Source organism: Nonomuraea sp. NPDC049655 (genome assembly GCF_044465465.1).
Classification (GTDB): Bacteria; Actinomycetota; Actinomycetes; order Streptosporangiales; family Streptosporangiaceae; genus Nonomuraea.
In genome coordinates this window covers 500910-610518 of record NZ_JBITLS010000002.1, presented here as the reverse complement: position 1 = coordinate 610518, position 109609 = coordinate 500910, and the positions used below count along the sequence as shown (strand labels likewise).

Sequence of the window (109609 nt, the reverse complement as noted above, 5' to 3'; positions counted from 1 at the left end):
GTTCAACATCATGGGCGACTGGGCCTACGGCTACTTCCACAACCCGCCGGAGGGCGGCCTCGGCAAGACGTCCAAGACGGACTTCGACTGGGCGCCCGCGCCCGGCACCGAGGGCACCTACATGTGGCTGTCGGACAGCTTCACGCTGCCCAAGGGCGCCAAGAACCGGGACGGGGCCGTCGCCTGGCTGAAGGTCGCGGCGAGCAAGGAGGGCCAGGACGCCTTCAACCCCAAGAAGGGCTCCATCCCCGCCCGCAAGGACGCCGACCAGTCGCTCTACACCGACTACCTGGCCGACGCGCTGAAGGACTGGTCGGGCGACAAGCTGGCCGGCTCCATCCAGCACGGCGTCTCGGTGAGCCAGCCGTGGCTGGCCTCGATCAACGAGGCGGTCGGGCTGTTCATCGGCAGCAAGGACGTCAAGGGCCTGCAGCAGGGCCTGGCCGACGCGGCCAAGGCCAACGCTCAGTGACGCATGCGGGTACGGCGGGACGCTCCCGCCGTACCCGCGCGAAGGGAAACGGTTGTGAGGCGGGCACGCACCTGGCTGCCCGGACTCCTCCTCGTCGCGCCGTCGATCGTGGCGATCGGCGTGTTCGTGTACGGCATGCTGGGCTGGAACTTCCGCCTGGCCATGACGGACCAGCACGATGAGGTGTCCGAGGGCACGTTCGTGGGGCTGAAGAACTTCGTCGACATCTGGGACCAGGCGCGCTGGCGTCTGTCGGTCGACCACGCGATCGTGTTCACGATCGCGTTCGTGGCGGGGGCGCTGGTGCTGGGCTGGTTCCTGGCGTTCCTCATGGAGAAGGGGATCTGGGGGGAGGGCACGTTCCGGGCGATCTACCTGTTCCCGATGGCCGTGTCGTTCGTCGCGACCGGCATCGTGTGGCGGTGGCTGATGAACTCGGGGACGGGTGAGCGGGCGGTCGGCCTGAACCGGCTGTTCGACGCGATCGGGCTGCCGCAGTGGCAGTGGTTCAGGGATCCGGACTGGGGGATGGCCGCGATGGCGCTCCCAGCGATCTGGCAGATGTCCGGATATGTCATGGCGTTGTTCCTGGCGGGCTTCCGCGGCGTCCCCGAGGAGCTGCGCGAGGCGGCGCGGGTGGACGGCGCCGGCGAGTGGGGCGTCTACCGGCACGTGGTGCTGCCCATGCTCAGGCCGGTCACCCTGTCGGCGCTGATCATCCTGGGACACATCTCGCTCAAGGTCTTCGACCTCATCGTGGCGGTGTCCGGCAAGCAGATCATCACCGACGTGCCCGCGGTGTTCATGTGGGTGGCGGTCTACGACTCGCACGACCCGGCGAAGGGGGCCACGATCGCCTCGTACATCGTGCTCAGCGTGGCGGTCTTCGTGATCCCGTACCTGATCTGGTCGGTGCGCAAGGAGCGCAGGCCATGACGGCCGTCGCGGCCCGGCGCAGGACCGGGTTCGGGATCGTGCGGTTCTGCCTGCTGCTCGCCCTGGTGGTCGTCGTCCTCGTCCCGATCTACGTGCTGCTGGCCACCAGCTTCAAGCCGCTCACCGAGGCCGACCCCGGCCAGGCGTGGAACCTGCCCAGGACGTGGACCACCGAGGCGTGGCGGGTGGCCTGGGAGAAGCTGGCCCCCGGCCTGTGGAACAGCGTGCTGCTGGCCGTCCCCGGCTCGCTGCTGTCGTGCGCGTTCGGGTCGATGAACGGCTACGTGCTGTCCAAATGGCGCTTCCCCGGCGCGGACGTGCTGTTCACGCTGTTCCTGTTCGGCATGTTCATCCCCTACCAGGGCGTGATGATCCCGCTGGTCAAGCTCATGGTCTGGCTGAACGAGCAGACCGGGCTGCAGGGCGTCTTCTACGGCGGCATCCCGGGCCTGGTGCTCGCGCACGTCGTGTACGGCATCCCCATCTGCACGCTGATCTTCCGCAACTACTACGTCACGATCCCCGACGAGCTGATCGAGGCCGCGCGGGTGGACGGCGCGGGGATGCTGCGCGCGTACTGGTCGGTCGTGCTGCCGGTGTCGTGGCCGGCGATCGCGGTGGTGATCATCTGGCAGTTCACCTCCCTGTGGAACGACTTCCTGTTCGCCGTCTTCATCACCGGTCCGCAGAGCTGGCCGACCACCGTCATGCTCAACAACATCGCCGGGGCCCAGGCCACCCCCTACAGCCAGCAGATGGCCGCGGCCGTCCTGGCCTCGATCCCGACCATGCTGATCTACGTGCTGCTCGGCCGGTTCTTCATGCGCGGCCTGATGGCGGGCGCGCTGAAGGGCTGACGCGGGGCGGCCCGCTACGCCGGTGACCGGCCGGCCAGCGCGTCGCCCAGCGGCGTGCGGGCGTACAGGACGGAACGGCCGGTGCGGGTGCCGACGACCAGGCCCGTCCTGCGCAGGACGGCCAGGTGCCCGCCGGTCGCGCCGAGGCTCTGGCCGAGCAGGGCGGCCAGGTGGGTGGTCGTGGCGGGCACGGCCAGCTCGGTGAGGAGGCGCGCCCTGGTGCGGCCGATCAGCAGCGCCAGGTCGCCGTCCGGCACGCCGACCGCGGCGCCCGTGCCGCGGGCCGGGTAGACCAGCGCGTTGGGCCAGGCCGCCTCCAGGTACACGCCGACCGAGCCGGAGAAGGCGGTCGGCACGAACAGCAGGCCCCCGCCGCCCGGCACGTGCGAGCCGTGGCGGGTGTGCAGGCGCACCTCGATGTGCCCGTCGGGACGCCAGCGCACCTGGTCGCTCAGGTCGTCCAGCGCGGCGGCCCAGCCGTAGGCGGCCAGGCGTCCGGCCCGCTGGATCACGTCGCGTTCGAGGATCGTGTGGAGTCGCGGCCAGCCGACCGAGATGATCTCCCGCCACAGCGCCTCGTACGCGTCGGCCAGCACCTCCACCACCCGCGGCGAGAACAGCAGGTCCCGGATCGGCTCCGGCACCGGCGGCAGCGCGGCCAGAACCCGGGCGATCTCCTCGTGCGCCTGGGCGACCGGGGTCCGGCGCATGGAGGCCAGCTCGGTCTCGAACGGCACGCTCATCCCGGCCGGCGGCGGGGCGATGAAGTCGACGTTCGCGTAGCCCTTGTTGCCGCTGATCGCCGCCAGCGCGCGCAGCGCCGGATGCCGTCGCACCAGGTCGAGGTACGGGCCGCGCCAGCGCTCCACCCACCGCCGGTGCACGCCGGGCTCGTTCCTGCCGTCGAGCGTCCAGTGGGCGTGCATGGTCTCGATCAGCGGCGAGATCGCGAACCTGCTGGCCACCAGGTCCTGCGGGGTCACCTGGATCTTCAGTGCCACCTTTCGGTTATATCCGAAACCATGGCCGGGCCGGGCGCCGGTTCAGCAGCATCGGGGATGTGAGAGCGGCGACGTACGGCGACGTGTTCGCGGTCAAGGAGTTCCGGGTGCTGTTCGGCAGCTTCGCGCTGCTGGTCACCGGGGAATCGATCAAGATGCTGGCCCTGTCCGTGCTGGTGTACGCGCGGACGGGCTCCCCGGGGTTGTCGGCGGCGGCGTACATGGCGGGGTGGCTGCCGTACATCGTGGGCGGGATGTTCCTGCTGTCGCTGGCCGACCGGCTGCGGCCCCGGGCGCTGATGGTGACCGGCGAGCTGGTCAGGGCGGCGGTGTGCCTGCTGCTCGCCTACGCCGGGCTGCCGGTGTGGGGGATGCTGGCGCTCGTGCTGGTCAGCGGGCTGTTCTCGCCGGTGTTCGGGGCGGCCAGGTCGGCGGCGCTGCCGGACGTCCTGCCGGGGGACGCGTTCGTGCTCGGCCGGTCGGTGATCGGGGTCACCTCGGCGGCCTCCCAGGTCGGCGGGCTCGCGGCCGGAGGCGCGTTCCTGGCCTTCGCCGGGGCGCCGGGCGCGCTGGCCGCCACCGCCGCGCTGTCGGCACTCGGCGCGGTGGTCCTGCGGTTCGGCCTGCCCGACCGTCCCGCCCGCGCCGCCGCGGGGAGCGGCGGGACGGGGGCCGTGCGGCAGACGCTGCGGGTGAACCGGTCGCTGCTGGCCGACCGGCGGGTGCGCGGGCTGCTGCTGGCCGGATGGCTGCCGACGATGTGCCTGGCCGGGGCGGAGGCGATGATCGTGCCCTACCTGGGCGGTGAGGGGCGGGCGGGCGTGGTGCTCGCCGCGGCGGCGGCCGGGATGGCGGTGGGGGAGTTCACCGTGGGCAGGTTCGCCGCGCCGCCGCTGCGGGAGCGGCTGTCGGCGCCGCTCGCCGTGCTGCTCGGGGTGCCGTGGCTGGGGTTCGCGCTCGGGCCCGGCGTGGGGTGGGCCGCGGTGCTGGCCGCGTGCGCGGCCGCGGGGCTGTCGTACCAGCTCGGGTTGCAGTGGCGGTTCGTGGACGCGGTGCCCGAGGAGGGGCGCGGGCAGGCGTTCGGGCTGCAGTCGGCGGGGCTGATGACGGGACAGGCGGCCGGGGCGGCGCTGGTCGGCGTGCTGGGCGAGACGATCGGGCCGGGGGGCGCGATCGTCGCGGCGGGCGCGGCCGGCGTCCTGGTCGCGCTGGCCCTGCTTGTGCCCCTACGCCCTGCCAAGCCCTCCGGCCCTGCTGGTTCCTCTGTTGCGGTCACGTCACGGGAAGCTCCCCGGAGCCGCGCGGGATGAGGCGTACGGGCAGCTCGACGTGCTCCGGCGGCCCGCCGTCACCGCGCAGGCGCCGGAACAGCAGCTCGGCGGCCACCCGGCCCATCCAGGCCGGATCCTGCGCCACCACGCTCACCCCTGGCCGCAGCAGGTCGGCCAGCTCGAAGTCGTCGAACCCCACCAGCGCCAGCGGCCGCCCCTCCAGGGCCCGCAACGCGGTCACCGTGAGCCGCCCGTTCCCGGTGAACAGCGCGGTCGGCGGCGCGTCCAGGGCCAGCATGCGCCGCAGGTCGGCCCGTACGTCGTCGAGCGACGGCGGGCGCATCGCCACCAGCCGCGGGTCGAACAGCCCGCCGAGCGCCCGCCGGTAACCCGCCAGCCGCCGCGCCGCGGTGTAGATCGCCGGATCGTCGCCCAGGAACGCGATCCTGTGGTGCCCGTGCGTGAGCAGGTGCCGGACGGCCTGCTCGGCCCCGCCCGCGTTGTCGGCGAGCACGGTGTCCACCTCGATCCCCGGCTCGGGCGGCCGGTCGGCGAACACCACGGGCGTGCCGGCCTCCAGCTCGCCCCGCAGGTAGGCGTGGTCGTCACCGGCCGGGACGACGATCAGCCCGTCCACCCTGCGCGCGCAGAACGTCTCGACCAGCTCGCGCTCCCGGCCCGGCTCCTCGCCCGAGGACCCGCTGAGCAGCAGGCAGCCGTGGTCGATGACGACGTCCTCGACGGCCCGGCTGAGACCGGCGTAGAAGGGGTCGGCGACGTCCTCGATGACCAGCCCGATGGTGGCGGTCATGCCCGTGCGCAGGACCCGGGCGCTCTCGTTGCGGCTGTAGCCCAGCCGGTCGATGGCCGCCCGCACCCGCTCGGCGGTGGCCGGATGGACGCCGGGCTCGCCGTTGACCACGCGCGAGACGGTCTTGAGCGCCACGCCCGCCGCCGCCGCGACGTCCTTCATCGTCGGTCTCACGCATGGATCATGTCCTACTGCACCCGGGCGGACAACGTTGTCAGACGCCTGTGCCAGAGTAGGTGCCCTATGTCGTTGCGACACGCCTTGCTGGTGGCCGGGTTCGTGCTGGCCGCGCTCAACCTGAGGCCCGCCATCGCGGGCCTGTCACCGCTGCTCGACGAGATCATGAAAGACCTGGGGCTGTCGCCGTCGGGCGGCGGCGCGATCACCACCGTCATGGTGGTCTGCCTGGGCGTGTTCGGCCCGGTGGCCCCGCTGCTCGCGCGGCGCATCGGCCTGGACAGGACGCTGCTGGCCGGCCTGCTCGTGGTCGCGGCGGGGGAGTGCCTGCGCGGGCTCGACGGCGTTCCCATGCTCTACCTGGGCTCGGCGCTGGCCGCGACCGCCATCGCCGTCATGAACGTCTCCATGCCCGGCATCGTCAAGCAGCACTTCCCCGAGCGCGTCAACCTGCTCACCGGCGTCTATGTCGCGGCCGTGGTGGCCGGCGCGGCCGGGGCCTCGGCCCTGGTGATCCCGCTGGAGCGGGCCACCGGCTTCGACTGGCGCGGCGTCTCGGCGCTGCTCGCCGTGCCCGCCGTGCTCGCGGCCCTGCTCTGGCTGCCGCAGGCGGTCCGGGGCGGGCCCGCCGAGCAGGGCGGCCCGAGGCCGTTCGGCGCCGTCCTGCGCAGCCGCGTCACCTGGTACGTGACCGCGCTCATGGGCCTGCAGTCGCTCACCTTCTACGTCATGCTGGCCTGGCTGCCGACCATCTTCCTCGACGCCGGCCTGCCCGCCGACCAGGCCGGCTACCTGCTCAGCCTGACGAACCTGGTCCAGGTCGCGACCTCGCTCGCGGTGCCGGTGCTGGCCGGCCGCCGGGCCTCGCAGGTGCCGTACGTGGTGGGCGCCGGCGTGCTGACCGTGCTCGGCTACCTCGGCGTGCTGCTGGCCCCGGCCACCGTGCCGTGGTTGTGGATGATCGTGCTCGGCATCGGCCAGGGGGCCTCGTTCGCGCTGGCGCTGCTGATCATCGCCCTGCGCCCGGCCGATCCGGCCGGCGTGACCGCGCTGTCGGCCGTGGCCCAGTCGGTGGGGTACGTCGTGGCCGCGCTGGGCCCGCTGCTGTTCGGCTACCTGAGAGAGGTCTCGGGCGGCTGGACCGTGCCGCTGACGGTCGGCCTCGGGGTTCTCGGGGCTCAGCTGGTGGCTGGATGGTTCGCCGGACGCCCTGCTACCTTAGGTAAGGCTAACCTGTAGAAGGGATACGCAGCGTGCTGACCGAGGCTCTCCAGCGTCTGGCCGACGGCCGGGGCGGCGTCATCGGGGTCGAGCCAGAGCTCGTCATCGACCCCGACGAGAGCTGGACGGCCGCCGCCGACCTGGCGCGGGAGCCGTACACGCTGTTGGCCGGCCTGGTCGAGCAGACGGCGGCACGCTGGAACGCGCCCCGGCACGTCGGCGCGGCGCTGTTCTGGAAGACCTTCGGCTACTGGCACAGCCTGCCCATGGCGCTCGGCTGGGCCCTCGACGGCCGCGTCCCCGTCATGCGGCTGGCCGACACCTACTTCAAGGTCTCCGACGCCGGCGTGACGATCGCCGCCAGCCGGGTGAGCTGGGGCACGGGCGTCGAACCCATCCGCGAGTCGCTGGCCGAGGCGCAGCAGCCGCTGGTCAAGGCCATCAGCGCGCTCGCCAAGGTCGGCGAGCGCACCTTGTGGGGCTCGACCGCCGAGGCGTTCGCCCATCCGCTGACCTGCATCGTCAAGGGCGACTACATGGCCCTGCTCGCCGAGCTCGGCAGCCCGGTCGACGGGCTGGTCGAGCCCGCCGACGACGGCTACTTCCGCAGGACGTGCTGCCTGTGGATCACCCTGCCCGACGTCGAGGCGTGCGGGAGCTGCTGCGTGCTCAGGCCACAGCCACCGGCTCGTCCATAGGACGCAGCTCGTCGGCGTAGCTCACCGACACCCGGCGCATGACGCCGCTGTCGTCGATGGAGTACTGGCCGAGCCGCCACAACGGCGGCGAGTACGCGTGGATCGAGACGCTCTCGCCCTCCGCGCCGCCGAGCCGGTGGATGTGGTCGGGCCCGAACGAGAACGACTGACCGGCCGGCACCACGGTCTCCAGGTGCTCGCCGCCGATGCGCGGATTGCACTCCTGCAACGCCCCCTGCACGACGTGCACCGCGCCCGAGGAGATGTCGTGGTCGTGCCAGCCCGTGTCGTCCTCAGGACGCCAGCACAGCACCCAGACGTCCACATAGGCGTCCCGGTACAGGGAGGCGTAATGCCGTCCGCCGTCGGCCGGGAAGTCGACCATGTCACGCCACTCCTGCGGGTTGGCGGCCAGCTCGTCGACCAGGTCGCGCAGCTCACGCCGGTCGAGCGTGCGCTCCGGCAGCCCGGCACACACGCCCCCGCCCTGGATCTGGATGTCACTCACGTACGAGTCTCCTTTCTGTATCTAATTGCCTCACTCCGTGAGGCGGCTCGGTCGCCATATGCCGGCGTCTTCCCCCGCTCTGGTCGCTGCGCTCCCGACGCTCCTCCAGACGCCGGCGCTCCCTCGCGGATCTCATTGCCTCACTCCATGAGGCGGCTCGGTCGCCTGTATGCCGGCGCTCGCTCGCGGGGTCATGGTGGGGGGAGGCCCAGGAGGCGGCGGGGGTTGGTGGAGTGGATGGCGTGGTGGGCGGCGGTGCCGAGGCCGGGGTCGGGGGCCGTGGCGTACGGCGCGTCGGAGCCGTTGACGACGACGTCCACGCCCAGCTCGCGGACGATCGCGTCGATGGCACGCGGCCCGTACGAGGACGTCTCCACGTAGAAACCGGGATCCACCAGGCCGCGCCCGGTGCCGCCACGGGCGATGAGCCGTTCGGAGTGCAGCGGCGCCAGCCCCGCCAGCAGCGCGAAGCACACCCGCAGCCGAGGATGCCGGGGCCGGACCACGGCGTGGAAGTGATGCCAGGCCGCGTGCATCTGCTGCACGTACGGCACCAGCGCCGGCCACCACGGCGGCGTCCCCGGCGGCGGCGGCACGGCGGCGGGCCCGGGATGCACGAACAGCGGCAGGTCCCGCTCGGTGAGCACGTCGAGCAGCCGGTCGTCGGGTACGGCGGTGGCCGGGATCTGCAGCCCGGCCAGCCCCCGGTCGAGGTCCTTGGCCAGCCGCTCAGGATCGGGCTCGCTGTGACAGGTCGCCGCCCACACCCCGAACGGCTCGCCCAGCCCGAGCGCGCCCTCGTGGTAGGCGTCGATCAGCGGCCACGCCTCCTCCGGCGGCAGGAACTCCACGCCCAGCGGGCTCGACATCGACACCAGCGCCAGGTCGAGCCCGGTCGTGTCCCGGTGCTCGTGGTCGGCCGGGTTCACCTCGTACGGCGGCTCGCCGTCGAGCAGCAGCGTCCAGCCGTCGAGCCGGGGCGGGACGGTGCGAGCGCGCAGCGCGGCGACGAACGAACCCGTCCACAGGTGCTGGTGCACGTCGATGCTCACGATCACACCTCCCTCTATTTCCTACTGAGATTACAGGTAAACGAACTGTACTGCGAAATCAAGCAGGTGAACCGTTTCAGTGATACGGTTCAGTGAACCGCTTCACTGCCCTATTTGTCAACGGTTCGCACGTCGAGGGCGGTACGAGAAGAACCCCGCGAGCCCGTGCGGTAGTCCGGCTTCTGTCGGTGGCAGGCAATAGGCTGGCGGGATGCCGCGGAAGAGAGCGACGATTCGGGAAGTGGCCCGCGCGACCGGCCTGTCTCCGGCGGCCGTCTCCTATGCGCTGCGCGGCATGCAGGTCTCGGAGGAGACCATGGAGCGCGTGCGCGCCGCCGCCGCCGAGCTCGGCTACGAGGCCGACCCCATCGCCAGGGCCCTGGCCAGCGGCCGCACGGGCATGATCGGCCTGCTCTGCGGATCGCTCGAAGACCTGTGGCAGCAGTCGCTGGCGGTCGGCATCAGCAGGGGCCTGCGGGAGAAAGACCGCTATGCCCTGATCCTCGACGCGGTCGGCGACCCCGACCGTGAGCGTGTGCTCGCCCAGCAGCTCCGCGACCAGCGCGTCGACGGCATGATCGTGCAGCCGGTCGACCCTGCCGCGCCGTTCTGGGCCGAGCTGTGCGACTCGCTGCCCGTCGTCGCGATCGGCGACTCACTGGCGGGCACGGCGGGCGAGGTCGTCTTCGACAACCGCCGGGGCGTCACGCTGGCCCTGGAACACCTGGCCGGCCTCGGTCACCGCCGGGTGGCCGTGCTCACGCCCACCCAGGCCAGCACCCCCGACCGTCCGGCCGACGTGCACGTCCTGGCCGAGGCCGACCGGCTGGGGCTCGACATCGAGGTCGTCACGGCCCCCCACGGCCTGGCGGCGGCCACCTCGGCGGCCCACGAGATCCTCTCCACGTCCAGGCCGAGCGCGGTCTTCTGCTTCGCCGACTCCATCGCCTACGGCGTCTACGCCGCGGCCAAGGAGCTGGGCCTGTCCATCCCGGGCGACGTGTCGGTCATGGGCTACGACGACCATCCCATGTCGGGGCTGCTCACCCCCGGCCTGACCACCGTCGACTGGGACATCGACGGCATCGTCAGGGCCGCGGTGCGGCTCATCGCGGCCGCGGCCGACGGCGGCACCCGCCGCCGCCGGGTGGTTCAGGAGCCGACGCTCAGGGAGCGGGGCTCGGTCGCGCAAGCGCCGCCCGCGCCTCGTCCAGCTCGTCGGTGAGCTGCCCGTCGGGCCGTGCCCCCTTGCGGGCCCGCACGGCGGCGGCGCGCTCGCAGGCCAGCACGATCTCCAGCGGTTCCAGGCAGCGCAGCGCGTGGCGGGCGGCCTGGGTGGCGAAACCGGCGTGGTCCTCGGTGCCCAGCGAGATCACCGCGGTTCCGGTCGTCACGGGGGCCGCGAGGTGGCGCAGCTCGGCCAGGGCGTCCTGGGCCACGTACTCCAGGATCATCAGCCCGGAGGCGCCCGGCCGGTCGGCCAGGAAGGGCAGCTGCCCGGTGTAGGCGGGGTTCATGAGGGTGGCCAGGCGGGCGGTGCTGAGCTGGGCGGTCTGGGCCAGCGCGGCGCGCAGCGCGTCGAGGGCCAGGGCTACCGGGGCCGAGTGGAAGTTGCCGTTGTGCCAGGCCAGGGTGCCGGTGATGAGCGGGTTCTCGGTGGCGGCGTTCAGGTCGGTCTCGACGGTGGCGCTGGCACGCTCCAACGCGTCCACGGCCGCGCCGTGCACCTGCGCGAAGGCGCGGTAGCCGTACGGGTCCTGGACGCGGGTGGCCAGCTCGTGGGTGAGCAGGCCGCGCAGGCGTCCGGCCACGCGCGACTGTCCCGGATGCGGCCTGGCCTCCTGGACGGCGGCGGCCAGCGGCTCGGCGGAGGCGTCCACCGCGGTGAAGGACAGGGCGGCCACGTCGACGGCCGCCTCCAGCAGCGCGCCCAGCCGGTGGCAGGCCAGCGCGGCGTCGGCCAGTGTGGCCGCGCCCGAGCTGATGAAGGGCAGCGCGTCGCCGGAGGCGAGCGCGAAGCGCGGCCCGGCCGTCTCCTCGCCCGCCCGCCGCCAGGGCACCTCGCCCAGCAGGCACAGGGCCGTGGTGGCGAGCGCGGTCAGGTCGCCGGTGCCGATCGCGCCGTACGTGCGGACCGGCGGCGTGAACCCGCCCGTGACCGCCTCGGCCAGGACGGGCAGCACGGCCGGGTCGATGCCCGAGCCGCCCGCGACGAGCTGGTTGAGCCGCACGACGAGCATGGCCCGCGCGCGCTCGTCGGCCACCAGGGGACCCGCTCCGCAGGCGTGGCTGCGCAGCAGGTCGAGGCCGGGGGAGTCGAGCCGGACGTCCCGGTTGGCGCCCACGCCCGTGCTGCGGCCGTAGACGGGGCCGGTCAGCCCCTGGGCGGTGGCCCACGAGGCCCGGGCCCGATCGAGGGGACCGATCGTGACCCGGGCTCGGCCGTGGGCGGCTTCGTGCACCTGGGCGCAGGTCAGGCCGGCGCCGTTGAGCTGCATGGGGAGGGGATCAGTCGTTGTCGGGGATGAACAGGCCGAGCAGCCAGCTGACCACGCTGATGATGATCGCGCCCCAGAAGGCGGCGGGGTAGAAGTTGTCGACGTGGAAGGGGATGTCGAACTGGCCGGCGATCCAGCTCGTCAGCAGCAGCATGGCCGCGTTGATGACGAGGAGGAACAACCCGAGGGTCAGCACGATGACCGCGCAGCCCAGCGCCTTGACGATCGGCTTCACGATGGCGTTGACGACACCGAAGATCAGGGCCACGAGGAGCAGGACGCCCCAGTACTTGGCCGAGTTCTCCGGGGCGGTGATCTTGATGCCGTCGAGGAGCTGGATGGCGACCCAGAGGGCGGCGGCCGCGGCCACGGTTCTGATGATGAATCTCACGCTGGTTGATCCTCCCACTTCGCGATCGCCGGCGCGATAGATCGACCGCGCGAAGCCGATCGAGCACGCACTGTGGCGGCGGTTACCTGTGACTCATGTCGGGAAAGGGAGCGGGATGGACGCTAATGGTCTTGATTCGTTGCCCGCGGCGGAGTTGCACGACCGAGCGGTGCGGTACGCCGTACGCCATGGGGATCTGGGCTTCCTGTGGAACCTGCTGAAGGTGATCCCGGCCGCCGAGGCCGCGAGCGGTCACGAGAGTGAGACCGCCAACGACCTCAGCCGGGTGTCCGCGCTGCTCAGCGACGCGCTCGCGGCGGGCGAGGGTGAGCTGGGCGAGGCGTTGCGCCCGATCTACCTGGAATATCTGCGCGATCATCCCGACGCCTGACGCCTGAACCCCGGCGCCTGAAACCCGCTATCGGGGCCGCGCCTCAGCCGGCCAGGCGCGCCCCCGCGGCGATGCCCGAGATGCCCGGCGTGCTGACCTCCTGGCCGTCCCGGAGCACGATCATGGTGTCGTACGCGCCGGCCTCGGCCAGGTCGGCCGCGAACCGCCTGGCCAGGGTGGGGCCCATGGCGTACATGGCGGTGGCGTAGGCGTCGGCCACGCCGAGGTCGGGGCCGATCACGGTGACCGAGCCGAGCGTCTGCTGGCGCTCCCCGGTGCGCGGGTCCACCACGGCCGCGCCGCCCGAGGTGGCGATGCCGAGGTCGTGGGCGAACAGCGCCTTCCTGACGACGTCGGTGCGCGGGTCGCGGATGCCGACGCGCCACGGCTTGCCCGGGGCGGCCGAGCCGCGCACCCTGATGTCGCCGCCCGCGTTGATGCGGTGGTCGCCGGCGCCCGCGTTGCACAGGGCCCGCGACAGGCGTTCCAGGGCCCAGCCCTTGATGTAGCCGGACGGGTCGATCACGCCGTTGATCCGGTGCTCGAACCAGCCGCCGGTCGCCTCGCCCAGCTCTTCGCAGCGGTGCAGGACCTCGACGAGCTCGGGGATCTGCCTGATGGTCAGGCCGTGGTTCAGGCGCCAGATCTGGCTGTCCTCCTTGGCCGGGCTGAAGGTGTCGGCCACCCAGCGCAACCAGGAGAAGGCGTCGTCGAGCAGGGGGGTGAGCTCTCGGGCCGGCAGAGCCGTGCGGATGTCCACACTGACGGGCATGCCCATGACCGTGTCGACACGGGCGCTTCCGGGGAAAATCGTCACCTGGCCTCCTTGTCCGCTGCCCACGCTCTCACGTCCGCCGTAACGTGGGGCTAAACCTTTTGCCCTGGTTTGAAATGGACCTGTGATCTCGGGATCGCGAGGCGTGACAATGCGCCGCCGACGTACCGGGTGAACGGGCGCGGGCCCTCGACGACCACCTCGCGCTCGGCGATGTCGGGGATCTCGCGGCTGAGCCCGGAGGCGCTGATGCGCTCCTTGGCCCTCGGGTCGTGTTCGCCGCCGGTGACGAGGATGAGACCGTACCTGGTCTCCAGGTCGCGCAACTCGCTGGTCGCGCGCTCGGCCCGGTAGACGGCCACGGTGTCCGTCCTGGTGCTCGCGCCGGCCAGCCGGGTGCGCAGGGTGTCCGGGTCCATGCCGGACGCGATCAGCACCCTGCCCCTGGTCTGCGGGACGACCGTGTGGCTGCGGACCGCCATGACCGCCGCCATCGCGTACAGCAGCAGCGAACCGACGCGGCTGAGTTCCGTCACGTACGCGGTGGAGCTCAGCTCGTGGGCCACCAGCAGCGCGCCGGCCAGGTAGCCGCCGAGCCGCAGCCGCTGCCGGGCCTGCTCGGTGCGGAGCAGGTCGGCGGCCTTGACGGTGGCGAAGCCGAGCGCGACGAGCAACGCCGCGGCGGCGTAGGCGGTGGGCCGCCAGGGGTAGCCGAACCCCGGCTGGATCGCGCCGAACTCGGCGACCGCGACCCCGCACCAGAAGAGGATGGGACCGTGACTCGCATTCACCTCACTAGCCATGTCTACGACGATGCTGAAGGAACATGAGAGCTTTCTGAGTAAGGTCTGAAACATGGCTAACGTGCGTGTTGAGCGGACAGAAGACGGCGGTTTCCGGGCCACGAACGCCCGCGGCGCCGAGGTGAAGATCGGCGGCGGCGACGACGAGGGCGTGTTCACCCCGGTCGAGCTGCTGCTCGCGGCGGTGGGCGGCTGCAACATCGTGACCGTCGAGCCGCTCACGGCCAAGCGCGGGCACCGGCTGGTGCGCCTGGCCATGACGGTGGAGTCGGAGAAGGTCGAGCCGAACAAGCTCGGGCCGGTGACGGTCACCTACGACGTGGAGCTGCCGTCGGAGGCGGCCGAGGAGGTCTTCAGGGCGGTGGCCGGGCGGGTGCACGACAAGTACTGCACGGTGAGCAGATCGTTGCAGGACGGTACAGAGGTTCGATTGGAGCTTCCCTAGTCGGATTAAACGCTTATTCGACCCCGTTATGACGCGACCGTTGCATTCGTCTCGGTAGCGTTGTAGCAGGTCGAGAGGCCACAACAGACCTTCACCGATGCGGACGCGGAGGGGGACCGCGGTCCGCGAGTGCGGGACCGCCGACGTTTTTGGGGGAAGACGTCGGCCTGGACCGCCACCGATCGGGGCCGGGCAGATTTGGGGGAACTGCCCGGCCCCGATCCATGCCCGCAGCCGGCACAGGCGCTGCCTCACCTGCCATCGGCCATGCGTATTGTCCTGTGGTGTGAAGAAAGTTCTCATCGACTGCGACCCCGGCATCGACGACGCCCTCGCCCTGGCCCTCGCCGCCGGCTCCCCCGACCTCGACGTGGTGGGCGTCACCACCGTGGGCGGCAACGTCGACCTGGAGCTGACCACCGCGAACGCGCTGGCGCTGCGGGAGTTCCTCGACCTCGGCGACGTGCCGGTCACGCCCGGCAGCGCGGGCGCCCTGCTGCACCGCACGGTCCGCGCCGGGCACGTCCACGGCGACACCGGTCTCGGCGACGTCGTCCTGCCCGCCCCCGTGCGTCCCCTGTCGGAGGGGCACGCGGTGGACTTCATCGTGGACGCCCTGCGTGCCGCGCCGGGCGAGATCACGCTGGTCGCGGTGGGCCCGCTGACCAACATCGCCCTCGCCGTACGCCGCGAGCCCCGCGTCGTGGAGTGGGCCCGGGAGCTGGTGATCATGGGCGGCTCGTACACCCGGGGGAACCACAACCCGGCGGCCGAGTTCAACATGCTGGCCGACCCCGAGGCCGCGGCGATCGTCTTCGAGGCCGGCTGGCAGGTCCGCCAGCTCGGCCTCGACGTGACCCTGTCCGCCCTGGTCACCGCGGACGTGCTCGACCGCATGCGGCCGCTCGGCCGGCTGTCGGAGCTGCTGGTGCCCGCCGCGCAGTTCTACGGCGTGGTGACGGCCGAGGGCGGCCCGGCCATCCACGACGCCTGCGCGGTGGCGTACGTGCTGGATCCGTCGCTGTTCACCTGCGTGCCGGCCGTGGTGAACGTGGAGACCGCCGGGACGTACACGCGGGGGATGACCGTCACCGACTTCGACCTGCGCGGACGGCCGGCGAACGCGCTGGTGGCGACGTCCGTGGACGTGAAGGGGTTCTGGGACCTGGTGCTGGGGGCGTACGGGCGGCTTGGGGAGCGGCTCGGCTGATGTGCGGGCACCGTCCGGCGGCTGATACAGTTAACCCTGTTGCGCCGCTAGCTCAGTTGGTTAGAGCAGCTGACTCTTAATCAGCGGGTCCGGGGTTCGAGTCCCTGGCGGCGCACCACACCGAAACCGCCTGGTTCACCAGGCGGTTTCGCTGCTTTCCTGGCCCCTTCGCTCTCCGCGGCTTGCGACAATCGGTCGGTGGACGAGACGTTTCCGGAATGGCTGGCGGGGCTGGGGCGCGAGCGGCTGACCGAGCTGCTGGCGGCGCGGCCCGACGTGCTGCGGCCCGTGCCGCCGCGGCGGCCGGCCGAGCTGGCCGAGCGGCTCGACGCGCCGGAGTCCGTGCACCTGGCGCTGTCCCGGACACCGCTGCCCTGTCTGCTGCTGGTGGAGGCGATCCTGGTGTCGGCCCGCAGCGGCCGGCCGCTGCCCGACCTGGTGACCGCCGGCGCCGACCTGCCCGGGCTGATCGACCGGCTCGAACGCGTCGCGCTCGTACGGCGAGGCGAGGGCGGCGCGCTGCACCTGGCCGCCGGGTTGCCCGCGGTGCTGCCGACGCCCCTGGGGCTGGGGCCCGACCTGGCCGGGGTGGTCGCGCACGTCACCGTGGCCGAGCTGATCGACGTGCACCGGCGGCTGGGCGGCACGGGCACACCGCGCAGAGCGGCGCTGATCGAGTCGATCACGGCGGCCCTCGGCGATCCCGGCAGGCTGGCCGCGCTGGTCGCCCGCGCCCCGGCGGGCACCCGCGAGCTGCTCGACGACTTCCTCGAACGCGGGCCCGCGCGGGTGCTCGACGAGTTCCCGCCCCGCGGCCAGCACCAGCCGCGGCGGCCGGCGACCCCGGCGCGGTGGGCCCGCGACCACGGTCTGGTCTGGAGCGTCGACTGGGAGCGCACCTACGTCATGCCCATGGAGGTCGCGCTCGCGCTGCGCGGGCCTGACCACCGGATCGACCTGCCGGTCGAGCAGCCGGCGGTCCGTACCCGGCCGGTCGCCGCCGACCTGGTCGCGCACGAGGCGTCCGTGGCCGCCCTCCGCCTCCTGGACCGGGCCGCGGCCCTGCTGCAGGACGCGGCGGCGCAGCCGTTGCCCGAGCTGAAGGGCGGCGGCGTCGGCGTCAAGGAGGTGCGCCGCCTGGCCGGCCGGCTGGGCTGCGCCGAGGACGAGGTCCGTCTGCTGCTCGACCTCGTGCACGCCGCCGGGCTGCTGGCCGCCAACCCGCTCACGCAGGTGCGCACCCGGCGCGCGACCGAGACCCGGCCTGCCGGGGTCTCGCCGACCAGGGCTTACGACGCGTGGTTGCGCCTGTCGCCGGCCGACCGCTACGCCGCGCTGGCCGAGGCGTGGTGGCGGCTGCCGATCAGCCCGACCCGCCGGTACGACGGCAAGCCCCGCACCCCGCTCGCCCCGGCCGGGACCGGGACGCCGTCCAGCGTCATCCGGGAGGTGGTGTTCGGGCTGCTCCCGGGCGCCACGGAAACGGGAGAGACGGCGACGGGGGAGGCGGCGGCCGTGCCGGACGCGGAGGAGGTGGCGGCGGCCGCGAGCTGGCACCTTCCGTTGTTGCAGCGGGCGAGCTGCCGCGAGGTCGTGCTCGCGGTGCTGGCCGAGTCGAGGCTGCTGGGCCTGCTCGGCGCGGACGCCCTCAGCCCGCCCGGCCTGGCCCTCCGGACGTCGTCCGGGCCACGGGTGAGCGAGGCCGCCGCCGGGCTGCTGGCCGCCGCCCGGCGGCAGGCGTTGTTCGGGACCGACCTGACCGCCGTGGTCACCGGCCCGCCCGCCGCCGCCCTGACGGAGGTCCTCGACCGGGCCGCCGACCGTGAGCCCGGCGGTTCGTGGCGGTTCGGCGCGTCCTCGGTGCGCCGCGCCCTGGACGCCGGTCACACCGCCGCCGAACTCGTCTCGGCCCTGGAGGAGGTGGCCGCCGGCCCGCTGCCGCAGCCCCTGACGTACCTGATCCACGACGTCGCCCGGCGGCACGGGGAGATCGAGGTGGTCCCGGTGGGCTGCTGCGTGGTGGGCGACGACGAGGCCCTGCTGGCCGAGCTGGCCGCGCATCGCAGGCTGGCCAAGCTGCGTCCGCGCCTGCTGGCCCCCACCGTCCTGGCCAGCGCGCTCGACCCGGCGCAGACCCTGGCCCTGCTCAGGGAGGCCGGGTACGCGCCGGTCGCCCGCGAGGCCGACGGCACGCTCACCGTGACCGGCCGCGCGCCCCGGCGCGCCCCGGCCCGTCCGGCCGGCCGCGAGCAGGGGGTCCTCAGCCCGGAACGCGCCGCCGCCTGGCTGGTCACCGCCGCCGGCGAGCCGCTGCCGGGCCACCACGGCCTGCGCGACCTCTTCGCCCGGTACGCCACCGCCCTGTCGCCCAAGGCCCGCGAACGGGTGGCGATGGAGCTGCAGTACCACGGCACGGCCCGGATCGTCCACGACGGCGAGGAGCTCACCGTCAGCGGCCCGGAGGTGCGCGGCGTGGATCTGGACGTGTGGTGCCACGAGCCCGCCGAGTTCCGGCTGCTGGACCTGGCGAAGATCACCAAAGTGCTGACCTGATCAGGCGTCCAGCTCGTCGCGGGCCGCCATCAGCGCGAAACCGAGCAGGTTCAGCCCGCGCCAGGTCGCCGCGGACGCGGCGCGCTCGTCGTCGGCGGCCAGGCCGATGCCCCAGACCCGGTCCAGCGGGCTGGCCTCGACCAGCACGTGCGCGCGGGTGCCGACCAGGAACTCCCGCAGGTCCGGGTGCGCCCCGAACTTGGCGAGCGAGGCGCGGGTGACGATGTCGAGCCGGTGGGCGTCCCACACGGCCTCGTCGAAGCCGCGCACGGTGCGGCCGAGCTTCTTGGCCTCGCCCGGGGTCGCGGCCAGGAGGATGCGGCTGGCGCTGTCGTGGTCGCCGAACAGCCACGCCTTGTGGGCCATCATGTAGTGCTCGGCCGAGGCGAAGGTGTGGCCGCCCTCGGTGAAGGTGACCGGCCACCACTGCGACAGGCAGCCGCGTCCGGGGCCGCCGTCGCGGGCCGGGCGGTGGCCCCAGAAGTAGAGGTAGCGCGGCCGGCGGCCGTTCCGCTCCGCCTCGACGGCCTCGTCAACGGTACGGGGAAGCTGGTCGGACACCGCTCAACCGTCCCACAGGGGACGGACGCCGGCCAAGCCGATTAGGCCGGCGGATGATTATGATCATGCTGGAGGGAAATGATCTAGTTTTCTCCGCCATGACCCCGTGACCCCCGAAGGGACGTCCATGTCCAAGCTCACCCGCGCCGCCGCCACCTCCGTCGCGGCCGTCGCCCTGGCCGCGACGTGCACCGCGATGACGGCGCCCGCCGCCTCCGCCACCACCTCGGCCGCCTCGGTCGCCGCCTCCACCTGGATCAAGTACGGCGACTACAGCAGTGAGGCCAAGTGCATCGCCAAGGGCAAGGAGCTCAAGGCGAAGGGCACCTACCTGTCGTACTTCTGCCAGTACACCGGCTTCTTCACGCTGATGGTGCTGACCCGATAGCCGCCTGACCGGCCGCGGCCCGGAGGCTCGTCCTCCGGGCCGTCCACCGTCACGGCCGGTCACCGGTCAGAGCCGGCGGATCATGGCCTGCTTGGCCGCCGCGAACTCCTCGTCGGTCAGCACCCCGGACCGGTGCAGCTCGCCCAGCTCGGCCAGGCGGCGCAGCACCGCGTCGTGGGCGTCGCCGACGGAGGCCGCCGGCTCCAGCTCCTCGGGCTGCTCGCGCGGCAGCCGGGCCAGCACCGCGGCCCCGACCAGCGCGGTCGCGCCGCCGAAGCGCTGGATGCCCCAGGACACGCAGTGGGGGTCCTTCTGCGGGGACGCGCCGGGCCCGTCGCCCTTGAGCCGGAAGCGGAGGGTGCCGTAGCCGAGGCCGGACTGCGGTTTCCACTCCACGCCCACCAGCTCGGCCAGCGGGAACTCCTGCGACCCCGCCCGTTCCTTCTCCGTGCTGGCGAAACCCGTCCATTCCAGGCGTACGCGCTCGCCGTCGAAGATCGCGGTGCCGTCGCCCGCCGTGGCCGAGACGGGGATGGCGGGGCCGGGGAGCAGGTAGTGCTCGCAGGGGCCGCCGGGCGTCTGGTTGATCTCCAGGGTGTCGCGGACCTCGTCGGCGAAGTACTGGGCCGCGCCGGCGCGCTCCTTGGGCACCGCCAGCCGGTACGGGTCGGCGGGCGCGGCCAGCGACCCGGCGACGAGGTCGGACAGGGGGTCGGCGCCGTAGCGCAGGCGCAGGCGCAGCTGGCCGCCCTTGCGGCCGGGCTCGAACGCGCACGTCGCGATGGCCTCCAGCGGCACGGCGACCTCGCCGAGCACCTTGCGGAGCTCGTGGACGTTCTTGTCGCCGCCAGGGACGACGCGCAGCATCTCTCCGTTGAACGTCCACGAGCCGTCGGGAACGGCGATCTCGGTCATATTCTCAGCCTAGGACGTCGAGAGGAGCCCGATGAAGATCTTCACGAGCTGGATGTCGTGGGGCCAGGCCGCCGGCCCCCTGGCCGAGGCGCTCCCGTCGCAGACCGTCACGGGGTTGCGCGAGGCGGTGCGCTTCGCCCGGACGCAGCACGGCGTGCAGCAGCGTCCCACCGGGCGGCCCTACGTGGAGCATCTGCTGGAGGCGCTGGAGGTGGCGGTGGCCGGAGCGCAGGTGAGCGACCCCGACGTGCTGACCGCGATCGTGCTGCACGACGTGCTGGAGGACACCGCGTGCACCGAGCGGGAGCTGGCCCGGCGGTTCGGCGCGGAGGTGACCGGGCTCGTCCGCTGGGTGACCAGGCCCGCCGGGCGCGCGAAGGCCGACCACCTGGCCGCGCTGGCCAAGGCCCCGGCCCAGGCGGTGCTGGTGAAGCTGGCCGACCGGGTGAGCAACGTGCAGGAGTTGCAGCGCCTCCACTGGCGGTTCCAGAAGCGCTACTACCACGAGACCGTCGCCCACATCGTGCCGCTGGCCGCGCCCCACCCGTGGTTCGCCGAGTGGTACGAGGAGTGGCGGCGGCCCTGGGCCAGGCGCGTGGCCCGCTACCCGGACTAGCCCCCCAGCCGGGCCAGCCGGTTGCGCACGCCGTCGAAGTGCGCGTACACGGCCGACACCGCGGCGGCCCGGTCGCCGGCCAGCACCGCGGCGTAGATGTCGCGGTGCCGCCTGGCCACGTCGCCGGGCGGCTCGTCGGGGGCGCCGAGGTGGTCGCGGAGCTGGTGGTAGACGTCCCAGAAGGCGCCGAGGAGCTGGCTGACCAGCGGGTTGCCGAGCGGCCGGTAGAGCAGGTCGTGGAAGAGCCGGTCGGTCTCGGGGGAGACCTCGCCGACCTGCGACTCGTGGTCCATGCGGGCCATGACGTCGGCCACCGGGGCGAGGTCGGCCTCCGGGCCGAGGTCGATGAGCCGCTGGACGAGCCCGCTCTCCAGGATCTCGCGGATCTCGATGAGGTGCGCCAGGTGGTTGCGGCCGTTCTGCAGGGTGATGCGGCTGTGGAAGGCCAGCTCGTCCACCAGCCCGGACAGCGACATCCGGCCCACGAACATGCCGAAGCCGTGGCGGATGTCCACGATGCCGACCGCCTGCAGAGCCTTCAGTGCCTCCCGGACGGAGTTGCGGCTGACCTGGAGCTCCTCCATGAGCTCCGACTCCGTGGGCAGCGGGTCGCCCGCGACCAGCCCGCGCCTGACGATCAGGTCCTTGACGCCCTCCTGGGCCTCGACGGCCCGGCTGGGACGTGCCGGACGCGGGACTGCGGCCATGAAGCTTCCTTTCATCGTAGGTAACATTCCGGAAATCCTCTGTTGACCTCAAGACGCTCTGGCGTTTAGCGTCCACGTTACGCACAAGATAGGACATGGGATGTCCTACGTTCTACCTGTTCCCCCCAGGAGGCATCCGTGAGCTCTGAGTTCAGCCGCCGTGACTTCCTGCGCTACAGCGGGGCCACGGGTGCGGCGGCGTTCATCGCGGCCACCCTCTCCGCCTGTTCCGGAGGCCCGGCCTCGACCGGCTCGGTCGGCGCCGGATCGAACAAAGACCTGATCACCGCCGTCATCGGCTACGGCAACGACCAGAGCTGGGACCCGACGCAGACCGCGTCGGCGTTCGCGATGGCCGGGATCAGCCACGTCTACGAAGGGCTGCTCGACACCGACCCGGTCACCCGGGAGCCGTACCCGGCCCTGGCGACGGCGCTGCCCGCCGACGCCGACGCCACGTCGTGGACGTTCGCCCTGCGCGAGGGCGCCAAGTGGCACGACGGGCAGCCGGTCACCGCCGACGACGTGGTCTTCACCTTCGAGCGCATCCTCGGCCCCGACAACGTGCTGACCGGCAACTTCTTCAAGCCCTGGCTCCAGGAGGTGAAGAAGGTGGACGACCGGACCGTGGAACTGGTCCTGAAGTTCCCCTTCCCCGACGCGGCGCCCCGGCTGACCATCGCCAAGATCATGCCGAAGCACGTGTTCAGCCAGCCGGGCGCGTGGGACAAGGCCAAGAGCGGCATGGCGGTCGGCTCCGGGCCGTACAAGCAGGCGGCGCACAACCCCAAATCCAACACCTCCTTCGAGGCGTTCGACGGCTACAACGGCCCCCGCCCGGCCACCGTCAAGAAGATGAACTGGCTGACCATCGTGGACGCCTCCGCCCGGGTGGCCAAGATCTCCGGCGGCTCGGCCGAGGCGCAGATCGCCGACAACATCCCGTACGCCAACGTCGACCAGCTCAAGCAGCAGGGCCTCACGGTCGAGGGCGGCAAGGGCATGAACCACATGTTCCTGATGTTCAACACCGCCGCCAAGCCCTTCGACGACGTACGCGTCCGCCAGGCGCTGCACTACGCCATCGACAAGCAGAAGATGATCGACGTGGCGCTCAAGGGCCACGGCACGGCCTCCAGCTCCTTCCTCAACGAGGGCCACCCCGACCACCGGCGCGCCTCGGTCGTCTACGACTACGACCCCGACAAGGCCAGGGCGCTGCTGAAGGAGGCGGGCGTGACGAACCTGACGGTCAACCTCATGGCCGTCAACGTGAGCTGGATCGCCGACTGCCTGCCCACCATCGCCGCCTCCTGGGAGGCGGTCGGGATCAAGACCACGCTGGAGCCGCAGGACACGGCCGCGCTGTTCACCAAGATGGACCAGTTCCAGGACTACCAGGTGGTCGCGGCGGCCTCGAACCCCAACCAGTTCGGCATGGACGCCGACCTGATCCTGCACTACAACTACGTGCCCGGCGGCCTGTGGATGAAGTACAGCCACTGGGACGGCAGCAAGGACGCCGAGAAGCTGTTCGCCATGATGGACGCGGCCGCCAAGGAGACGGACAAGGCCAAGAAGAGCGAGCAGATCCACAAATATCTGGACCTGGTCGCCGAGCAGGCCGTGCTCTATCCCGTCGTCCACAACGAGCTGATGACCGCCTGGGACCCGAAGAAGCTCTCCGGCATCCGCGCCCAGCCGTACCCCGGCATCAACCTGCTGCAGGCCAAGAGGACATGACGCTCGTACTCAGGATGCTGCTGCGGCGGCTCCTCATCCTGATCCCGCTGGTCCTGGGCGTGGTCGCGTTCGTGTTCGTCGTGATGCGCTTCTCGGGCGTCAAGCCCGAGTACGCCTACTTCCAGGGCGCGAACCCCACGGCGGAGCAGATCCATCGTTTCCAGGAGGAGAACGGCCTGCTGGACCCGCTGCCGCTGCGGTACGTGCGCTTCGTCGCCGACCTCGCCCAGGGCGACATGGGCACCAGCGTGCTCACCAAGAAGCCGGTCGTCGAGTCGGTGACGACCGCGCTGCCGCTGACCCTGCAGCTCACGTTCCTCGGCCTGGCCGTGGCGATCGTGCTCTCGCTGGTGTTCGGCGTGACCGCGGCGCTGTTCCGCGACCGCTGGCCCGACCAGGCGATCCGGGTGGTGTCGCTGGTCGGCGTGGCGGCCCCGGCGTTCTGGCTGGCGCTGCTGATGATCCAGTGGCTGGCGGTCGGCGAGGGGCTGTTCCCGACCGGCGGCTACATCAACCCCGCCGACTCCCTCACCGGCTGGCTGCAGTCGATGACGCTGCCCGCGCTGTCGTTGTCGCTGCCGATCGCCGCCCAGCTCACCCGCATCATCCGCACGTCGATGGTCGAGGAGCTGGACCGGGACTACGTGCGCACCGCGATCGGCAGCGGCCTGCCGATGATCGTCGTGGTCGGCCGCAACGTGCTGCGCAACGCGCTGATCAACCCGCTGACCGTGCTCGGCCTGCGCATCGGCTACCTGATCGGCGGCACGGTGGTCATCGAGACGATCTACGGCCTGCCCGGCATGGGCCAGCTCATGATCAACGCGGTGCGCGACGGCGACCCGGCCGTGGTGCAGGGCGTCGTGCTCACCATCGCGATCGGCTTCATGGTGGTCAACCTGGTCGTCGACATCCTCTACCTGCTGGTCAACCCCCGCCTGAGGAGTGCCGCCTGATGAGAAGCGGACTCACCGAACGTCTGGTCGTGTCGGCCGGCAGGCCCGGCGTCGCCTTCCGGCGGCTGCCCGCGACGTCGTGGCCGGCGGTCGCCGTCGTCGTCCTGGTCGTGCTGGCCGCCCTGTTCGCGCCGCTGATCGCGCCGCACTCGCCGTACTTCCAGGAGGCCGCCGGCGGCGGCCCGTCGGCCGCGCACTGGATGGGCCTGGACAGCGCCAACCGCGACATTCTGTCCCGGCTCCTGTACGGCGCCCGCTGGTCGCTGATCATCGGCCTCGGCGCCACCGGCCTCGCCCTGGTCGCCGGGGCGGTCGTCGGCGCGGTCGCGGCCACCTCGCGCCGGGTGGTGGACGAGACCGTCATGCGCGTGCTCGACGTGATCATGGCCTTCCCCGGCATCGCGCTGGCCGCCGTGCTGGTCGCGGTGTTCGGCGGCAGCATCCCGGTGCTGGTCATGGCCATGGCCTTCCTCTACATGCCGTCCGTGGCCAGGGTCGTGCGGGCCAACGTGATCGCCCAGTACGGCGAGGACTACGTGGCCGCCGAGCGCGTCATCGGCGCGCGCACGCCGTACATCGTGCTCAGGCACGTCGCGGTCAACTGCGCGGCGCCCGTGCTGGTGTTCTGCACGGTGATGGTGGCCGACGCGATCGTGTTCGAGGCGTCGCTGTCGTTCATCGGCGCCGGCGTACGCCCGCCGAACCCGTCGTGGGGCAGCGTCATCGCCGACGGCAAGAACCTGGTGCTGCTCGGCGGCTGGTGGGCCACGGTCTTCCCCGGCCTGCTGATCCTGCTCACCGTGCTGGCCCTGAACATCCTGTCCGAGGGCATCTCCGACGCCTGGGCCGCCCCGGTCCGCAGGGCCGCCCCCAAGAAGGACGACGCCTACGAACAGGCCGCCCCCGGCACCGGCCAGGTCGTCGAGCTGCCCGGCCTGGCCGAGGCCGCCCGCCGGCTGGCCGGACGCGCCCGCCCGCTGCCGCAAGGGCAGCCGATCCTCAGCGTCGAACGCCTGAGAATCGGCTTCGACCCCGGCGTGGACATCGTGGACGGCGTCGGCTTCGAGGTCTGGCCCGGCGAGGTCGTCGGCCTGGTCGGCGAGTCCGGCTGCGGCAAGTCGCTGACCGCCCTGACCGTCATGGGCCTGCAACCGCGCCAGGCCCGGGTCGGCGGCCACGTGCGCTTCGACCAGAAGGAGCTGCTCGCGCTGCCGCGCCGGGCCCGCCGCCGCCTGCTCGGCCACGAGATGGCGATGATCTACCAGGACGCGCTGTCCTCGCTCAACCCGGCCATGACCATCAGGGCCCAGCTCAGGCAGCTCACCCGCAGGGGCGGCCGGCGTACCCCGGCCGAGCTGCTGGAACTCGTCGGACTCGACGCCCGCCGCACCCTGTCCGCCTATCCGCACGAGCTGTCGGGCGGCCAGCGGCAGCGGGTGCTGATCGCGATGGCGCTCTCCCGCGACCCAAAGCTCATCGTCGCCGACGAGCCGACGACCGCGCTCGACGTGACCGTCCAGGCGCAGGTCATCGAGCTGCTGCTGCGGCTGCGCGAGGAGCTGGGGTTCGCGCTGATCCTGGTCTCGCACGACCTGGCCCTGGTCGCCGACGTCACCGACCGCGTCGTCGTCATGTACGGCGGCCAGATCGTCGAGACCGGCGCCACCGCCGCCCTGGTCGGCGAGCCCGCCCACCACTACGCGCGGGGGCTGCTCGGCTCGGTGTTGTCGCTGGAGTCGGGGGCCGAGCGGCTGACCCAGATCCCCGGCGTGGTGCCCGCGCCCGCCGACTTCCCGGCCGGATGCAGGTTCGCCGACCGGTGCCCGATGGCCACCGGCGTGTGCCGTACGCAGACCCCGGTGCTGGCCGGAGAGGCCAGGCGGCACGCGGTGGCCTGCCACCACCCGGCGGTCGAACTCGCAGGGAGTGAGACACGTGCTTGAGCTGAACGACGTGCACGTCGTGCACAAGGCCCGCTCGGGAGGGCTGTTCACACGGGACCGCGTGCACGCCCTGACCGCCGCCTCGCTGACCGTCGCGCCCGGCGAGACCGTCGGGATCGTGGGCGAGTCGGGCTGCGGGAAGTCCACGCTGGCCAAGGTGCTGGTCGGGCTGCAGCGGCCGACCTCGGGCAACGTGCGCCTGAACGGCCGCGACCTGTGGACGCTGAAGCAGGACGAGCGGCGCGCGCTCGTCGGCGGCGGCGTCGGGCTGATCTTCCAGGACCCGTCCACGGCGCTCAACCGGCGGCTGCCGGTCGGGCGGATCCTGCGCGACCCGCTCGACGTGCACCGCCGCGGCACCCCCGGCGAGCGCGAGGCCCGCGTGCGCGAGCTGCTGGACCTGGTCGGCCTGCCCGCCGGCGTCGCCGGCGCGCTGCCCGGCCAGCTCTCCGGCGGTCAGCGGCAGCGGGTGGCCGTGGCCAGGGCGCTCGCGCTCGAACCGCGGCTGGTCGTCGCCGACGAGCCCACCAGCGCCCTGGACGTGTCGGTCCGCGCCCAGATCCTCAACCTGCTGCTCGACCTCAAGGACCGGCTCGGGCTGGCGATGGTGTTCATCTCGCACGACATCCAGACCGTGCGCCGGATGAGCGACCGCGTGGTCACCATGTACCTGGGCAGGATCGTCGAGCAGACGCCCGCGCGGTCGGTGCCGGGGCGGGCCAGGCATCCGTACACGCGGGCGCTGTTCTCGGCCACCCCCGGGCTGATCTCGCCCATCACCCCGATCCCGCTGGTCGGCGCGGTGCCGTCGGCCACCAGGCCGCCGAGCGGCTGCCCGTTCCGCACCCGGTGCTGGCGGGCCGACGACCTGTGCGCGGCCGAGATGCCCGCCGCCACGCGGGCCGGGGACGACCACCTCTTCCACTGCCACCACCCGGTGGCGGCCGGAGCCACCGACCTAGAGCTGATCCAGGAGCACTCATGACAGATCCCGATGTCGCCGGGGCCGCGACGGTGACCGGCGTGATCCCCCCGGTCTGCACCCCGTTCACCCCCGGCCACGAGGTGGACGCCGCCTCCCTGACCCGGCTGGTGGACCACCTGCTGGAGGGCGGGGTGGACGCGCTGTTCGTGCTCGGCTCCTCCTCGGAGGTGGCCTACCTGACCGACGCCCAGCGGCGGGTGGTGCTGGACACGGTCGTCGGGCACGTCGGCGGCCAGGTGCCGGTGCTGGCCGGGGTGATCGACATGACCACGCCGCGGGTGCTCGAACACGCCCGCGTCGCGGCGGCGGCGGGGGCGTCCGGGCTGGTGGCGACCGCGCCGTTCTACACGCGCACCCATCCCGAGGAGATCCGCACCCACTTCCGGACGATCGCCGCCCGCGGCGGCCTGCCGGTCTACGCCTACGACCTGCCGGTCAGCGTGCACACCAAGCTGAGCGCCGACCTGCTGCTCGACCTGGCCGCGGAGGGCGCGCTCGCCGGGGTCAAGGACTCCAGCGGCGACGACGGCGGGCTGCGCCAGGTCATCCTGGGCCGCCGGGCGCCGTTCAGCGTGCTCACCGGGTCGGAGGTGACCGTGGACTCCGCGCTGTGGATGGGCGCCGACGGCGTCGTGCCCGGCCTCGGCAACGTGGACCCCCACGGGTACGCCGAGCTGTACCGGGCCGCCACCCGCGGCGACTGGGCGGCGGCCAGGGCCGAGCAGGAACGCCTGGTCAGGCTGTTCGAGATCGTCCGGGTCGGCGCGGGCCGCATGGGCGGCAGCTCGGCGGGGCTGGGCGCGTTCAAGGCCGCCCTTCACCTGCGGGGCGTCATCGACTGCCCGCTCACCGCGCTGCCGCAGATCCCGCTGAACGACGACGAGACCGGCCGGGTCGGCAAGCTGCTGGCCGCCGCCGGGCTGCTGTAGCCGCCGCTCGGACGCCGCGGGTCAGGGGCCGCCTTTCACAGGCCGTCGGCGTGGGCGGCCCGCTCGTTCGGCACGCAGTGGGTCATCTTCAGGCCCTCCACGTCGCGCGGGCCGTTGCGCCCGAGCTTGACCAGGCGCTCCCGGTCCTCGTCGGTGAGGTCCTGGCTCGCCAGCGGCTCCAGGTGGGCGACGTCGTCCGGGGTGATGCCGAGGCCCTCGCCGACGCGCAGGCCGAGGTCGTCCTCCACGAGCAGGAAGTGCCAGACCATGCGCTCCTGGATGCGCCGGTCGCACTGGCTGAGCGCGTCGACGAAGTTGCGCACCAGGTCGTCGCGCTCCCACTGCTCCATGAGCAGGTAGCGCTGGCCGGCCTGCTTGTAGTCGTTGGTCCGCGGGATGCGCCTGCGCATGAGCCGGCCGCTGATGACCGGGCCCTCCTCGTCGAGGGTCGGGTACTCGGCCTCGCGCAGGCCGCCGCGCAGCGAGGGCTCGTAGTTGATGTGCGGGTCCTCGCCACCGGTGTCGACGAAATACGCCATCTGGCCGTCACGTTGGTTGGTCCTGATGGGCGCGTTCCTGGCCTGGTTGACCGGGAGTTGCAGGTAGTTCGGGCCGACCCGGTAGCGCTGGGTGTCGCTGTAGGAGAACGTCCGGCCGACCAGCATCTTGTCGTCGGAGAAGTCCAGGCCGTCCACCAGGACGCCGGTGCCGAAGGCGGCCTGCTCGTTCTCGGCGAACTGGTTCTCGACGTTGCGGTTGAGCACCAGGCGGCCGACCGGCCTGGCCGGGAACTCGTTCTCCGGCCACACCTTGGTGTCGTCGAGCGGGTCGAAGTCCAGCTCGGGGTGCTCCTCGTCGGTCATCAGCTGGACCAGCAGCTCCCACTCGGGGTAGTCGCCGCGCTCGATGGCGTCGTGCAGGTCCTTCGTCGCGTGCCCGAGGTCGCCCGCCTGGACGACCGCCGCGTCCGCCGCGGTCATGCTGCGCACGCCCTGCTTGGGCATCCAGTGGTACTTGACCAGGAACGTCTCGCCCTGCTGGTTGACCCACTTGTAGGTGTTCACGCCGAATCCCTGCATGTGCCGGTAGTCGGCGGGGATGCCGCGCGGGCTGAACAGGTTGACCAGCATGTGCATCGACTCGGGCGTCTGGGACATGAAGTCGAAGATGCGGTTCGGGTCCTGCCGGAAGGTCACCGGGTCGGGCTTGAGCGAGTGGATGACGTCGGGGAACTTGATGGCGTCCCTGATGAAGAAGACGGCCAGGTTGTTGCCCACCAGGTCCCAGTTGCCGTCCTCGGTGTAGAACTTGATCGCGAAGCCGCGCGGGTCGCGGGCGGTCTCGGCGGAGTCGCGGCCGCCGATCACCGTGGAGAAGCGCAGCGCCACGTCGGTGCGCTTGCCGGCCTCCTGGAACAGCTTGGCCCTGGTGTAGCGGCTGACCGGCTCGTCGCCGATCTTGCCGTACGCCTCGAAGTAGCCGTAGCTCAGCGCGCCCCTGGCGTGCACCACCCGTTCGGGGATGCGTTCGCGGTCGAAGTGACTGATCTTCTCCAGGAACTGGTAGTTCTCCAGCGTGGCCGGTCCGCGCGGGCCGACCGTCCGCTGGTTCTGGTTGTCGTAGACGGGATGCCCTTGTCGGTTGGTGAGCACCTCGCGCTCGTCGTTCGACTGCGGACCCTTGCTGGAGACGTCTGTCATCGCACTGTTCCTCTCCCCGGACGAGATCTTCCCCGGCTGCCCTCAAGAACGGGTCGAAAACGGGCAAAACCTCGTCCTCGGGCGGCTACCTGCTCACGTCGTCGGCGGCCCGGCCGAGCAGGCCCAGGTCGGACCGGCGGGGCAGGCTCTCCCAGTCGCCCTGCGAGGTCACCGCGAACGCGCCCGCCGCGCAGGCGCTGTCCAGCCGCCGTTCCGGAGCGGCCCCGGCCAGCCAGTCCGCCAGCCAGCCGGCCGCGAACGCGTCCCCGGCGCCCACCGGGTCCACCTCGGTCACCCGGTACGGCCGCGCCCGCCGCAGCACCCCGCCGGACAGCTCCAGCGCGCCCGCCGACCCCGACTTGACCAGCACGTACGAGGGCCCGAGCGCGGCCAGCGCCTTGGCCAGCTCCGCCGGGTCCTCGACGTCGGCGACCAGGCGCCCCTCCGGCACGGTCGCGAACAGCACGTCCACGCCGCCGATCGTCTCGCGCAGCCAGGCGCCCGCCTCCTGCGCCGTCCACAGAGCCCGCCGGTAGTTGACGTCCAGCGAGACGAGCACGCCGGCCGCCCGCGCCACGGCGATGGCGTGCGCCACGGTCTCCCGGGCCGACGCCGACAGCGCCGGGGTGATCGCGGAGACGTGCAGCACGCGGGCCGAGGCGATCAGCGCCGGATCCAGGTCGGCCGGTCGCAGCCGGGAGCCGGCGCTGTCCTTGCGGTAGTACCGCACGTCCACGAGGTCGGCCGTGCGCCGGCCCTTGATCATCAGTCCGGTGGGGGCGTCCGGGTCGGTGACCGCGCGCACGTCCACGCCCTCGCCGGCGAGCGTGGCCCGGATCAGGTCGCCGAACTCGTCGTCGCCCACCCGTCCGGCCCACGTCGCCCGGTGGCCGAGCCGGGTCACGCCGATCGCCACGTTCGACTCGGCGCCGCCGAGGCCAAGGTCGAAGTCGCGGGCGAAGCGCAGCGGCCCGGTACGCCGGGCGCCGAACAGCGCCATGGTCTCGCCGAAGGTCACCAGTTCGGTCATGTGGTCGGCCTGCCCAGCTTTCTGGAGATCCGCGACGCCGCACCCGCCACCAGCGGCCCGAGTTCCCGCACCCGCGCGGCGGTGATCCGCGAGGTGAGCCCGGAGACCGAGACGGCGGCGACGACGGCGTCGTTGTGGTTGAAGATCGGCGCGGCGACGCAGCGCACCTCGGGCTCGTTCTCGCGGTCGTCCACCGCGTAGCCGCGCCGCCGGACGTGGGTCAGTTCGGCGCGCAGCCGGTCGGGGTCGGTGATGGTGTGCTTGGTGATCGGGTCGAGCGCCAGCCCGGCCAGCGCCTCCTCCGGCTGCCAGGCCAGGATCGCCTTGCCCACCGCCGTGGCGTGCACCGGGCCGCGGCTGCCGATGCGCGAGGCCATGCGCACGTTCGTCTCGTTCTCCACCTTGTCGATGTAGACGACGTGCGGGTGGTCGTAGACGACCAGGTGGACGGTCTCGCGCACCTCGCTCATCAGCCGGTGCGACTCCTCGGCGGCGACCGCGCGCAGGTCCAGCGTGGCCAGGTACGCCTGCCCGAGCTGGAGGGTGCCGTGTCCCAGCCGGTACGCCCCGGTCCTGCGGTCGCGTTCGAGCAGCCTGGCCTCCACGAGCGGGACGGTCAGCCGCAGCACCGTGCTCTTGGACAGGCCCACGGCCTCGGCGAGCTGGGTGAGCGACAGGCCGGTGTGGCCGCGTACGTGGTCCAGGACGGCCAGGGCGCGCCGGAGCGAGGCGGACTGGTTGCGGTCAGGCACGCAAGTCACCATATTCGATGAAATTTCGCGGAATGCAGCACGCTGTTGTGCACTGCACAACATCTCCTGACAGGTCTTCTCGACTCCAGAGTGAATTCCTAGTGTCTGCGCAGGAGGTAATAGTGAAGTTTCTTTACTTTGCCGCGGCTGGAACGGCCCTGCTCACGCTGGCCGCCTGCGCCCCCTCGACCGCTCCCGCCTCCGGCGGCGGCGACGAGCGGACGGGGACGCTGCGCGTCTGGCTCTTCGACGAGCCCAACCGGGCCCCCAAGGACAAGGTCGTCAACGAGGCGATCAAGGAGTTCACCGCCGCGCACGCGGACGTCAAGGTCGAGGTCACCTACATCCCCACCACGCCCGCCCGGCACGAGAAGTTCAAGGGCGCCTTCAACGACCCGGCCAGCTCCCCGGACGTCGCCGAGTACGGCAACACCGACCTCGCCGAGTACGCCGCCGCCGGCGGGTTCGCCGACCTCACCGCCGACCTGAAGGGCCTGGACCTGACCCCCGACCTGGTCAAGTCGGCCTCCGTCCAGGGCAAGCAGTACGGCCTGCCCTGGTTCATCGGCATCCGGGCCCTCTACTACCGCACCGACGTCTTCGACGAACTCGGCCTGAAACCGCCCACGTCCATCGGCGCCCTGACCGAGGCCGCCCGCACGATCCGCAGGAAGAAGCCCGACCTGTACGGCATAGCCGTCGGCGGCGAGTACACCTTCGGCGCCCTGCCCTTCGTCTGGGACGCCGGCGGCGACATCACCTCGCTCGACTCGCCGCAGTCGCGCAAGGGCGTCAAGGCGTACACGGACCTGCTGACCGACGAGGTCTGCCCGCCGCAGGCGTGCGTCTCGCTGACCGGCGGCAAGACGGTCGAGCTGTTCGCCGGCGGCAAGGCCGCGATGGGCATACTCGGCAACTTCAGCCGCTCGGCCGTGGACGCCGGCGCGGCGGCCGGCAAGTACGCCGTCGTCCCGCTGCCCGGCGCGGCCGAGGGCTCGATCGCGCCCGCCTTCGCCGGCGGCAACAACCTGGGCGTGCTGAAGAACGCCGGTCACCGCACCCTGGCCGCGGACTTCGTCAAGCTGCTGGGCGGCAAGGCGTACCAGGCCAAGATGTACGACGCGATGGGCAACCTGCCGACGCTCACCTCGGCCCGCGACGAGCTGGCGGCCAAGGACCCGTTCGTCCGGCCGTTCCTGGACACGGTGGCCAAGGGCACCCGGTTCGTGCCGATCGACCCCGCCTGGGTGAAGATCGACAACGGCAAGGTCATCCCCACGATGCTGCAGAAGGTCGCGACCGGCCAGTCCACCGTCGAGCAGGCCACCGCCGAGGCGGCCGCGGCCGTCAAGACCGCCTTCGGCCGCTCGTGAGCCGAGGTACGAGCGTCCGCCGCGGGCGCCCCTGGCTCTACCTGCTGCCCGCGGCGGCCGTGCTGGTCCCCATGTTCGGCTATCCGGTCTACATGCTGGGCCTGCTGTCGGTCTTCGACTACCGGCAGGCGCAGGTCAGCGGCGGGCAGCCGAGCACGTTCGTCGGCTTCGGCAACTACGCCGCGCTGCTCGGCGACCGGCGGTTCTGGGAGGTGCTGGCCCAGACCGTGGGGTTCGCGGCGGCGCTGGTCGTCACGACGCTGGCGGTCGGCGCGGCCCTGGCCGTGCTGCTGACCAGGACCGGGCCGCTGCCGCGGACGGCCCTGTCGCTGGCCGCGCTCGGCGCGTGGGCGGCCCCCGCGATGACCGGCTCCACCGTGTGGATGTTCCTGTTCGACGCCGACCTCGGCCTGGTCAACCAGGTGCTCGGGACCGACGGGTTCAACTGGTTCTACGACCGGTGGGTCACCTTCGGCGTGGTCGGCGCGACGGTCGTGTGGCACTCGTTCCCGCTGGTGATGATCACCCTGTACGCGGGCATCCGGGCCGTCCCCGCCTCGGTGCTGGAGGCGGCCGCCCTCGACGGCGCCTCGGCCTGGCAGGGGTTCTGGCGGATCATCGTGCCGATGTTGCGGCCGCTGGTCACGATCGTGGTCATCCAGTCGGTCATCTGGGACTTCAAGCTCTTCACCCAGATCTACGTGATGACCAACGGCGGCGGCGTGGCCGGGCAGAACACCGTGCTCAACGTCTACGCCTACCAGATCGCCTTCGGCTCCTCCGAGTACGGGCTCGGCTCGGCCGTCGCCGTCGTCATGACGCTGATCCTGCTGGTGATCACCCTGTTCTACATCCGGGCGCTGCGGCGCAGTGGGGAACGCCTGTGAACCGACGACGTCTTCTGCCCGACGCGGTCGCGCTGGTGGTCGCCCTGCTCACCGCGTTCCCGCTCTACTGGATGGTGCTGTCGGCGCTCAAGCCCGCCGGGGAGATCCAGTCGCTGGAGGTCAGGCCCTGGACCTCGCACCCGACGCTGGACAACTTCGTCCGGGTGCTGACCGGGGAGAACTTCGCCCGCTACCTGCTCAACAGCGCGATCGTGGCGCTCGTCGTGGTGGTGCTGTCGGCCGGGGTCGCCTTCCTCGCGGCGGTGGCCGTGACCCGGTTCGCCTTCCGGTTCAGGACGACCGTGCTGGTCATGTTCCTGGTCGCGCAGATGGTGCCGGTCGAGGCGCTGACGATCCCGCTGTTCTTCGTGGTCCGGGACCTGGGCCTGCTCAACACGCTGGCCTCGCTGGTGGTGGTGCAGCTCGCCTTCACGCTGCCGTTCGCGATCTGGATGCTGCGCGGGTTCGTCGCCGGGGTGCCGGAGGCGCTGGAGGAGGCGGCGATGATCGACGGGGCCGGACGCGCGACCGTGCTGTGGCGCATCCTGTTCCCGCTGGTCGCGCCCGGCCTGGTGGCGACCAGCGTGTTCTCCTTCATCACCACCTGGAACGACTTCGTCTTCGCGCGCACCTTCATCGTCTCGGCCAAGGACAACCAGACCCTGCCCGCGGCGCTGCTCGTCTTCTTCAAGCCCGACGAGAACGACTGGGGCGGGATCATGGCCGCCTCGACGCTGATGACGATCCCCGTGCTGATCTTCTTCGTGGCGGTGCAGCGGCGGCTCGTGTCAGGGCTTGGAGGGGCGGTCAAGGACTGAGACGTCGTGCTCGTCGTCGGGGGCGAGGAACTCCAGCAGCAGCCGCGCCTCCCGCTCGACCTCGTCCGGCTCGGCGATCGGCGTCCACTGGTGGACGTTCAGCGTGGAGACGCCCTTGGCCCTGGTCACCGTCCAGTCGCCGGCGGTGACGCCGTCCACCAGGATGATCCGGGGGATCACGTTCGTGCCCATGAACGACCCCTGCATGACGGCCGCGCCGCGCTCGCTGATCACCCGCGAGCGGTCGGCGTGCGACAGGAACAGGTTGTCGAAGTCGTACATCAGCCGCACCGGCGCCGGGACGTCCTCCGCCGGCCGGACGGCCTCCGGCAGGTCGTACAGGGTGCGGCCGGCGGCGTCCCTGAAGCGGACCAGGTCCATGGACTCGACGACCTCGCCCAGCCTGGTCAGGCCCGACCAGGTCTGCGCGTCCTGCACCGAGGCCGGGCCGAAGGCGGCCAGGTAGCGCCGGACCAGCTCGGCGGGCGTCATGGGCGGCGCCTGCGCCGGGCCCAGCCACGACTCGGCGGTGGTGTGCGCGACCGGCCCGCTCCTGCCCCACAGCCCGCGCGGCGGCACCTGGACCAGCGGCAGCAGCCAGCGCACGCCCTGGCCGAGCGCGTGCTGGTCGTGCTCCGGCCACCGCTCGGCCAGCGCCCGCCCGAGGTCGGCGAAGGTCATCGCACGCTCCTCCAGCAGCGCCCGGCCGGTCGCGGCCAGCTCGTCCAGGTCGACGCCCGCCAGCCGCTTGCCGAACGTCGTACGGGTCATGCGCTCGGTGACGGCCTGCAGCAGCGGCCGCATGGCCAGGCAGTCGCGGGCGGTGACCAGGTGGATGGTGGAGCGCTGCAACGCGATCCGCACCAGCTCGCGGCCGGCCAGCAGGCCGGAGACGTCCTCGGGCTTGAGCCCCTCGATGCGGTTCCACAGGCCGACGTACCAGGTGTGGGGGGTCTGGGCCTGGAGGCCGCCGAGCCGCTCGACGACCTCCTGCACGCTGCCGCCGCCGCGGCGCAGCAGCAGCTGCCGGTCGAGCGTGGCCCGGTTGAGCGCGCGCTGGGAGATGAGGGGATCCATGGGGACAAAGGTAGGGGCAATCGCGGTCACTTCCGGACCTCGATGTGCACTCAGGCGAGCGCGTCGGGGCCCAGCTCGTCCGTCGTGGAGTAGCCGGACAGGGCGAGCGTGATGTCCAGCTCGCCCAGCAGGCAGCGCAGCACGTGCTCGACGCCCGCCTGCCCGCCCAGCGCCAGCCCGTACAGCACGGGACGGCCGACCAGCACGGCCCGCGCGCCCAGCGCGAGCGCCTTGACCACGTCGGCCCCGGTCCGCACGCCCGAGTCGAACAGCACCGTCAGCCGGTCGCCGACCGCCTCGGCGATGCCGGGCAGCGCGTCGAGCGCGGCCAGGGCGCCGTCGACCTGGCGGCCGCCGTGGTTGGACACCACGATCCCGTCCACGCCGTGCTCGGCGGCCAGGCGCGCGTCCTCGGTGCTCATGATGCCCTTGAGCACGATCGGGCCGTCCCAGTGGTCGCGCAGGAACGGCAGGTCGTCCCAGCTCAGGCCCGGGTTGGGGAACATGCCCGCCCAGTGGGCGACCGGGTTCTCGACCCCGGCGAAGTTCGGGTCGCTCAGGTAGTTGGCGATGCCCGTGCCGGCCAGGAACGGCAGGAAGCCGCGGTCGAGGTCGGCCGGACGCCAGCCGAGCAGCGTCGTGTCCAGCGTGACCACCAGCACCGAGTGGCCGGTCGCCCTGGCCCGGCGCAGGAAGCTCAGGCACACGTCCCGGTCGGTCGGGTAGTAGAGCTGGTACCAGCGCGGCGCGTCCCCGCCCGCCGCCGCCACCTGCTCGAAGTCGTGGGCGGCGGCCGTCGAGTGCACGTACGGGACGCCCACCGCGGCCGCGGCCCGCACGGTGGCGAGCTCGCCCTCCTCGTGCGCCAGCGTCTGCACCCCCATGGGCGCCACCAGCACCGGCGCCGCCATCCGGGTGCCCAGCACCTCGCAGGACAGGTCACGCTGCCGCGCGACGCCGCGCAGCATCCTCGGCACGATCCGGCGCCGCTCGAACGCCTCCAGGTTGGCCCGCGCGGTCGAGCCGCTGCCCGCGCTCGGCACGATGTAGCCCAGCGCCTCGGGCGGGAGCACCCGCCCGGCCGCGCCCTCCAGGGCCGACAGATCGGTGGTCAGCTCCGGCGTGCGGCCTTCGAGCATGCCCGTCAGGTAGATGCCGAGCTGGTGATCGCCTGCGTTCATGGCGCCCATCCAACCAGCCCGCCCGTCCCCGCCGCGACCACCCTGATGACGGCGACCACGACGCGGCCCTACGCTGCTTCCCATGCACAAACGCGTGATCGACAACCGCTTCGAGCTGACCGAGAGGCTCGGCGGCGGTGGCATGGGCCTGGTGTGGCGCGCCTGGGACACCGCCCTCCACCGCGAGGTCGCGCTGAAGGAGGTCCGGCCGCCCGATCCCGCGTTCGAGGAGCACGACCCCGAGGCCGCCCGCGAGCTGCGGGCCAGGGTGCTGCGCGAGGCCCGCGCGCTGGCCCGGCTGAACCATCCGCACGTCGCCACCATCCACCACATCGTCGATCCGGGCGGCGACGGCTACCCGTGGATCGTCATGGAGCTGGTCACCGGCGGCTCGCTCGCGGACCGCCTCGCGCGCGGGCCCATGACGCCCTGGGAGACCGCCCGGCTGGGCCGCGAGGTGCTGTCCGCGCTGCGCGCCGCGCACGCCGTCGGCATCCAGCACCGCGACGTCAAGCCCGCCAACGTGCTGCTGCGCGAGGACGGCCGCTCGGTGCTCACCGACTTCGGCATCGCCGCCGTGCGCGAGTCGACCAGCCTGACGGCGACCGGGTCGTTCATCGGCTCGCCCGAGTACATGGCGCCCGAGCGCATCAACGGGCACGAGGGCGACCCCGCCTCCGACCTGTGGTCGCTCGGCATGCTGCTGTACGTGGCCGTCGAGGGCCGTCACCCGCTGCGCAGGAGCACCACGCTGGCGACGCTGGCCGCCGTGCTCAACCAGGACGTGCCGCCGCCGGAGCGGGCCGGGCCGCTCGGTCCCGTGCTCGGCGCGCTGCTGCGCCGCGACCCGGCCGGCCGTCCCGACGCCGAGACCCTCGACCGCATGCTCGCCGCCGCCGCCGACCCCGGCTCGCCCCCGCCCGCCTACCCGCCCCCCGCCCCGGTCCCGCTCCAGCCCGGCCCCCCGTCCGCACCCTCGGGACCGCTCCACCAAGGCCACTTCCCGTCGTCGCCGGGCCCGCTGCAGCAAGGCCCGCCGTACGGGGCCACCGTGCCGCCCGGGGCGCGGCAGGGGGCCACCGTGCCGCCCGGGGCGCCGCAGCCCTGGGGGCCGGAGCCGTCGTTCTCGCAGGCCGGCACCATGGCGTCGCACCGCGCCCGCCGTTCGCCGGTCGCCGCCGTGACGGCCTCCGTGGGCGCGCTGGCGGTGACCGGCGTGCTGGTCTACACGCTGCTGCCCGGCGTGCGCGGCGCTGAGGAGCCGACCCAGCCGAACACACCGCAGATCACCCCGGTGGAGACCACCGACGTCGAGGAGCCGAAGGCGAGCGAGGAGCCGGAGCCGCAGCCGGAGAACCTGCTCACCGCCGACGGCATCCGCACCGCGATCAAGGCGCTCAAGCCGGTCATGGGCGGCACCAAGGTCGTCCGGATGGTCGTCTACCCGACGTTCATCTCCGCCGAGGCCCCGGTCAAGGGCGACCCGGCCGTCTACGACCGCTACGCCTACCGCGACGGCAAGGCCACCCGCGAGGGCACCGGCTCCACCGTCCGCACCCCGGCCGTCGACCTGGCCAAGTACAACTGGGACGCCCTGCCCGGCCTGCTCAAGAAGGCCCAGAGCGTCCTCGGGGTGCGCAAGCCCACCGCGCGCTACCTCATCGTCGATCCGAACTTCGTCTTCACCAGCACCAAGCAGGTGCTGCTCGTCTACCTCAGCGACGCCTACCGCACCGGCTACCTGGTGGCCGACCCCCAGGGCAGGGTGCTCAAGACCTACCCCGCCTCCTGACCGGCCGCCCGGCTCAGCAGCCGCCCTGGTAGCCGCTCTCCGGGATCAGCCGGCTCCACTCGTCCTGGCTGAGCGGCCCGCCGGCGCGGGCGCACACCTCCTGCGCCGTCAGCGCCGGGTCCACCGGGCTCTCGCGGACGCTGCCGTCCGCCGCCACGCCGCGCAGCCTGCGGCCGTCCTGGCTGAAGGCCAGGCCCTCGGCCCACGACCCGACCTGGCCGACCTCGCGCAGCGTGCCGGCGTCCCACAGGGAGGTGCGTTCCGCGTCGATCGCCAGCAGGTCGCCGCCGGGGGAGAAGCGCAGGTCGCGTACGGGGGCCGGGCCGGTCTCGACCGAGCCGGCCCGCTCGCGCCCGCGTACGTCCCACAGCTCGACGCGTCCGCCGCCGAGCCCGAGTGCCAGCGTGCGGCCGTCGGGGGAGAAGGCGAGCGCGGTGGGCCGGGCGGCGGCCGGGGCGAGCGGGGTGACCTCGCCGGTACGCAGGTCGAGCAGGTTCGTGCCGGAGGCGAGCGTCGAGCCGTCGGGGCTGAAGGCCATCGCCAGGTCGCCCGCGCCCTCGTAGGCCCTGATCCGGCGGCCGGCGCGCACGTCCCAGGTCTCCAGCAGCCGGCCGCGCGCGGTGGCCAGCGTGTCGCCGCCGGGGGACAGGGCCACGGCGGGCACGTCGCCGCCCGCGTCGATGACGGCGACCCTCCTGCCGCCCGACGCCTCCCAGACGGTGACCGGGTCGCCCGCCACGGCCAGCAGCCTGCCCGCCGCGTCGAAGGCCACGTCGCCGGTGGCGGCGATCTCGGCCAGCGGCTTGCGCGCCACCACGTCGGTGAGCCGGATGGCGTTCCCGACGTCCTTGGCCGCCACCCGGCCGTCGCTCGACAGCGCGGCGGTGCGAACGCCGGAGGAGGGCGCCGGCAGCCCGGAGACGTCGAGCGAGACGACCGAGCCCAGGCCGCTCAGGTAGCGCAAAGTACGGCCGTCGGCGGAGAAGGCCAGGTCGCCGTGCTGGTCGCCGCGGAAGCGGTAGGCGCCGGCCAGCCGCCGCTCGGCGACGCTCCACAGGCGCACCTCGTCCCGGCCGGGGAGGGCGAGCAGGCTGCCGTCGGGGCTGAACACGGGCGTGCCGGCGGAGCCTTCCGCGGGCATCGCCGCGTCGCCCGCCTCCGCCGCGAACGCGGTGGCGGCGGTGCCGGTCGCGGCCTCCCGCGGCGGCTCGGCGCCGGGCGTGAGGAGGGTCACGCCGTCGCGGCCCGCGACGGCCAGGGTGCGGCCGTCGGGGCTGAACGACAGGGGCGGCGCCGACCGGTCCGGCCCGGTCTGCGGCCGGACGGTGAACTCCCGCTCCTTGACCCGGCCGGGCAGCGACCAGAGCTCGACCCGCCCGTCCAGGTCGGAGACCGCGGCCCGGCTCCCGTCGCGGGACACCGCCACCCGGCGGTCGAGCACGTCGAGCAGCACCTCGGCGCCCCGGTAGACCCTGGTGCGGTTGCCGCTGGTGATCGTGTACGTCCCGGTCGCGGGGGCCCGGCCGGTGGCCACCTCGACAGGCTGCCCGCCGGGGCCCTCGGCGTACCGGCCGTCGTCGCTCAGCGCGGCGCTGCCCTCGGGGAGCGCGTGCGCGGCGAGCTGCCGGCCGCTGCGCACGTCCCAGACGGTCAGCGTGCGGTCGCGCCACCTGACCAGCTCGTCGCCGCGCAGCAGGTAGCCGGCCCGCTCGTCGGCCGCGGGGTCGGTGAACACGCCCAGCTCCGGCTGCGCCAGCGAGGCCTGCAACGCCGCCCGCGCCTCGAACACCGGCGACAGCCGCCAGGCCGCCACGCTCAGCCGCATCGCCGTACGCGGGTCGGAGGAGCGCAGCGCCTCGGCGCGGGCGGCCACGGCCCGCGCGTTGGCCTCCAGGAGGTGTCCGCGCAGCTCCCGCTCGCCGTTGAGTGAGACGGCGGACATCGACACCGCGACGGCCAGGGCGGCGGCCAGGGTCGCCATCGAGGGCCGCAGCAGCCGCCTGCGCTGCTTGGACATGGCCACGCTCGCGCCGATGAAGTCGCGTTCGAGCTGGTTGAGCCGCAGGTGGCGGCGCTTGGCCGCAGCCCAGCCGAGCGCCGTGTCGAGCCGGTCGCCCCGGTAGAGGTACGTGTGCCCGCGCCGATGGCGTGACCACCGGCCGGCCGCCAGACGCAGCTCCCGGTGGACGGCCAGCCCGTCCTGCTCGTCGGCCACCCAGCCGCGCAGGCGAGGCCAGGCCCGGTAGAGCGCGGCGCTGGCCGGCGCCACCCGGTCGTCGCGCACCGCCACGAGCTTGCCGACCGCGGTCTCGGTCGGCGGCACCCGCACGCTCCGGCGTACGAGCAGCCCGGCGTCCATCAGCGGGGCCAGCACGCCGCCCTCGTCGTGCGGGTCGTCGCCGTCCATCAGGCGCAGCAGCAGGCCCGGCACCGCCTCCTGCTGGCGCGGCGTGAGCCCGGCGTAGACGCGCTCGGCCAGCTCGCCGAGCGACCGGTGCCCGGCCACGCCCGCCGGCGGGCGCAACGCGGCGGGGTCGGCCTCGACCAGCAGCTCGTCCGCCGCCGGGCGGGCGGCGGGGTCTTTGGCCAGCGCCCGCCCGACCAGCTCGCGCAGCCCGTCGGGCAGGGCGCTCAGGTCGGGATCGACGGTCAGCAGCCGGTGCAGCACCGCGCCGAGACTCCGCCCGGAGAACGGATCGCCGCCCGTGGCCGCGTAGAGCACCACGGCCCCCCAGGAGAAGACGTCCGTCGCCGTCTCGTGGCCGCTGCCGGTCAGGATCTCCGGGGCCAGGTACGTGCACGTCGCCCCCAGCGAGCCGCCGACCGCCACCCCCATGTCGATCACCTTGGGGCCGCCCGCCGCCAGCAGCACGCTCTCCGGCCGCAGGTCGCGGTGCGTCAGCCCGGCCGCGTGCAGCGCGCGGAGCGCCCCGGCCAGCGCGCCCGCCAGCGCCGCCAGCTCCTCGCCCCGGTACGGCCCGTGCCGCTCGACCGCCTGCCGCAGGTCGGGCCCGTCGACGAACTCGCTCACCACGTAGGGGACGCCGTGATCGACCCCGGACGCGACCACCTCCGCCAGATGCGGGCAGCTCACCCGCGCGACCGGCTCGACCTCGACCCGGGGCACCTTCACCGCGTAGCGGCGGCCCTCGTCGTCGTAGGCGTCGTAGACCACCCCGCGCGCGCCCGCGCCGAGCCGGGCGGCCAGCCAGAAGCCGCCCAGCCTCTCGGGATCACCAGGCACCAAGCGCATCGTCACTGATGCTTAGATGCGCCGGACCGGCCGTTGGTTGTCGGTGAACGACCACAGGTCCCCCGCGCGCCTCGGGGGACCCATGCGTCATGATCATTATGCCAGGCTTCTGGATCTTGACTGCCACTCCGGCCGCAGCACCGACATCGTCACGGAGTCGTGCCACTCGCCCTCCCACAGCAGGGTGTCGCGCTGCACGCCCTCCTCCACGAACCCGATCTTCTTGTAGACGTGCCGCGCCCGGTCGTTGAAGGTGAAGACGCCGAGGCCGACGCGGTGCAGCGGCGTGGTGGCGAAGGCGTGGCCGAGGACCAGCTCGATCGCCTCGGTGCCGTAGCCCTTGCCGAAGACCCGGGCGCCGATCAGCGCGATCCGCAGGTTGCACGACAGGTTGTGCCGGTCGAGCTCGTTGAGCACGATCTCGCCGACGTACTCGCCGCCGGCCATGACGGCCAGGTCGAGCCGGTCGGCGTGCTCGCCTCTCGTGCTGTACCACTGGCGGGCCACCTCATGGTCGACCTCGCCGTGCGAGCCCGTCAGCCGTTGCACCTCCGGATCGCTGATCAACGTGATCAGGCCCTCGACGTGCTCGGGGCCGACCGGGAGCAACGTGACGCGCTCACCCGTCAAAGTGGGTTTCTCGGCGAACATCCCCTCTGGGTATCAGTCCTGCTCATCGGCGGGCAAACCCATTTTCCGCAAGGCCGCGTCGCGCACCTCCTCGGGGGTCAGCACGCCGACGTCGCACGTCAGGTCCGCCACCTGCTGGAAGTAGCCCTCCCGCCGGGCCCGCATCTCCGCCGGCTGGAACTCGGGACGGTGCGCGCCCGAGCTCATGCGCCGGGCCAGGACGGCGTCGGCGGCGTCCACCCAGACCACGAACGCCTCGCGCAGCGCCTCGCGCACCCGGGGGTCCTCCACGGTGCTGGCCGCCGCCGCGATCACCTTCGGCTCGCCCGCCAGCGCCGCCAGCACGTGCTCGGCCTCGTACCGGTGCAGCGCCTCGGCCCCTTCGCGGACGGCGATCTGCGCGGCCGTGCCGCCGTGCTCCCTCTCCAGGAACGGGTCGCTGTCGGTGAACGGCATCCCCAGCGCGGTGGCGAGGAGGCGGCCCGCGGTCGTCTTACCCGATCCCATCAGCCCGATCACCACGACTGGTTTGTTTTTCGACATGTGGATAGAGGTTCCTTCGTGTCAAGGAGGTAAATCTGATGACCATCGCCGGAAGCATCATCCTCATCATGCTCGGTGCGATCCTCACCTGGGCCGTCGAGTTCGACCTCGCCGGTCTCGACATCAACGTCGTCGGCGTCATCCTCATGCTCGGTGGCCTGGCGGGGCTGCTGTTCGGCATCTACCGGATCAGCGTCACCCGCAGGGCGGTCGGCCCGATCGACGAGCCGGTGCACCGGCACGAGATCTACGAGGAGCCCGAGACCCGCAGGACCACGGTGTACGAGGAGCGCCGCCACTACGACGAGCCGCCGCTGTAGGAGGTGAATCGACATGCCAGCCGTTGACGAGCTGCCGTCGACCATCAAGCGTTCGCCGAAGAAGGCACAGAACACGTGGATCAAAGCGCACGACTCCGCCGTGAAGGAGTACGGAGAGGGGCGGCGCGCGCACATGACCGCGTTCGCCGCACTCAAGCACTCCTTCGAGAAGGTCGGGGACCACTGGGAGCCCAAGGGGCAGAAGGGACCGTCCGACCAGGGCGCGACCGACCGCTCCGGCAGGACCCAGGAGGGCGTGGACGCCAACGCCAGCAAGGAGCACTTGCAGGGCGTGGCGTCCAGGCTCGGGGTGCGCGGCCGATCCAGGATGACCAAGAAGGAGCTGGTGGACGCCATCAAGAAGGCCAACAGGAAGGCCACGGCGAAAGCCCGCTAGTTCCTTCACAACAACCGCTTGACCGCCTCGGCAATCGCGTGGCGGTCTATGCGGGCGTCCGCGAGCTGTTCCTCAGGCGTCGCCGACCCGGGCAACCCGGTCACGGCGAGCTTCACCACCCGCGGGCCGAGCTCGCTGACGGCGTCCAGCACGGCGTCGCCGAGACCGCCCTCCAGCCGGTGATCCTCGACCGTGATCAGGTTGCCCGTCGTCGTGGCGGCCTCCACCAGCACCGCCGCGTCCACCGGCTTGATCGAGTACAGGTCGATCACGCCGACCGGGATGCCGGCCGCCGTCAGCTCGTCGGCCGCCGCCAGCGCCTCGTGGACCGTGATCCCGGCCGCCACGATCGTGGCCCGGTCGTCGGGCGAGCGCCGCAGCACCCGCGAGCCGCCCACCGGGAAACGTTCGCCGGGCGGGTAGATGACCGGCGTCTCGCCGCGGGTGGTGCGCAGGTAGGACACCCCTGACACGTCCGCCATCTCGACGGTCAGCGCCGCCGCCTGGTTGGCGTCGCACGGGTACAGCACCGTGCTGCCGTACACCGCCCGCATCATGGCCAGGTCCTCCAGGCCCATCTGCGAGGGGCCGTCCTCGCCGATCGAGACGCCGGCGTGCGAGCCGACCAGCCGGATCGACGCCTGGCTCACGCCGGCCATCCTGATGAAGTCGTGCGCCCTGGTCAGGAACGCCGCGAAGGTGGCCGCGTACGGGGTCCAGCCGCGCACCGACAGGCCGACGGCCGCCGCCACGAGCTGCTGCTCGGCGATGTACATCTCGAAGAAGCGCTCGGGGAACGCCTGGCCGAACTCCTCGGTCTTGGTCGAGTCGGCCACCTCGCCGTCCAGCGCCACCACGTCGCCGCGGGCCGCGCCGAGCGCCGTCAGCGCCGCGCCGAACGCCGCCCTGGTCGCCGCCTTCGCGCCGACCTCGTACGCCGGCAACGTCGCCGGGCGCGGGTCGAAGTGGAACGGCTCGGCCTCGCCCTCCGGCCGGTGCACGTCCACCTGGACGCTGCGCGGCCCGCCCAGCTCGTCGATGGCCTTGTCGGGGTCCTTGAGCGCCTTGCCGTGCGCGCCCTCCCGGTTCTCGACCTCGACGACCCCCTCGCCCTTGCGCGTCTTGGCCAGGATCACGGTGGGACGCCGGCGGGTGTTGCAGGCGTCCCCCAGCGCGAAGTCGATCTGGCCGGGGTCGTGGCCGTCGATCTCGATCGTGTGCCAGCCGAAGGCGCCGAACCGGCGCGCGTACGCCCCCGTGTCCCATCCGTGCCGGGTCGGGCCGCGCTGCCCCAGCCGGTTCACGTCCACGATCACGACCAGGTTGGCCAGCCCCTCGGCCCCGGCGTGCTCGGCCGCCTCCCAGATGGACCCCTCGGCCAGCTCACTGTCACCGCACAGCACCCACACCCGGTACGGCAGCCGTTCCAGCCGTCCCGCCATGGCCACGCCCACGCCCACCGGCAGCCCCTGACCGAGCGAGCCGGTCGCGACGTCCACCCAGGGCAGCCGGGGGGTGGGGTGCCCCTCCAGCCGGCTGCCCCGGCGCCGGAACGACAGCAGCTCCTCGTCGTCGATGACCTTCGCCGCCTTGTAGAGCGAGTAGAGAAGGGGGGAGGCGTGGCCCTTGGAGAAGATCAGGTGGTCGTTGCCGGGGTTGTCGGGGCGGTCGAAGTCGTACCTGAGGTGGCAGGAGAACAGCACGGCCATCAGGTCCGCGGCCGACATCGACGAGGTGGGGTGTCCGGAACCGGCCGCCGCGGCGGCGCGCACGGAGTCGACGCGCAGCTGCGCGGCCAGTTCGGTCAAGTACTGGAGATCGCGTTCAGGCATCAAGACCCTCCTCGTGAGTTTCACGCCGCCTACCCCCTGCGCGGCGCTTAACTCGGGCTTGACGTCAGCTGACCCCATTTGTCGGCAGTTGAAACCTCCCTCGCCCGGGTGGTCCGCGCGTGCGTGGTTTCCGTGTGGACGGGTCCCCCCCATGGGCGGTCCCCCTGGGCGGTCCCCGTCTGGGCGGTCCCTGGGCGGTTCGCGGGCGGCGTCAGGCGTCGAAGCGGCGGCGGGCGGCCTCGATGTCGCCGAGGTGGCGCTGCGTCCACGCGCACATCGCGTCGACCGTCGCGCGCAGGGCCCGTCCCGGCTCGGTGAGCGTGTACTCCACCCGCGGCGGCACGGTCGGATACACCGTCCGCTCGACCAGCCCGTTGCGCTCCAGCATGCGCAGGTTCTGGGTGAGCATCTTGTGGCTGATGCCCTCGACCTGGTCGCGCAGCTCGCCGAACCGCAGGGTGCCCTCGCCGATGGCCTCGATGATCAGGAACGCCCACTTGTTGGCGACGTCCGTGAAGATCTCCCGCGCCAGGGAGTCGGCCCGCCTCAGGTCCGCCGCGCCGTCCGAGCCCTTGAACTGCTTGGTCACCATGAGGTTCCCCAGTCACTGAAAAGTGCGTTCTTCCACGTCAGCGGACACTCTCCTACAGTTCCTCAGTAACCACAAGAGAGTCTTGGGGGTCGTATGCGCGTTCCGGCCCCCCTGTCAGGAGGCGCACGCCATGCCCGTCACCCTGCTGAACCCCGAGGGCCTGCCCGAGATCGACGTCTACCACCAGACGGCGGTCGCGTCGGGAACGAGGCTGATCTTCGTCGCCGGCCAGGTCTCCTGGGACGCCGAGGGCACGACCGTCGACGCGGGCGACCTCGCCGCGCAGGTCGAACAGTGCTACCTCAACGTCGCCACCGCCGTCGCCGGGGCCGGCGGGTCGTTCGACGACGTGGCGAAGCTGACCGTCCACGTCGTGGACTGGACCCCCGACAAGATGCCCGCGCTCCTGGACGGGATCTCCCGGGCGAAGGCGAAACTGGGCACGACGGCGACCCCACCGGCGACCCTGCTGGGCGTGGCGGCCCTGTCCGTCCCGGACCACCTGGTCGAGGTCGAAGCCACCGCGATCCTCCCGTAAGGGACGCGCGACGTACTGAGAGCAACTGAGAAACGTCGTTGAAACCCCACTTCTCAGTTGTGCTCAGTTGAGCAAGGGCAGGATGCGACAACGCGATCTTCGGCGTCGCGGTGCTGCCCTCGGATGGGGGATCGGCGCGCGTATGCCTGTCTGATCTGCCAAGTCCAAGTGGATGGGGAGGCGGGCCGGCAGGTCGAATCCCCGTCCCCTGGCGGGGCCGGCGACGGCGGCTGACAGTAGTGTCTGAGGCATGCCTGACGTGATCACGGTCCACCCCGCGCAACCCGGCGACGGGGACGTCCTCGGCGAGATCCACGCCCTGTCCTGGGGCGTCTCGCACGGCCCGTTGTGTGCGCCGAAGGTCGCCGCGGCCGGGATCGAGGAGCGGCGCGGCAAGTGGCACGGCATCCTGGCCGAGGGCGGGGATCCGATCCTGCTGGCGCGCCTGAACGAGCGGCCCGGGGCCTTCGCCCGGTTCGGGGCCTCCACTTCCCGTCCCGGCTCCGCGGAGATTTATACCTTCTTCGCCCATCCGGACGTCTGGGGCAGCGGCATCGCCGGCGTTCTGCTGACGGCCGTCCTGGACGCGGCACGCGACGCCGGGTACGACGACGTGCACCTGTGGACGCTCCGGGACTCGGCCCAGGCCCGCCGCTTCTACGCCAAGAACGGCTTCACCGAGACCGGCAGGACCCACGACCACGAGTTCGAGGAGGGGCCTGCGCTGGCTTTGATCGAGCTGGAGCGAGCCTTGCCGGGGCGAGCCGAACTGCCTTGATCCGCGGGGCCCCTTGGAGCCGAGTGCTGCGGCTCTGAAGATCGCAGTGGTTGGAGGACGCTCCCGTTGCCCGGCCAGTGATCTTTGGGGCGGCTGGTGGAGGAGGAGTAGGTCCGCTGCCAGGTCGGACGGTAGGGGCATGGCCGGCACATCGGCAGAGGACACGTCGCTGCGCGCCTGGTCCGGGATGGGCTCCCGCTGCCCACCCGGTAACCAGGTGCCGGGCGGGGGCCAGAGAAAGGCCCCCGGTCAGCGAGCGAGCCGGCGGGCCACCGTGACCGCCGCGGCCACACCCCCCACAGCCACCATCACCGCCCGCCGGTGCTGGGAGAGCCACACCTGCGGGCTGTGGCCGTGGGAGCGCCGGTCGAACGTGCCGTGCGCCCCGTAGTCCTTGTCCTCGTCGGCCGGCTCCCAGAGGTTCGACACCCCGCTCGGCTGCTTCTCGTCCGTCTGCTGGGACTGGATGCCGGTCCTGGCCAGGTACCGGTCCACCAGGGCGGGGGCGACGCGCTGGGCCATGAGGGTGGCCGCGGTGCTGGCGCCCACCCAGTATTCCTTGCGTCCGGGGTGCTCGGCGGCGTACACGATGGCGCGCGCCGCGACCTCCGGCTGGTAGATCGGGGGTACGGGCTGGGGGTGCCGCCGCAGCTTGGACAGGACCCACTCGAACTGAGGGGTGTTGACCGCGGGGAGCTGGACCAGCGTGACGTCGACGCCGCTCCGGTCGGCCAGGAGCTCGGTGCGCAGCGACTCGGTGAAGCCCTTGATGGCGTGCTTGGCCCCGCAGTACGCCGACTGGAGGGGGATGCCGCGATGGCTCAGGGCCGAGCCGACCTGGACGATGGTCCCGGCGTTGCGGGGGCCCATGAGGTCGAGGGCGACCTTGGTTCCCCACACATAACCGAGATACGTCACCGAAGTGGTACGAGCGTACTCATCCGGCGAAATATCGGTGAACTTGGCGAAGACTGAGGAAAAGGCGGTGTTGATCCAGGTCGAGATCGGTCCCATCTCCGCCTCGACGCGCTCCGCCGCCGCCTTCACCTGCTCGTAGTCGGCCACGTCCGCCTCGTAGACCTTCGCGTCCCCGCCCGCGGTTCCCACGTCCACGGCGGCCGCGCCCAGGCCCGCCGTGCCGCGGGCGATCAGGGCCACCCGAGCGCCGCGAGCGCCCAGCTCGCGTACCACCGCCCGCCCGACCCCGCCGCTCGCGCCCGTCACCACTACCACGCGTCCTCGAAGGGATGCCATGTCGGTTGTCAGCCTGCCTCTCCCGTGTTTCGGTCCTTCTGCCGCCGGATCGCCAGGGCGATGTCGACGATCGTGATGATGAACAGCACGATCGCGATCCCTGCCATCACAGGCGCGCCTGCTATGAGTCCCAGCACCGTGAACGCGAAGAGGAACACCAGGATGAACGATCCCACCCTGATGTGCACCACGTCGCGCGGTGTGGCGGGCACCATGGGGTGGCCCTTCCGGTCACCCTCTTCGTGCCATCTACCGTCATCCGTGTTCTCAGGCATGCCGCTCACCTGCCCGTCCTGTTTGTTGCCTAACGTGCTGGGTAGCCGCCCTGCGTGCCCGAGCTACATCCCAGTGACCAGAGTGAGCCGGGGATCGTCCGGCGCCGTCGGGGGCGCGGGTTCAGCTACGAAGGACCGGACGGGCGGCCGGTGCGCGACAAGGCGACGCTGGAGCGCATCAGGTCGCTCGTCATCCCCCCGGCGTGGAAGGACGTCTGGATCTGTCCCTCCCCGTACGGCCACCTCCAGGCCGTCGGCGTGGACGCGGCCGGACGCCGGCAGTACCGCTACCACGACCTCTGGCGCGAGCAGCAGGACAAGGCGAAGTTCGACCACGTGCTGGAGGTGGCCGAGCGCCTGCCCGCCTTCCGCAAGGCCGTGGACGACCGCCTCAAGGGCCGCGGCCTGACCCGGGACCGGGTGCTGGCCGCCGCCGCCCGCCTGCTGGACGTCGGCTTCTTCAGGATCGGCGGCGAGAGCTACGACACCTACGGTCTGGCCACCCTGCGGATGGACCACGTGACCTGCAGCAACGGCGTCGTGACCTGCGCCTACCAGGCTAAGGGGGACATCTCCCGCGAGGTCGTGGTGGCCGACCCCGGAGCCTGCACGGTGCTGCGTTCGCTCAAGGCGCTCGGCGCGGAGGGCGAACTGCTCCGGTACCGCCGTCCGGAGGGCGGCTGGGGCGACGTCAAGAGCGAGGACATCAACGACTACCTGCGCGAACTGCTCGGCTGCGAGGTCAGCGCCAAGGACTTCCGCACCTGGCACGCGACCGTCCTGGCCGCTGTGGGCCTGGCGGTCTCCAAGCACGCGCGGGGGAACGGCACCGCCAGGAAGCGGGCGGTGACCCGGGTGATGCGGGAGGTGGCCGAGTATCTGGGCAACACGCCGACCGTGGCGCGGGCGTCGTACGTGGACCCGCGGGTGGTGGAGGCGTACGACCAGGACAGGACGATCGCCGGGGCCCTCACCGAGCTCGGAGCGGACGCCGATTACGGGCAGCTCGCCACCCACGGGACGGTGGAACGGGCCGTTATAGACCTTATTCGCGCCGTTTGAGCCGTTAATCCCCGGGCATGCGGCGACAATAGAAGGAGGCAAGCGATGGAAGCTCCGCAGTACGTCGCGGCCCGCGTCCAACAGGCGCTGGCCGAGGACGGACGCACGAACGAGCTGGGCATCCGGGTCGACGTCCGCGGCGACCAGTTGTTCCTGCGTGGTCAGGTGAGCGGAGCCGAGCAGCGCGACAGGCTCGGCCAGGTGGCGCGGGAGATCGCGCCCCAGCTGCACCTGCACAACGAGATACGCGTGGTCGACGTCTCGGTGCTGGGGGAGGATGAGCATCTTGACTGACCTGCGAATAGCGGCGGTGGGCGACATCCACCTGGGCGAGGACGTCAGAGGCCAGTACCGGCGCAGGCTTGAGGGCATCGAGGAACGTGCCGACGTGTTCATGGTCGCGGGAGACCTCACCCGGCACGGCACGCTGGAGGAGGGCCGGGTCGTGGCCGACGAGCTGCGCGGCCTGCCCATCCCCACCGTGGCGGTCCTGGGCAACCACGACTACCACTCCGACCTGCAGTACGAGATCGCCGCCGAGCTGCGCGACGCCGGCGTCATCGTGCTCGACGACGACGGCACGGTGATCCAGTGCGGTGACCGGAAGCTGGGCGTGGTCGGCGGCAAGGGGTTCGGCGGCGGGTTCGCCGGCAAGAGCGCCAGCGAGTTCGGCGAGCGCGAGATCAAGAACTTCATCTCCCACACGCGCTACATCGCCGAGGCGTGGAAGGTCGCGCTCAAGGAGCTCGTGGCCGACCAGCGCGTGGTGCTGTCCCACTACTCCCCGATCAAGGAGACGCTGGAGGGCGAGCCGCTGGAGATCTACCCCTTCCTCGGCAGCTACCTGCTGGCCGAGGCGGTGGACACGGCGGGCGCCGACCTCATCCTGCACGGGCACGCCCACAAGGGCACGGAGAAGGGCATGACCTCGGGCGGCATCCGGGTGCGCAACGTCGCCCTGCCCGTCCTCGGCAGGGCGTACGGCGTCTACTGCCTGGAGGAGCCGGGCAACGATTACGACGACTGACCCCGGACGACTGACCCCGCGGGAGGCGTCACAACACGCGTGCGGCGATCACGCACACGTCGTCGGTGGAGTCGTCGGCGCCGAGCCGCCGCAACAGACAGTCGATCATCTGCTCGGGATCGTCCCCCACGCACGAGCGCGAGGCCCGCAGGAGCGCGGCCATGCCGACGTCCAGGTCCTGCCCGCGCCGCTCCACGACGCCGTCGGTGTACAGGACCAGGGTGTCGCCGGGTTCGAGCTGGGTGACGGTCATGTCGTACTCGGCCGCGTCGAAGGCCCCCAGCAGCGTGCCGGTGACCCCGTCGATGGCCTGCCCGTGCCCGTCCCTGATGAGGACGGGCGCGGGGTGCCCGGCGTTGGTCCAGGCGAACGTGCGGCGCTCGGGGTCGAAGTGGCCGATGATCGCGGTTCCGGTGACGGTGACGTCCTCGTTGGAGTGCACGATGAGGTCGTTCAGCCAGGTGGCGAGCTGACCGGCGGGAGCGCCGGTGTACGCCAGGCCGGCCAGCCCCGAGCGCATCTGCAACATGATGCTGGCGGCGGTCAGGCCGTGGCCCATGGCGTCGCCGATGGCCAGCAGCACGCGGCCGTCGGTGATCAGCCGGGCCTTGAACCAGTCGCCGCCGAGCCTGGCCAGGTCCTCGCTCGGCAGGTAACGCACGCCGACGGCGAGCCCCGGCAGCTGGATGAGGCCCCGGCGGATCGGCAGGATCGTGTTCTGCAGCTGGACGGTGATCCGGTGCTCCTGCTCGGCCCGTTCCTTCTCCTTGGTCGCCTGCTCGTGCGCCACGGCCAGCGCGCGTTCCCTGCGGCGGTTCTTGGTGACGTCCTGGACCAGGCAGCGGACCTTGACCGGCACGCCGTCCCCGTCGAGGATCGGCTCGCTGTAGACGCACAGGTGGCGTACGCCGTGCCGGTGCTGGATGCGGAACTCGTTCTCCACGGCCTCGCGGAACTCCAGCAGCGTGCGGATCTGCTCGTCCATGACGGGGAGGTCCTCGGCGACCACCACGGCGGGCAGTTCCTCCAGGGGCATGGGGCCGTCGGCGCGGGCGCGGCCGAACATCTCGTACATCTGCGGCGTCCACAGGGTGCGCTCGGTCGCCAGGTTCCACTCGCCCCAGCCCAGCTCGGCCAGGCGCTGGGCGCGTTCCCAGCCGGAGACCAGCAGCTCCTCGTCGTCGAGGATGCGCCAGCTCACCAGCAGGCCCTCGTCCACGCGCGCGGCGCGCACGGCCAGGGTGGCCGGCCACAGCCGGTAGTCCATGGCCTCGACGAACTCCAGCGGCATGTGGTGCAGGGACTCGCCCGACTCGTACACGGCGATGTAGTCGTCCAGCAGGCCGGAACTGGCCACGCCGGGGCTGACCGACAGCAGGCGGCGCCCGGCCAGGTCGTCGGCCGTGCGCCCGGCGGGGGTCCTGGCGTGCGTGTTGGCGGCCAGGACGAGGAAGTCCACGACGCGGCCCGCGTCGTCGCGGACGGGGGTGAGGAAGAGGGCCGAGGCGTGCACGCCCGCCAGCATGCCGCGTACCCACTCGGGCACCTCGGGCCGTTCGAGCACCTGCTCGGACGGCCGTTCGATGCCCTTCGCGACCTCGGTCAGGTCAAGACCGCTGTGCTGGGCCATCCTGGCGAGTTGCTCGGCGGCCTCGCCTGGGCGGATGTTGAGCCGGGTGGCCAGGCGGGCCGTGGCCTCGTCGAGGATGGCCTGGGTACGCAGGTGGCGGCGGACGTGAACAAGTTGCTCACGGACCCGTGCCGAAGCCGCGTTCATCTCGTAGCGGCTGAACGACGGAAATCTGCTCACTCGCTCCCCATGCCCGATCATTCGGGATTGAGGGCTGGTGGTGCTGATATTTCGGCCAAATTAGGTGGACCGCTGGGCCGTTCTCGAGGTTCGGCCCAGCGGGTTGTCACGGACGGAGTGCGGGGCGGCGTGCGCCCTACACATTGAAGATGCTGACCCCGCCCGGGCCCACGAGGAAGCCGAGGACGATGAGCACGATCCCCCAGAGGAGGTCGCGACGGGCCAGAATCACGTAGATCCCGGAGATGACGAGGATTACGGCGATGATCCAAAGCAAAGTAGCCATGTGACTGCAACTGCCCCCACGCGCGACTCAGTAACATGTTTTCCTCCGCCGTAACGGGCAGGTGGTGATTCATGACGACATTCGGCTATTTCTTGTCGTGTGAGGAACACGGGCCCAAAGAACTGGTACGTCAGGCCAAAGCCGCCGAACGCGCCGGTTTCGAGGCTCTGTGGATCTCCGACCACTTCCACCCCTGGCTGGACGAGCAGGGCCAGGCGCCCTTCGTCTGGTCCGTGATCGGCGCGCTGGCCGAGGCGACCTCCCTGCCCATCACCACCGCCGTCACCTGCCCCCTCATCCGTACGCACCCGGTCGTCGTCGCCCAGGCCGCCGCCACCACCGGGGCGCTCACCGGCGGACGTTTCCGGCTCGGCGTGGGCACCGGCGAGGCGCTGAACGAGCACGTCGTCGAGTCGCGCTGGCCCCCGCTCAGCGAACGCCTGGAGATGCTCGAAGAGGCGGTCGGGCTGATGCGCGAGTTGTTCACCGGCAGGCTGGTGACCCACCGGGGCGCCCACTACCGCGTGGACACGGCCCGGCTCTACACGCTTCCCGACGAGCCGGTGCCCATCCTGATGTCGGGGTTCGGGGAGAAGTCCACGACGCTGGCCGGCCGGCTGGCCGACGGCTACATCTCCACCGCGCCGGACGCCGAGTCGGTCACCACGTTCCGCGAGGCGGGCGGCGCGGGCAAACCGGCGCTCGGCGGCCTCAAGGCGTGCTACGCCGCCGACGAGGCCACCGCGCGCAAGACCGTCCACCGCCTGTGGCCCACGCAGGGGATCAAGGGGGAGGCGTCGCAGATCCTGCCGCTGCCGCGCCACTTCGAACAGCTCGCCGAGTCGGTCACCGAGGACGAGGCCGTGGGCGGCAGCCCGGTCGGCCCCGACCCCGAGGTCCACGCGCGGGCGCTCAAGGAGTACGTGGACGCGGGGTTCGACGAGGTCTACGTCAACCAGATCGGCACGGAGCAGGACGCGTTCTTCGACTTCTACGAACGCGAGGTGCTCCCCAGGGTGCGCTAGTCGGCCGACTTCATCAGCTTGGCGTACCCGAGCTGCAGCCAGTCGGAGATGGCCACCGCGGTCATCGTGGCGCCGACGAGCCTGGTCACCCTGGGGGCGAAGACCAGGCCGACGGCGTACGCGGTGGCCGCCCACTGGGCCAGGCAGAACGGGCAGGCCAGCAGCTCGCCCATCGGCCCGCGCGGCTCCTCCTGGACCTCCGACGGGCCGCCCTGGCCCTCGTACCTGGTGAAGGGCGCCCGCAGGGGGCTCATGACCGGGTCCTTGGCCAGGCGCCGGGAGACCTTGTGCGTGCAGGCCGCCATGAGCGCGAGGTCGAGAACGCCGACCCGCTCGGGCAGCTTCCGCTTGGTGAGCACCGCGGCCGCCGCCGCCCCGGCCACCCCCGCCCCGTACGTGGCGAGGATGCCCAGGTAGCCGCCCAGCGGACGATCATGCCCGTTGCCGTAGGCCCGTTCCGTCTTCTCCAGCATCTCGGTCATAGGGTGTGGCGCTACCCTCAACCCCTGCCTCTACGCGCCGTCCCCGGGGCTGTCTCTTGGGCTGTTCCCGACGTCTACATGACGATCGTGAGGGTAGCCCGGAACCATGAGCAGCCATGGTCATGCGGTCACTGACGCCATCCTTGACACGTTGAAGCGCGCCAGCTCCGGGCTGAAGGACGCCGGGGTGAAGTTCGCGCTGGCCGGCGGCTGCGCGGCCTACGCCAGAGGCGCCGCCCCCTCCTTGCACGACGTGGACTTCGTGCTCACCGAGCATGACGTGCCCGCCGCCCTTGAAGCCCTGCGCGGGCTCGGCTTCGAGACCGCCAAACCGCCGGAGGACTGGCTGGTCAAGGCGTACGACGAGGGCCGGCTGGTCGATCTGATCTTCCGGGTCTCCGACCACGAGATCACCGAGGAGCTGCTGGACCGGGCCGAGCCGTTGAAGGCGTCGGCGGTGATCGTGCCCGTGCTGGAGGCCACCGACCTGGTCATCTCGTGGCTGCTGCCGCTGTCGGAGCACGCCTGCGACTACGGCTCCCTGCTGGCCCAGGTGCGGGCGCTGCGCGAGCAGGTGGACTGGCCGCGGGTGGTGGCGGTGGTGGCCGACTCGCCGTACGCGACGACGTTCGTGACGCTGCTGGAGCGGCTGGGCGTGCTGAGCGAGCCGGTGGTGGCCAGCGGCGAGAGCCGGTGGCCCTGACCCGACGGCCCTGACCCGGCAGCCCTGAGGAGGGCGGCCCGGAACGGGCGGAGGGCCGCGCCCCGATCGGACGCGGCCCTCCCTCTAGGGCAGACTGCGAGGGTCACCCGCCGTAGCGGCCGTAGTAGTCACCCAGCCGCGTGCGGTACTCGGTCTCCTTGTAGCTGCCCTCGTCGAACTCGGGCGCGTCCTTGATCTCGGCCTTGGTGCGCGCGACGTGCACGTTGCGCTCCTGAGGGTCGATGCGCGTGACGACCTGCGCCGGCAGCATGACCTTCTTGCCGAAGATCCAGGGACCGGTGTCGACGATGATGTAGCTCTCGCCGACCTCGTACGTCGCCTCGTCGACGGACCCGATCTTCCCGTCGGTCGCCTGGACGTGGTACCCCACGAGATCCAGACTCTGACCGCGGTCATAGACGTCAGGACGATAGTTCCAGAGCTCCATCGGGCTCTCTTCCTCTCTTCTTCCGTCTTTTCTCGGGCAAGACTTCCGCTACCCGGACAGACTCCGGTAAACCCCCAACAAAGCGTCGGTGGCGGCCGCTACGATCCGCGTCACGCACTGGAAAGGGGGCCGCATGACCGTCGGCGAGGCGCAGGAGTGGGCCCCTCCGGGCGTCGACGTCACGCGTCCCAGCGTGGCCCGCGTGCACGACTGCCTGCTCGGCGGCGTGGAGAACTTCTCCGTCGACCGCTCGGTGGCGCGCCGGCTCAAGGACGCCGTGCCCGAGGTGGTCGACCTCGTCTGGTGCAACCGGGCCTTCATCGGCCGGATCGTCGACTTCCTCGTCCGCGAGGCGGGCATCAGGCAGATCATCGACCTCGGCGCCGGGCTGCCGACCATCGAGAACACGCACGAGGTCGCCCAGTTCGCCGACCCCCGTACCAGGGTCGTCTACGTGGACATCGACCCCATGGTCGAGCCGCACGCCCGCGCCATCCTGAGCGGCAACCCCCACGCCACCGCGATCACCGCCGACGCCCGCGACGTCGACGCCGTGCTCGGCCACCCCGAGCTGGGCCGCCTGATCGACCTCGACCAGCCCACGGCCCTGCTGGCCATCGGGCTGCTGCACCTGTTCCCCGACGCCGACGACCCCCACGGCCTGGTCCGGCGGTACGTCGCCGAACTCGCCCCCGGCAGCCACCTGGCCGTCTCCAACATGCTCGCCTCCGGCAACCCCAAGGCCAAGGCCCTGGAGGCGCTGCTCCAGGCCACCATGGGCACCGGCCACTTCCGCGAGCGCGCGGCGATCGAGGCGTACTTCGACGGTCTCGTGCTGGTCGAGCCCGGGGTGGTGCACTTCCCCGAATGGCACCCCGACGAGCGGCTGCCCGGCCCGCTGGCCCCCTGGGAAGAGCTGCTGCTGGGCGGCGTGGCCCGCAAGCCATGAAACCCGGGAGCCTTCGCGGCGGACGGACGGCTAGGGTGGCGCCCATGCCGCGTCGATTCCTCGTCTGCTCCCCGCCGCCGGCCCTCTAGCGGGCGGCGGCGTTTCAGGATTCTCCGGGTCTGACCGATCCGGGGGTGGTTGCTGCCCGCATACGGGCCCATTCCCACCACTCCATCCGGAGAACTCCTGTCATGACCCCTGTCTCCGCCCGCCGTGGCGCCGTCTACGTCTCCGTGGCCGCCACGGCCTGGGGCACCGGCGGCGCCGCCGGCGCGCTGCTGTTCGAGTCGGGCCACCTCGGCCCGGTCGGCGTCTCGCTCTGGCGCTACCTGCTCGGCGCCGCCTTCCTGCTCACGCTCACCCGCCGCGCGGCGCGTCCGAGCCGGCTCACCTGGCACGTCCTGCCGGTCGGGGCCGGCATGGCCGTCTACCAGACCGCGTACTTCGCGGCCATCGCCGGGTCCGGCGTCGCGGTCGCGACCGTCGTGACCATGGGCGCCACGCCGATCATCACCGCCCTCGGCGGGCGGCTGCTGCTGCGCGAGCCGCTCGGCCCGGTCGCCCGCGCCTCGCTGGCCGCCGCGCCGGTCGGGCTCGTCCTGCTCACCTGGGAGTCCGTCGTCCAGACCCGCTCTCTGTCCGGCATCGGGTACGCCCTGCTGTCGGCCGCCGGGTACGCCGGCGTGACGCTCTTCTCCCGGCATCACAGGGCGGCCGACCCGCAGGGCACCGCGGTCGGCGGGTTCGCGGTCGGGGCGGTCTGCCTGGCGCCCTTCGCCCTGCCGGCGGGCGTGCTGCCCGAGCTGACCGTGTCGTCGGTGGCGCTGCTGGTCTACTTGGGCGCGGTGCCCACCGCCCTGGCCTACGGCCTGTTCTTCCGGGCGCTCACCGCGTTGCCGGCCACCACGGTCTCGATCATCTCGCTGGGCGAGGCGGCCGGGGCGGCGCTGATCGGCGTCCTGCTGTTCGGCGAGCGGCTGACCCCGCTCGCCTGGGGCGGGTGCGCGCTCCTGCTCGTCGCGGTCGCCGTTCTCGCGCTGAAAGCGGAAACGGAGATGTGAGGCCCAGGGCCCGTGATGAGTTAAGGTCCGGTACGGCGACGCTTGCCGTATCGTCGCTCCGTTCTCTCATTTCGGCATAACGGAACGGCGCCGGCGAAACGTGCGTTGGAGGAACTGTGGCCTCGATAAAGGGAATATTCAGAAACCTCCTGGATCGTCCAGGCGGCGTGAACCTGAGCCCCTATCTGAAGATCGTCAAGGCGGCCGAAGAGCGCGCCGGCCGCGTCGGGAAGCTCGACGAGCTGCCGACGCCGGCCATGGACGATCTGGCCGAGTTCTGCGCGGTCGTGCGCGAGGCCGCCGACCGCACGCTCGGGCTGCGGCCGTACGACGTGCAGTTGCTGGGCACGCTCGCCCTGCTCGACGGCAAGGTGGCCGAGATGGCGACCGGCGAGGGCAAGACCCTGTCGGGCGCCATGGCCGCCGCCGGCTACGCGTTGCAGGGCAAGCGCGTCCACGTGATGTCCGTCAACGACTACCTGGCCAGGCGCGACGCCGAGTGGATGGGCCCGCTCTACGAGGCGCTCGGCGTCAGCGTGGGCTGGATCGACCAGAACTCCACCCCGGAGGAGCGCCGGGCCGCCTACGCCAAGGACGTCACGTACGGGCCGGTCAGCGAGATCGGCTTCGACGTGCTGCGCGACCGGCTGCGCACCGACCCGGCCGAGATCGTCGTGCCCGCGCCCGAGGTGGCGCTGATCGACGAGGCCGACTCCGTGCTGGTCGACGAGGCCAGGGTGCCGCTGGTGATGGCCGGCGCGGCCGACCCCGGCAGCGCGGTGCCGGAGATGGCGGCGCTGGTGCGCACGCTCGTCCGCGGCTACCACTACGAGATCGACGAGCAGGCGCGCAACGTCTACCTCACCCCCAAGGGCGCCGACAGCGTCGAGAACATCCTCGGCGTCGAGCTCTACGACGAGCACGAGCCCGGCACCCTCATCGAGCTCAACCTCGCCCTGCACGCCCACGCGCTGCTCGCCCGCGACGTCGACTACATCGTGCGCGACGGCAGGGTGCAGCTGATCAACCCCTCGCGCGGCCGGGTCGCGCTGCTGCAGCGCTGGCCCGACGGCCTCCAGGCGGCCGTGGAGGCCAAGGAGGCGCTGCCGCCGAGCGAGAAGGGCGAGATCCTCGACTCGATCACCGTCCAGGGGCTGATCCGCCGCTACCCGCAGATCTGCGGCATGACGGGCACCGCCGTCGCGGTCAACGAGCAGCTCGGCGAGTTCTACGGCCTCAAGGTCGCGGTCATCCCGTCCAACCGGCCGTGCGTGCGGCAGGACGAGCCCGACCGCATCTACCCGACCGTCCCCGACAAGGACGCCGCGCTGGTCGAGGAGATCCAGGAGGTGCACGAGACGGGCCGGCCGATCCTCATCGGCACCCTCGACGTGGCCGAGTCGGAGAACCTCGCCAAGCTCCTGCAGCGCCGCGGCATGGAACCGGTCGTCCTCAACGCCAAGAACGACGCCGAAGAGGCCGTGATCATCTCCAGGGCGGGCGAGCGTGGCGCGATCACCGTCTCCACCCAGATGGCCGGTCGCGGCACCGACATCCGGCTCGGCGAGGGCGTGGCCGAGCTCGGCGGCCTCTACGTGATCGGCTCCGGCCGCCACGCCAGCAGCCGCCTCGACGACCAGCTCCGCGGCCGGGCCGGCCGCCAGGGCGACCCGGGTGGCTCGGTCTTCTTCGTCAGCATGACCGACGACCTGATCACCCAGTTCGTCCCCGACGAGCGGCCGCCCGCCGCCGACCCCGACGGCCTGGTGCGCCACCGGCGCGGCGCGTACATCGTGGGCCACGCCCAGCGGGTGGCCGAGGGCGTCAACCTGGAGATCCACCGCAACACCTGGCGCTACACCCGCCTGCTCGAACACCAGCGTGAGCTGATCCTCGAATGGCGCGACAAGGTCCTCCACGGCGACGCCGCCGCCAAGGCGCTGGCCGAGGCCGACCCCGAGCGCTGGGCCGAGCTGCCCGAGGACACCAGGGACGAGACGGCCCGCCAGATCGTCCTGCACGCCATCGACACCTGCTGGACCGAGCACCTGGCCTTCCTCAACGACCTGCGCGAGGGCATCCACCTGCGCGCGCTGGGCCGGATGAGCCCGGTCGACGAGTTCCAGCGGGAGGCCGTGGCCGAGTACAAGGCGCTGCAGGCCGAGGTCGAACGCCGCTCGCTGGAGTCGTTCGAGGCCCCCGAGCCCGACCTCAAGCGCCCGTCGGCCACCTGGACATACCTGGTGCAGGACAACCCGTTCGGCACGGAATGGGACCGGATCCTCAAGCGGGTGACCGCCGCCACGCGCCGCGGCTGAACATGCCGGGCGTACCTGACAGAAGATGACAGGTACGCCTGCGAGCATGGACGCATGACGACGAAAGCCAAGCTCATCGCCTTCACCATCGACTGCGACGACCCCCGGAAGCTGGCCGCCTTCTACCACGAGGTGACCGGCTTCGAGATCCAGTACTCGGAGGAGGAGTACGCGGCGATCGGCGACGGCTCCACGAGCATCTACTTCGGCCGCGTCCCCGGTTACAAGCCGGGCGAGTGGCCCAGCGCCGACAAGAAGTTCCATCTCGACTTCCGCGTCCCCGACCTGGACAAGGCGGTCGAGGAGTACACCGCGCTCGGGGCGGTCAAGCCGGAGTTCCAGCCGGGCGTCACCGAGGAGGGCACGCGCTGGATCGTGCTGCAGGACCCGGAGGGCCACCTGTTCTGCGTGGTTCCCGAGCAATCGTAGGGGCCGCGACGCCCCTGCGGGGGCTCAAGGATCAGCCACAAGTTCGTGCAGGTGGCGGCCCCAATTGGGCGAATTATCAGCCTAAAGAATGATGGTAGTGCTCCGCTCGGCTCTTAAGCTGGAGCAATGCTCCTGCACGGACCCCTGCCCCTGCGTGGGCGCCGATGACCTGGATCGGGCTGCTCATCGCGCTGGCCGGAGCGCTGGGATACGCGCTCGGCGCCGCCCTCCAACAGTACGAGGCCGTGGCCGCGGGCGCCTCGCTCAAGCTGGTCCGGCGCCCCCGCTGGTGGATCGGCGGCGTCATCGGCTTCACCGGGGCGTGCCTGCACGCCGTGGCGCTCAGCTTCGCGCCGCTGGTGGCCGTGCAGCCGATCAGCGTGGCCACCCTGGTGTTCGCGGTGCCGCTGGCCGCCTTCATGTACGGGCGCAGGCCGTACCGGGCGGAGATCCTCGGCTCGATCGCCGTGGCCGTGGGCCTGCTCTGGCTCATGCTGCTGGTGCCGCAGCACAACGTCACGCCCCGGCTGAGCAGCGGCGCCGCGCTCGCCTTCCTGGGCGTCATCGCGGCGATCGCGCTGGTCTCGCAGGTGCTCGCGCGGCGCTTCCACGGGCCCGCGCGGGCGCTGCTGCTCTCGGTGGGCGCCGGGGTGGTGACGGCGAGCGTCTCGACGTTCGTCCGGGTGGTCGGCGGCGGGCTGGAGGGCGACTGGGGACGGCTGATCCACTGGTTCACGCTGGCCGTGCCGGTGCTGCTGGTCTGCGCGGTGGTGCTGCTCCAGCGCTCGTACGCGGTCGGCTACTTCGGCATCGCCTACGCCGGCGTCCAGGTCATCGACCCGATCACGTCGGTGCTGGCGGGGGCGATCCTGCTCGGCGAACCGCTGCCTGCCAGCCCGTCCACGGCCATCCCCGCCCTGCTGGCCGGGGCGCTGACCATCGGCGGCACGATCACCCTCGGCCGCCTCACCCCCGACCACTCCAAGCCGGCCCCGGCCCCAGCGCCCGTCCCCCCGGTGCTCACCTCGGCGACCGTGGCCGCCGAGGCTGCCGCCGAGGCTGCCTCCGAGGGCGCGGTCACCGGTCGGCGGCCCGCGTCCGGTCAGTGACCGCCTCCACCGGCGGACGCCAGGCCAGCACGTCGTCCATCGAACGCAGCATCAGCTCCGGGCTGAGCCGGCCCGCCACGGTCACCGCGAGGTCGCGCAGCCGTACCGCGAGCGGGTTGCGCAGCTTGGTGACCCGGCAGATCGTCATCGACTGCCGCACGACCCCCGACGTGCGCGCCAGCCGCGTGGCGGTGTAGGCGGCCAGGTCGCCCTCCGCCACGTGCGCGAGCACCACGGCGTCCTCCAGCGCCTGGCAGGCGCCCTGGCCCAGGTTCGGGGTCATCGGATGGGCCGCGTCGCCCACCAGCGCCACCTTGCCCCGGTGCAGGGCGGGCAGCGGCGTCTTCAGGTAGTGGACGTCGTTGCGGATGATCCGGGCCGGGTCGGCGGCCCGCAGCAGCGCCGGGATCGGCTCGTGCCAGCCGCCGAACCTGCGCAGCAGCTCCTCCCGCTCGTCCCCGTGGGCGGCGCCGGCGGGTGACAGGTCGGTGGCGTACAGGTAGACCAGGTCGTCGGTGAGCTGATGGACGCCGAACACCAGCCCCCTGCCCCAGCTCTCCGACCGGGGGATCTCCAGCCCGTTCCGCGGGACGAGCGCCCGCCACGCCGTCACCCCCGAGTACACCGGCCCCGGATGGCCGGGGAAGAGCGCCCGCCGGGTCGCCGAGCGGATGCCGTCGGCGCCCACGACCAGGTCGGCCTCGATCTCGCCCGCGTCCGTGCGGACGATCCCGCGCTCGGCGTCCACGCCCGTCACGGTGACGCCCAGCCGCAGGACGCCCGGTTCCAGGGCGTCGGCGAGCACGTCCATGAGGGTCGCCCGCAGCATGACGACCACCGAGTCCCCGTACCGGGCGTCGGCGTGATCGGTGGTGGTACGCGTCAGCCAGCGGCCGTCCGCCCGCCGCACGCCGAGCGGTCCCTCCACCGTGGACAGCTCGCGCACCCGGTCGCCCAACCCCAGCGTGTCGAGCGCCTTGAGCGCGTTGGCGGCGACCGCCAGCCCCGACCCGACGGGCTCGACGGCGGCCGCCCGCTCCAGGACGCTCACCTCCCACCCCTTGCGGCGCAGGGCCACGCCGCAGGCCAGCCCTCCGATGCCGCCACCGATCACCACAGCCTTGGGCATGACGCCTCCTTGGTTACTACGTCTGTAGTGTCAGCGTACTACGCCTGTAGTTCGCTCGCACTACCCCTGTAGTATTCGGTCCGTGAAACGAGCTGACGCCGTCGCCGACACGGCCATCACCCTGCTGGCCGAGCGGGGCATGCGCGGCCTCACCCACCGCGCCGTGGACGAGGCGGCCGGGCTGCCGCCCGGGTCCACGTCCAACCTGGCCCGCACCCGCGCCGCCCTGCTGGAGCTGACCCTGTCCCGGCTCACCGAGCTGGAGATGAAGGCCATGGCGATCGCCTACGAGCCGGTGCCGCTCACCCTCGACGACCTGCCCGCCCGGCTGGCCGAGGCGGTGCGCGTGCAGCTCGACGACCGCAGGCGCACCCTGGCCCGCTACGAGCTGGCCCTGGAGGCCACCAGGCGTCCCGAGCTGCGCGAGATCTACAACCGGGCGGGCCGCCGCTTCCGCGACCCGGCGCCCGCCATGCTGGCCGCCCTGGGGTCGAAGGACCCGGTGCGCCACGCCCGCCAGCTCGTGGCCTTCGGGGAGGGGCTGATGTTCGACGCGATCGCCGGCGCGGGCTCCGTGCCCTCCGTGGAGGAGCTCACCCTCGCGCTGCGCGACCTGCTGACCGGCATGCTGCGTGACGAGGGCGCCGGCGGATAGGACCGCCGGCGCCCGTGTCGGCCATGCGTGGCCTCGGGCGGCCTACTCCTCGCCGCCCGCGTCCTCGCCGTCCCTCGCGTGTTTGCCGCGAGGCTCCCGGTGGCCGTCGGCCGCGCCGGACCCGGCCTCCGGCGACTCGTCCTTGGGGGGTGCCTCATGCCTGCCCATACGGGGGGAACTCTCCTTCTCTTCGACCAACAGCTCACGGTGACCGTATGACTACGGTTACGCGCCCGGCAAGGGGGTTGGTTCAAGATCCACGCCACGAATTCGAGAAAAATTCGCGTAACGCCGTGATCAGCCGCAATCGGCCGGGATTGGCCGCGATCAGCCGTCGTCAGCCGGGGCAGGTCGCCCGGTAGGGCACCTCGGGCAGATGCCGGGCCCAGTCCGCGGCCGACAGGCCCCCGTAGCGGGCGCACACCGCCGACGCAGGATCGCCGGCCGCGGGCGACCGGGCCAGGTCCAGCGTGAGCACCGTCCCGCCGGCGGCCAGCACGCGGGCCGTACGCCCGTCGTCCGCCAGCACCGCCCGCGGCGGCCGGTCCGCGCCGCCCACCGGCACCTGGCGTTCGGCCAGCAGCACGCGGTCGGGGACGCGCCACACCCGCACCCGGTCGTTGTCCGTCCCGGCCAGCAGCCGCCCGTCCGGGCTGAAGCGCAGGTGGCCGGGGGAGGGGCGCAGCCGGGTGCCGAGCACGGGCACGCCGTCCAGGTCGTAGATCTGGATGCCGGTCTCCTCGGCGATGGCCACCCGCTCGCCGTCCGGCGCGAACGTCGTGTACTCCCACGGCATCCGGTCCAGCCACGGCGCGGGCGTGACGCGGCCGCCGCGCCTGATCGCCGAGCGCCGGCCCTCGAACGTCAGCGCCACCCGATCGCCGGGACCGGCCACCGCGTACTCGCCGACGAAGGCCGCCCGGCGGGCCCGCAGGTCCCAGGCCCACCGCTCGCCCGACTGCCGGGCCGCCGCGAACAGCAGCCCGCCGCCCGGGCTGAACCACGCCGACTGCTCGCCCGGCGCCCCCAGCCCCCTCCCGAACGGCGGCCCCACGCCCTGCCCCGACGCGGTGTCCCACAGGTACGACCGGTCCACGCCGACGAAGGCCAGCGTGCGCCCGTCGGGGGACCAGGCCATCGCCCGCACGCTCTGCTCGGGACCGGCCGTCTCGGCCAGCCGCCGGCGCCCGGGGACGTCGTAGACGCGCACCGTGTCGTCGGTCAGCGCGGCCAGCCGGGAGCCGTCGTCGCTGATCGCGTACAGCGAGCGCGGCCCGGCGTGCGGGTCGGTGAAGACGTCCACGGCCGGGTCGGCGGCCGCCGCCGTCAGCGCCCGCCGCGCCTGCGGCACCTGGGCCAGCCGCCAGGCCGCCAGGCTCAGCCGGCGCGCGGTCACCGGATCGGCCACCCGCAGCGCCTCGGCCCGCGACGCGGCGACCTTGGCCATCGCCTGCTCCAGCCGCCCGTCGGCGGCCCCGCGCTGCCACACCGCGAGCAGCGCCGCCAGCAGCGCGACCGACAACAGGCCGGACAGCAGCCCGACCACGAGCCTCCGGCGCCTGCGCGCGCCGCCGCGGGCCCGCGCGAGCCCCTCGTCCAGGAAGGTCTGCTCGCCGGGGCTCAGGGTGACCCGCCGCCGCCCGCCGGCCGCCCAGGCCATCGCCCGGTCGAGGGGTTCGCCCTGGTAGAGGTCGGACTCGCGGCGCCCGCCCGCCTCCCAGGCCCGTGCCGCCCTGGCCAGCTCCCGGTGCACGGCCAGGCCGTCCCGCTCGCCGTCCAGCCATTCGTGCAGGCGCGGCCAGGCCCGCAGCAGGGCCGTGTAGGTGATCGTGAGGGATCCCCGGTCGCCGATCGTCAGGATTCCGGCCTTCCCGTACGCCTCCAGCACCCGGTCGATCGCGGCCACCTCGTCGGGGGCGCGTCCGGCGACCAGGTCGTCGCGGAGGGCGGGGGCCACGGTGTCGCCGCCGGACTCGTCGAGCCCGACCAGGCGCAGGAAGACCTCGGGCACCAGATCCTGGTCCGCCCGGCAGAGCTGGAGGTAGAGGGCCTCGGCGCGGACGCCGAGCGGCGGGTCGTCGACGGGCTCCGGCGGCAGCAGGCGGCCGAGCTGGGACTGCGGGGCGTCGAGCAGGGACATGAGCAGGTGGCGGGCGTCCGGGCGGCGCTCGGGGTCGTCGTGGAGCGCGGCGGCGACCAGGCCGCGTAACAGCCGGTCGAGGCGCTCCCCGTTGCCTAATCGCTCGGTGAGCCCGTACGCGGCGAACAGCAGGACGCGCCCCCACGCCCGCACGTCGTCCGCCGGGCCGGCCTCGGCGTCGGCCAGCCCCAGCCCGACCAGGCGCGGCCCCTCGGCGCCCAGGATGATCTTGTCGGGCGTGAGCGACCCGTGCACCGCGCCCGCCTCGTGCACCGCGGCCAGCGCGGTGGCCGTGGCGGCGGCCAGGCGGTAGAGGTCGTCACCGGCGAAGGGGCCGTGCCGCTCGACGACCTGGCGCAGCGTCGGCCCCTCGATGTACTCGCTGACCAGATACGGCGGATCGCCCTGCGGGCACGCCTCGACCAGTCGCGCCGCGTGCACCGAGCGCACCTGCGGGACCGTCGCGTACGCGCCCGGTCCGGGCAGGTGGAGGGCATGGCGACCGCCCGACTCGTCGTAGGCCTCGCGGACGGTGGTCCGCCCGCCGCCGTCGAGCCGGGCGCCGAGCCAGTAGCCTCCCAGCCGATCAGTCATGCGGGATTAGATGCCGCCTTCCGTTCAGCGGTTCAGTCGAGCCCGGTGCTCCGGCCATTCCTCTTCGAGGATGCCGAAATAGACCGTGTCGCGCCAGGTGCCGTCGGGCCTTCTGCGGTGGCGGCGCAGGGTTCCCTCGTGCACGCCGCCGATGCGCCGGATGGCGGCCTGGGAGCGCAGGTTCAGCACGTCGGTCTTGAGCAGGACCCGGTTGAATCCGAGGCCGAAGGCGTGGTCGAGCAGCAGCAGCTTGCAGTTGGTGTTCACCGCGGTGCGCCAGTGGGCGCGGCCGTACCAGGTCCAGCCGATCTCGACGCTGTCGTCGAAGCCGGGCACGTCGATGTAGGTGGTCCAGCCGCCCGGCCGTCCGGTCTCCTTGGGGATCACCGCGAACGGCACGTGCTGGTCGTCGCCGATGAGCGCGCGGGCCGTCCTGGTCAGGTCCTCCTCGGTGCGCGGGGTGGCGATCGGCAGCCAGCGCCACAGCTCGTCGTCCCCGCCGCCGGCGGCGAACAGGTCGGGGACGTGGTCCAGGGTGAGCGGTTCGAGGCGCACGACGTCGTTCTCCAGCACCACGGGCGCGGGCAGCTTGGCGGTCATGCCGCCACGATAGGCGGCGCTCCCGTCGCAGGTTGACGGCCACCTGGCCCTTTTTGCGGGGAACCACCTGTCGACATCCATACCGGCCGGTCGGTAGGCTCACCGGCATGGACTTCGCCTTCGACACCGTCACCGAGGACCTGCGCGAGCGCCTGCTCCGCTTCATGGACGAATGCGTCTATCCGGCCGAGCCCGCCTTCGAGGAGCAGGCCGCGGCCGCCGGCTGGAGCCCGCCACCGCTGCTCGACGACCTCAAGGACGAGGCGAGGAAGCGCGGCCTGTGGAACCTGTTCCTGCCGGGCGCGCACGGCGCCGGCCTGACGAACCTCCAGTACGCCCCGCTGGCCGAGATCATGGGCCGCAGCCCCAGCATCGCCCCCACCGCCACCAACTGCGCCGCCCCCGACACCGGCAACATGGAAGTGTTGTCGATGTTCGGCAGCCAGTGGCAGCGCGAGGAGTGGCTGCGCCCGCTGCTCGACGGCGAGATCCGGTCGGCCTTCGCGATGACCGAGCCCGACGTCGCCTCCTCCGACGCCACCAACATCGCCACCTCGATCGTCCGCGACGGCGGCGAGTACGTCATCAACGGCCGCAAATGGTTCATCTCCGGCGCGATGAACCCCAATTGCAAGATCTTCGTCGTCATGGGCAAGACGAACCCCGACGCGCCCAAGCACCGGCAGCAGAGCATGGTCCTGGTGCCGCGCGACACCCCGGGGCTGCACGTCAAGCGCGGCATGCACGTCTTCGGCTACACCGACGCCGACCACGGCGGCCACGCCGAGGTGATCTTCGAGGACGTGCGCGTACCGGCCGAGAACCTGATCGGCGAGGAGGGCGGCGGCTTCGCCATCGCGCAGGCCAGGCTCGGCCCCGGCCGCATCCACCACTGCATGCGCCTGATCGGCATGGCCGAGCGCGCGGTCGAGCTGATGTGCGAGCGGGCCCTGGCCAGGACGGCGTTCGGCAAGCCGGTCGCCCAACAGGGCGTGGTCCAGGACTGGATCGCCGAGTCCCGCATCAGGATCGAGCAGTTGCGCCTGCTCGTGCTCAAGACCGCCTGGCTCATGGACACCGTGGGCAACCAGGGCGCCCACACCGAGATCCAGGCCATCAAGATCTCCACCCCGATCACCGTCGAATGGATCCTGGACAAGGCCATCCAGGTGCACGGCGCGGGCGGCGTCTCCCAGGACTTCCCGCTGGCCGCGCTCTGGGCGGGCGCCCGGTCCCTGCGCCTGGCCGACGGTCCCGACGAGGTGCACAAGCGGTCCCTGGCCTATCGCGAGCTGAAGAGGTTCATGTGAACGAAGCGCAGATCAAGGAGCGCGTGCGCGCGTTCCTGGGCGAGCACGACCCCGAGGGGGACCGGCTGGAGTTCCTGCGGGCCAGGTTCGACGCCGGGCTGGCCTGGGTCTGGTTCCCCGAAGGGCTCGGCGGCCTCGGCGCGGCCAGGGAGCTGCAGCAGGTGGTCGAGCACGAGCTGGCCGGCACGCCGCAGATCAACAGCGGCGTCCAGGGCATCGGCCTCGGCATGGCCGCGCCGACGATCCTGGCGTTCGGCACGCCGGAGCAGAGACGGCGCTTCCTGCGCCCGCTGTGGACCGGCGAGGAGATCTGGTGCCAGCTCTTCAGCGAGCCCGGCGCCGGCTCCGACCTGGCCACGCTCGCCACCCGCGCGGTCCGGGACGGCGAGGAGTGGGTGATCGACGGCCAGAAGGTCTGGACGTCGGGCGCCCACCACTCCCGCTGGGCCATCCTGGTCACCCGCACCGACCCGGACGTGCCCAAGCACCGCGGCATGACGTACTTCGTCTGCGACATGCACGCCCCCGGCGTCGAGGTGCGGCCGCTGCGGCAGATCACCGGCGAGGCCGAGTTCAACGAGGTGTTCCTGACCGGCGTGCGGCTATCCGACGACCTGCGGCTGGGCGAGGTCGGCGACGGCTGGCGGGTCGCGCAGACCACGCTGATGAACGAGCGCGTCGCGATCGGCGGCGCACCCGTCCGGCGCGGCGGCGGCATGGTCGGCGCGGTGCTGGAAGCCTGGCGCGCGCACCCCGAGCTGCGCACCCACGACCTGCACCAGCGGCTGCTGGCGCTGTGGGTGGAGGCCGAGGTCACCCGCCTGTCAGGGGCCCGGCTGCGCGAGCAGCTCGCCGCCGGCCAGCCCGGTCCCGAGGGCTCGGGCATGAAGTTGTCGTTCGCCAAGCTCAACCAGGCGCTGTCCGGCTTCGACGTCGAGCTCCGCCGCGACCTGGGCTACGACGACTGGACGTTCCGCCGCTCGGAGGACGTCGACTTCTACGGCCGCGGCCCCGGCTACCGCTACCTGCGGGCCAAGGGCAACTCGATCGAGGGCGGCACGTCCGAGATCCTGCGCAACATCATCTCCGAACGGGTGCTCGGCCTGCCCTCCGAGCCCCGCGTCGACAAGGACGTGCCCTGGAAGGACCTGCCGCGATGACTCTGCTCTACTCCGAGGTCGAGGAGGAGCTCCGGGCGGCCGTGCGCGGCCTGCTCGCCGACCGCTGCCCGCCCGCCGCGGTGCTCGGGCGCGTCGAGTCGCAGCCCTACGACCTGGACCTGTGGAAGACGCTGGCGGGCGAGATCGGCGTCGCCGGGCTCCTGGTGCCCGAGGAACTGGGCGGCGCGGGCGCGTCGGCCAGCGAGGTGGCCGTCGTGCTGGAGGAGCTGGGCCGGGCCGTGGCGCCGGTGCCGTTCCTGACCAGCGCGGTGCTGGCCACCAAGGCGCTGCTGCCCACCGGTGACGCCCTGCTCGGCGAGCTGGCCGAAGGACGCAGGACGGCGGCGCTGGTCGTGTCGTTCGCGGCCTCGCCGTACCGGCCGGAGCGCGGGTCGTCGGTGCGGCTGGCGGGCGGGCGGCTGTCCGGCGCCGTCACCGGGGTGGCCGGCGCGGACGTGGCCGACGTGCTCCTCGTCCCCTTCGAGGGCAGGCTGTACGAGGTCGAGGGCGCCACCGTCGAGGTCGTGCCCTCGCTCGACCTGACCAGGCCGGTCGCCACCGTCACCCTGTCCGGGGCGCCGGCCCGCGACGTGGGGGAGTGCGACCTGGCCGGCGTGCTGAGGTTCGGGGCCGGGCTGCTGGCCTCCGAACAGGTCGGCGTGGCCGAGTGGTGCCTGGACACGACGCTCGCCTACGTCAAGGAGCGCCACCAGTTCGCCCGGCCGGTCGGCTCGTTCCAGGCGATCAAGCACCGGCTGGCCGACCTCTGGCTGGACGTGGTCAGGGCCAGGGCCGCCGCCCGCGGCGCGGCCGCCGATCCCGGGGACATCGCGGTCGCGGTGGCGCAGTCGTGGAACGCCGGGGTGGCGGTGCACGCCGCCGAGGAGGCGGTGCAGCTCCACGGCGGGATCGGGATGACCTGGGAGCATCCCGTGCACCTGTATCTCAAGCGCGCCAAGGCCACCGAGATCGCGCTCGGCACGCCCGGCGACCATCGGGAGGCGCTGGCCTCACTCGCCGGCGTCCCCGGCCCCGAGGGAGTTCAGCAGTAGGTCGGCGAAGTGCTTGCCCACCTGGGCGCCGGTCAGCGGCCCGTCCGCGTGGAACCAGGTGCCCAGGTGGTGCACCGAGCCGAAGAAGTAGTCCACGACCAGCTCGGCGGGCACCCGGTCGCTGAGGACGCCCGTGCGCTGCCCCTCGGCCACCAGGTCGCGGAAACGTTCGTGGTAGCGGCGGCGCTCGGCGCGCACGGTCTTCTGCTTCTCGGTCGCGAGCAGGTGCATCGACCTGAAGAAGATCTTGGAGTCGTCGAGGTTGGCGGTCGTCGTCTCCACGACGTCGGCCGCGGCCCGGTGCAGCCGCTCGCGGACCGTGCCGGGGCCGTCGGCGATGCGCGTCAGCCGGTCCATCTGCATGCGGAGCAGACGGGCGTAGATCTCGTGCAGCAGATCGTCTTTTGAGTCAAAATAGTGGTACATGGCGCCCTTGGTGACGCCGGCCGCCTGGACGATCTCCTGGACCGAGGTCCCCTCGAATCCACGGGCCGCGAACAGCCTGGTCGCCTCGGCGAGCAACCGCTGCCGGACGGGTTCTTCCTTCACATCGTCCCCCTTGTCACCCGCCATAGCATACCGACTGGTCGGTTGACGGTCTTGCAGGTTTTATTTGCGTCACCTTAGGCTCACCTTGGTTCGTGCTTGGGTATGCCTTAGACCGGCGAGGGATCTTCGGAGTGGCAGATCCTGAGGGTTTCTACTCATTCGGGGAGTTTGCCGTGCCCGGTGGCTCTATCTACGTGCAGCAGGACGAGAAGTACACAGGCTCATCCCCGCAGTGGTGGTACGAGAAGTTCTGGCGTGAGGACGCGCCCAACCGGCGCCGGTCCCGGTACGTCAAGGCGGGCGTGGGCGCGGTGGGCGGCATCCTGCTCGCGCTGCGGTTCGGCTCGGAGTACATGCTGTTCTGGGGGGCCGTCACCGCCGGTCTCGTGGCCGCCGTCGACTGGTACATCGACTGGCGCTCCTTCCGCGCGACGGCCGTCTGGCGCGGCGCCCGGCGCGGCGAGCTGATCACCGGCCGGCTGCTGCGCAGGCAGCTCGCCCGGCGCGGCTACCAGGTGCTCGACGGCCGCGCGATCCGCGACCAGGCCTCCATCGACCACCTCGTGATCGGCCCGACCGGCATCTGGGTCATCGACAACGAGTCCTGGAGCCCCGACACCGAGATCGGCTGCTACAACGGCAGGCTGTTCTTCAGCGAGAAGTACGGCACCAAGTGGGCCAAACCGCTGGTGGACACCGCCGAGGCCTTCGCCGAGCTGCTGACCCGCGAGACCGGGATCGAGGTCACGATCTCGCCCATGCTGGCCGTCCACTGCGGGCTGCTGCCGCGCGGCGGCATCGTGGTCGGCGAGGGGCTCACGCTGCTCAAGCCGCGCCTGGTGGCCAGGCGCATCAAGGCGGTCGACGGCGTGGTGTTCACCGACGAGCAGGTCGAGCTGCTGGCCCGCACCGCGGCCAGGGAGCTGCAGAAGGTCTGACCGCCGTCAGGCCAGCGTCTCGATGAACGCGGTGAGCTGGGCGACGTTGCGGCACTCGTGCATCTCGACCACGGTGCCGTACTCGCTCGCGACCGAGTCGCCGGTGTCCCACTGCTGCCTGGGCTCGGGGTTGAGCCAGTAGGCGTGGCGGGCCCCGGACGTCAGGCGCCTGAGCACGTCGAGGGCCGGCGGCTGGTAGTTGGAGCGGGCGTCGCCGAGGATCAGCAGCGACGTTCTCGGGCCGATGGCGTCGGAGTGGCGCTCGGCGAAGCCCTCCAGGGCGTGGCCGTAGTTCGTGCGTCCGAACCGTGACATGTCGGCCTCGTCCGCGAGCCGCGTCATGGCCTCCACGACGTCCGCGCCGGGCACGAAGAAGCGGGTGATCTCGTCCACCCGGTCCACGAACCCGAACGCCCGCACCTTCGTGAACTGCTCCCGCAGCGCGTACGTCAGCAGCAGCGTGAAATGGGCGAACGACGAGACCGAGTCGCTGGTGTCGCAGAGGATGACCAGCTCGGGCTTGTGCGGCCGGGGCGGTTTGAAGTGCGTGGTCAGCGGCACGCCGCCGCTCTGCAGCGAGGCCCGTACGGTGCGCCGGAAGTCCAGCCGCCCCCTGCGCCCCTTCCTGTGCTTGATCGTCAGCCGCGCGGCCAGCCGTCTGGCCAGCGGATGGACCTCCTTGCGCAGCCTGGCCAGGTCGGCCCTGGTGATGCGGAGGAAGTCGATCTGGTCGAGCGGCGGGCGCACGGCCGAGCGGGCGATGCGCTCGATCCCCGAGTCCTCGGCGATGCGCCGGCGCACGTCGGTGGCCACGGCCTCCTCGAACCGCCGGATGTTGCCGTTGACGCGCTGCCGCACGGTCTTCTCGGCCAGTCCGCCGCGTTCCTGCCCGGCCAGCACGTTCTGCAGGATGCGGGCCATCAGCGTCTCGGGCGACAGGGCGCGCAGGACGCTGTAGGAGAACCAGTTCTGGCGGCCAGGACCGGTGGTCTGCTGGCGGCCGAACCGCTCGACCATGGCCTGGGCGAACTCCCGCAGCTCTGCGTCCGTGCTGCCGGTGAGTAGCTCCGCCAGGCGCGCGCGCAGCTCGTCCACCGGGGCCGTCCGCGGGTCCAGGCGGGCCTCGGCGGGGCGGGGGGCGTACATGCCGGTCGTGGACGACGGGAACCACAGGTCGAACAGCACGTCGAAGCCGGGACGGTAGGCCGGCTTCTTGACCAGCGTGGCCGCGTAGGCGGCGCGCAGCGACTCCCGCTCGCTCAGGTCGATCACCCGCAGCGCGCGGGCCGCGTCGAGCCCCTCGGCGAGCGACACCGGCAGGCCCGCCTCGCGCAGCGCGTGCACGAAACCGACATGCCGGTCCACCAGCGATCCGCGCTCAGGCATCCGGCAGCCCCAGCTCCTTGATCGCCCGCGTCTGGTCGGAGGCGTGCTTGAGCACCACGCCCAGCGTCTCGGCCACCGTCGTCTCGTCCAGCTCCGCGCGGCCGAGGGCCAGCAGCGTGTTGGCCCAGTCGACGGTCTCGGCGACCGACGGCGCCTTCTTCAGCTCCAGCGCCCGCATGGTGGCGACCGTCCTGGCGAGCTGTTCGGCCAGGTCGGCGCGGATGGTCGGCACCTGCGCGAGCACGATGTCGCGCTCCCGCTCCGGCGTCGGGTACTCGATGTGCAGGTAGAGGCAGCGCCGCTTGAGCGCCTCGGACAGCTCGCGGGTGGCGTTGGAGGTCAGCAGCACGAACGGCTTACGGGTGGCGGCGATCGTGCCCAGCTCGGGGATGGTGACCTGGAAGTCCGACAGCAGCTCCAGCAGCAGGCCCTCGACCTCGACGTCGGCCTTGTCGGTCTCGTCGATGAGCAGCACGGTGGGGGCGGCCGACCTGATCGCCTTCAGCAGCGGGCGTTCGAGCAGGAACTCCTCGGTGAAGATGTCGTCGTCGGCGCTGGTGGCCTGGATGCGGAGCAGCTGCTTCTTGTAGTTCCACTCGTACAGGGCGCGGGCCTCGTCGAGACCTTCGTAGCACTGGAGGCGGACCAGCTCCGAGCCCGTCGCCTGGGCCACGGCCTTGGCGAGCTGCGTCTTGCCCACGCCGGCGGGCCCCTCGACCAGCAGCGGCTTGCCCAGCGCGGCGGCGAGGAACACCGAGGTGGAGATGGCGTCGTCGGAGAGGTAGTCCACGGCGGCGAGCCGCGCCGTCACGTCGGCGGGCGAGTCGAACATCGATGCTCCCTGTCTGCAGGCCGAACTTTATTCTAGCGGCAGGAGCTCGACCCAGGTCGATTCGACCAACATGCGGATCACCGGTATATTCCTCTCTGCAAGCGCCGCTAGCTCAGTTGGTTAGAGCAGCTGACTCTTAATCAGCGGGTCCGGGGTTCGAGTCCCTGGCGGCGCACCGCACGAAAACCCCAGTTCAGTACGCTGAGCTGGGGTTTTCGCATTTTCCCGCGGCTCTGGCCGAAGGTGCGAGCCCCCTGCTTCCACGGGCCGTTATGCAATCTTTGCTTGCGGCCAGAAGGAAGCTGCGTAATATGAACGTTCATATCGCTGAGCCCCGTTATCCCCGGTCAGCCGCACACTCCCCACTTCGTCATGCCTGGATGAGCCGTCAGAGGATATGAACGTTCAAATTTTTGCGGAGCCACCCGGCTACCTCGACTTCGCCCGGCTGGGGCCGCTCTCCCGCGCGGTCGCGGCGGTCCTGGCCGAGTCGGCCCGCCGCCGCGTCGGCGACATGCCGCTGGCCTGGTTCGAGGAGCAGGCGGCGCGGACGCGCTCGGCCGCGGCGCGGCTGCTGCGGGCGGCCGAGCACGAAGTGGCGTTCCTCTCCTCCACCAGCCACGGGCTGTTCGCCGCCGCCGCCGCGCTGCCCGGAGAGGGCGTGGTGCTGGTGCCCCGGGGTGAGTTCCCCGCGAACGTCTACCCCTGGCTGCGGTTCGAGGGGCGCGGCGGGCTGCGGGTGCGGTGGATCGACGAAGTGCGCCTCACCCCGCAGGTGCTGGCCGAGCACCTGGACGCGTCGGTCCGGGCACTCGCGGTCAGCGCGGTCGACGCGCTCACCGGCTACCCCGCGCCGCTGGGCGCGCTGAAGGAGGTGCTCGGGCCGGGACGCGTGCTGGTCGTGGACGCGATCCAGGGGCTGGGCGCCGTGCCGCTGGAGGTGGAGGCCGCCGACGTGCTGGTCTGCGGCGGGCAGAAGTGGCTGCGCGCCGGATGGGGGGCGGCTCTCTTCCTGGCCCGCGACCGCGTCGCCGGGCTGATGGCGCCAGGGCTCGGCGGGTGGTCGGGGGTCGAGGGCCCGCTGACGGGCCCCGCGCCCCGGCCGCCGCTCGCGGGAGCGGCCGCGCACACGATGACCAATCCCGACTGTTCCGGCGTCGCCGCCCTGGGCGTCGCGATCGAGCTGGTCCTGGAGGCCGGCGTCGCGGAGATCGGCCGCAGGACGGCCGACCGGCTGGGTGAGCTGCTCGACACGGCCCGCGCCGCTGGGGCACGGGTGCTGCTGGACGCGCCCGCCGGCGCCGGCGGTCCGGCGCCGCCCGGCGCCGGCCGTGGCGCCGCGGAGTGGAGCGGGATCGGGTCCTTCACGATGCCCGGCCGGGATCCGGCGGCCGTCCATGCCGCGCTGGCCGCCGCCGGGCTCACCACGACTCTGCGGGGCGAGTGGATCCGTCTCTCGCCCCACGCCACCACCTCGGGCGAGGCCGTACAGCGTCTGGCCGCCGCCCTGCACCCCCCGAGAAAGGAATCGTCATGAACCGACCTGCCGTCATGGTCGTCGCCGCGACTCTCGCCCTGGCCGTCACCGCCTGCGGCGGCGGGGGCGGGAGCGACCAGAGGTCCACCGGTCCCGTGAAGATCACGGTCTGGAGCTGGAAGCCCGCCTCCGACGGCCTGGCCTCGGTGGCCAAGGACTTCGAGCAGGCGAACCCCGGCATCAAGGTCGACGTCCAGGTGGTCGGGAACCCCGCGATCTGGGAGAAGATCACGGTGGGGATGGCCGCGGGCGGCAAGGGCCTGGGGGACGTCCTGCACATCGGCATCGACTACCTGCCCGGATACATGGAGAAGTTCCCCGGCGGGCTGGCGGACCTGAGCGCGCTGGGCGCCGACAAGTACAAGGACGCCTTCGCCAAGGGCCTGTGGCCGACGGTCACCGGCAAGGACGGCAAGGCGTACGCGATGCCGTGGGAGGTCAACCCGGTCGGGTTCTTCTACCGTTCGGACCTGTTCGACAAGGCGGGCATCGACTCCGCGGCGATCAGGACCTGGGACGACGCCATCGAGGCGGGCAAGAAGCTCAAGGAGAAGACGGGCGCCTACCTGATCGGCCTGAACAAGCCGGCGGCCGGCAGCGTGGACATGGACCTCTTCCAGTCGCTGCTGCAGCAGCAGGGCGCCTTCTACTTCGACCGTCAGGGCGCGGTCACGCTCTCCTCGGCGCCCGCCGTGCAGGCGATGACCCTGATCAAGAAGATGAACGACGCCGGGATCGTCGCCGACACCTCCGGCGAGGGGACGCGGAAGAAGCTGATCAGCGAGGACAAGGTGGCGGTGCTGCCGTGGGCGGCCTGGGCGGTCGGCTACATCCCCGAGATGTGGCCGGAGCAGAAGGGGCTCTGGCGCGTCATGCAGCCGCCGGCCGTCGTGCCGGGCGGCAAGCGCACCGCGATCGTCAACTCCACGTACCTGTCGGTCTCCGGAACCAGCCCGCACAAGGCGGAGGCGTTCAAGTTCCTTGAGTACGCGCTGACCAGGCCCGAGGTCATCAACAAGGTGTTCAAGGACGGCGGGGTCTTCCCCGCGCTGAACGACGCCTACGCCGACCCGCGGTTCACCGCCAAGACGGACTACTACGGCGGGCAGCCCGCGCTCAAGACCTTCGTGGACTCGCTGGGCGAGGGCGCGGACGCCACCTACTACTCCGGCGACTACGCCCGCGCGTTGAAGATCGCCAGTGACGCGCAGACCCAGGTCCTGCTGAAGGGCGCCGACCCGGCCGCCGCGCTGAGCCAGGCGGCCCAGCAGCTGTCCCAGCAGTCCGGCAGGAAGCTCGCGGGATGACCGCCCGCCTGCTCACCAGGAGAAACGTTCCGTACTTCCTGGTGCTGCCCGCGCTGCTCGGCTTCGTCTGCTTCAAGGGCTATCCGATCCTGGCGGCGGCCTACATCAGCCTGACGACCGGCGCCGGGGCGGCGCGCTCGTTCGCCGGGCTGGACAACTACGTCAGGCTGGTGAACGACCCGCTGTTCTGGACGTCGTTGTGGAACACCGCGCTGATCCTCGTCGTCCAGGTCCCGATCATGCTGATCCTCGCGCTGCTGCTGGCGCTGGGCCTCAACTCCAAGCTCGTACGGCTGCGCGCCCTGTGGCGGCTCGGCGTCTTCATGCCCTCGCTGACCGGCCTGGTCGCCTACGGCGTGATGTTCTCGGTGATCCTGAGCAAGGACTCCGGCCTGCTCAACTGGCTGCTCGGCCTCTTCGGCGTCAGCCCGATCGACTGGCTGGGCAGCCCCTTCTGGGCGCGAATCGCCATCGTCATCGCGCTGACCTGGCACTACTGCGGCTACAACGCGGTGATCTACCTGGCCGGGCTGCAGAGCATCGCGAAGGAGCTGTACGAGGCGGCGATGGTCGACGGCGCGGGAGCGGTCCGCCGCTTCTGGTCGATCACCGTCCCGCAACTGCGGCCGATCCTGCTGCTGACGATCGTGCTGTCGGCGATCGGCACGCTGCAACTGTTCGACGAGCCGTTCGTGCTCACCGGCGGCGGCCCGGACAACTCCACCCTGACGATCTCCCTCTACCTGTACCAGAACGGCTTCCGCTACTTCGACTTCGGTTACGCCTCGGCGATCGCCTACGCGCTCACGCTGATCGTGGCCGGCTTCGGGCTGGTGCAGCTCAAGCTCACCGGAGGCAGGAAATGAAGGGCTGGCTGCTGACCTTCGCGCTCGCCGCGTGCTTCGCCCTGTGCGTCGGCCCGTTCTACTGGCTGACCATGGCGGCCACGCACGCCAACGCCGACATCTTCGGCGCCACGCCCACGTTCTCGCCGGGCGACCAGCTCGGAGCGAACACCGCGAAGCTGGAGGAGTCCATCGGCCTGCTCCGCGTGCTGGGGAACACGCTGCTCGTGGCGACCGTCCAGACGTCGATCGCGCTGGTCGTGGCGTTGCTGGCGGGCTACGCGTTCGCCAAGTTCGAGTTCCGCGGCAGGAACGCCTTCTTCGTCCTGCTGCTGTCGACGCTGGTGATCCCGGGCGGCGTCACCATCATCCCGATCTTCGAGATGATGAACGACCTCGGGCTGATCGACACCTTCCCGGCGCTCATCCTGCCGAACCTGACCGTTCCGTTCGGGATCTTCCTCATCCGGCAGTCGCTGCAGGCCGTACCCGACGAGTTGCTCGACGCGGCGCGCGTGGACGGGGCGGGGGAGCTCCGGGTGCTGTGGCGGGTGGTGGTGCCGGTCATGCGGCCCGCGCTCGCGGCGTTGGCGGTCTTCCTGTTCCTCGGCGCGTGGAACGACTTCCTGTGGCCGCTGATCGCGCTCCGCACGCCCGAGATGTTCACCCTGCCGGTCGCGCTGGCCACCCTCCAGGGGCTGGCCAGGACCGACTTCGGCCAGGTCATGGTGGGCACCGCGATCTCCGCGCTGCCCATGATGATCCTCTTTCTCATCCTTCAGAAACAGTTCATCTCCGGCCTGCTGGCCGGGGCCACGAAAGGTTGACCATGCAGATCTGGGAGCCGCACGCCCTCGGGGAGACGACCGTCGTCCGCGCGGGCGAGGTCGAGGTGGCGATAGCCGGTACGGAGGCGATCACGGTCACCCCGGTCGCGCCGGACGTCTGGCTGATCGACGCCCCCGAAGGGAAGGCGGCGCAGTGGAGACTGCCGTGCGTCGACGCCGCGGCCTTCTGGACGCCGGGCTCGGGCGCCCGCTGGATCCCGCCGATCTGGAGCTCTCCGACGGCGGCCGGGCTGGTCTCCGGCGCGCCCGTCGTCAGCCTCGTCGGCACGGCGGGGGCCAACGTGTGCACGGTGGCCCTGGCCTCGGTGACCGGCAGCTTCACCGGCGGCGTCATCGAGGAGACCGGCGAGTTCGTCTTCACCGTGCAGGGCGAGGGGCTGCGGATCCGGCTGGACCTGTCGGACCGGCAGTTCTCCGCGGCGCTGACCGAGGTCGCCGGATGGTGGCAGGAGGGCCGCGACCTGCCGCCCACGCCGCGTCAGGCCAGGCTGCCCGTGTACTCGACCTGGTACAGCATGCACCAGGAGGTCTCGCGGGAGTCGGTGGAGCTCCAGGCCCGTCTGGCGAAGGAGCTGGGCTGCGCCACGATGATCGTGGACGACGGGTGGCAGACGGCCGACCGGTCGCGGGGATACGCCTTCTGCGGCGACTGGGAGCCCAACATCCCCGACATCCGGCAGCACATCCAGCGGGTCCAGAGCGACGGCATGGCCTACCTGCTGTGGTACGCGCTGCCGTTCGTGGGCAAGCACAACGCCGCGTTCGAGCGTTTCGAGGGGAAGTTCCTGCGCTACCTCGACCACATGGACGCGGCCGTCCTCGACCCGCGTCACCCCGAGGTGCGCGCGTTCCTCGTCGACAAGCTGGCGCGAGCGGTGGAGGAGTGGGGCGCGGACGGCCTCAAGATCGACTTCGTCGACCGGTTCGGCACCGACGAAGGGGTGGACGAGCTGCTGCGCGAGCTCGACGTCAGGCTCCGGGCGGCGAAGCCGGACGTGCTGATCGAGCACCGCCAGCCGTACACGAGCCCGGGTCTGTGGCCGTACGCGAACATGGTCAGGGCGGTGGACTGCCCGCTCAGCCCGCAGGAGAACCGGCAGCGGACGATCGACCTGCGGCTGACCGCCGGACCTCAGGCCGTGCACTCGGACATGATCCTCTGGCATCCGGACGAGTCCGCCGAGCAGGTCGCGGTCCACCTGATCAACGTGCTCTTCTCGGTGCCGCAGATCTCCGTGGACCTGGCGGCCCAGCGGCCCGACCAGCTCGCCGCCATCCGGTTCTGGCTGGGCGTCTTCCGCCGCCACCTCGCCACGCTGCAGCTCGGCGTGCTGGAACCGCACGGGGTCGAGCACGGATACCCGCTGGTGCGGGCCTACAGTGAGGAGAGCGAGGTCGTGGCCCGGTACGCTGCCCTGCCTGTGGACGTGCCGGAGATCGCGGAGCTGCTCGTGGCCAACGCCGCCCCCGACACCCGCGTCGTCCTGTACGGGCGGGGTGTCGCGACGGCCGAGGTCCGCGACTGCGGCGGGCGGCTCGTGAGCGAGAGCGAGCTGCGCTTCACCTCCGGCGCGAGCGTGGTCGAGGTACCCGTGGGGGGCCTGCTGACGGTGAGGAGAGACTGAGTGGCGGCACGCCGTGGGATCACCATCGAGGACGTCGCCCGCGCGGCGGGCGTGTCCCGCCAGACGATCTCCAACGCGCTCAACGCCCCCCAGCGGCTCAAGCCGGAGACGCTGGAACGGGTGACCCGGCTGATCGAGGAGCTCGGCTACCGGCCCGACCAGTCGGCGCGCAGCCTCAAGTCGGGCACCAGGCGCATCATCGCCTACCCGACGCCGGTGGACGACCCCGCCAACCCCAACCCGCTGATGGGCGGGTTCCTGGAGGCCGTGGTGGCCTCGGCCGGTGAGGTCGGCTACCGGATCCTGCTGCTGCGGCCGCGTCCGGGCCAGAGCCAGGAGCAGGCACTGGACGAGGTGATCGCGGCCCGCACCGTGGACGCCTTCCTGCTGTCGGACGTGATGCGTGACGACCCCAGAGTCGCGCACCTGACCGCGGCGGGATTCCCGTTCGCCGCGTTCGGCAGGACGATGCCGGACCAGCCGCAGTCGTGGGTGGACGTCGACAGCGTTCAGGCGGTCATCGAGCTGGTCGGGCTGCTGGCCGCCAGGGGGCATCGGCGCGTGGCCTTCCTGGCCTCCGTCGGCGCGCAACCGTGGATGGAGGACCGCAGAGAGGGCTTCCGCGCCGGCGTCCGCAGGCACGGCCTGGTGGGACAGGAGTTCTCCGCGCCGGGCGACGGCCCCGCTGAGCTCGTCACGGTCACCCGTGAGCTGCTGCGCGGCCGCAACCGCCCGACGGCCGTCGTGGCCGCCGGTGACTGGCTCGCGCTCGGCGTCTACGCCGCGGCCAGGGAGGAGGGCATCGAGATCGGCGCCGATCTCGCTCTGGCCGCCTTCGACGACCTTCCCCTCACCGCGTTCCTCCATCCCGCCCTGACCACGGTACGGCTGCCGCTCCAGCGCATCGCGCGGGCGCTGATCGGCCGGCTGATCCAGACGGTGGAGGACGGCGCGACCCCTCAGGCGGGGCTGCTGCTGCCCGGGGAGCTGGTGATCCGTCCCAGCATCGGCCCATGATGCGCATCGGCTCGGCCAGCTCCGAGCTGGTCGCGATGTTCGAGTGGGCCCGGGCGAGGGCGCTGCGCCTGCGGCACGAGGGCGGCACGTGGGGCCCCGTCGACGTCGACGAGCACCGGCCCGCGGGGACGGGACAGAGCCGCTACCTGCCCTCCTACTGGGCGGGTTACGCACACCGCAGCGGCTTCTACGCCCGCGACTTCGCCCACCAGATCGTCGGCGCGCACCTGCTCGGCATGGCCGAGGCCAACCTCACCATGCTGCGCTGCTTCGCCGCCTCGGCCACCCCCGAGCACGGCTTCCACCCGGTGTGGGCGTTCAACTTCGACGGCTCCTACCTGTCCATCGACTACCGCGGCCCCGACTCCTTCGTCCGCGAGCTGCCCGCGGTGTACGAGCTGGTGGAGAAGGCCGCGGCCGCCTACCGCTGGACCTGGGACCGCGCCTATGTCGAGGATCCCGTGCTGTGGTCCTACTACCGCAACGCGGTGACGGAGATCGTGCCGCGTGCCACCGGAAGTGGGATCTTCCAGGGCGTGGCCAGCTACAACGAGCTGGCCGGCGAGCACCTGGCGGAGGCGGGGGACTCCGTCGGCTCCCGGTACCAGGCATACCTGGCGATGAGCGCCCTGAGCCGGGCCCGCGGCCTGGACGGCGAGGACTTCGCCTGCCGGGCCGCCGAGCTGAGGCGACACTTCAACGAGGTCTGGAGCGTCGGCGAGAACCCCGCGGACCTGGTGCGCGGCTACACCGTGGACGGCGCCCCCGTCACCGGATGGGGCTGCGAGAACAGCTGGTTCATGCCGCTCAAGGACCTCATCGAGCCGGGTCCGCGCAACGAGGCATACCTCGACTTCATCGACGCCCAAGCCGCCGGCCCCGGGCGTCCCCGCAACATCGAGGCATACACGTACCTGCCCGACACCTTCTTCCGCCACGACAGGAACGCGGCCGCCTGGCGCTGGATGCGGCACGTCTTCGACCGGCGTGCGGAACCGCACGTCGCGGGCGGGCTCAACGGCGACTACCCGGAGGTGTCCTTCACTCTCGTCAGCCAGGTCGTCGAGGGCCTGCTCGGCGTCACACCCGACGTGGACGCCGTGACCACGCTGTCCCACCTGCCCGACGACATCGCCTGGGCCGAGGTCTCGGGCATCCCCTTGGGCGACGGCACGATCACCGTCCGGCACGACGGCAGGACCGCCACCACGCTCACCAACACCTCCGGCGACACCACCTACCGCTGGGAGGCCCGCTTCCCGGATGCCCCCGCCGTGGTCACGCAGGTCGCGCCGGGACAGAGCGCCCTGGTCACCGCTCCCGGCCGTTCAGGGTGAGAGCGGGCTCGGCCGGCCTCCCGAAGGGGTGGCCGGCCGGGCGGGCCTATTCGAAGAGGGACGGGTCTCCGGTGCCGCGCCGAAGGATCTCGGGCTCATCCTGTGAGAGGTCCACGACGGTCGTCGGCGTGGCGCCGCATTCCCCCGAATCGATGACGGCGTCCACCATGTGGTCGAGGCTCTCCTTGATCTCCCAGCCCTGCGTCGAGGGCTCGGTCTCGCCGGGCAGGATCAGCGTGCTCGACACCAGCGGTTCGCCGAGCTCGGCCAGCAGCGCCTGGGTGACGACGTGATCGGGGATCCGGACGCCGACGGTCTTCTTCCGGGGATGCAGCAACCGTCGCGGCACCTCCTTGGTCGCCGGCAGGATGAACGTGTACCCGCCCGGAGTCGCCGCCTTGACCAGGCGGAACACCGCGTTGCTCACATGAACGAACTGACCGAACTGCGCGAAGTCCTTGCAGACCAGGGTGAAGTGATGATCGCTGCCGAGGTGCCGGATCTCTCTGATCCGGTCGAGGCCGTCCTTGTTGCCCAGCCGGCACCCCAGCGCGTAGCACGAGTCCGTCGGGTACGCGATCAGCCCGTCGGCATGCAGGGACTCGACCACCTGGCCGATCAGGCGAGGCTGGGGATTGTCAGGGTGCAGGTCGAAGTACTTGGCCACGCATCGGATCATAGGAGCACGTACCTCCACGCATGACACGCGGCCCGTACGGACGAGTGCCGGGCGCGGATCGGCTACGGGCGGGACGGGCGGCGGAGGCGTAAGCCGGTGAGGGCGGCGGCGAGGACCAGCGAGCCGGCCAGCACCAGCGCCCGCCCGTCGGGGCCCGCCTCGCCCCCGCCGCCCGTGTTCGCGCCGCCCGTCGGCGTGGCGGTGGGCGTGTCCTCGGCGGTCTCGTCCGGGGGCGCGGCCTCCGTGTCCGGGGTGTCTGAGGTGTCCGGGGTGCTCGGGGCGTCCGGGCTCTGGGCGGTGCCGGCGGCGGTGACGGTCAGGGGGTACGACGCCGGCGCGTCCTTGTCCTGGAGTTCGCATTCGATCAGGCGCCGCTGCGGGGTCGGCCCGAAGTTCACCGACGCGGGCCGGACCGTGCCCGTTCCCGGATCCCGGGGCGTGGTCCGCAGCTCGACCGTCTCCCGGGGGAGGGGGATGACCGCCCCCGGGACGATCAGGCCGGGGCTGCCGACGCCCGTCGCCGAGGTCAGCCGGTCGATCCCGCTGACGGCGGCGTAGGCGTAGAGGTTGACCTCGCCGTCCAGGCCGGCGGCGGGGGCGCGGAGCTCGGCGCCCTCGACGTACGAGCCGCGCCAGCCGATGGTCATCTGCCGGCCCACGGAGGCGGTGGCGGGCACGGTGAGCTTGATGTCCATCTTGACGATCTGCGTCTCGTTCGTACCGGTGGTCTTGCACGTGTACGCCGCCACCGTGCCGCTCTCGGGCGCGGGCATGGCGAACAGCAGGACGGCCAAGGGCAGGATCAGAGGCAGGCGCACGACGTTTTCCCTTTGCGACGGATGTGACACAGAAGGGACGGCGGATGGCTGCGACAGGTTGACCGGACCGTCCACATCCGGACAAGACGTGTTGTGCGGAGCCGGTTCTGTCGGACCCGGGTGGTATCCATGGCTCCCATCAAGATGATCACGCTGGACGGCGGAGGCCCCGGGCTCTCGTGGAGAACGCGCAACTGAAGGTAATCGGTCTGCAACAATTCGTGCATGGCGATGTTGCGGTCAGTCAATGGCCTGCCCCACCACGGGTGCGGCGAGCTCGGGCGGGTGGCTCACGGCGCGCTGACCGGCCCCTCGGAGTCGGCCGGATGGCCGAGGCTGTTCCTCGGCTACAACACCCTCCCCGACCCGCCGTTCCCGCTGGTCGGCTACCTGCAGTACGAGCTGGCTCCGCCGGCGGGCGAGCTCGACCTGCCCGCGTTGCTGCGCACGATGGCCGAGTCGATGCGGGCCCAGCCCGTGCCGCCCGAGACGGCCTTCGACGAGTCGCGGCGGCGGGTGGCGACGGCGATGCGGGTCGACGCGATGGTGGTCGTCGCCCCCGCGCCTGCCCTCACGCCCGCGGAGGGCCAGGCCGCGTGGAGACCTCCGGCGCACCGGGAGGGGCCGCGCAGGCCCGCCGCGGCGCACCGGGACGGCGCGTGGGAGCCGGCCGCGGCCCTGGCGGTCGACCGGGCGGGCGCGCGGGTGCTGCTGGTGGCCGGGCGGAGCGCCGAGGGCGGCCGCCTCGGGCCGAGGCAGTCGGCGCAGCAGGCCGACCCTGCGCTGGCCGGCCTGCTGGGCGAGGTTCTCGACGCCCAGTTCGCCTGGACCAAGGCGGCCTTCGCGCTCTGACGCGGCGCGGCGAAGGCGGCAATGAGCCGGACGCATCCCCGGCCCCCGACTACTCTCCTTTGGAAGGGCATGTCTGGTGGTGGAGGGATTCGTGACGGTCAACGGGGCTGCGAGCCGCGAGGCGTCTCCTGCGGCGATGGCGACCGGTGAGGCGGTCGGCCGGGTCCTGGGCACCCAGGCCGCCTCGCCGCTGTCGTTCTGGGTCGGCCTGGAGCCCGGCAAGGTGCTCCAGCTCGACGACGTCGTGGTCACCAGGCGCGACGTGCCCGGCCACGGCCCGGTGCTGGTCGCCGGCGTGGTGACCACGGTCGAGGCCAGGCACGAGGGCGCCGCCTACGACTCCGACGTGTTCCTCATCGCCGAGGGCGCGCTGCCCGCCGCCGTGGTCGAGGTGGCCGAGGTGCGGGTGACCAGGGTCGAGCCCGAGGTGTTCGTGCCGCCGCTGCCGGGCGCCAAGGTCTTCCTGGCCGGGGCCGGCGACCGCGACCAGGCGCTCTACTTCGACGTGATGGACCGCCGGGTGCCCATGGGCATGGGCCGCGACGGCCTGCCGCTCTACGTCAACTTCGACTTCCTCGACGGCACCCGCGGCGCGCACGTGTCGATCTCCGGCGTCTCCGGCGTGGCCACCAAGACGTCCTTCGCCACGTTCCTGCTCTACTCGATCTTCAACTCGGGCGTGCTCGACGCCGAGTCGGCCAACACCAAGGCGCTGATCTTCTCCGTCAAGGGCGAGGACCTGCTCTTCCTCGACCACGACAACGTGCGCCTCGACGAGCAGGCGCGGGCCGCGTACGCCCGGCTCGGGCTGCCCGCCCAGCCGTTCGGCAGCGTGCACGTGTTCGCGCCGCCGCGGCCCGGCGACCCCAACGGCGTGCCGCACGTGTCCGCCCGCACCCAGGGCGTCAGCTCGTTCTACTGGACGCTGGTCGAGCTGTGCGAGGAGGAGCTGCTGCGGTTCGTCTTCGCCGACGCCGACGACGAGCGCGCCGGCTACTCCCTGCTGGTGGGCCAGGTGGCGGCCCGGCTGAAGTCCTGGGCCGAGCCGGTCGGCGACGGCGGCGCGGTCATGATCAGGGGCACCGCCTGCCGCACCTTCGGCGACCTGGTCGAGCTGCTGTCCGACCAGTTGCAGGACGAGGCCACCCGCATCGAGTGGACCGGCGCGCAAACCCCGCTCGGCACGGTCAACGCCTTCCTGCGCAGGCTGCGCAGCGCGGTCAAGCCGCTGTCCCCGATCGTCCGCGGCGACCTGCCGTTCTTCCGGGCCCACTCGGTGCGCACGTCCGACGCCCAGGTCACCATCGTCGACCTGCACAACCTGCCCGAACGCGCCCAGCGGTTCGTGGTGGGCGTGGTGCTGCGCGGCGAGTTCCACCGCAAGGAGACCTCGGGCACGGCCAAGCCGCTGCTGTTCGTGGTGCTCGACGAGCTGAACAAGTACGCGCCGCGCGAGGGCGACTCGCCGATCAAGGAGATCCTGCTCGACGTGGCCGAGCGCGGCCGGTCGCTCGGCGTGATCCTCATCGGCGCCCAGCAGACCGCCTCCGAGGTCGAGCGCCGCATCGTCTCCAACAGCGCCGTGCGCGTCGCCGGTCGCCTCGACCCGGCCGAGGCCGCCCGCTCCGAGTACGGCTGGCTGCCCCCGGCCGTCAGGGAACGCGCCACGATCGCCAAACCGGGCACCATGTTCGTCGCCCAGCCGGAGATCCCGGTGCCGCTGGCCGTCGCCTTCCCGTTCCCCGCCTGGGCGACCCGGCCGGCCGAGGCGGCGTCGAAGGCCAGCCCGTCGGCCGATCCGTTCCAGGGGTTGCCGGGCGTCGAAGACGACATTCCGCCGTTCTGAAGGGAGCTCGGTGAAATTCCTGCACACCGCGGACTGGCACGTGGGCAAGGTGCTCAAGGGCCGCTCCCGCATGGACGAGCACCGGGCCGTGCTGCGCGAGCTGGTCGCGGCGGCCCGCACCCACGACGTCGACGCGGTCGTGGTGGCCGGCGACCTGTTCGACACCTCGGCGCCGACGCCGGAGGCCCAGTCGCTGGTGCTCAACGCGCTCATGGCGCTGCGCGGCGACGGCCGTGACGTGGTGGTGCTGGCCGGCAACCACGACAACCCGCAGCTCTTCGAGGTCTACCGGCCGGTGCTCGGCAAGCTCGGCATGCACGTGGTGGGCGTCTTCCGCCGCCCCGACGCGGGCGGCACGCTGGCCTTCACCGCGCGCTCGGGGGAGCCGGTGCGGCTGGGCGTGCTGCCGTTCCTGTCCCACCGCTATGTCGTACGCGCCGCGGAGGTGCTCACCGGCACCACCGCCGACCACAACCGCGACTACGCCACCCGCATCTCCGAGCTGGTCGGCGCGCTGACCGCGGGCTTCCAGAGCGACACCGTCAACCTGATCACCACGCACGGCACCCTGCCGGGCGGCGCGTTCGGCGGCGGCGAGCGCGAGGCCCAGTCGATCTTCTCCTACTACTTCGAGTCCAACGCCTTCCCGGTCTCCACCCAGTACGCCGCGCTCGGCCACCTGCACCGCAGGCAGCAGATCCCCGGCCCGTGCCCGATCTGGTACAGCGGCTCGCCGCTGGCCGTCGACTTCGGCGAGGAGGGCAACACGCCGGGCGCGCTGCTGGTGGAGGTCACGCCGGGGCGGCCCGCGGTGGTCCGGGAGCTGACGTTCGCCTCGGCGCGCCGGCTGCGCACGGTGCGCGGCACGCTGGAGCAGCTGGAGGGCCTGGAGGCGGGCGACGACTGGCTCAAGGTGATCGTGGAGGAGAAGCCCCGCGTCGGCCTGTCCGACCAGGTGCGCGACCTGCTGCCCGGCTCGGTCGACGTCGTCCTCGACGAGCGGTTCCGGCCGGTGCCCGCGGTGCGCCGGGCGGGGTCGGCCGCGCGCAGCCCGCGCGAGCTGTTCCGCGAGTACCTGACCGCGACCGGCCGCCACGACGACCAGGTCGCCGCCCTGTTCGACCGGCTCTACGACGAGGTGACCGGCTGATGCGTCCCCTGCTGCTGCACCTCGACCACTTCGGCAGTTTCCGCGAGCCGGCCACCGTCGACTTCTCCGACACCGAGTACTTCGCCCTGGTCGGCCCGACCGGCGCCGGCAAGAGCACGATCATCGACGCCATCTGCTTCGCCCTGTACGGCACCGTCCCGCGCTGGGGCAAGGAGAACGTCATCGCCCACGCCCTTGCGCCGTCGGCGAGCTCGGGCAAGGTGGCGCTGGTGTTCGAGAGCGACCGGCGGCGCTACGGCGTGGTGCGCTCGCTGGTCCGCGACGCCAAGGGGACCGTCCGCACCAAAGAGGCCAGGATCGACGAGCTCGACCCGGCGGCGCCGCTCGACGCGGCGTACGAGATGGTGCTGAAGCCGCTGGCCGAGGGCGAGAACGTCACGCCCGAGGTGCAGCGGGTGACCGGCCTGGAGTACAAGTTCTTCACCCAGTGCGTGGTGCTGCCGCAGGGCCGGTTCGCCGAGTTCCTGCACGCCGCGCCGCGCGAGCGCCAGGACCTGCTGGTGCAGCTCCTCGACGCCGACGTCTACGAGCTGATCAGGCAGCGGGCCGCCCGCGACGAGGAGGCCGCGCGCAACGCCGCCGCCTTCGCCCGCGACCAGCTCGCCAAGCTGGCCGGCGCGTCCGACGAGGCCGAACGCGAGCTGGCCGACCGGCTGGCCGCGCTGCGGCGGCTGGCCGGCACCATCGACACCGACCTCGACCTGCTGCGCTCCCGCGAGGCCGACATCGGGCGGGCCGAGCAGGAACGCGCGTCCGTGGCCGAGCGGCAGTCGGCGCTGGCCGCGCTGCGCATGCCGCCCGCGGTGCCGACGCTGGCCTCGGCCCGCCGCGAGGCCGCCGACGCGGTCGCCGCGCTGGAGACCGAGGCGGCCTCCGTGGAGGCCGACGAGCACGAGGCGTTCGAGGCGCTGGCCGCGCTGGGCGACCGCGCCGAGCCGGTGGCCGCGCTGGCCGCCCTCGACGCCCGCGAGCGCCTCACCGCCCAGGCCGCCGACGCCCGCAGGGCGGCGGCCGAGGCCGCCACGGCGCTGGAACGCCTCACCCCCGCGGTCGCTGACGCCGAACGCGCCCTGACCGCCGCCGAGCACGAGCGCGAACGGCTGCGCGACGCCCACACCGCGGCCGGTCTGAGCCACCGGCTGGCCGTGGGGGAGCCGTGCCCGCTCTGCCTGCGCCCGCTCACCGAGCTGCCCCACCACGACCGGCCCGCCGATCTCGGCGCCGCCGACCGCGCCCTGGCGGCCGCCCGCGACCACGCGACCCGTGGCCGGGCGGCCCTGGCCAAGGCCGAGACGTCGGCGTCCATGCTGGCCACGCAGTCCGGCAGGCTCGACGCCGAGCTGGCCGCGCTGCCCGCCCCCGGCGACCGCAACGAGATCGAAGGCCGCCTGGCCGCCATCGCCAAGGCCGAGGCCCTTGCCACCGAGGCCCGTACGGCCATGCGCAACACGCGCAAGAAGCTCGAACGCGCGCGTACCGCCGCCGAACAGGTCGAACGGCAGGCCGAGAGCGCCTGGCAGACCCTCGCGGCCACCCGCGACCGGCTGCTCGTGCTCGCGCCCTCCGGCGAGGCCCCGCCGCCGCTCACCCGCGACGACCTCCACCGCGCCTGGACCGAGCTGCTCGGCTGGCGCGACCGGGCCGCCGAGGCCGCCCGCGCCGCCCTGACCGAGCGGGAGCAGGAGCTCGCCCAGGCCACCGCCCGGCTCGCCGCCGAACGCCACCGGCTGACCGAACGCCTGGCCGAGCACGGCGTCACCGTCCCGCGCAACGCCACCCCCGACCAGCTCGGCGCGGCCGTCGCCGGAGCGGTCGCGCGGGCCGACGGCGCCCTCGAACGGGTCCGCGAGGAACGCAGGCGCGCCGCCGAGCTGGAGACCGCCGTCGCGGAGAAGGATCACGAGGCCAAGGTCGCCCACGAGCTGGCGCTGCGCCTGCGGGCCAACGCCTTCGAGCGGTGGTTGTGCGCCGAGGCGCTGGCCGTGCTGGTCGCCGCGGCGTCCGAGACGCTGATGGAGCTGTCCGACGGCCAGTACGAGCTGGCGCTCGGCGAACGCACCGGCGACATCGAGGTCATCGACCACGGCGAGGCCGGCCTGCGGCGCAGCGCCCGTACGCTGTCCGGCGGCGAGACCTTCCAGGCCGCGCTGTCCCTGGCCCTGGCGCTGTCGGGCGCCGTCGCCAGAGGGCTCGACTCGATCTTCCTGGACGAGGGCTTCGGCACCCTCGACCCGGCCACCCTCGACACCGTCGCCACCACCCTCGAACGCCTGGCCGCCGGTCAGGAGCGCATGATCGGCGTCGTCACCCACGTCCCGGCGCTGGCCGACCGGGTGCCGGCGCGCTTCGAGGTGCTGCGCGACGCGAAGGGCTCGCACGTGCGCAAGGTGGGGCCGTGAACCCGGGCTTCACCGTCGACCCCTGGGACCCGGGTTACGCCGCCGCGATCGCCGTCGAGGCCCTGTCCGAGCTGGGCGCCACCAGCGCCGAGCTGGTCCTCGACATCGAGCGGCCGGCCGCCGACTGGAAGCCGGTCACGCCGGGCCCCGGCGCCGCCGCCCCCGAGACGTTGCTGGTCGCCGACGGGGTGCGCCGGATCGACGCCCGCGTGTGGGTGCACGATCCCGACCTGCCGATGCCCGTCCCCGGGATCGCCGCCTCCTACGCCGCCGGGATCGTCCGCTGCGGGCGCGAGGGCGCCGAGCTGGCCGCGATCGAGGTCAACAGGACGCTGATCTCGGCCTCGCCGTACGCGCCCGAGGTCAAGACCGCGCACGCCTCCTACCTGCCGAACAAGGCCGCCGACTCCAGCTTCGAGGAGCTGTCGCTCGCCCTGCAACGCCAGGTCACCCAGCTGGAGGTGGACCTCGCGGTCCGCCACCGGTCGCTGGGCGACGACCTGCTGCTGGTGGACGGCCCGCTGCGGGGGCGCACCCACCTGCCCCGGACGGTCGGCTACATCAAGACGCACCACGCGGCGTACCTGCCGCAGCCGCAGTCGGCCGTGGTGGCCGCGCTCACACCGGGGCAGCGCACGCCGGTGTTCCTCATGGGCACGAGCTGGCGCCGGCACGCCTGGTACCTGCGGCTGCCGGTCCAGTCGACGGCGCCGTGGGCGGGGATCGCCCGCTGCGAGGCCAGCGCCGAGCTCGACCCCGCGCAGGTCGTCGAGCTGGCCGACGCCGTCACGCTGGCCCTGCCGGCGCTGGCCGGCGTCGACTACAAGGACCCGCGCGCCCCGCAGAACCTGGTCCCGATCGGCGGCCTGGAGAAGCTGCTCCGCCACCACCTGGGCGACCCGCGCCTGCTCTACCGCTCACTGCGCACGGCCGCCCACCAGTAGCCGGGTCAGCCGGCCGGGAGGGTGGCGGTGACGACCAGGCCGCCGCCCTCGCGCGGGCGGGCCGTCACGTCGCCTCCGTGCGCGACGGCCACCGAGCGCACGATCGACAGCCCGAGCCCCGCGCTCATCCCGGTGACCACCCGTTCGGCGCCGTGCCGGTGGAACGGCTTGAACAGCAGCGGCACGTCGTACGGCGGCACGCTCGGCCCGCTGTTGGTCACCTCCACCTCGGCCAGGCCGCCGGGCGCCGTCCGGCTCACCACCCGGACCCATCCGCCGCCGTCGCCGAGGTTGTGCCGGATGCCGTTCTCGACCAGGTTGTGCACCAGTCGTTCGAGCAGCAGCGCGTCGCCCGCGGTCGGCGCGGGCCCGGCTTCCTCCTTCACGACGACGTTCGCCTCCGCGGCGGCGCGGGCGGTCTGGGCGACCACGTGCGAGACGATGTCGGCGAGGTCCACCGGGGAGCGGTCGGCGATCTCCTGGTCGGAGCGGGCCAGCAGCAGCAGGCCGGAGATGAGCCGCTCGTGGCGGGCGTTGATCTGCAGCAGGCTCTCGCCCAGCTCCTTGACGTCGTCGGAGGCGGTACGCCGGTGCATCGCCAGCTCCACCAGGGCCCGGTTGAGCGTCAGGGGCGTGCGCAGCTCGTGGGAGGCGTTCGCGACGAACCTGCGCTGGCCGTCGAAGGAGTGGTCGAGCCGCTCCACCATCGTGTCGAACGTGTCGGCCAGCGTCTTGACCTCGTCCGGGGGGCCGCCGAGCGCGATGCGCTCGTGCAGGCCGCGTTCGGCCATGGGGGCGGCGGCGATCCTGCGCGCGGCCTCGGTCACCAGGTGCAGCGGGGCCAGCACGCGTCCGGCCACCACCCAGCCGAGCCCGATGGCGGTCCCGCACACCACGACGAGCGCGATCGCGCCCTGGGTGAGCAGCGAGGTCACGGCGGCCTCCCGCACCCCTTCCTCCTGCTGCCGCATCCAGTTGACGGCGGCGGGGCCGACCAGCTCGACGCCGTCCTGCTTGAGGAAGATCACGTTCTTGCGGATGCCGTCACTGGTCACGAACCGGTTCTCGAAGGACTGCGCGAGCTGCTGGTTGAACAGCAGGTACGTGACGCCCAGCAGGGCCAGCCCCGCCACCAGGAACAGGGCGCCGTACACGAGGGTGAGGCGCAGCCTGAGGGTGGGGTGGGGCAGTCTCATGCGATCCGGTACCCCACTCCCGGCACCGTCTCCACCACCGGCGGGTCGGCCAGCTTGCGGCGCAGCTTGAGTATCGTCAGCCGCACCGCGCCGGTGAACGGGTCGGCGTGCTCGTCCCACGCCTTCTCCAGCAGGTGCTCGGCCGAGACGACCGTGCCCTGCGCCCGCATCAGCTCGGCCAGGACGGCGAACTCCTTCTTCGACAGCGGCACGAACCGCCCGTTCCTGAACACCTCCCTGCGCCCCGGGTCGAGCGTGATCCCGGCCCGGCGCAGCACCGGGGGAGTGGCCGGCCGTGAGCGCCGTCCCAGTGCCAGGACGCGCGCCGCCAGCTCGGGGAAGGCGAACGGCTTGGACAGGTAGTCGTCGGCGCCGATGGACAGTCCGCTGACCCGGTCGTCGAGCTGGGCGGCGGCCGTGAGCATCAGCACCCGCGCGTCGGACTCGGAGGCGACGAGCTCCCTGCACACGTCGTCGCCGTGCACGCGCGGCAGGTCGCGGTCCAGGACGACCACGTCGTAGTCGTTGACCGCGATCCGCTCCAGCGCCGCCGCGCCGTCGTGCGCGAGGTCGACCGCGTGGGTCTCGTCGCGCAGCCATTCGGCGATCGCGCCGGCGAGCACGCGCTCGTCCTCCACCACCAGCACCCGCATTCCGTACCTCCGGCTCGATTCTTGCGCGGGTGGTATTTGATCCGGATAAGCCGGAGATGGAAACGCTGGAGAAACACGTCCGCGTATTGCATCTCCCCTCGTAAGGCCACCGGCCTTCGATGGAGGAGGACATTCATGCGAGGACGATCCCTCATGGCGCTGGCCGCGGCCGCGCTGTTCCTGACGGCGTGCGGCGCCCAGGAAGGCGGATCGGACGTGGCGTCGGTGACCGGCACCGGCGCCAAGCCGACGGCCGGTGCCCCGGCCACCGCCGACCGCAACGCGCAGGCCGTGAAGTACACCACCTGCCTGCGCGAACAGGGCCTGGACATCGCCGACCCCGGCCCGGACGGCCGGATCCAGATGAAGTTCGACAAGGGCTCCGGCGGCCCGGAGAAGGTCCAGAAGGCGATGGACGCCTGCAAGGCGCTCCAGCCCGCGGGCATGAACCTGGGCAAGGGCGGCGACCCCAAACAGGCCGAGAACATGCGCAAGCAGGCGCAGTGCATGCGGGACAACGGCGTGGAGGCCTTCCCCGACCCCGAGGGCGGCATGATGCGCATCACGCCCGAGGTCGGCGAGGACCCCGACTTCAAGGCCGCGCAGGAGAAGTGCCGGATGAACATCGGCGGGGGACAGGGGGGCTCTTGATGGGCACGGCCACCATCGACGGAAAGGCCGAGCCGGACGCCCCTTCCCCCCGCGCCCGCCGCCGCCGCGGCGGGCGGGCGGTCCTCGCTCTCGTCGGGGTGGCCGCCGTCGCGGGGGCGGCGGTCCTGGCGGTCAATCCAGGCGGGGTGCTGGACGGCGGCGCCGCCCCGTCCGCGTCGGCCGGCGCGCTGCCGCCGGCCACCACCCCGGTCACCCGCCAGACGCTGAACGACACCAGGGACGCCGACGGCGAGCTCGGCTACGGCCCGGTCACCACGGCCATGGCCAGGAGGGCCGGCACCGTCACCTGGCTCCCGGACAGCGGCGACCTGATCACCCGCGGCCGGTCCCTGTACCGCCTGGACAACAAGCCGGTCATGCTCCTGTACGGCACCACCCCCGCCTACCGCGACCTGCGGATCGGCAGCGAGGGCAAGGACGTCGAGAACCTGGAGCGCAACCTGCGCAAGCTCGGCTACGACGGCTTCACCGTGGACGACGAGTACACCTACGACACCGCCCAGGCGGTGCGGGAGTGGCAGGAGGACCGCGGCCTCGACGAGACCGGCGTGGTGGAGCTGGGACGGGTCGTCTTCGCCCCCGGCAAGGTCCGGGTGGAGAGCCTGGAGGCCGAGCAGGGCCAGCCCACCGGCCCCGGCCAGAAGATCCTCACCTACACGGGCACGAAGAAGGTCGTCACCGCCGAACTGGCCGCCGAGGACCAGCGGATGGCCAGGAAGGGCACCAAAGTCTCGGTCACCATGCCGGACGGCAAGGACGTGACCGGCCGGATCACCGAGGTGGCCACGATCATCGACCCCGGTGACGGGCAGAACGCCGACCCGGAGACCCGCCTGGAGGTGCAGGTCTCGCTGGGGAACGCCAAGGCCGCCAAGGGGCTGGACCGGGCGGCGGTGAAGGTGACGTTCACCGCCGACCGGCGGAAGGGCGTGCTGACCGTGCCGGTGTCGGCGCTGGTCGCGTTGCGGGAGGGCGGGTTCGGGGTGGAGGCGGTGGAGGGCGGCAGGTCGCGGTACGTCGCCGTGCGGACCGGGTTGTTCGCCGGCGGCCGCGTCGAGATCTCCGGCGACGGGCTCACCGACGGCATGACAGTGGGAATCCCGAAATGACCGCCACCCCGACTCCCTCCGAACCCACCGCCCCGTCCCCTGCGGGTGCGGGGCGGGGCATGATCGTGCTCACCGACGTGTCCAGGACCTATCCGGGCGGGGTGGCCGCGCTGGACTCGGTGTCGCTGGAGGTCCGGCACGGCGAGCTGGTCGCCATCGTCGGCCCGTCAGGCTCGGGCAAGTCCACGATGCTCAACGTCGTCGGCACCCTCGACCGTCCGTCGGCGGGCCGCGTCGAGATCGACGGCCACGACGTCTCCAAGCTGTCGGACAACCAGCTCTCGGCGCTGCGCGCGACCACGATCGGCTTCGTCTTCCAGCACTTCCACCTGGCCGCCAAGGTCACCGCCCTGGACAACGTGGCCGACGGCCTGATCTACACCGGCCTGCCGCCGGCCGAACGCCGCCGCCGGGCCGGGACGGCGCTGCGCCGCGTCGGCCTCGGGCACCGCGTCGACCACGAGCCGCACGAGCTGTCGGGCGGCGAGCGGCAGCGCGTGGCCATCGCGAGGGCGGTGGCCGGCGACCCGCCGCTGCTGCTGGCCGACGAGCCCACCGGCGCGCTGGACTCGGTGTCGGGGGCCGGCGTGATGGACCTGCTGCACGAGCTGAACGGGAGCGGCACCACCATCGTGATCATCACCCATGACCGGGAGATCGCCGCCGGCCTCCCCCGCCAGGTGAGCATGCGAGACGGCCGGATCGTCTCCGACTCGGCCTCTGAACCTGGTGCGGAGCGGCGCGGGCGCGGCGAAGAGGGCGGTGGCCGGTGCGTGCGCGAGCCCGTCGAATCCGAGGTGGCGTGATGGCGACCCTGGAGCGTCCCCGGCTCTCCCCGGCCAGGATGCGCCCGCGCGACGTGATGCGGGTGGGCGCGGTCGGCCTGCGTACGCGCCCGCTGCGGGCGTTCCTGTCGGCGCTCGGCATCGCGATCGGCATCGCCGCGATGATCGGCGTGGTGGGCATCTCGTCCTCCTCCAGTGCCGAGCTGGACCGTACGCTGTCCGCGCTGGGCACGAACCTGCTCACCGTCTCCTCCGGCACCACGCTCCTGGGCGAGGCGGCCCAGATGCCGACGGACGCCGAGGCGATGATCGAGCGCATCGGCCCGGTGGAGTCGGTCTCGTCCACTGGCAAGGTGCCCGAGGCCAAGGTCTACCGGAGCGAGGAGATCCCGACGCCCCAGACCAACGGCCTGGTCACGATCGCCGCCCGTCTCGACCTGCTGCCGACCGTGGGCGCGACGGTCCGCCGCGGCGCCTGGCTCAACGCGGCCACCGAACGCTACCCGGCCGTGGTGCTCGGCTCGGCCGCCGCCCAGCGGCTCGGCATCGGCACGGTCACCCCCGACACGCAGGTGGTGATCGGCGGCATCCGGTTCACGGTGGTCGGGCTGCTCGACCCGGTGCCCCTGGCCGAAGAACTGGACAGCGCGGCCCTGGTCGGCTGGCCGGTCGCGGAGTCCAGGCTGGACTTCGACGGGCATCCGACCACGCTCTACACCCGCTCGCAGGAGGCGAGGCTGGAGGACGTGCGGTCGGTCCTGGCCGGCACGGCCAACCCCGAGGCGCCCAACGAGGTGGACGTCTCCCGCCCGTCCGACGCGCTGGCCGCCAAGCAGGCGACCAGCCAGGCCTTCGCCGGGCTGCTGCTCGGCGTCGGGGCGGTGGCGCTGCTCGTCGGCGGCGTCGGCGTGGCCAACACGATGGTCATCTCGGTGCTGGAGCGCCGCGCGGAGATCGGCCTGCGCCGTTCGCTCGGCGCGACGCGCGGCCAGATCCGCACCCAGTTCCTCGCCGAGTCGCTGCTGCTGTCCGCGCTGGGCGGCGCGGGCGGGATCCTGCTGGGGGCCGGCGTCACCGTCGCCTACGCCTTCTCCCGCGGGTGGCCGGCCGTGGTGCCCGCGTGGGCGACCGTCGGGGGCCTGGCGGCCACGCTGCTCATCGGCGCGGTGGCCGGGCTCTACCCGGCCGTGCGCGCCTCCCGGCTGTCGCCGACGGAGGCGCTGTCGGCGCCCTGAGACAAGCGCCCCGGGTCAGGACAGAGCGGCCTCGGGGGCGGGGGAGTAGCAGGTCGTCCTGCCGACGATCCTGACGTTCGGCCCGTCGAGCACGGTGAGCTCGAACGTCAGGTTCGTCCGGGGGTTACGCACGACGGAGACGACAGGGGTCTCGTCACGCAGGTCGAGATCCTCGACGATCTGGTCGTAGCCCATGTCCTGGAGGGTGTGCAGCAGGCCGTCGGGGGCGTCGGCGGCCTCGCCCTCGGCCCGGACGAGCCGGCGCACCTGGCCGGGCACGCACGAGCGGTCTTCGGTCTCGTCGGAGCGGCCGGCCGGCGACATATGCAGCGCGGCGCTGGTGAGCAGGGTGTCGGTGTCGGCGGTGAGCTGCCTGGCCGCCTCCTCGAAGGAGGGCTGGCGGCCGGAGGTACAGGCTGCCGCGACCGCGACGCATACAAGCACCGCGGACATCACGACCGAGCGACCAGCCAGGCGCACGTTGGGACGATATCGGAGATCAATTCCGGGCGCAGGGGATTAACGCCATATTAATGGCCGATATCAAAAGGCAATCCGGCCGCGCATTCTCAGGAGGGGCCGGTTCTCAGCTCGTCCAGCTTGCGTTCGATGCGGTCGAGGCGCCGGCACAGGTCCTCCAGGTCACCGCGTTCGGCTCCCTCCTCCTCGGGGCGCAGGTGAACCAGGAGCGAGCCGCCGGGCTCCAGGCGTACCAGGTCGGTGTCGGTGACGCTCTCGGCCCCCCGGAGCTGGAGCATCACGTTGAGGTCGGCCTGCCGGACGCCCATCCGGCGCAGCGCCGAGGGGATGAAGTGCCCGTCGCGGGCCAGGACGACCGGCGTGCCCTCGAACACCCTGCCGACCGAGGGCACGGTCGCCGCCAGCCGCACCACGACCGAGTTGACCGCCACCAGGATCACCACGCCCACCAGGCCGCCGATCAGCGAGTTGTCCGGACCGATGATCGCGTTCTGCACGACGTTGCTCATCAGCAGCATGACCACGAAGTCGAAGTTGTTGAGCTGCGCGATGCCGCGTTTGCCGGCGATGCGGAGCAGTACGGCGATCGTCACGTAGACGGCGATCGTCCTGACGGTCTTGTCGGCGACGGAGACCCCCAGGTCGAACAGGTCGCTCACCGGCGCCTCAGCTTGGCGATCAGCCCCAGGTCCTCCACGCAGCGTCCGAGCCCCAGGGCCACCGAGTCGCTGGGCCGCTCCGCGCGCCGCACCGGCATGGACAGCCCCTCCTGCAGCCGCCGGCGCAGGCCGGGCAGCAGCGCGCCGCCGCCGACCAGCACCATTCCGCGCTCGCCCAGGTCGGCGGTCAGCTCGGGAGGGCAGCGTTCCATGGTGTACTCCGCGGCCCGCACGATGTGCTCGACCGGCTGGACGGCCGCCTCGCGGACGCGCGCCGCGGGCAGCGCCACCGCGCGCTCCTCGCCGGTGCCGGCGTCCCTGCCGCGGATCAGCACGTTCCCGGTCGGCTCCCGCGTCGCGCGCAGCTTGGCCGACTCGGCCTCCCGCTCGTCGGCCAGCAGGCCGTGCTCGTCCTCGACCAGGCGGGCGACCGCGCGGGTCACGGCGTTCCCGCCGCCGCGCACGGTTCCGGCGGCGACCACGGCCCCGCAGGAGAGCACGGCGACCCTGGTGGCGTCCCGGCCGATGTCGACGACCATGTGCCCGGCGCCGTCGCGGACCGGCAGGCCCGCGCCGAGCGCGGCCGCGATCGCGTGTTTGACCAGCAGGATCCCGCGGGCCTCCGCCTCGAAGCCGGCGTCGCGCAGCGCCACCCGCTCGATCGGCGTGAACTCGTCGGGCACGGCCATCACCAGGCGCGGCCGGGGGAACGGGTGCCGGTGCACCTTGCGCAGGAAGTGCCTGATCATGCGCCGGGCGAGCTCGCCGTCCTGGGGCAGGCCGTCGCTGATCGGCCAGTACGTCTCGCCGTCCGCGCCGTCCGCGCCGTCCGCGCCGTCCGCGCCGTCCAGGGCCTCTGCGCCGAAGCCGACGACCCTGCCCGTCTGCCTGTCGCGCAGGACGACCGACGGCTCGTCCAGCACGATGCCCCTGCCCTTGGCGTAGATCCTCGTGCCGGCCGCGCCGAGGTCGATCGCCAGGTCACGACCCAGGAGGCTCATCGCCGCACTGGGAGGTTGAGCATCATGCCTGGGTGTATATCCGGCGCTTCTCCAACGCAACACCAGGAACCGCAGAGTTCCGTTTTACCCTTCGTGCCGCAGGGCGGCCAGGGTCTCGTCGGCCCACGCGATGCCGGAGCGCGCCTGGTGCAGGCCGAGGGACAGCGCGTACTGGCCGAACAGGCCCCCGGGCCGGCAGTCGAGCGTCGCGAGGCGGGCCTGGAAGTGGGCCTTGATGCGCTCGACCACGGCGACGGCCTGCCCGGTGTCGAGCAGGGCCAGCAGGAACGCCTGGAGGGCGGTCTCGCTGCGCACGGTCGCCGACGGGTCGTGGCCGACCAGCCACTCGGTGACCAGCGCGCGGCCCTCGGCGGTGATGGCGTAGATCTTGCGGCCCCGGGCGCCCTCGTGCTCGACCGTCACCAGGCCGTCGGCGGCCATCTTGACCAGTTCCGGATAGATCTGCGTGTGCCCCGCCTGCCAGACGTGGTTGAGCGAGTGCTCGAACTTCTTGGCCAGGTCGTAGCCGCTGGCCGGGCCTTTGGTGGCGAGCAGGCCGAGGAGCGCGATCCGCAGGGACATGCCCGCCAGCATAGCGAAGGCTTGACATGTCAGCTCTTACATATCAATCTTCACCTGTGACTAATGACATGAAGACCAAGGGCAACGGGCTGGTGTTGCTGGCGGTGCTCGGCGGGATGTTCCTGGCGATGCTCGACCAGACGATCGTCGGCACCGCGCTGCCCCGCATCACCGGCGAGCTGGGCGGCACCCGGCTCTACACCTGGGTGGTCACGGCGTATCTGCTCACCTCCACCGTGACCGTGCCGCTGTACGGCAGGCTGTCCGACCAGCACGGCAGGAAGCCGCTGCTGCTCGTCGGGATGTCGGTGTTCGTCGTCGGATCGGCGTTGTGCGGGCTCGCCCAGGACATGACCCAGCTCATCGCCTTCCGCGCCGTGCAGGGGCTGGGCGCGGGCGCGTTGCTGCCGCTGTCGCTGGCCCTGGTGATGGAGATGTTCCCGCCCGGACGCAACGGCGCCCGCGTGCAGGGCGCACTCGGCGGCGTGATGGCGTTGACGTACCTGGCCGGGCCCTTCCTGGGCGGGTTGTTCACCGACCACGCGAGCTGGCGGTGGGCCTTCTACGTGAACGTGCCGCTCGGGATCGTGCTGATCGCGATCGTGGTGCTGCGGCTGCCGTTCCGTCCGGGCACCGGCGGCGGGGGCCGGCCGGACTACGCGGGCATCGCGGTGTTCAGCGTGGCCATCAGCGCCCTGCTGCTCGGCCTGACCGAGAAGGGCCTGGACGGCAACTCCTGGACCTCCCCGCCCGTGGCCGGGCCGATCCTGCTGGCGCTGGTCCTGCTGGCCGCGTTCGTGCTGGTCGAGCTGCGGGCGGCGAACCCGGTCATGCCGATGCACCTGTTCCGGGACCGTACGTACACGCTGGTCAACGCGACCTCGTTCTTCACCGCCTTCTGCATGTACGCCGGCGTGGTGTTCCTGCCGCGCTACTTCCAGCAGGCGCTGGGCGTCAGCGCCACCGAGTCCGGGCTGAGGATCTACCCGATGACGCTGGCGATGGTGGCGGGCAGCGCGCTCATGGGCACGCTGATGTCCAGGACGCGCACGTACAAGCCGTGGCTGGTCGGGGCGCCGTTCCTGCTGGTGGCCGGCAGCCTGCTCTGCCTGAACCTCACCGTGCGCACCGACGGCCTGCTGCTGGCCGGGTGGATGGCGCTGCTCGGGCTCGGCATGGGGCCGATGTTGTCGGGGCTGACCGTGACCGTGCAGCAGGCCGTCGCGCCGCGGTACATCGGCACGGCCTCGGCCAACCTCACCTTCTTCCGGCAGATCGGCGGCTCGGTGGCGCTGGCGCTGGCCGGCACCGCGTACACGTCGGTCATCACCACGGACGCGCCGGTCCACGGGCTCGCGGCCGCGCACGCCTCGGCGGCGGCCGTGGTCATCCCGTCGCTGGGCGTGGCGGGCGCGGTGATCGCCCTGGTCGCGCTGGTCATGATGCCCGGCAGGCGGCTGGAGCAGGCGCCCGCGGCGGAAAGCAGAGTGGAGGCCGGTTTCGCGTCGTAAGCGACGTCGTGCGAAGCTGTGGATGTCCCCAGAACCAGGAGGTCCTCATGGCGGAAACACCGGAGCCGGAAGTCAGCGAGACTCCCGAGGACGAGATGAAGCGCAAGTTCCGCGAGGCGTTGGAACGCAAGCGCGGGCAGCAGGCCGACTCGGCCGCGGGTGGCAGGGGCGTGGACCCGTCGAAGATCCACGGGGCGCACGGTCCGGCAGCGAGTAAAAGATCCTTCAGGCGCAAGAGCGGCGGCTGAAAGGTCCGATTTAGCAGGGGGTACGGCATGCCGTGCCCCCTTTCTCTTTACCTCGATAGGTAGATCTTTACCCGGTTCATGACGATTCGTTTGTATTTGTCCGAATCTCTGGGTACCGTCTTAACCAATTACCAGCTGGTGGCGTAGTCCCTACCAGGAGAGGGACGACAGCTGGCGCCGAATCCCGACTTGTCGGGAACCGGGGACCCATCTCATTGGGGTGAATCCGGCCATGTGCCGGTAGGGCATCTCCACGCCCGAACCCGTCAGCTAACCCGGTAGGCGAGATGGAGAGGACTTCACGCATGTACCACCTCGTCGTACCCCCGGACAGTGTAGTGACGACCGCCTGCTGAGCGGTCTCTTCCCTGACTTCCCCCACGCGCCGCGTAACCACCCTTTCGGCGCTCTGCCCGGTTACGCACCGTAGTCACGCGCGTTCCCCCTGTCCCCTCGCGAAGGACTTCACTGCTTCATGTCTCGATTTGGCCTGCGCTCTCTCGCCCTGCTGTCCGTGTCCGCCATGGGCGCGCTGACGATCTCCGCCACCGGCGCCCACGCCGACACCGGCGACGACCAGAAGATCCTGCTCAAGGGTTCCACGAAGGCCTCCTACTTCTGGGACGACTCCTCCGGCCGGGCCGGCGACACCGGCCTCCCCGCCAGCGGCAAGCCCATGCAGAAGGGCCTGGCCGCCAGCCCGAGCTGGCCCCTCATGACCGAGGGCTACGTGACCTACAACGGCAAGAAGATGCCGTTCTTCGTGGGCGACCGCGGCCCCGGCGAGCCCTCCAGCCGTGGCGTCATGCTCGACCTCGACGCCAAGACCTTCGCCGAGCTGACCGGCGGCACCTTCAACCCCGACACGCTCGGCGTGGACGGCAACGGCGGCCAGGGCCACATCAAGATCGACTACGTCATCACCAAGTGGGGCGACGGCAAGGGCAAGAAGAACTACCCCGTGGCCTTCTCCACCGGCGCGTGGGGCAGGTTCGACGACAACCCGGCCGAGCCTCCCAAGGTGCTGGCCGACAAGCCCGCCGAGGACGCGGCCGGTTCCGCCGGCGGCCAGGTCGGGAAGACCGTCGCGATGGGCGGCACCGTCATGGCCGGCGTGCTCGTGCTGGCCGGCGGCGGCGTGGTGCTCGGCGGCGAGCGCCTGCGCAAGCTCCTCAACGACTGATCTCCGGACAGACCGCTCTTTACGCCTCGCGACTAGAATGACATTCTGGTCGCTGTGATCCAGCGCGCAGCCGCCAACGGCATCGAGATCGCCTACGAGAGCTTCGGCTCACCCGCGGGCAGGCCCCTGCTGCTCATCATGGGACTCGGCGCCCAGCTCATCCACTGGGACGACGAGTTCTGCGAACTCCTGGCCGAGCAGGGTCACCACGTCGTCAGGTTCGACAACCGCGACGCGGGCCTGTCCACCCATCTCCACGACGAGGGCGTGCCCGCATGGGGCGCGCCCTCGCCGTACGTGCTGGACGACCTGGCCGACGACAGCGCCGGGCTCATGGACGTCCTGGGCCTGCCCGCCGCGCACGTCGTCGGCGCCTCGATGGGCGGGATGATCGCCCAGGCGCTGGCCATCCGGCACCCCGCTCGCGTGCTGAGCCTGACCTCGATCATGTCCACGCCCGGCCCGCAGGCGGCCCCGCCGACCGAGGCGGCCACCGCGGTGCTCTTCGCCAAGCCCGCGACCGACCGCGAGGGGGTCGTCGCCGGCGCGCTGACGACCTGGGCCGTGCTCGGGTCCCCCGGCTGGGAGCTGGACCGCGAACGCGTCACCAGGCTGGCCGGGCTCGCCTTCGACCGCTGCCACGACCCGGCCGGCACGGCCCGCCAGCTCGCCGCCATCATGGCCTCCGGCGACCGCACGTCCGCGCTGGGCGGGCTGAAGGTGCCCGCGCTGGTCATCCACGGCGAGGACGACCAGCTCGTGCCGCTCGCCGGCGGGCGGGCCACGGCCGCCGCCATCCCGGGCGCCCGCCTGGTCACCTACCCCGGCATGGGCCACGACCTGCCTCGCGCCCTCTGGCCCGCGATCGTCGCCGAGATCACCGCCCACACCGGCTCCGCGACGCCCGCCCGGCCCGAGCCCGCCGCGTGACCCGCCGCGTGACCCGCCGCGGAGCCTCGCTGCGCGGGCCGGTCAGAGCTCCAGCTTCTCCTCGATGACCTTGAGCATGTGCCGGGCCAGGGCCAGGTTGGCCCGGTTGCGGTCGAGGGCGAGGTAGAGGAACAGGCCCTTGCCGCTGCGGCCGGTCAGCGGGCGGATGATGTGGTACTGGGCGGTCAGCGTGATCAGGATGTCCTCGATGCCGTCCTTGAGGCCCAGCGAGTCCATCGTGCGCAGTTTGGCCTTGATGACCTCGGTGTTGCCCGCCGCCGCGACCTGCAGGTCCAGCTCCTTCGAGCCGCCGAGCGTGCCGAGCGCCATGCCGCTGCCGTGGTCGACGATCGCCGCCCCGATCGTGCCGTCGATGCTCATCATCTCTTTGAGGGAGACGTCCATGCCTGCCATGCTTTCCTCCGCTTCGGTGGGGATGGTCAGTGCTTGCGTGCCACGGCGGCCACGGAGGCCGCCGTCTTCCTGCCCTCCAGCCGGAGGAGCCCGACGTTGGCGCCGGGTCCCGCCAGAACCGTGAGGACGATCGTGGGGCCCGCGGCGTAGAAGGCCACGAACCCGGCGGTGCCGGACACGAGGGTCTCCTCGAACGCCCCGCGGCCCGCCATGGTCAGCATCCGGCCGCTCATCGCGAGCAGCGCCGCCGACAGCGCCGCCACCTGCTCGCCGGTGTCTCCTTGCAGGTCGCAGGCGATCCGCAGGCCGTCGACGGTGCACGCGACGCTGCCGGTGACGTCCGGCGTGCGGCCGCGCAGGAGCTCCATCTCCGCCAGGACCTCTTGCCGTAGCTCCACGGGTGGCCTCCTCCCGCGTCGTGAGGGGAACCTCACGGCATCTCCTCCAGCGCCTTCTTCAGCCGCAGCAGCAGCGTCAGATCGGTCGGATCGCCCGTCGGCACCGGCCCGGCGGCCCCCGCCCGCCCGTTCCCGGCGGGAGCTGCCACCGCGCCCGGCACCCGCTTGGGCAGCGCCTCCCCGTCGTCCGGACGGGGTTGCGCGGGCCGTGCCGGGTCCGGCGGGACGAGGAGGCCGGCGGCGGCCAGCCTCCTGACGGCCACCAGCACCGAGTAGCCCGACCGGCCCAGGTGCCGGGCCAGCTCCAGCGGGGTCGCCTTGTGGTCGGCCCGTACGACGACCTCCCACTGCACCTGGCTGAGCGCCACCCCGTGTCCGGGCAGGCGCGGGACCGGCCGCACGGGCTGGGTGTCCACCTCCGGCGAGGGCCAGATGCCGGCCAGCTGCTCCCGGCGGCGGGCGGACTCCCGCACCAGCTCCTGGACGTCGAAGAACCACTGCCCGCCCAGCCAGTGCTCCTCGCCGGGCCGGAACTTCGGCCGCACGCCGGTCACCGGCAGCAGGAAGAAGGCGGCGTCCTGGACCACGCCGAGCACGGCGTACTGGAGCTCGGCCAACGTGACGGGGCCGTCCTGGAGCAGGCGGGCGCGGCCGCCGTCGGCCTGCAGGGCGCGCAGGGCCGACTCCGGCACCCGCCCCCTGGCCGCGAACAGCCGCTCGACGCCCGGCGTCTGGGCGCACTCCATGTACGTCACGCGCCCGTCCGACAGGTAGATCGTGCCGTTCCGGCCCACGCGGAGCGCCCCCGTCGCGCGTTCGCGGGCGAGTCCGGCGAGGAGTGAGTCGAGCGCGGCCATGGCTCAGGTGGTCAGCAGGTCGGAGATGGCCCGCAGGCGGTAACGGGCCAGGGCCAGGTTCGACCGTTCCGGGTCGAGGCGGACGTAGATGACCAGCGGCCCCTCGAAGACCGTCTCCAGCAGCCGGAGCAGGTGGTGCCCCCGGTCGGTGGTGACGAGCATGTCGTCGATGCGCACGATCTCGCCGGGACACGTCCGGGTCAGCCCGTCGGTCGTGGCGCGCAGCGCCTCGGTCAGCGCCGCGGCGGACCTGTCGGCGTCCACGCCGGACACGCTGCTGAAGGCGACCGCCATGCCGCTCGTGCCGTCGACCAGCATGGCGTCGAGCGCGCCCGGTATCGACATGACCTCCGCCAGGCAGGTGTCCACTCCCAGCACCGCGAGCCTCCCTCCGTCGTGGGACGGGGAAAGCGTAGGGGGCCACAAGAGACCAGAAGGCAGGCGATTTACCGAGGGATACGTTTTTATACGGCCAGGACGAAGAAAAGCATCACTCGTGCGGAAATATGATCAATTCACGAGGTTTTTTCACGATGGCGGAGCATTTCGTGCACGTTCTCCTCGGCCCACCGCGCGACCACCGAGATCGGCGCGTGCAGCGAGCGGCCCAGGTCGGTCAGCGCGTACTCCACCCGCGGCGGCACCTCGGCGAAGACCTCGCGGGTGATCAGCCCGTCCAGCTCCATGGCCCGCAGCGTCTGGGTGAGCACCTTCGGCGTCACCCCGCCGATCCGCCCGCGCAGCACGGTGAAGCGCATCGGCCCGTCGCTGAGGCTGAGCAGCACCAGCACCGACCACTTGTCGCCGATCCGGTCGAGGACCAGCCGAGTCGGGCAGTTCGGGTCGAAGGCATCACCGGTATCCATAAGGTACTTATAGCACGATGAAGTAACCAGTATCCATTGGATACTGTGCTTCTCATGAAGATCCTCGTGTTCGGCGCGACCGGAATGATCGGCCAGCGCATCGTCACCGAACTCACCGGCCGCGGCCACGACGTCACCGGTGTCAGCCGCCGCGGTCCCGTCAAGGGCGACGTCCACGACGCCGCCACGCTCGCCGAGGGCTACGACGCCGTCGTCTGCGCCATCGCCCCGCCGCGTGACGGCACCGAGCCCGAGCCGCCGTTCCTGGCCGCCAACCGCGCCCTCATCGACGGCCTGCGCGCCGCCGGGGTGAGCCGGGTGCTGGTCGTGGGCGGCGCGGGCAGCCTCAAGGCCGGCCCCGGCCTCGACCTGGTCGACACGCCCGGCTTCCCGGAGATCTACAAGAAGGAGGCCAGGGCCGCGCGGGCCGCGCTCGGGCTCTACCGGGAGGTGACCGACCTCGACTGGACCTACGTCTCACCGGCCGCCGAGATCGCGCCCGGCGAGCGCACCGGCGTCTACCGGATCGGCCGCGACGACCTGCTCAGCGACGCCGACGGCCGCAGCTTCATCACCGCCGAGGACTACGCGGTGGCGATCGCCGACGAGCTGGAGGAGCACGCCCACCCGCGCACCCGCATCACGGTCGCCTACTGATCGTCCTCGTCCGGGTCGTCGGGCAGCAGCGCCTTCTCGTCGGGCTTGTGCACCAGCACGTTGTCCACGTACGACTTCACCGCCGTGGCCAGCCCGACGTCGCCGCCCGCCGTCTCCGACAGGTACCAGCGGTGGTCGAGAATCTCGTGGAAGAGCTGCGCGGGCTCCAGCTTGCCGCGCAGCTCGGCGGGGATGCCGTCGACCGTCGGGTGGAACACCTCGGCGAGCCAGCGGTGGGCGACGATGGCCTCGTCCTCGTGGCGCAGGCCCTTGGCGACCCGGTAGCCGTCCAGGTCGTTGAGCAGCCGCCGCGCCTGGTTCTCCTCCACGTCGAGCCCGGTCAGCCTGATCAGCCGGCGCTGGTGGTGGCCGGCGTCCACCACCTTCGGCCGGACGATCAGGCGGCCGGTGCCGACCTTGCGCCGCACCATCATCTCGGCGACGTCGAAGCCGAGCAGGTTCAGGCGGCGGATGCGCTGCTCCACGCGGTGCCAGTCGACCTCGTCGATGATCTCGCTGTCGGTGATCTCGGCCCACAGGCGGTGGTAGCGGGTGACGATGTCCTCGGCGGTCTCCATGGGGTCGATCGACGGGTGCAGCAGCCCGCCGGCCTCCAGGTCCAGCATCTCGCCGAAGATGTTGGTGTGGGCGACGTCGATGTCGGTCAGCCGCTGGCCCTCGCTGATCATCGGGTGCATCTCGCCGGTCTCGGCGTCCACCAGGTAGGCCGCGAAGGCGCCGGCGTCCCGGCGGAAGAGCGTGTTGGACAGCGAGCAGTCGCCCCAGTAGAAGCCGTTCAGGTGCAGGCGCACCAGCAGCACGGCGAGCGCGTCGAGCAGGCGGGTGAGCGTGTCGGGGCGCAGGGTGCCGGACATCACGGCCCGGTAGGGGAGCGAGAACTGCAGGTGCCGGGTGATCAGCGCGGCGTCCAGGCCCTCGTCGCGGCCGGTCACGTACGCCACGGGCTCGACGGCCGGGGCGTCCAGCCTGGCCAGGTCCCACAGGAGCTGGTACTCGCGCCTGGCGTACCGCTCGCTGATCTCCTTGATCGCGTAGACCTTGCCGGAGAGCCGGGCGAACCGCACGACGTGGCGGGAGATGCCGCGCGGCAGATCGACCAGATGATGCTTGGGCCAGTCGGCCAGCGGGACGTCCCAGGGGAGCCGGATGAGGTCGGGGTCGCCTAGCGCGCCAGTGATCTGCAGGGGCATGAACGTCAGGATATGGTGCGTAGGTGGACGAGTTTCTCAACTGGTACTTTTCCGACCGTCCCGTCGTCGCCAGCCAATTGGGAGCCGACGGCTACGACCACACCCTCGGCGATTTCACCGCCTCCGCCTGGGAGAACAGAGCCCGGGAAGAGATCCGCTGGATCGACCGCCTCTCCGACGCCCCGGCCGACTCGCTCGACGACGCCATCGACAGAGACCTGGTCCTGTCCCAGCTGAGGGGCTCGGTCGCGCTCGAATCCTGGCCCGAGTGGCGGCGCAACCCGGGCCTGTACCTCTCGGCCGTCTTCGGGTCGCTGTTCAACGCCTTCCAGCAGCGGCTCAAGCCGGAGCCCGAACTGGTCGCCGCCGCGATCTCCCGCCTGGCCGAGGTGCCCGGCGTGCTGGCCGCCTGCCAGGCCAACCTGGACCCCGACCTCGCCGCGCCGCTGCTGGTCACGCGCGGGCTCAACCAGGCCCGTACGGGCCGCAACTTCCTCACCCGCACGCTCCCCGCGATGGTCGGCGACGAGACGCTGCGCGCCCGGCTGGCCGAGGCCGCCGAACCCGCCGCCGACGCGTTCGACGCGCTGGTGTCCTTCCTCGAAGGCTTCCAGTGCGGCGGCACCTGGCGGATGGGGGAGAAGCTCTACTCCACCCTGCTGCGCGAGCGCGAGATGCTCACGTACGGCGCCGCCGAACTGCACCAGAAGGGCAGGGCCGCCTGGGCCGACCTGGACGCCCGGATGCGCCGGGTCGCCCTCGGCATGACCGGCGCCGAGGACTGGCGGGCCGCCATGGAGTCCCTCATGGACGACCACCCGCCGACCCTGGCGGACATGCGGGCCGAGTACGAGGCCGAGACCAGGCGGGCCCGCGAGTTCGTCCGCGAGCGCGGGCTGGTCACCTTCCCCGAGGGGGAGGAGTGCGAGGTCCTGCCCTCGGCCGAGTACGCCCGCCCGGTGCTGTACGTCGCCCACTACCTGGCGCCGCCGCCGCTCAGCAGCTCGCGCACGGGCATCTTCTTCGTCCCCTACACCCCCGACGACTTCACCGAGGAGCAGGTACGCCAGCGCCTGCGCACCAACGCGCGCGCCCAGATGCCCTCGATCGCCGTGCACGAGGCCTATCCCGGGCATCACTGGCACCTGTCGTACATGGCGGACAACCCGCGTACCGTCCGCAAGGTCTTCAGGACGCCGTACTTCACCGAGGGCTGGGCCCTGTACGTCGAGAAGGTGCTGCACGAGCAGGGCTACTTCGACACCCCCGCCACCGAGCTGGCCCACCTGGACTTCCGCCTCTTCCGCGCCGCCCGGATCATCGTGGACACCGCGCTGCACTGCGAGGACATGTCGATCGAGGAGGCCGAGACCTTCATGGCCACCAAGGCGTCGCTGTCGCCCGGCACCGCCCGGGGCGAGGTGAACCGCTACTGCGCCTGGCCGACGCAGGCGCCGTCGTACCTGACGGGGGCCATCGAGATCGACCGCATCCGGGAGTCGTTCACCGGGTCGCTGCGCGAGTTCCACGACCGGATCGCCGGCTCCGGCGGCCTGCCGCTGGGCCTGGCCGAACAGGCCGCGCTGGCCTGACCGGCCCGCTCGCGCTCCCCGGGCTAGCTCGGGCGGCGCGGGAACGCCGGCGGGTTGGCCGCGCGGTCCACGACGGCGGCGAGCTGCTCGTCGGTCAGGACCGCCGGCCTGCCCACGGCCAGCCCGCGCACGTAGACCTCGCACAGCCACTCCAGCAGGCGGGTGGCCTCGAACGCCTGCTCCATCGTCGCCCCGATGGTCACCCCGCCGTGGTTGGCCATCAGGGCGGCCTGCTTGCCCGCCAGCGCCGCCCGCA

Annotated in this window: 112 protein-coding genes, 2 tRNA genes and 1 riboswitch (2 of these 115 only partly in view); of the genes, 65 read left to right on the top strand and 49 right to left on the bottom strand. The window is 72.1% G+C overall.

Annotated features, from left to right (window positions below):
- The 3 genes in view from ACIBQ6_RS08210 to ACIBQ6_RS08200 are tightly spaced (at most 54 nt apart) and all read left to right on the top strand, a layout consistent with a single transcriptional unit that may run on beyond the window.
- A protein-coding gene (locus ACIBQ6_RS08210) for an ABC transporter substrate-binding protein (protein ID WP_358288420.1) crosses the window boundary here: on the top strand, window positions 1-472 show its end. 821 nt of this gene lie to the left of the window's left edge; the window shows 472 of its 1293 coding nt (coding positions 822-1293); the start codon falls outside the window, past its left edge; it ends in the stop codon at window positions 470-472.
- A gap of 54 nt (window positions 473-526) precedes the next feature.
- The gene (locus ACIBQ6_RS08205) at window positions 527-1408 is read left to right on the top strand and encodes a sugar ABC transporter permease (protein WP_357972963.1); all 882 of its coding nucleotides are present in this window, start codon (window positions 527-529) and stop codon (window positions 1406-1408) included.
- On the top strand, window positions 1405-2265 hold the full coding sequence (locus tag ACIBQ6_RS08200; RefSeq protein ID WP_358288417.1) for a carbohydrate ABC transporter permease: 861 nt from the start codon (window positions 1405-1407) through the stop codon (window positions 2263-2265). Before ACIBQ6_RS08205 ends, ACIBQ6_RS08200 begins: the two co-directional genes overlap by 4 nt.
- 14 nt (window positions 2266-2279) lie before the next feature.
- Here ACIBQ6_RS08200 and ACIBQ6_RS08195 read toward each other — a convergent pair whose 3' ends face one another.
- The gene (locus ACIBQ6_RS08195) at window positions 2280-3266 is read right to left on the bottom strand and encodes an ArsR family transcriptional regulator (RefSeq protein WP_397210719.1); all 987 of its coding nucleotides are present in this window, start codon (window positions 3264-3266) and stop codon (window positions 2280-2282) included.
- Window positions 3267-3325: 59 nt separating this feature from the next.
- On the opposite strand from ACIBQ6_RS08195, the gene ACIBQ6_RS08190 reads away from it, so the two are divergent.
- Entirely contained in the window at window positions 3326-4576 is a 1251-nt protein-coding gene (locus tag ACIBQ6_RS08190; protein WP_397210718.1) for an MFS transporter, read from the top strand.
- Here ACIBQ6_RS08190 and ACIBQ6_RS08185 read toward each other — a convergent pair.
- Window positions 4539-5522 carry a LacI family DNA-binding transcriptional regulator gene (locus ACIBQ6_RS08185; RefSeq protein WP_397210717.1) on the bottom strand — a complete coding sequence of 328 codons (984 nt, stop codon included), beginning with the start codon at window positions 5520-5522 and terminating at the stop codon, window positions 4539-4541. The two genes, ACIBQ6_RS08190 and ACIBQ6_RS08185, sit on opposite strands and share 38 nt — an antisense overlap.
- 69 nt (window positions 5523-5591) lie before the next feature.
- Between ACIBQ6_RS08185 and ACIBQ6_RS08180 the strand changes: the two genes are divergently transcribed.
- A complete protein-coding gene (locus ACIBQ6_RS08180) occupies window positions 5592-6764 on the top strand; it encodes an MFS transporter (RefSeq protein ID WP_358288409.1) in 1173 nt (390 codons plus the stop codon).
- 14 nt (window positions 6765-6778) lie between these two features.
- Complete coding sequence (locus ACIBQ6_RS08175) at window positions 6779-7444, top strand: hypothetical protein (protein WP_358288406.1); 666 nt, start codon at window positions 6779-6781, stop codon at window positions 7442-7444.
- On the opposite strand, the gene ACIBQ6_RS08170 is transcribed toward ACIBQ6_RS08175, so the two are convergent.
- Together ACIBQ6_RS08170 and ACIBQ6_RS08165 are read right to left on the bottom strand one after the other, a co-directional pair.
- On the bottom strand, window positions 7416-7952 hold the full coding sequence (locus ACIBQ6_RS08170; RefSeq protein ID WP_352323951.1) for a cysteine dioxygenase family protein: 537 nt from the start codon (window positions 7950-7952) through the stop codon (window positions 7416-7418). The genes ACIBQ6_RS08175 and ACIBQ6_RS08170 overlap by 29 nt on opposite strands.
- 191 nt (window positions 7953-8143) lie before the next feature.
- Window positions 8144-9004: an amidohydrolase gene (locus tag ACIBQ6_RS08165; protein ID WP_358288403.1), complete on the bottom strand. Its 861-nt coding sequence runs from the start codon at window positions 9002-9004 to the stop codon at window positions 8144-8146.
- A 241-nt stretch (window positions 9005-9245) separates the two neighbouring features.
- Between ACIBQ6_RS08165 and ACIBQ6_RS08160 the strand changes: the two genes are divergently transcribed.
- Window positions 9246-10229 carry a LacI family DNA-binding transcriptional regulator gene (locus ACIBQ6_RS08160; protein WP_397210716.1) on the top strand — a complete coding sequence of 328 codons (984 nt, stop codon included), beginning with the start codon at window positions 9246-9248 and terminating at the stop codon, window positions 10227-10229.
- Here ACIBQ6_RS08160 and ACIBQ6_RS08155 read toward each other — a convergent pair.
- Entirely contained in the window at window positions 10171-11502 is a 1332-nt protein-coding gene (locus tag ACIBQ6_RS08155) for an aromatic amino acid ammonia-lyase (protein WP_397210715.1), read from the bottom strand. The genes ACIBQ6_RS08160 and ACIBQ6_RS08155 overlap by 59 nt on opposite strands.
- Window positions 11503-11512: 10 nt before the next feature.
- The gene (locus tag ACIBQ6_RS08150; protein WP_352319465.1) at window positions 11513-11893 is read right to left on the bottom strand and encodes a phage holin family protein; all 381 of its coding nucleotides are present in this window, start codon (window positions 11891-11893) and stop codon (window positions 11513-11515) included.
- Between the two features lie 115 nt (window positions 11894-12008).
- On the opposite strand from ACIBQ6_RS08150, the gene ACIBQ6_RS08145 reads away from it, so the two are divergent.
- Entirely contained in the window at window positions 12009-12284 is a 276-nt protein-coding gene (locus tag ACIBQ6_RS08145) for a hypothetical protein (RefSeq protein WP_352319467.1), read from the top strand.
- A 43-nt stretch (window positions 12285-12327) separates the two neighbouring features.
- Here the strand turns inward: ACIBQ6_RS08145 and ACIBQ6_RS08140 are convergent, their stop codons facing one another.
- Both ACIBQ6_RS08140 and ACIBQ6_RS08135 read right to left on the bottom strand, forming a co-directional pair.
- Complete coding sequence (locus ACIBQ6_RS08140; protein ID WP_358288394.1) at window positions 12328-13101, bottom strand: FAD:protein FMN transferase; 774 nt, start codon at window positions 13099-13101, stop codon at window positions 12328-12330.
- Between the two features lie 50 nt (window positions 13102-13151).
- Window positions 13152-13862 (bottom strand): hypothetical protein, encoded by a 711-nt coding sequence (locus ACIBQ6_RS08135; RefSeq protein ID WP_397210714.1) that lies wholly within the window; start codon window positions 13860-13862, stop codon window positions 13152-13154.
- 52 nt (window positions 13863-13914) lie between these two features.
- Here ACIBQ6_RS08135 and ACIBQ6_RS08130 point away from each other — a divergent pair, with 52 nt between their 5' ends.
- The 4 genes from ACIBQ6_RS08130 (at window position 13915) to ACIBQ6_RS08115 (ending at window position 18070) form a co-directional block, all read left to right on the top strand.
- Window positions 13915-14307: an OsmC family protein gene (locus tag ACIBQ6_RS08130; protein WP_397210713.1), complete on the top strand. Its 393-nt coding sequence runs from the start codon at window positions 13915-13917 to the stop codon at window positions 14305-14307.
- A gap of 286 nt (window positions 14308-14593) precedes the next feature.
- Entirely contained in the window at window positions 14594-15517 is a 924-nt protein-coding gene (locus ACIBQ6_RS08125) for a nucleoside hydrolase (RefSeq protein ID WP_352352100.1), read from the top strand.
- 41 nt (window positions 15518-15558) lie between these two features.
- Window positions 15559-15635, top strand: a tRNA-Lys gene (locus ACIBQ6_RS08120).
- Window positions 15636-15715: 80 nt separating this feature from the next.
- Window positions 15716-18070: a helicase-associated domain-containing protein gene (locus tag ACIBQ6_RS08115; protein WP_397210712.1), complete on the top strand. Its 2355-nt coding sequence runs from the start codon at window positions 15716-15718 to the stop codon at window positions 18068-18070.
- Here the strand turns inward: ACIBQ6_RS08115 and ACIBQ6_RS08110 are convergent, their stop codons facing one another.
- A complete protein-coding gene (locus ACIBQ6_RS08110; protein ID WP_397210711.1) occupies window positions 18071-18631 on the bottom strand; it encodes an NADAR family protein in 561 nt (186 codons plus the stop codon).
- A gap of 127 nt (window positions 18632-18758) precedes the next feature.
- On the opposite strand from ACIBQ6_RS08110, the gene ACIBQ6_RS08105 reads away from it, so the two are divergent.
- Complete coding sequence (locus tag ACIBQ6_RS08105; protein WP_397210710.1) at window positions 18759-19019, top strand: hypothetical protein; 261 nt, start codon at window positions 18759-18761, stop codon at window positions 19017-19019.
- Window positions 19020-19085: 66 nt separating this feature from the next.
- Here the strand turns inward: ACIBQ6_RS08105 and ACIBQ6_RS08100 are convergent, their stop codons facing one another.
- Entirely contained in the window at window positions 19086-19934 is an 849-nt protein-coding gene (locus ACIBQ6_RS08100; protein ID WP_397210709.1) for a DUF4429 domain-containing protein, read from the bottom strand.
- Between the two features lie 31 nt (window positions 19935-19965).
- Between ACIBQ6_RS08100 and ACIBQ6_RS08095 the strand changes: the two genes are divergently transcribed.
- A complete protein-coding gene (locus ACIBQ6_RS08095; protein WP_358288374.1) occupies window positions 19966-20550 on the top strand; it encodes an HD domain-containing protein in 585 nt (194 codons plus the stop codon).
- On the opposite strand, the gene ACIBQ6_RS08090 is transcribed toward ACIBQ6_RS08095, so the two are convergent.
- Window positions 20547-21257 carry a FadR/GntR family transcriptional regulator gene (locus ACIBQ6_RS08090; RefSeq protein WP_387670911.1) on the bottom strand — a complete coding sequence of 237 codons (711 nt, stop codon included), beginning with the start codon at window positions 21255-21257 and terminating at the stop codon, window positions 20547-20549. The two genes, ACIBQ6_RS08095 and ACIBQ6_RS08090, sit on opposite strands and share 4 nt — an antisense overlap.
- A 138-nt stretch (window positions 21258-21395) precedes the next feature.
- Here ACIBQ6_RS08090 and ACIBQ6_RS08085 point away from each other — a divergent pair, with 138 nt between their 5' ends.
- The 5 genes from ACIBQ6_RS08085 to ACIBQ6_RS08065 are packed head-to-tail and all read left to right on the top strand — an operon-like array spanning window position 21396 to window position 27813.
- Window positions 21396-23000 carry an ABC transporter substrate-binding protein gene (locus ACIBQ6_RS08085; protein ID WP_397210708.1) on the top strand — a complete coding sequence of 535 codons (1605 nt, stop codon included), beginning with the start codon at window positions 21396-21398 and terminating at the stop codon, window positions 22998-23000.
- Entirely contained in the window at window positions 22997-23956 is a 960-nt protein-coding gene (locus ACIBQ6_RS08080) for an ABC transporter permease (protein WP_357996617.1), read from the top strand. The genes ACIBQ6_RS08085 and ACIBQ6_RS08080 overlap by 4 nt, the downstream gene beginning before the upstream one ends.
- Entirely contained in the window at window positions 23956-25899 is a 1944-nt protein-coding gene (locus tag ACIBQ6_RS08075) for a dipeptide/oligopeptide/nickel ABC transporter permease/ATP-binding protein (protein ID WP_397210707.1), read from the top strand. Before ACIBQ6_RS08080 ends, ACIBQ6_RS08075 begins: the two co-directional genes overlap by 1 nt.
- On the top strand, window positions 25892-26884 hold the full coding sequence (locus ACIBQ6_RS08070; protein WP_397210706.1) for an oligopeptide/dipeptide ABC transporter ATP-binding protein: 993 nt from the start codon (window positions 25892-25894) through the stop codon (window positions 26882-26884). The genes ACIBQ6_RS08075 and ACIBQ6_RS08070 overlap by 8 nt, the downstream gene beginning before the upstream one ends.
- Window positions 26881-27813 carry a dihydrodipicolinate synthase family protein gene (locus ACIBQ6_RS08065; protein ID WP_358288359.1) on the top strand — a complete coding sequence of 311 codons (933 nt, stop codon included), beginning with the start codon at window positions 26881-26883 and terminating at the stop codon, window positions 27811-27813. Before ACIBQ6_RS08070 ends, ACIBQ6_RS08065 begins: the two co-directional genes overlap by 4 nt.
- A 35-nt stretch (window positions 27814-27848) precedes the next feature.
- Here the strand turns inward: ACIBQ6_RS08065 and ACIBQ6_RS08060 are convergent, their stop codons facing one another.
- The 3 genes from ACIBQ6_RS08060 to ACIBQ6_RS08050 form a co-directional block, all read right to left on the bottom strand.
- Window positions 27849-29513, bottom strand: a complete 1665-nt coding sequence (locus ACIBQ6_RS08060; protein ID WP_397210705.1) for a catalase — start codon at window positions 29511-29513, stop codon at window positions 27849-27851.
- Between the two features lie 85 nt (window positions 29514-29598).
- Complete coding sequence (locus ACIBQ6_RS08055) at window positions 29599-30543, bottom strand: sugar kinase (protein ID WP_397210704.1); 945 nt, start codon at window positions 30541-30543, stop codon at window positions 29599-29601.
- Window positions 30540-31295 (bottom strand): IclR family transcriptional regulator, encoded by a 756-nt coding sequence (locus ACIBQ6_RS08050; RefSeq protein WP_352352086.1) that lies wholly within the window; start codon window positions 31293-31295, stop codon window positions 30540-30542. The genes ACIBQ6_RS08055 and ACIBQ6_RS08050 overlap by 4 nt, the downstream gene beginning before the upstream one ends.
- A gap of 122 nt (window positions 31296-31417) precedes the next feature.
- Between ACIBQ6_RS08050 and ACIBQ6_RS08045 the strand changes: the two genes are divergently transcribed.
- Genes ACIBQ6_RS08045 through ACIBQ6_RS08035 form a run of 3 tightly spaced genes read left to right on the top strand, consistent with a single transcriptional unit; the run spans window position 31418 to window position 34373 of the window.
- Window positions 31418-32668: an extracellular solute-binding protein gene (locus tag ACIBQ6_RS08045; protein WP_397210703.1), complete on the top strand. Its 1251-nt coding sequence runs from the start codon at window positions 31418-31420 to the stop codon at window positions 32666-32668.
- Window positions 32665-33555 (top strand): carbohydrate ABC transporter permease, encoded by an 891-nt coding sequence (locus ACIBQ6_RS08040; RefSeq protein ID WP_397210702.1) that lies wholly within the window; start codon window positions 32665-32667, stop codon window positions 33553-33555. Before ACIBQ6_RS08045 ends, ACIBQ6_RS08040 begins: the two co-directional genes overlap by 4 nt.
- Window positions 33552-34373, top strand: a complete 822-nt coding sequence (locus ACIBQ6_RS08035) for a carbohydrate ABC transporter permease (protein WP_397210701.1) — start codon at window positions 33552-33554, stop codon at window positions 34371-34373. The genes ACIBQ6_RS08040 and ACIBQ6_RS08035 overlap by 4 nt, the downstream gene beginning before the upstream one ends.
- Here the strand turns inward: ACIBQ6_RS08035 and ACIBQ6_RS08030 are convergent.
- Both ACIBQ6_RS08030 and ACIBQ6_RS08025 read right to left on the bottom strand, forming a co-directional pair.
- Window positions 34344-35450 (bottom strand): winged helix DNA-binding domain-containing protein, encoded by a 1107-nt coding sequence (locus ACIBQ6_RS08030; RefSeq protein WP_358288341.1) that lies wholly within the window; start codon window positions 35448-35450, stop codon window positions 34344-34346. The genes ACIBQ6_RS08035 and ACIBQ6_RS08030 overlap by 30 nt on opposite strands.
- A gap of 50 nt (window positions 35451-35500) precedes the next feature.
- Complete coding sequence (locus tag ACIBQ6_RS08025; protein WP_387670889.1) at window positions 35501-36631, bottom strand: alpha-hydroxy-acid oxidizing protein; 1131 nt, start codon at window positions 36629-36631, stop codon at window positions 35501-35503.
- A gap of 82 nt (window positions 36632-36713) precedes the next feature.
- Between ACIBQ6_RS08025 and ACIBQ6_RS08020 the strand changes: the two genes are divergently transcribed.
- On the top strand, window positions 36714-38423 hold the full coding sequence (locus tag ACIBQ6_RS08020; protein WP_397210700.1) for a protein kinase: 1710 nt from the start codon (window positions 36714-36716) through the stop codon (window positions 38421-38423).
- 13 nt (window positions 38424-38436) lie between these two features.
- On the opposite strand, the gene ACIBQ6_RS08015 is transcribed toward ACIBQ6_RS08020, so the two are convergent.
- From ACIBQ6_RS08015 to ACIBQ6_RS08005, 3 genes are all read right to left on the bottom strand, one after another.
- A complete protein-coding gene (locus tag ACIBQ6_RS08015) occupies window positions 38437-41676 on the bottom strand; it encodes a protein kinase (RefSeq protein ID WP_397210699.1) in 3240 nt (1079 codons plus the stop codon).
- A gap of 96 nt (window positions 41677-41772) precedes the next feature.
- Entirely contained in the window at window positions 41773-42327 is a 555-nt protein-coding gene (locus tag ACIBQ6_RS08010; protein WP_397210698.1) for a GNAT family N-acetyltransferase, read from the bottom strand.
- Between the two features lie 12 nt (window positions 42328-42339).
- Window positions 42340-42849 carry a shikimate kinase gene (locus ACIBQ6_RS08005; protein ID WP_358288329.1) on the bottom strand — a complete coding sequence of 170 codons (510 nt, stop codon included), beginning with the start codon at window positions 42847-42849 and terminating at the stop codon, window positions 42340-42342.
- Window positions 42850-42887: 38 nt separating this feature from the next.
- Between ACIBQ6_RS08005 and ACIBQ6_RS08000 the strand changes: the two genes are divergently transcribed.
- Window positions 42888-43169: a hypothetical protein gene (locus tag ACIBQ6_RS08000; RefSeq protein ID WP_352319513.1), complete on the top strand. Its 282-nt coding sequence runs from the start codon at window positions 42888-42890 to the stop codon at window positions 43167-43169.
- A gap of 13 nt (window positions 43170-43182) precedes the next feature.
- Complete coding sequence (locus tag ACIBQ6_RS07995; RefSeq protein ID WP_358288326.1) at window positions 43183-43566, top strand: ChaB family protein; 384 nt, start codon at window positions 43183-43185, stop codon at window positions 43564-43566.
- A gap of 5 nt (window positions 43567-43571) precedes the next feature.
- Here ACIBQ6_RS07995 and ACIBQ6_RS07990 read toward each other — a convergent pair whose 3' ends face one another.
- Together ACIBQ6_RS07990 and ACIBQ6_RS07985 are read right to left on the bottom strand one after the other, a co-directional pair.
- Window positions 43572-45398, bottom strand: coding sequence for a transketolase (locus ACIBQ6_RS07990; RefSeq protein WP_397210697.1), 1827 nt, complete (start codon window positions 45396-45398; stop codon window positions 43572-43574).
- A gap of 211 nt (window positions 45399-45609) precedes the next feature.
- Window positions 45610-45990, bottom strand: a complete 381-nt coding sequence (locus ACIBQ6_RS07985) for a helix-turn-helix domain-containing protein (RefSeq protein WP_358288320.1) — start codon at window positions 45988-45990, stop codon at window positions 45610-45612.
- A gap of 130 nt (window positions 45991-46120) precedes the next feature.
- Between ACIBQ6_RS07985 and ACIBQ6_RS07980 the strand changes: the two genes are divergently transcribed.
- Together ACIBQ6_RS07980 and ACIBQ6_RS07975 are read left to right on the top strand one after the other, a co-directional pair.
- Window positions 46121-46528: a RidA family protein gene (locus tag ACIBQ6_RS07980; RefSeq protein ID WP_397210696.1), complete on the top strand. Its 408-nt coding sequence runs from the start codon at window positions 46121-46123 to the stop codon at window positions 46526-46528.
- Between the two features lie 250 nt (window positions 46529-46778).
- Entirely contained in the window at window positions 46779-47306 is a 528-nt protein-coding gene (locus ACIBQ6_RS07975) for a GNAT family N-acetyltransferase (protein ID WP_387670874.1), read from the top strand.
- 249 nt (window positions 47307-47555) lie between these two features.
- On the opposite strand, the gene ACIBQ6_RS07970 is transcribed toward ACIBQ6_RS07975, so the two are convergent.
- Window positions 47556-48560, bottom strand: coding sequence for an SDR family oxidoreductase (locus ACIBQ6_RS07970; protein ID WP_397210695.1), 1005 nt, complete (start codon window positions 48558-48560; stop codon window positions 47556-47558).
- Window positions 48561-48568: 8 nt separating this feature from the next.
- Window positions 48569-48835 (bottom strand): hypothetical protein, encoded by a 267-nt coding sequence (locus ACIBQ6_RS07965; RefSeq protein WP_352319527.1) that lies wholly within the window; start codon window positions 48833-48835, stop codon window positions 48569-48571.
- 54 nt (window positions 48836-48889) lie between these two features.
- Here ACIBQ6_RS07965 and ACIBQ6_RS07960 point away from each other — a divergent pair, with 54 nt between their 5' ends.
- The 3 genes from ACIBQ6_RS07960 to ACIBQ6_RS07950 are packed head-to-tail and all read left to right on the top strand — an operon-like array spanning window position 48890 to window position 50924.
- On the top strand, window positions 48890-49897 hold the full coding sequence (locus ACIBQ6_RS07960) for a DNA topoisomerase IB (RefSeq protein ID WP_358288305.1): 1008 nt from the start codon (window positions 48890-48892) through the stop codon (window positions 49895-49897).
- A 45-nt stretch (window positions 49898-49942) separates the two neighbouring features.
- A complete protein-coding gene (locus ACIBQ6_RS07955) occupies window positions 49943-50191 on the top strand; it encodes a BON domain-containing protein (RefSeq protein WP_352352068.1) in 249 nt (82 codons plus the stop codon).
- On the top strand, window positions 50184-50924 hold the full coding sequence (locus ACIBQ6_RS07950) for a metallophosphoesterase (RefSeq protein WP_358288302.1): 741 nt from the start codon (window positions 50184-50186) through the stop codon (window positions 50922-50924). Before ACIBQ6_RS07955 ends, ACIBQ6_RS07950 begins: the two co-directional genes overlap by 8 nt.
- Before the next feature lie 28 nt (window positions 50925-50952).
- Here ACIBQ6_RS07950 and ACIBQ6_RS07945 read toward each other — a convergent pair whose 3' ends face one another.
- Both ACIBQ6_RS07945 and ACIBQ6_RS07940 read right to left on the bottom strand, forming a co-directional pair.
- Window positions 50953-52734 (bottom strand): PP2C family protein-serine/threonine phosphatase, encoded by a 1782-nt coding sequence (locus tag ACIBQ6_RS07945; protein ID WP_397210694.1) that lies wholly within the window; start codon window positions 52732-52734, stop codon window positions 50953-50955.
- A gap of 136 nt (window positions 52735-52870) precedes the next feature.
- The gene (locus tag ACIBQ6_RS07940) at window positions 52871-53020 is read right to left on the bottom strand and encodes a GPGG-motif small membrane protein (protein WP_165959640.1); all 150 of its coding nucleotides are present in this window, start codon (window positions 53018-53020) and stop codon (window positions 52871-52873) included.
- A gap of 71 nt (window positions 53021-53091) precedes the next feature.
- On the opposite strand from ACIBQ6_RS07940, the gene ACIBQ6_RS07935 reads away from it, so the two are divergent.
- Window positions 53092-54045, top strand: a complete 954-nt coding sequence (locus ACIBQ6_RS07935; protein WP_397210693.1) for a TIGR03557 family F420-dependent LLM class oxidoreductase — start codon at window positions 53092-53094, stop codon at window positions 54043-54045.
- Here ACIBQ6_RS07935 and ACIBQ6_RS07930 read toward each other — a convergent pair.
- The gene (locus ACIBQ6_RS07930) at window positions 54042-54527 is read right to left on the bottom strand and encodes a DUF1360 domain-containing protein (protein WP_358288293.1); all 486 of its coding nucleotides are present in this window, start codon (window positions 54525-54527) and stop codon (window positions 54042-54044) included. The genes ACIBQ6_RS07935 and ACIBQ6_RS07930 overlap by 4 nt on opposite strands.
- 151 nt (window positions 54528-54678) lie before the next feature.
- Between ACIBQ6_RS07930 and ACIBQ6_RS07925 the strand changes: the two genes are divergently transcribed.
- Entirely contained in the window at window positions 54679-55230 is a 552-nt protein-coding gene (locus ACIBQ6_RS07925; RefSeq protein WP_352319540.1) for a nucleotidyltransferase, read from the top strand.
- Window positions 55231-55333: 103 nt separating this feature from the next.
- Here ACIBQ6_RS07925 and ACIBQ6_RS07920 read toward each other — a convergent pair whose 3' ends face one another.
- Window positions 55334-55621 (bottom strand): PRC-barrel domain containing protein, encoded by a 288-nt coding sequence (locus ACIBQ6_RS07920; RefSeq protein ID WP_364330124.1) that lies wholly within the window; start codon window positions 55619-55621, stop codon window positions 55334-55336.
- Between the two features lie 190 nt (window positions 55622-55811).
- On the opposite strand from ACIBQ6_RS07920, the gene ACIBQ6_RS07915 reads away from it, so the two are divergent.
- The 5 genes from ACIBQ6_RS07915 to ACIBQ6_RS07895 all read left to right on the top strand — a co-directional run bounded on the left by ACIBQ6_RS07915 (window position 55812) and on the right by ACIBQ6_RS07895 (window position 61544).
- The gene (locus ACIBQ6_RS07915; protein WP_397210692.1) at window positions 55812-56627 is read left to right on the top strand and encodes an SAM-dependent methyltransferase; all 816 of its coding nucleotides are present in this window, start codon (window positions 55812-55814) and stop codon (window positions 56625-56627) included.
- A gap of 191 nt (window positions 56628-56818) precedes the next feature.
- Window positions 56819-57688: a DMT family transporter gene (locus ACIBQ6_RS07910; RefSeq protein ID WP_397210691.1), complete on the top strand. Its 870-nt coding sequence runs from the start codon at window positions 56819-56821 to the stop codon at window positions 57686-57688.
- 167 nt (window positions 57689-57855) lie between these two features.
- Window positions 57856-60006 carry an accessory Sec system translocase SecA2 gene (gene secA2, locus ACIBQ6_RS07905; protein WP_397210690.1) on the top strand — a complete coding sequence of 717 codons (2151 nt, stop codon included), beginning with the start codon at window positions 57856-57858 and terminating at the stop codon, window positions 60004-60006.
- A 54-nt stretch (window positions 60007-60060) separates the two neighbouring features.
- Window positions 60061-60435: a VOC family protein gene (locus tag ACIBQ6_RS07900; RefSeq protein WP_397210689.1), complete on the top strand. Its 375-nt coding sequence runs from the start codon at window positions 60061-60063 to the stop codon at window positions 60433-60435.
- Between the two features lie 164 nt (window positions 60436-60599).
- On the top strand, window positions 60600-61544 hold the full coding sequence (locus ACIBQ6_RS07895) for a DMT family transporter (protein ID WP_397210688.1): 945 nt from the start codon (window positions 60600-60602) through the stop codon (window positions 61542-61544).
- Here the strand turns inward: ACIBQ6_RS07895 and ACIBQ6_RS07890 are convergent.
- Window positions 61513-62673, bottom strand: coding sequence for an FAD-dependent monooxygenase (locus tag ACIBQ6_RS07890; RefSeq protein WP_397210687.1), 1161 nt, complete (start codon window positions 62671-62673; stop codon window positions 61513-61515). The two genes, ACIBQ6_RS07895 and ACIBQ6_RS07890, sit on opposite strands and share 32 nt — an antisense overlap.
- A gap of 82 nt (window positions 62674-62755) precedes the next feature.
- Here ACIBQ6_RS07890 and ACIBQ6_RS07885 point away from each other — a divergent pair, with 82 nt between their 5' ends.
- The gene (locus ACIBQ6_RS07885) at window positions 62756-63328 is read left to right on the top strand and encodes a TetR family transcriptional regulator C-terminal domain-containing protein (RefSeq protein ID WP_358288274.1); all 573 of its coding nucleotides are present in this window, start codon (window positions 62756-62758) and stop codon (window positions 63326-63328) included.
- A 42-nt stretch (window positions 63329-63370) separates the two neighbouring features.
- On the opposite strand, the gene ACIBQ6_RS07880 is transcribed toward ACIBQ6_RS07885, so the two are convergent.
- From ACIBQ6_RS07880 to ACIBQ6_RS07870, 3 genes are all read right to left on the bottom strand, one after another.
- Window positions 63371-63496, bottom strand: coding sequence for a hypothetical protein (locus tag ACIBQ6_RS07880; protein WP_358288272.1), 126 nt, complete (start codon window positions 63494-63496; stop codon window positions 63371-63373).
- 169 nt (window positions 63497-63665) lie between these two features.
- Window positions 63666-66062, bottom strand: coding sequence for a hypothetical protein (locus ACIBQ6_RS07875; protein WP_397210686.1), 2397 nt, complete (start codon window positions 66060-66062; stop codon window positions 63666-63668).
- 24 nt (window positions 66063-66086) lie between these two features.
- Window positions 66087-66662, bottom strand: a complete 576-nt coding sequence (locus ACIBQ6_RS07870) for a GNAT family protein (protein ID WP_358288267.1) — start codon at window positions 66660-66662, stop codon at window positions 66087-66089.
- Window positions 66663-66769: 107 nt separating this feature from the next.
- Between ACIBQ6_RS07870 and ACIBQ6_RS07865 the strand changes: the two genes are divergently transcribed.
- The 3 genes from ACIBQ6_RS07865 to ACIBQ6_RS07855 are packed head-to-tail and all read left to right on the top strand — an operon-like array spanning window position 66770 to window position 70184.
- Window positions 66770-67972 (top strand): acyl-CoA dehydrogenase family protein, encoded by a 1203-nt coding sequence (locus ACIBQ6_RS07865; protein ID WP_352352052.1) that lies wholly within the window; start codon window positions 66770-66772, stop codon window positions 67970-67972.
- Window positions 67969-69132: an acyl-CoA dehydrogenase family protein gene (locus tag ACIBQ6_RS07860; RefSeq protein WP_397210685.1), complete on the top strand. Its 1164-nt coding sequence runs from the start codon at window positions 67969-67971 to the stop codon at window positions 69130-69132. Before ACIBQ6_RS07865 ends, ACIBQ6_RS07860 begins: the two co-directional genes overlap by 4 nt.
- The gene (locus tag ACIBQ6_RS07855; RefSeq protein WP_397210684.1) at window positions 69129-70184 is read left to right on the top strand and encodes an acyl-CoA dehydrogenase family protein; all 1056 of its coding nucleotides are present in this window, start codon (window positions 69129-69131) and stop codon (window positions 70182-70184) included. Before ACIBQ6_RS07860 ends, ACIBQ6_RS07855 begins: the two co-directional genes overlap by 4 nt.
- Here the strand turns inward: ACIBQ6_RS07855 and ACIBQ6_RS07850 are convergent.
- Window positions 70143-70757 carry a TetR/AcrR family transcriptional regulator gene (locus ACIBQ6_RS07850; RefSeq protein WP_397172270.1) on the bottom strand — a complete coding sequence of 205 codons (615 nt, stop codon included), beginning with the start codon at window positions 70755-70757 and terminating at the stop codon, window positions 70143-70145. The two genes, ACIBQ6_RS07855 and ACIBQ6_RS07850, sit on opposite strands and share 42 nt — an antisense overlap.
- A gap of 149 nt (window positions 70758-70906) precedes the next feature.
- Here ACIBQ6_RS07850 and ACIBQ6_RS07845 point away from each other — a divergent pair, with 149 nt between their 5' ends.
- Complete coding sequence (locus ACIBQ6_RS07845; RefSeq protein WP_397210683.1) at window positions 70907-71671, top strand: nuclease-related domain-containing protein; 765 nt, start codon at window positions 70907-70909, stop codon at window positions 71669-71671.
- Window positions 71672-71677: 6 nt separating this feature from the next.
- On the opposite strand, the gene ACIBQ6_RS07840 is transcribed toward ACIBQ6_RS07845, so the two are convergent.
- Window positions 71678-73057 (bottom strand): VWA domain-containing protein, encoded by a 1380-nt coding sequence (locus ACIBQ6_RS07840; RefSeq protein WP_397210682.1) that lies wholly within the window; start codon window positions 73055-73057, stop codon window positions 71678-71680.
- Window positions 73050-73889 (bottom strand): MoxR family ATPase, encoded by an 840-nt coding sequence (locus ACIBQ6_RS07835; RefSeq protein WP_358288247.1) that lies wholly within the window; start codon window positions 73887-73889, stop codon window positions 73050-73052. The genes ACIBQ6_RS07840 and ACIBQ6_RS07835 overlap by 8 nt, the downstream gene beginning before the upstream one ends.
- A 101-nt stretch (window positions 73890-73990) precedes the next feature.
- On the opposite strand from ACIBQ6_RS07835, the gene ACIBQ6_RS07830 reads away from it, so the two are divergent.
- From ACIBQ6_RS07830 to ACIBQ6_RS07795, 8 genes are all read left to right on the top strand, one after another.
- Window positions 73991-74064, top strand: a tRNA-Lys gene (locus ACIBQ6_RS07830).
- A 222-nt stretch (window positions 74065-74286) separates the two neighbouring features.
- Window positions 74287-75426 (top strand): aminotransferase class V-fold PLP-dependent enzyme, encoded by a 1140-nt coding sequence (locus ACIBQ6_RS07825; protein WP_397210681.1) that lies wholly within the window; start codon window positions 74287-74289, stop codon window positions 75424-75426.
- Window positions 75423-76733 (top strand): ABC transporter substrate-binding protein, encoded by a 1311-nt coding sequence (locus ACIBQ6_RS07820; RefSeq protein ID WP_397210680.1) that lies wholly within the window; start codon window positions 75423-75425, stop codon window positions 76731-76733. Before ACIBQ6_RS07825 ends, ACIBQ6_RS07820 begins: the two co-directional genes overlap by 4 nt.
- Entirely contained in the window at window positions 76730-77599 is an 870-nt protein-coding gene (locus ACIBQ6_RS07815) for a sugar ABC transporter permease (protein WP_358288240.1), read from the top strand. Before ACIBQ6_RS07820 ends, ACIBQ6_RS07815 begins: the two co-directional genes overlap by 4 nt.
- The gene (locus tag ACIBQ6_RS07810) at window positions 77596-78405 is read left to right on the top strand and encodes a carbohydrate ABC transporter permease (protein ID WP_358288237.1); all 810 of its coding nucleotides are present in this window, start codon (window positions 77596-77598) and stop codon (window positions 78403-78405) included. Before ACIBQ6_RS07815 ends, ACIBQ6_RS07810 begins: the two co-directional genes overlap by 4 nt.
- 2 nt (window positions 78406-78407) lie before the next feature.
- Window positions 78408-80051: a glycoside hydrolase family 36 protein gene (locus ACIBQ6_RS07805; protein WP_397210679.1), complete on the top strand. Its 1644-nt coding sequence runs from the start codon at window positions 78408-78410 to the stop codon at window positions 80049-80051.
- Window positions 80052-81068 (top strand): LacI family DNA-binding transcriptional regulator, encoded by a 1017-nt coding sequence (locus tag ACIBQ6_RS07800; RefSeq protein ID WP_358288231.1) that lies wholly within the window; start codon window positions 80052-80054, stop codon window positions 81066-81068.
- Window positions 81065-82405, top strand: coding sequence for a hypothetical protein (locus tag ACIBQ6_RS07795; RefSeq protein WP_397210678.1), 1341 nt, complete (start codon window positions 81065-81067; stop codon window positions 82403-82405). Before ACIBQ6_RS07800 ends, ACIBQ6_RS07795 begins: the two co-directional genes overlap by 4 nt.
- Window positions 82406-82451: 46 nt before the next feature.
- On the opposite strand, the gene ACIBQ6_RS07790 is transcribed toward ACIBQ6_RS07795, so the two are convergent.
- Together ACIBQ6_RS07790 and ACIBQ6_RS07785 are read right to left on the bottom strand one after the other, a co-directional pair.
- Entirely contained in the window at window positions 82452-83072 is a 621-nt protein-coding gene (locus tag ACIBQ6_RS07790; protein WP_357998623.1) for an L-threonylcarbamoyladenylate synthase, read from the bottom strand.
- A gap of 74 nt (window positions 83073-83146) precedes the next feature.
- On the bottom strand, window positions 83147-83902 hold the full coding sequence (locus tag ACIBQ6_RS07785) for a hypothetical protein (protein WP_397210677.1): 756 nt from the start codon (window positions 83900-83902) through the stop codon (window positions 83147-83149).
- A 225-nt stretch (window positions 83903-84127) separates the two neighbouring features.
- On the opposite strand from ACIBQ6_RS07785, the gene ACIBQ6_RS07780 reads away from it, so the two are divergent.
- From ACIBQ6_RS07780 to ACIBQ6_RS07760, 5 genes are all read left to right on the top strand, one after another.
- The gene (locus ACIBQ6_RS07780) at window positions 84128-84754 is read left to right on the top strand and encodes a hypothetical protein (protein WP_397210676.1); all 627 of its coding nucleotides are present in this window, start codon (window positions 84128-84130) and stop codon (window positions 84752-84754) included.
- A 136-nt stretch (window positions 84755-84890) separates the two neighbouring features.
- Window positions 84891-86600: an ATP-binding protein gene (locus ACIBQ6_RS07775; protein ID WP_364330056.1), complete on the top strand. Its 1710-nt coding sequence runs from the start codon at window positions 84891-84893 to the stop codon at window positions 86598-86600.
- A 10-nt stretch (window positions 86601-86610) separates the two neighbouring features.
- Window positions 86611-87750 carry an exonuclease SbcCD subunit D gene (locus ACIBQ6_RS07770; RefSeq protein WP_352352034.1) on the top strand — a complete coding sequence of 380 codons (1140 nt, stop codon included), beginning with the start codon at window positions 86611-86613 and terminating at the stop codon, window positions 87748-87750.
- On the top strand, window positions 87750-90170 hold the full coding sequence (locus tag ACIBQ6_RS07765; protein ID WP_397210675.1) for an AAA family ATPase: 2421 nt from the start codon (window positions 87750-87752) through the stop codon (window positions 90168-90170). Before ACIBQ6_RS07770 ends, ACIBQ6_RS07765 begins: the two co-directional genes overlap by 1 nt.
- A complete protein-coding gene (locus ACIBQ6_RS07760) occupies window positions 90167-91114 on the top strand; it encodes a hypothetical protein (protein WP_358288212.1) in 948 nt (315 codons plus the stop codon). Before ACIBQ6_RS07765 ends, ACIBQ6_RS07760 begins: the two co-directional genes overlap by 4 nt.
- A 5-nt stretch (window positions 91115-91119) precedes the next feature.
- On the opposite strand, the gene ACIBQ6_RS07755 is transcribed toward ACIBQ6_RS07760, so the two are convergent.
- Both ACIBQ6_RS07755 and ACIBQ6_RS07750 read right to left on the bottom strand, forming a co-directional pair.
- Window positions 91120-92310 (bottom strand): HAMP domain-containing sensor histidine kinase, encoded by a 1191-nt coding sequence (locus ACIBQ6_RS07755; RefSeq protein WP_358288209.1) that lies wholly within the window; start codon window positions 92308-92310, stop codon window positions 91120-91122.
- Window positions 92307-92963, bottom strand: a complete 657-nt coding sequence (locus ACIBQ6_RS07750) for a response regulator transcription factor (protein ID WP_352352030.1) — start codon at window positions 92961-92963, stop codon at window positions 92307-92309. The genes ACIBQ6_RS07755 and ACIBQ6_RS07750 overlap by 4 nt, the downstream gene beginning before the upstream one ends.
- A gap of 135 nt (window positions 92964-93098) precedes the next feature.
- Here ACIBQ6_RS07750 and ACIBQ6_RS07745 point away from each other — a divergent pair, with 135 nt between their 5' ends.
- Genes ACIBQ6_RS07745 through ACIBQ6_RS07730 form a run of 4 tightly spaced genes read left to right on the top strand, consistent with a single transcriptional unit; the run spans window position 93099 to window position 96764 of the window.
- The gene (locus ACIBQ6_RS07745; protein WP_358288207.1) at window positions 93099-93614 is read left to right on the top strand and encodes a hypothetical protein; all 516 of its coding nucleotides are present in this window, start codon (window positions 93099-93101) and stop codon (window positions 93612-93614) included.
- Complete coding sequence (locus ACIBQ6_RS07740) at window positions 93614-94744, top strand: efflux RND transporter periplasmic adaptor subunit (RefSeq protein ID WP_397210674.1); 1131 nt, start codon at window positions 93614-93616, stop codon at window positions 94742-94744. Before ACIBQ6_RS07745 ends, ACIBQ6_RS07740 begins: the two co-directional genes overlap by 1 nt.
- A 59-nt stretch (window positions 94745-94803) precedes the next feature.
- Window positions 94804-95550, top strand: a complete 747-nt coding sequence (locus tag ACIBQ6_RS07735; protein WP_358288202.1) for an ABC transporter ATP-binding protein — start codon at window positions 94804-94806, stop codon at window positions 95548-95550.
- Window positions 95550-96764 (top strand): ABC transporter permease, encoded by a 1215-nt coding sequence (locus ACIBQ6_RS07730; protein WP_358288200.1) that lies wholly within the window; start codon window positions 95550-95552, stop codon window positions 96762-96764. The genes ACIBQ6_RS07735 and ACIBQ6_RS07730 overlap by 1 nt, the downstream gene beginning before the upstream one ends.
- A 15-nt stretch (window positions 96765-96779) precedes the next feature.
- Here the strand turns inward: ACIBQ6_RS07730 and ACIBQ6_RS07725 are convergent, their stop codons facing one another.
- The 4 genes from ACIBQ6_RS07725 to ACIBQ6_RS07710 form a co-directional block, all read right to left on the bottom strand.
- The gene (locus ACIBQ6_RS07725; RefSeq protein ID WP_397210673.1) at window positions 96780-97244 is read right to left on the bottom strand and encodes a hypothetical protein; all 465 of its coding nucleotides are present in this window, start codon (window positions 97242-97244) and stop codon (window positions 96780-96782) included.
- Window positions 97245-97333: 89 nt separating this feature from the next.
- Entirely contained in the window at window positions 97334-97903 is a 570-nt protein-coding gene (locus ACIBQ6_RS07720) for a YetF domain-containing protein (protein ID WP_358288195.1), read from the bottom strand.
- Complete coding sequence (locus ACIBQ6_RS07715; protein WP_397210672.1) at window positions 97900-98904, bottom strand: rod shape-determining protein; 1005 nt, start codon at window positions 98902-98904, stop codon at window positions 97900-97902. The genes ACIBQ6_RS07720 and ACIBQ6_RS07715 overlap by 4 nt, the downstream gene beginning before the upstream one ends.
- An 84-nt stretch (window positions 98905-98988) precedes the next feature.
- A complete protein-coding gene (locus ACIBQ6_RS07710) occupies window positions 98989-99486 on the bottom strand; it encodes a PadR family transcriptional regulator (protein ID WP_397210671.1) in 498 nt (165 codons plus the stop codon).
- A gap of 56 nt (window positions 99487-99542) precedes the next feature.
- Here ACIBQ6_RS07710 and ACIBQ6_RS07705 point away from each other — a divergent pair, with 56 nt between their 5' ends.
- From ACIBQ6_RS07705 to ACIBQ6_RS07690, 4 genes are all read left to right on the top strand, one after another.
- Window positions 99543-100997, top strand: a complete 1455-nt coding sequence (locus tag ACIBQ6_RS07705; RefSeq protein ID WP_397210670.1) for an MDR family MFS transporter — start codon at window positions 99543-99545, stop codon at window positions 100995-100997.
- Between the two features lie 47 nt (window positions 100998-101044).
- Window positions 101045-101245, top strand: coding sequence for a DUF5302 domain-containing protein (locus tag ACIBQ6_RS07700; protein WP_352323331.1), 201 nt, complete (start codon window positions 101045-101047; stop codon window positions 101243-101245).
- A 165-nt stretch (window positions 101246-101410) separates the two neighbouring features.
- Window positions 101411-101545: riboswitch (cyclic di-AMP (ydaO/yuaA leader) on the top strand.
- Between the two features lie 175 nt (window positions 101546-101720).
- Window positions 101721-102428, top strand: coding sequence for a hypothetical protein (locus tag ACIBQ6_RS07695; protein WP_387670800.1), 708 nt, complete (start codon window positions 101721-101723; stop codon window positions 102426-102428).
- A 54-nt stretch (window positions 102429-102482) separates the two neighbouring features.
- Window positions 102483-103358 (top strand): alpha/beta fold hydrolase, encoded by an 876-nt coding sequence (locus tag ACIBQ6_RS07690; protein WP_397210669.1) that lies wholly within the window; start codon window positions 102483-102485, stop codon window positions 103356-103358.
- A gap of 42 nt (window positions 103359-103400) precedes the next feature.
- Here the strand turns inward: ACIBQ6_RS07690 and ACIBQ6_RS07685 are convergent, their stop codons facing one another.
- The 5 genes from ACIBQ6_RS07685 to ACIBQ6_RS07665 form a co-directional block, all read right to left on the bottom strand.
- Entirely contained in the window at window positions 103401-103772 is a 372-nt protein-coding gene (locus tag ACIBQ6_RS07685; RefSeq protein WP_352352019.1) for a hypothetical protein, read from the bottom strand.
- A gap of 26 nt (window positions 103773-103798) precedes the next feature.
- Window positions 103799-104170 (bottom strand): roadblock/LC7 domain-containing protein, encoded by a 372-nt coding sequence (locus ACIBQ6_RS07680; RefSeq protein WP_358288181.1) that lies wholly within the window; start codon window positions 104168-104170, stop codon window positions 103799-103801.
- 32 nt (window positions 104171-104202) lie between these two features.
- Complete coding sequence (locus tag ACIBQ6_RS07675; RefSeq protein ID WP_397210668.1) at window positions 104203-105027, bottom strand: DUF4388 domain-containing protein; 825 nt, start codon at window positions 105025-105027, stop codon at window positions 104203-104205.
- Between the two features lie 3 nt (window positions 105028-105030).
- On the bottom strand, window positions 105031-105405 hold the full coding sequence (locus ACIBQ6_RS07670) for a roadblock/LC7 domain-containing protein (protein WP_397210667.1): 375 nt from the start codon (window positions 105403-105405) through the stop codon (window positions 105031-105033).
- Between the two features lie 137 nt (window positions 105406-105542).
- The gene (locus tag ACIBQ6_RS07665; RefSeq protein WP_358288175.1) at window positions 105543-105893 is read right to left on the bottom strand and encodes a helix-turn-helix domain-containing protein; all 351 of its coding nucleotides are present in this window, start codon (window positions 105891-105893) and stop codon (window positions 105543-105545) included.
- A gap of 54 nt (window positions 105894-105947) precedes the next feature.
- Between ACIBQ6_RS07665 and ACIBQ6_RS07660 the strand changes: the two genes are divergently transcribed.
- Window positions 105948-106550, top strand: coding sequence for an NAD(P)H-binding protein (locus tag ACIBQ6_RS07660; RefSeq protein ID WP_358288173.1), 603 nt, complete (start codon window positions 105948-105950; stop codon window positions 106548-106550).
- Here the strand turns inward: ACIBQ6_RS07660 and ACIBQ6_RS07655 are convergent.
- A complete protein-coding gene (locus ACIBQ6_RS07655; protein WP_387670792.1) occupies window positions 106544-107761 on the bottom strand; it encodes a DUF4032 domain-containing protein in 1218 nt (405 codons plus the stop codon). The two genes, ACIBQ6_RS07660 and ACIBQ6_RS07655, sit on opposite strands and share 7 nt — an antisense overlap.
- A gap of 23 nt (window positions 107762-107784) precedes the next feature.
- Between ACIBQ6_RS07655 and ACIBQ6_RS07650 the strand changes: the two genes are divergently transcribed.
- Window positions 107785-109353, top strand: a complete 1569-nt coding sequence (locus ACIBQ6_RS07650) for a DUF885 domain-containing protein (protein WP_397210666.1) — start codon at window positions 107785-107787, stop codon at window positions 109351-109353.
- A 23-nt stretch (window positions 109354-109376) separates the two neighbouring features.
- Here the strand turns inward: ACIBQ6_RS07650 and ACIBQ6_RS07645 are convergent, their stop codons facing one another.
- Window positions 109377-109609 carry the final stretch of a class II aldolase/adducin family protein gene (locus ACIBQ6_RS07645; protein WP_387670789.1) on the bottom strand. The gene runs 406 nt beyond the window's last position, so 233 of the gene's 639 nt are visible here — the last part of the coding sequence; its start codon lies beyond the right edge, outside the window; the stop codon is at window positions 109377-109379.

Coding starts and splice junctions, on each gene's coding strand:
- ACIBQ6_RS07810 (WP_358288237.1), top strand. CDS start 77,596: ATGAAGGGCTGGCTGCTGACCTTCGCGCTCGCCGCGTGCTTCGCCCTG.
- ACIBQ6_RS07685 (WP_352352019.1), bottom strand. CDS start 103,772: ATGGCAGGCATGGACGTCTCCCTCAAAGAGATGATGAGCATCGACGGC.
- ACIBQ6_RS07740 (WP_397210674.1), top strand. CDS start 93,614: ATGGGCACGGCCACCATCGACGGAAAGGCCGAGCCGGACGCCCCTTCC.
- ACIBQ6_RS08100 (WP_397210709.1), bottom strand. CDS start 19,934: ATGACCGAGATCGCCGTTCCCGACGGCTCGTGGACGTTCAACGGAGAG.
- ACIBQ6_RS08055 (WP_397210704.1), bottom strand. CDS start 30,543: ATGACCGAACTGGTGACCTTCGGCGAGACCATGGCGCTGTTCGGCGCC.
- ACIBQ6_RS08145 (WP_352319467.1), top strand. CDS start 12,009: ATGGACGCTAATGGTCTTGATTCGTTGCCCGCGGCGGAGTTGCACGAC.
- ACIBQ6_RS07820 (WP_397210680.1), top strand. CDS start 75,423: ATGAACCGACCTGCCGTCATGGTCGTCGCCGCGACTCTCGCCCTGGCC.
- ACIBQ6_RS07965 (WP_352319527.1), bottom strand. CDS start 48,835: ATGCCTGAGAACACGGATGACGGTAGATGGCACGAAGAGGGTGACCGG.
- ACIBQ6_RS07675 (WP_397210668.1), bottom strand. CDS start 105,027: ATGGCCGCGCTCGACTCACTCCTCGCCGGACTCGCCCGCGAACGCGCG.
- ACIBQ6_RS08155 (WP_397210715.1), bottom strand. CDS start 11,502: ATGCAGCTCAACGGCGCCGGCCTGACCTGCGCCCAGGTGCACGAAGCC.
- ACIBQ6_RS07895 (WP_397210688.1), top strand. CDS start 60,600: ATGACCTGGATCGGGCTGCTCATCGCGCTGGCCGGAGCGCTGGGATAC.
- ACIBQ6_RS07875 (WP_397210686.1), bottom strand. CDS start 66,062: ATGACTGATCGGCTGGGAGGCTACTGGCTCGGCGCCCGGCTCGACGGC.
- ACIBQ6_RS07745 (WP_358288207.1), top strand. CDS start 93,099: ATGCGAGGACGATCCCTCATGGCGCTGGCCGCGGCCGCGCTGTTCCTG.
- ACIBQ6_RS07795 (WP_397210678.1), top strand. CDS start 81,065: ATGATGCGCATCGGCTCGGCCAGCTCCGAGCTGGTCGCGATGTTCGAG.
- ACIBQ6_RS07735 (WP_358288202.1), top strand. CDS start 94,804: ATGATCGTGCTCACCGACGTGTCCAGGACCTATCCGGGCGGGGTGGCC.
- ACIBQ6_RS08075 (WP_397210707.1), top strand. CDS start 23,956: ATGAGAAGCGGACTCACCGAACGTCTGGTCGTGTCGGCCGGCAGGCCC.
- ACIBQ6_RS07775 (WP_364330056.1), top strand. CDS start 84,891: ATGGCGACCGGTGAGGCGGTCGGCCGGGTCCTGGGCACCCAGGCCGCC.
- ACIBQ6_RS07750 (WP_352352030.1), bottom strand. CDS start 92,963: ATGCGGGTGCTGGTGGTGGAGGACGAGCGCGTGCTCGCCGGCGCGATC.
- ACIBQ6_RS07955 (WP_352352068.1), top strand. CDS start 49,943: ATGGAAGCTCCGCAGTACGTCGCGGCCCGCGTCCAACAGGCGCTGGCC.
- ACIBQ6_RS07815 (WP_358288240.1), top strand. CDS start 76,730: ATGACCGCCCGCCTGCTCACCAGGAGAAACGTTCCGTACTTCCTGGTG.
- ACIBQ6_RS07980 (WP_397210696.1), top strand. CDS start 46,121: ATGCCCGTCACCCTGCTGAACCCCGAGGGCCTGCCCGAGATCGACGTC.
- ACIBQ6_RS07850 (WP_397172270.1), bottom strand. CDS start 70,757: ATGGCGGGTGACAAGGGGGACGATGTGAAGGAAGAACCCGTCCGGCAG.
- ACIBQ6_RS07935 (WP_397210693.1), top strand. CDS start 53,092: ATGACGACATTCGGCTATTTCTTGTCGTGTGAGGAACACGGGCCCAAA.
- ACIBQ6_RS07855 (WP_397210684.1), top strand. CDS start 69,129: ATGACTCTGCTCTACTCCGAGGTCGAGGAGGAGCTCCGGGCGGCCGTG.
- ACIBQ6_RS08030 (WP_358288341.1), bottom strand. CDS start 35,450: ATGGATCCCCTCATCTCCCAGCGCGCGCTCAACCGGGCCACGCTCGAC.
- ACIBQ6_RS07655 (WP_387670792.1), bottom strand. CDS start 107,761: ATGCCCCTGCAGATCACTGGCGCGCTAGGCGACCCCGACCTCATCCGG.
- ACIBQ6_RS07665 (WP_358288175.1), bottom strand. CDS start 105,893: ATGGATACCGGTGATGCCTTCGACCCGAACTGCCCGACTCGGCTGGTC.
- ACIBQ6_RS08000 (WP_352319513.1), top strand. CDS start 42,888: ATGACCATCGCCGGAAGCATCATCCTCATCATGCTCGGTGCGATCCTC.
- ACIBQ6_RS08095 (WP_358288374.1), top strand. CDS start 19,966: ATGAAGATCTTCACGAGCTGGATGTCGTGGGGCCAGGCCGCCGGCCCC.
- ACIBQ6_RS07780 (WP_397210676.1), top strand. CDS start 84,128: ATGGCGATGTTGCGGTCAGTCAATGGCCTGCCCCACCACGGGTGCGGC.
- ACIBQ6_RS08015 (WP_397210699.1), bottom strand. CDS start 41,676: ATGCGCTTGGTGCCTGGTGATCCCGAGAGGCTGGGCGGCTTCTGGCTG.
- ACIBQ6_RS08105 (WP_397210710.1), top strand. CDS start 18,759: ATGTCCAAGCTCACCCGCGCCGCCGCCACCTCCGTCGCGGCCGTCGCC.
- ACIBQ6_RS08005 (WP_358288329.1), bottom strand. CDS start 42,849: ATGTCGAAAAACAAACCAGTCGTGGTGATCGGGCTGATGGGATCGGGT.
- ACIBQ6_RS08180 (WP_358288409.1), top strand. CDS start 5,592: ATGTCGTTGCGACACGCCTTGCTGGTGGCCGGGTTCGTGCTGGCCGCG.
- ACIBQ6_RS08025 (WP_387670889.1), bottom strand. CDS start 36,631: ATGAACGCAGGCGATCACCAGCTCGGCATCTACCTGACGGGCATGCTC.
- ACIBQ6_RS07805 (WP_397210679.1), top strand. CDS start 78,408: ATGCAGATCTGGGAGCCGCACGCCCTCGGGGAGACGACCGTCGTCCGC.
- ACIBQ6_RS08135 (WP_397210714.1), bottom strand. CDS start 13,862: ATGGCTAGTGAGGTGAATGCGAGTCACGGTCCCATCCTCTTCTGGTGC.
- ACIBQ6_RS07930 (WP_358288293.1), bottom strand. CDS start 54,527: ATGACCGAGATGCTGGAGAAGACGGAACGGGCCTACGGCAACGGGCAT.
- ACIBQ6_RS08090 (WP_387670911.1), bottom strand. CDS start 21,257: ATGGCCGCAGTCCCGCGTCCGGCACGTCCCAGCCGGGCCGTCGAGGCC.
- ACIBQ6_RS07915 (WP_397210692.1), top strand. CDS start 55,812: ATGACCGTCGGCGAGGCGCAGGAGTGGGCCCCTCCGGGCGTCGACGTC.
- ACIBQ6_RS08200 (WP_358288417.1), top strand. CDS start 1,405: ATGACGGCCGTCGCGGCCCGGCGCAGGACCGGGTTCGGGATCGTGCGG.
- ACIBQ6_RS07985 (WP_358288320.1), bottom strand. CDS start 45,990: ATGGTGACCAAGCAGTTCAAGGGCTCGGACGGCGCGGCGGACCTGAGG.
- ACIBQ6_RS07890 (WP_397210687.1), bottom strand. CDS start 62,673: ATGCCCAAGGCTGTGGTGATCGGTGGCGGCATCGGAGGGCTGGCCTGC.
- ACIBQ6_RS07940 (WP_165959640.1), bottom strand. CDS start 53,020: ATGGCTACTTTGCTTTGGATCATCGCCGTAATCCTCGTCATCTCCGGG.
- ACIBQ6_RS08010 (WP_397210698.1), bottom strand. CDS start 42,327: ATGTTCGCCGAGAAACCCACTTTGACGGGTGAGCGCGTCACGTTGCTC.
- ACIBQ6_RS08065 (WP_358288359.1), top strand. CDS start 26,881: ATGACAGATCCCGATGTCGCCGGGGCCGCGACGGTGACCGGCGTGATC.
- ACIBQ6_RS07975 (WP_387670874.1), top strand. CDS start 46,779: ATGCCTGACGTGATCACGGTCCACCCCGCGCAACCCGGCGACGGGGAC.
- ACIBQ6_RS07825 (WP_397210681.1), top strand. CDS start 74,287: ATGAACGTTCAAATTTTTGCGGAGCCACCCGGCTACCTCGACTTCGCC.
- ACIBQ6_RS07880 (WP_358288272.1), bottom strand. CDS start 63,496: ATGGGCAGGCATGAGGCACCCCCCAAGGACGAGTCGCCGGAGGCCGGG.
- ACIBQ6_RS07695 (WP_387670800.1), top strand. CDS start 101,721: ATGTCTCGATTTGGCCTGCGCTCTCTCGCCCTGCTGTCCGTGTCCGCC.
- ACIBQ6_RS07870 (WP_358288267.1), bottom strand. CDS start 66,662: ATGACCGCCAAGCTGCCCGCGCCCGTGGTGCTGGAGAACGACGTCGTG.
- ACIBQ6_RS07730 (WP_358288200.1), top strand. CDS start 95,550: ATGGCGACCCTGGAGCGTCCCCGGCTCTCCCCGGCCAGGATGCGCCCG.
- ACIBQ6_RS07840 (WP_397210682.1), bottom strand. CDS start 73,057: ATGCCTGAGCGCGGATCGCTGGTGGACCGGCATGTCGGTTTCGTGCAC.
- ACIBQ6_RS07990 (WP_397210697.1), bottom strand. CDS start 45,398: ATGCCTGAACGCGATCTCCAGTACTTGACCGAACTGGCCGCGCAGCTG.
- ACIBQ6_RS07865 (WP_352352052.1), top strand. CDS start 66,770: ATGGACTTCGCCTTCGACACCGTCACCGAGGACCTGCGCGAGCGCCTG.
- ACIBQ6_RS07710 (WP_397210671.1), bottom strand. CDS start 99,486: ATGTCCCTGCGGATCGCGCTCCTCGGCCTGCTCGCCACCAAAGGCCCG.
- ACIBQ6_RS07765 (WP_397210675.1), top strand. CDS start 87,750: ATGCGTCCCCTGCTGCTGCACCTCGACCACTTCGGCAGTTTCCGCGAG.
- ACIBQ6_RS08080 (WP_357996617.1), top strand. CDS start 22,997: ATGACGCTCGTACTCAGGATGCTGCTGCGGCGGCTCCTCATCCTGATC.
- ACIBQ6_RS07715 (WP_397210672.1), bottom strand. CDS start 98,904: ATGAGCCTCCTGGGTCGTGACCTGGCGATCGACCTCGGCGCGGCCGGC.
- ACIBQ6_RS08060 (WP_397210705.1), bottom strand. CDS start 29,513: ATGACAGACGTCTCCAGCAAGGGTCCGCAGTCGAACGACGAGCGCGAG.
- ACIBQ6_RS07910 (WP_397210691.1), top strand. CDS start 56,819: ATGACCCCTGTCTCCGCCCGCCGTGGCGCCGTCTACGTCTCCGTGGCC.
- ACIBQ6_RS07995 (WP_358288326.1), top strand. CDS start 43,183: ATGCCAGCCGTTGACGAGCTGCCGTCGACCATCAAGCGTTCGCCGAAG.
- ACIBQ6_RS08130 (WP_397210713.1), top strand. CDS start 13,915: ATGGCTAACGTGCGTGTTGAGCGGACAGAAGACGGCGGTTTCCGGGCC.
- ACIBQ6_RS07970 (WP_397210695.1), bottom strand. CDS start 48,560: ATGGCATCCCTTCGAGGACGCGTGGTAGTGGTGACGGGCGCGAGCGGC.
- ACIBQ6_RS07900 (WP_397210689.1), top strand. CDS start 60,061: ATGACGACGAAAGCCAAGCTCATCGCCTTCACCATCGACTGCGACGAC.
- ACIBQ6_RS07660 (WP_358288173.1), top strand. CDS start 105,948: ATGAAGATCCTCGTGTTCGGCGCGACCGGAATGATCGGCCAGCGCATC.
- ACIBQ6_RS07755 (WP_358288209.1), bottom strand. CDS start 92,310: ATGAGACTGCCCCACCCCACCCTCAGGCTGCGCCTCACCCTCGTGTAC.
- ACIBQ6_RS07835 (WP_358288247.1), bottom strand. CDS start 73,889: ATGTTCGACTCGCCCGCCGACGTGACGGCGCGGCTCGCCGCCGTGGAC.
- ACIBQ6_RS07700 (WP_352323331.1), top strand. CDS start 101,045: ATGGCGGAAACACCGGAGCCGGAAGTCAGCGAGACTCCCGAGGACGAG.
- ACIBQ6_RS08020 (WP_397210700.1), top strand. CDS start 36,714: ATGCACAAACGCGTGATCGACAACCGCTTCGAGCTGACCGAGAGGCTC.